At 51.0% G+C, this 115,343-nt stretch carries 97 protein-coding genes and 1 pseudogene (2 of these 98 running past the window's edge); 44 read left to right on the top strand and 54 right to left on the bottom strand.

Annotation, left to right across the window (positions count from 1 at the left end; genetic code table 11):
- Positions 1-816 carry the 3' portion of a GNAT family N-acetyltransferase gene (locus HGH92_RS18675; protein WP_168872272.1) on the top strand. The gene continues 438 nt to the left of window position 1, outside the view, so the window shows 816 of its 1,254 coding nt (coding positions 439-1,254); its start codon lies off the left edge, out of view; it ends in the stop codon at positions 814-816.
- Positions 817-824: 8 nt separating this feature from the next.
- On the opposite strand, the gene HGH92_RS18670 is transcribed toward HGH92_RS18675, so the two are convergent.
- Positions 825-1,310: a hypothetical protein gene (locus tag HGH92_RS18670; RefSeq protein WP_168872271.1), complete on the bottom strand. Its 486-nt coding sequence runs from the start codon at positions 1,308-1,310 to the stop codon at positions 825-827.
- A gap of 100 nt (positions 1,311-1,410) precedes the next feature.
- On the bottom strand, positions 1,411-1,998 hold the full coding sequence (locus HGH92_RS18665) for a TIGR04282 family arsenosugar biosynthesis glycosyltransferase (RefSeq protein ID WP_168872270.1): 588 nt from the start codon (positions 1,996-1,998) through the stop codon (positions 1,411-1,413).
- 207 nt (positions 1,999-2,205) lie between these two features.
- Here HGH92_RS18665 and HGH92_RS18660 point away from each other — a divergent pair, with 207 nt between their 5' ends.
- Positions 2,206-4,281 carry a type IA DNA topoisomerase gene (locus HGH92_RS18660; RefSeq protein ID WP_168872269.1) on the top strand — a complete coding sequence of 692 codons (2,076 nt, stop codon included), beginning with the start codon at positions 2,206-2,208 and terminating at the stop codon, positions 4,279-4,281.
- A gap of 48 nt (positions 4,282-4,329) precedes the next feature.
- Here the strand turns inward: HGH92_RS18660 and HGH92_RS18655 are convergent, their stop codons facing one another.
- The 6 genes from HGH92_RS18655 to HGH92_RS18630 form a co-directional block, all read right to left on the bottom strand.
- A complete protein-coding gene (locus HGH92_RS18655) occupies positions 4,330-5,163 on the bottom strand; it encodes an oxidoreductase (RefSeq protein ID WP_168872268.1) in 834 nt (277 codons plus the stop codon).
- A gap of 84 nt (positions 5,164-5,247) precedes the next feature.
- On the bottom strand, positions 5,248-6,150 hold the full coding sequence (locus tag HGH92_RS18650) for a helix-turn-helix domain-containing protein (RefSeq protein WP_168872267.1): 903 nt from the start codon (positions 6,148-6,150) through the stop codon (positions 5,248-5,250).
- Between the two features lie 18 nt (positions 6,151-6,168).
- Positions 6,169-7,044 carry a carbohydrate kinase family protein gene (locus HGH92_RS18645; protein WP_168872266.1) on the bottom strand — a complete coding sequence of 292 codons (876 nt, stop codon included), beginning with the start codon at positions 7,042-7,044 and terminating at the stop codon, positions 6,169-6,171.
- A gap of 44 nt (positions 7,045-7,088) precedes the next feature.
- Complete coding sequence (gene ligD / locus HGH92_RS18640; RefSeq protein ID WP_247654976.1) at positions 7,089-9,122, bottom strand: DNA ligase D; 2,034 nt, start codon at positions 9,120-9,122, stop codon at positions 7,089-7,091.
- 12 nt (positions 9,123-9,134) lie between these two features.
- Positions 9,135-10,082: an MBL fold metallo-hydrolase gene (locus HGH92_RS18635; RefSeq protein ID WP_168872265.1), complete on the bottom strand. Its 948-nt coding sequence runs from the start codon at positions 10,080-10,082 to the stop codon at positions 9,135-9,137.
- A gap of 67 nt (positions 10,083-10,149) precedes the next feature.
- The gene (locus HGH92_RS18630) at positions 10,150-10,593 is read right to left on the bottom strand and encodes a DUF1348 family protein (RefSeq protein WP_168872264.1); all 444 of its coding nucleotides are present in this window, start codon (positions 10,591-10,593) and stop codon (positions 10,150-10,152) included.
- 551 nt (positions 10,594-11,144) lie between these two features.
- On the opposite strand from HGH92_RS18630, the gene HGH92_RS18625 reads away from it, so the two are divergent.
- On the top strand, positions 11,145-13,031 hold the full coding sequence (locus HGH92_RS18625; RefSeq protein WP_168872263.1) for a beta-ketoacyl-ACP synthase III: 1,887 nt from the start codon (positions 11,145-11,147) through the stop codon (positions 13,029-13,031).
- Between the two features lie 20 nt (positions 13,032-13,051).
- Positions 13,052-13,939: a DUF6999 family protein gene (locus tag HGH92_RS18620; RefSeq protein WP_168872262.1), complete on the top strand. Its 888-nt coding sequence runs from the start codon at positions 13,052-13,054 to the stop codon at positions 13,937-13,939.
- Here the strand turns inward: HGH92_RS18620 and HGH92_RS18615 are convergent.
- A complete protein-coding gene (locus HGH92_RS18615) occupies positions 13,936-14,478 on the bottom strand; it encodes a TetR/AcrR family transcriptional regulator (RefSeq protein WP_168872261.1) in 543 nt (180 codons plus the stop codon). The genes HGH92_RS18620 and HGH92_RS18615 overlap by 4 nt on opposite strands.
- A gap of 24 nt (positions 14,479-14,502) precedes the next feature.
- A complete protein-coding gene (gene rpiA, locus HGH92_RS18610; protein WP_168872260.1) occupies positions 14,503-15,198 on the bottom strand; it encodes a ribose 5-phosphate isomerase A in 696 nt (231 codons plus the stop codon).
- Between the two features lie 198 nt (positions 15,199-15,396).
- On the opposite strand from rpiA, the gene HGH92_RS18605 reads away from it, so the two are divergent.
- Positions 15,397-17,490, top strand: coding sequence for a chondroitinase-B domain-containing protein (locus HGH92_RS18605; RefSeq protein WP_168872259.1), 2,094 nt, complete (start codon positions 15,397-15,399; stop codon positions 17,488-17,490).
- Between the two features lie 138 nt (positions 17,491-17,628).
- On the opposite strand, the gene HGH92_RS18600 is transcribed toward HGH92_RS18605, so the two are convergent.
- The 3 genes from HGH92_RS18600 to HGH92_RS18590 form a co-directional block, all read right to left on the bottom strand.
- A complete protein-coding gene (locus tag HGH92_RS18600) occupies positions 17,629-18,807 on the bottom strand; it encodes an AGE family epimerase/isomerase (RefSeq protein WP_168872258.1) in 1,179 nt (392 codons plus the stop codon).
- Complete coding sequence (locus HGH92_RS18595; RefSeq protein WP_168872257.1) at positions 18,807-20,186, bottom strand: MFS transporter; 1,380 nt, start codon at positions 20,184-20,186, stop codon at positions 18,807-18,809. Before HGH92_RS18595 ends, HGH92_RS18600 begins: the two co-directional genes overlap by 1 nt.
- 105 nt (positions 20,187-20,291) lie before the next feature.
- A complete protein-coding gene (locus HGH92_RS18590; RefSeq protein WP_168872256.1) occupies positions 20,292-21,230 on the bottom strand; it encodes a YihY/virulence factor BrkB family protein in 939 nt (312 codons plus the stop codon).
- Between the two features lie 75 nt (positions 21,231-21,305).
- Here HGH92_RS18590 and HGH92_RS18585 point away from each other — a divergent pair, with 75 nt between their 5' ends.
- Positions 21,306-22,352, top strand: a complete 1,047-nt coding sequence (locus tag HGH92_RS18585) for an SGNH/GDSL hydrolase family protein (protein ID WP_211092669.1) — start codon at positions 21,306-21,308, stop codon at positions 22,350-22,352.
- Between the two features lie 189 nt (positions 22,353-22,541).
- Here HGH92_RS18585 and HGH92_RS18580 read toward each other — a convergent pair whose 3' ends face one another.
- Positions 22,542-23,450, bottom strand: a complete 909-nt coding sequence (locus tag HGH92_RS18580) for a helix-turn-helix transcriptional regulator (RefSeq protein ID WP_317166428.1) — start codon at positions 23,448-23,450, stop codon at positions 22,542-22,544.
- A gap of 67 nt (positions 23,451-23,517) precedes the next feature.
- Entirely contained in the window at positions 23,518-24,465 is a 948-nt protein-coding gene (locus HGH92_RS18575; RefSeq protein ID WP_168872253.1) for an alpha/beta hydrolase, read from the bottom strand.
- Positions 24,466-24,676: 211 nt separating this feature from the next.
- Here HGH92_RS18575 and HGH92_RS18570 point away from each other — a divergent pair, with 211 nt between their 5' ends.
- The 11 genes from HGH92_RS18570 to HGH92_RS18520 all read left to right on the top strand — a co-directional run bounded on the left by HGH92_RS18570 (position 24,677) and on the right by HGH92_RS18520 (position 36,179).
- The gene (locus HGH92_RS18570) at positions 24,677-25,390 is read left to right on the top strand and encodes an alpha/beta hydrolase (RefSeq protein ID WP_168872252.1); all 714 of its coding nucleotides are present in this window, start codon (positions 24,677-24,679) and stop codon (positions 25,388-25,390) included.
- Positions 25,391-25,584: 194 nt separating this feature from the next.
- Entirely contained in the window at positions 25,585-26,217 is a 633-nt protein-coding gene (locus tag HGH92_RS18565; protein ID WP_168872251.1) for a hydrolase, read from the top strand.
- Between the two features lie 123 nt (positions 26,218-26,340).
- A complete protein-coding gene (locus tag HGH92_RS18560) occupies positions 26,341-27,633 on the top strand; it encodes an alginate export family protein (protein ID WP_168872250.1) in 1,293 nt (430 codons plus the stop codon).
- Positions 27,634-27,653: 20 nt separating this feature from the next.
- On the top strand, positions 27,654-28,394 hold the full coding sequence (locus HGH92_RS18555) for a M17 family peptidase N-terminal domain-containing protein (protein ID WP_247654975.1): 741 nt from the start codon (positions 27,654-27,656) through the stop codon (positions 28,392-28,394).
- Between the two features lie 10 nt (positions 28,395-28,404).
- Positions 28,405-30,282, top strand: a complete 1,878-nt coding sequence (locus HGH92_RS18550; RefSeq protein ID WP_168872249.1) for an amidohydrolase — start codon at positions 28,405-28,407, stop codon at positions 30,280-30,282.
- Between the two features lie 9 nt (positions 30,283-30,291).
- Complete coding sequence (locus tag HGH92_RS18545; RefSeq protein ID WP_168872248.1) at positions 30,292-30,723, top strand: DoxX family protein; 432 nt, start codon at positions 30,292-30,294, stop codon at positions 30,721-30,723.
- Between the two features lie 11 nt (positions 30,724-30,734).
- The gene (locus HGH92_RS18540) at positions 30,735-31,208 is read left to right on the top strand and encodes a Dps family protein (protein ID WP_168872247.1); all 474 of its coding nucleotides are present in this window, start codon (positions 30,735-30,737) and stop codon (positions 31,206-31,208) included.
- A 12-nt stretch (positions 31,209-31,220) separates the two neighbouring features.
- Entirely contained in the window at positions 31,221-31,913 is a 693-nt protein-coding gene (locus HGH92_RS18535; protein WP_168872246.1) for a YoaK family protein, read from the top strand.
- A 3-nt stretch (positions 31,914-31,916) separates the two neighbouring features.
- On the top strand, positions 31,917-34,175 hold the full coding sequence (locus HGH92_RS18530) for a histidine kinase dimerization/phosphoacceptor domain -containing protein (RefSeq protein WP_168872245.1): 2,259 nt from the start codon (positions 31,917-31,919) through the stop codon (positions 34,173-34,175).
- A 4-nt stretch (positions 34,176-34,179) separates the two neighbouring features.
- A complete protein-coding gene (locus tag HGH92_RS18525) occupies positions 34,180-35,547 on the top strand; it encodes a sigma-54-dependent transcriptional regulator (protein WP_168872244.1) in 1,368 nt (455 codons plus the stop codon).
- An 8-nt stretch (positions 35,548-35,555) separates the two neighbouring features.
- Entirely contained in the window at positions 35,556-36,179 is a 624-nt protein-coding gene (locus HGH92_RS18520) for a TMEM175 family protein (protein WP_168872243.1), read from the top strand.
- Here HGH92_RS18520 and HGH92_RS18515 read toward each other — a convergent pair.
- On the bottom strand, positions 36,176-37,792 hold the full coding sequence (locus tag HGH92_RS18515) for a sigma 54-interacting transcriptional regulator (protein WP_168872242.1): 1,617 nt from the start codon (positions 37,790-37,792) through the stop codon (positions 36,176-36,178). The two genes, HGH92_RS18520 and HGH92_RS18515, sit on opposite strands and share 4 nt — an antisense overlap.
- A gap of 180 nt (positions 37,793-37,972) precedes the next feature.
- Between HGH92_RS18515 and HGH92_RS18510 the strand changes: the two genes are divergently transcribed.
- Positions 37,973-38,554, top strand: a complete 582-nt coding sequence (locus HGH92_RS18510; RefSeq protein WP_168872241.1) for a Crp/Fnr family transcriptional regulator — start codon at positions 37,973-37,975, stop codon at positions 38,552-38,554.
- Between the two features lie 3 nt (positions 38,555-38,557).
- On the opposite strand, the gene HGH92_RS18505 is transcribed toward HGH92_RS18510, so the two are convergent.
- The 5 genes from HGH92_RS18505 to HGH92_RS18485 all read right to left on the bottom strand — a co-directional run bounded on the left by HGH92_RS18505 (position 38,558) and on the right by HGH92_RS18485 (position 42,160).
- Positions 38,558-39,175: an alpha/beta hydrolase gene (locus HGH92_RS18505; protein ID WP_168872240.1), complete on the bottom strand. Its 618-nt coding sequence runs from the start codon at positions 39,173-39,175 to the stop codon at positions 38,558-38,560.
- Between the two features lie 7 nt (positions 39,176-39,182).
- The gene (locus HGH92_RS18500; RefSeq protein ID WP_168872239.1) at positions 39,183-40,118 is read right to left on the bottom strand and encodes a ring-cleaving dioxygenase; all 936 of its coding nucleotides are present in this window, start codon (positions 40,116-40,118) and stop codon (positions 39,183-39,185) included.
- A 4-nt stretch (positions 40,119-40,122) separates the two neighbouring features.
- Entirely contained in the window at positions 40,123-40,443 is a 321-nt protein-coding gene (locus tag HGH92_RS18495; protein ID WP_168872238.1) for a hypothetical protein, read from the bottom strand.
- 11 nt (positions 40,444-40,454) lie between these two features.
- Positions 40,455-41,177, bottom strand: coding sequence for a pirin family protein (locus HGH92_RS18490; RefSeq protein ID WP_168872237.1), 723 nt, complete (start codon positions 41,175-41,177; stop codon positions 40,455-40,457).
- A gap of 161 nt (positions 41,178-41,338) precedes the next feature.
- On the bottom strand, positions 41,339-42,160 hold the full coding sequence (locus HGH92_RS18485) for an alpha/beta fold hydrolase (protein ID WP_168872236.1): 822 nt from the start codon (positions 42,158-42,160) through the stop codon (positions 41,339-41,341).
- A 204-nt stretch (positions 42,161-42,364) separates the two neighbouring features.
- Between HGH92_RS18485 and HGH92_RS18480 the strand changes: the two genes are divergently transcribed.
- Together HGH92_RS18480 and HGH92_RS18475 are read left to right on the top strand one after the other, a co-directional pair.
- On the top strand, positions 42,365-43,222 hold the full coding sequence (locus tag HGH92_RS18480) for a helix-turn-helix domain-containing protein (protein ID WP_168872235.1): 858 nt from the start codon (positions 42,365-42,367) through the stop codon (positions 43,220-43,222).
- 94 nt (positions 43,223-43,316) lie between these two features.
- Entirely contained in the window at positions 43,317-44,096 is a 780-nt protein-coding gene (locus HGH92_RS18475) for an alpha/beta hydrolase (RefSeq protein ID WP_168872234.1), read from the top strand.
- Positions 44,097-44,179: 83 nt separating this feature from the next.
- Here HGH92_RS18475 and HGH92_RS18470 read toward each other — a convergent pair whose 3' ends face one another.
- The 6 genes from HGH92_RS18470 to HGH92_RS18445 all read right to left on the bottom strand — a co-directional run bounded on the left by HGH92_RS18470 (position 44,180) and on the right by HGH92_RS18445 (position 54,953).
- The gene (locus tag HGH92_RS18470) at positions 44,180-44,872 is read right to left on the bottom strand and encodes a DUF3823 domain-containing protein (protein ID WP_168872233.1); all 693 of its coding nucleotides are present in this window, start codon (positions 44,870-44,872) and stop codon (positions 44,180-44,182) included.
- A gap of 11 nt (positions 44,873-44,883) precedes the next feature.
- A complete protein-coding gene (locus HGH92_RS18465; RefSeq protein ID WP_168872232.1) occupies positions 44,884-46,755 on the bottom strand; it encodes a RagB/SusD family nutrient uptake outer membrane protein in 1,872 nt (623 codons plus the stop codon).
- A gap of 10 nt (positions 46,756-46,765) precedes the next feature.
- Entirely contained in the window at positions 46,766-49,906 is a 3,141-nt protein-coding gene (locus HGH92_RS18460; RefSeq protein WP_168872231.1) for a SusC/RagA family TonB-linked outer membrane protein, read from the bottom strand.
- A gap of 112 nt (positions 49,907-50,018) precedes the next feature.
- The gene (locus tag HGH92_RS18455; protein ID WP_168872230.1) at positions 50,019-52,055 is read right to left on the bottom strand and encodes a beta-L-arabinofuranosidase domain-containing protein; all 2,037 of its coding nucleotides are present in this window, start codon (positions 52,053-52,055) and stop codon (positions 50,019-50,021) included.
- A 3-nt stretch (positions 52,056-52,058) separates the two neighbouring features.
- Complete coding sequence (locus tag HGH92_RS18450; protein WP_168872229.1) at positions 52,059-53,906, bottom strand: glycoside hydrolase family 2 protein; 1,848 nt, start codon at positions 53,904-53,906, stop codon at positions 52,059-52,061.
- Between the two features lie 24 nt (positions 53,907-53,930).
- Positions 53,931-54,953: a family 43 glycosylhydrolase gene (locus tag HGH92_RS18445; protein WP_168872228.1), complete on the bottom strand. Its 1,023-nt coding sequence runs from the start codon at positions 54,951-54,953 to the stop codon at positions 53,931-53,933.
- A gap of 194 nt (positions 54,954-55,147) precedes the next feature.
- Here HGH92_RS18445 and HGH92_RS18440 point away from each other — a divergent pair, with 194 nt between their 5' ends.
- From HGH92_RS18440 to HGH92_RS18420, 5 genes are all read left to right on the top strand, one after another.
- On the top strand, positions 55,148-58,306 hold the full coding sequence (locus HGH92_RS18440; RefSeq protein ID WP_168872227.1) for a two-component regulator propeller domain-containing protein: 3,159 nt from the start codon (positions 55,148-55,150) through the stop codon (positions 58,304-58,306).
- Entirely contained in the window at positions 58,288-59,061 is a 774-nt protein-coding gene (locus HGH92_RS18435) for a response regulator (protein WP_168872226.1), read from the top strand. Before HGH92_RS18440 ends, HGH92_RS18435 begins: the two co-directional genes overlap by 19 nt.
- A gap of 135 nt (positions 59,062-59,196) precedes the next feature.
- Positions 59,197-59,835 (top strand): hypothetical protein, encoded by a 639-nt coding sequence (locus HGH92_RS18430; protein ID WP_168872225.1) that lies wholly within the window; start codon positions 59,197-59,199, stop codon positions 59,833-59,835.
- Positions 59,832-60,686 carry a nucleotidyl transferase AbiEii/AbiGii toxin family protein gene (locus HGH92_RS18425; RefSeq protein WP_168872224.1) on the top strand — a complete coding sequence of 285 codons (855 nt, stop codon included), beginning with the start codon at positions 59,832-59,834 and terminating at the stop codon, positions 60,684-60,686. Before HGH92_RS18430 ends, HGH92_RS18425 begins: the two co-directional genes overlap by 4 nt.
- Before the next feature lie 172 nt (positions 60,687-60,858).
- Entirely contained in the window at positions 60,859-63,096 is a 2,238-nt protein-coding gene (locus HGH92_RS18420; RefSeq protein WP_168872223.1) for a cation:proton antiporter, read from the top strand.
- A gap of 59 nt (positions 63,097-63,155) precedes the next feature.
- Here the strand turns inward: HGH92_RS18420 and acnA are convergent, their stop codons facing one another.
- The gene (gene acnA / locus HGH92_RS18415) at positions 63,156-65,882 is read right to left on the bottom strand and encodes an aconitate hydratase AcnA (protein WP_168872222.1); all 2,727 of its coding nucleotides are present in this window, start codon (positions 65,880-65,882) and stop codon (positions 63,156-63,158) included.
- A gap of 108 nt (positions 65,883-65,990) precedes the next feature.
- On the opposite strand from acnA, the gene HGH92_RS18410 reads away from it, so the two are divergent.
- On the top strand, positions 65,991-66,824 hold the full coding sequence (locus HGH92_RS18410) for a class I SAM-dependent methyltransferase (RefSeq protein ID WP_168872221.1): 834 nt from the start codon (positions 65,991-65,993) through the stop codon (positions 66,822-66,824).
- Between the two features lie 96 nt (positions 66,825-66,920).
- Here HGH92_RS18410 and HGH92_RS18405 read toward each other — a convergent pair whose 3' ends face one another.
- Positions 66,921-68,654: a chloride channel protein gene (locus tag HGH92_RS18405; RefSeq protein WP_168872220.1), complete on the bottom strand. Its 1,734-nt coding sequence runs from the start codon at positions 68,652-68,654 to the stop codon at positions 66,921-66,923.
- 174 nt (positions 68,655-68,828) lie between these two features.
- On the opposite strand from HGH92_RS18405, the gene HGH92_RS18400 reads away from it, so the two are divergent.
- Positions 68,829-69,506: a Crp/Fnr family transcriptional regulator gene (locus HGH92_RS18400; RefSeq protein ID WP_168872219.1), complete on the top strand. Its 678-nt coding sequence runs from the start codon at positions 68,829-68,831 to the stop codon at positions 69,504-69,506.
- On the opposite strand, the gene HGH92_RS18395 is transcribed toward HGH92_RS18400, so the two are convergent.
- On the bottom strand, positions 69,503-69,847 hold the full coding sequence (locus tag HGH92_RS18395; protein WP_168872218.1) for a winged helix-turn-helix transcriptional regulator: 345 nt from the start codon (positions 69,845-69,847) through the stop codon (positions 69,503-69,505). The two genes, HGH92_RS18400 and HGH92_RS18395, sit on opposite strands and share 4 nt — an antisense overlap.
- Before the next feature lie 91 nt (positions 69,848-69,938).
- Here HGH92_RS18395 and HGH92_RS18390 point away from each other — a divergent pair, with 91 nt between their 5' ends.
- The gene (locus HGH92_RS18390; protein ID WP_168872217.1) at positions 69,939-70,940 is read left to right on the top strand and encodes a zinc-binding alcohol dehydrogenase family protein; all 1,002 of its coding nucleotides are present in this window, start codon (positions 69,939-69,941) and stop codon (positions 70,938-70,940) included.
- On the opposite strand, the gene HGH92_RS18385 is transcribed toward HGH92_RS18390, so the two are convergent.
- Positions 70,924-72,237 carry a polymer-forming cytoskeletal protein gene (locus HGH92_RS18385; RefSeq protein WP_168872216.1) on the bottom strand — a complete coding sequence of 438 codons (1,314 nt, stop codon included), beginning with the start codon at positions 72,235-72,237 and terminating at the stop codon, positions 70,924-70,926. The two genes, HGH92_RS18390 and HGH92_RS18385, sit on opposite strands and share 17 nt — an antisense overlap.
- A gap of 53 nt (positions 72,238-72,290) precedes the next feature.
- On the opposite strand from HGH92_RS18385, the gene HGH92_RS18380 reads away from it, so the two are divergent.
- Both HGH92_RS18380 and HGH92_RS18375 read left to right on the top strand, forming a co-directional pair.
- Positions 72,291-73,202, top strand: coding sequence for a cyclase family protein (locus HGH92_RS18380; protein ID WP_168872215.1), 912 nt, complete (start codon positions 72,291-72,293; stop codon positions 73,200-73,202).
- A 117-nt stretch (positions 73,203-73,319) separates the two neighbouring features.
- Positions 73,320-74,522: an MFS transporter gene (locus tag HGH92_RS18375; protein ID WP_168872214.1), complete on the top strand. Its 1,203-nt coding sequence runs from the start codon at positions 73,320-73,322 to the stop codon at positions 74,520-74,522.
- Positions 74,523-74,574: 52 nt separating this feature from the next.
- Here the strand turns inward: HGH92_RS18375 and HGH92_RS18370 are convergent, their stop codons facing one another.
- Both HGH92_RS18370 and HGH92_RS18365 read right to left on the bottom strand, forming a co-directional pair.
- Positions 74,575-75,666 (bottom strand): acyltransferase family protein, encoded by a 1,092-nt coding sequence (locus HGH92_RS18370; protein WP_168872213.1) that lies wholly within the window; start codon positions 75,664-75,666, stop codon positions 74,575-74,577.
- A gap of 123 nt (positions 75,667-75,789) precedes the next feature.
- The gene (locus HGH92_RS18365; RefSeq protein ID WP_247654974.1) at positions 75,790-77,190 is read right to left on the bottom strand and encodes an RtcB family protein; all 1,401 of its coding nucleotides are present in this window, start codon (positions 77,188-77,190) and stop codon (positions 75,790-75,792) included.
- A 504-nt stretch (positions 77,191-77,694) separates the two neighbouring features.
- Between HGH92_RS18365 and HGH92_RS18360 the strand changes: the two genes are divergently transcribed.
- From HGH92_RS18360 to HGH92_RS18335, 6 genes are all read left to right on the top strand, one after another.
- Complete coding sequence (locus tag HGH92_RS18360; RefSeq protein ID WP_168872212.1) at positions 77,695-78,321, top strand: TetR family transcriptional regulator C-terminal domain-containing protein; 627 nt, start codon at positions 77,695-77,697, stop codon at positions 78,319-78,321.
- 5 nt (positions 78,322-78,326) lie between these two features.
- The gene (locus tag HGH92_RS18355; RefSeq protein WP_168872211.1) at positions 78,327-79,640 is read left to right on the top strand and encodes an ABC1 kinase family protein; all 1,314 of its coding nucleotides are present in this window, start codon (positions 78,327-78,329) and stop codon (positions 79,638-79,640) included.
- Positions 79,641-79,722: 82 nt separating this feature from the next.
- Positions 79,723-80,766: a sensor histidine kinase gene (locus tag HGH92_RS18350; RefSeq protein ID WP_168872210.1), complete on the top strand. Its 1,044-nt coding sequence runs from the start codon at positions 79,723-79,725 to the stop codon at positions 80,764-80,766.
- A gap of 22 nt (positions 80,767-80,788) precedes the next feature.
- Positions 80,789-81,496, top strand: coding sequence for a LytR/AlgR family response regulator transcription factor (locus HGH92_RS18345; protein ID WP_168872209.1), 708 nt, complete (start codon positions 80,789-80,791; stop codon positions 81,494-81,496).
- A 188-nt stretch (positions 81,497-81,684) separates the two neighbouring features.
- Positions 81,685-84,174 carry an outer membrane beta-barrel family protein gene (locus HGH92_RS18340; RefSeq protein ID WP_247654973.1) on the top strand — a complete coding sequence of 830 codons (2,490 nt, stop codon included), beginning with the start codon at positions 81,685-81,687 and terminating at the stop codon, positions 84,172-84,174.
- Positions 84,175-84,334: 160 nt separating this feature from the next.
- On the top strand, positions 84,335-84,715 hold the full coding sequence (locus HGH92_RS18335) for a hypothetical protein (protein WP_168872208.1): 381 nt from the start codon (positions 84,335-84,337) through the stop codon (positions 84,713-84,715).
- A 35-nt stretch (positions 84,716-84,750) separates the two neighbouring features.
- On the opposite strand, the gene HGH92_RS18330 is transcribed toward HGH92_RS18335, so the two are convergent.
- The 15 genes and pseudogenes from HGH92_RS18330 to HGH92_RS18260 all read right to left on the bottom strand — a co-directional run bounded on the left by HGH92_RS18330 (position 84,751) and on the right by HGH92_RS18260 (position 96,910).
- Positions 84,751-85,479, bottom strand: coding sequence for a metallophosphoesterase family protein (locus tag HGH92_RS18330; RefSeq protein WP_168872207.1), 729 nt, complete (start codon positions 85,477-85,479; stop codon positions 84,751-84,753).
- An 8-nt stretch (positions 85,480-85,487) separates the two neighbouring features.
- Positions 85,488-86,033 (bottom strand): 2OG-Fe(II) oxygenase, encoded by a 546-nt coding sequence (locus HGH92_RS18325; RefSeq protein ID WP_168872206.1) that lies wholly within the window; start codon positions 86,031-86,033, stop codon positions 85,488-85,490.
- Between the two features lie 11 nt (positions 86,034-86,044).
- Entirely contained in the window at positions 86,045-86,680 is a 636-nt protein-coding gene (locus HGH92_RS18320; protein ID WP_168872205.1) for a DUF4291 domain-containing protein, read from the bottom strand.
- Complete coding sequence (locus HGH92_RS18315) at positions 86,677-87,366, bottom strand: NUDIX hydrolase (RefSeq protein WP_168872204.1); 690 nt, start codon at positions 87,364-87,366, stop codon at positions 86,677-86,679. Before HGH92_RS18315 ends, HGH92_RS18320 begins: the two co-directional genes overlap by 4 nt.
- A 162-nt stretch (positions 87,367-87,528) precedes the next feature.
- A complete protein-coding gene (locus HGH92_RS18310; RefSeq protein ID WP_168872203.1) occupies positions 87,529-89,547 on the bottom strand; it encodes a TonB-dependent receptor in 2,019 nt (672 codons plus the stop codon).
- A gap of 3 nt (positions 89,548-89,550) precedes the next feature.
- Entirely contained in the window at positions 89,551-90,420 is an 870-nt protein-coding gene (locus HGH92_RS18305; RefSeq protein WP_317166427.1) for an urea transporter, read from the bottom strand.
- Positions 90,421-90,467: 47 nt separating this feature from the next.
- Complete coding sequence (locus HGH92_RS18300) at positions 90,468-91,169, bottom strand: hypothetical protein (protein ID WP_168872202.1); 702 nt, start codon at positions 91,167-91,169, stop codon at positions 90,468-90,470.
- A complete protein-coding gene (locus HGH92_RS18295; RefSeq protein WP_168872201.1) occupies positions 91,166-91,987 on the bottom strand; it encodes an urease accessory protein UreD in 822 nt (273 codons plus the stop codon). Before HGH92_RS18295 ends, HGH92_RS18300 begins: the two co-directional genes overlap by 4 nt.
- Before the next feature lie 17 nt (positions 91,988-92,004).
- On the bottom strand, positions 92,005-92,643 hold the full coding sequence (ureG, locus tag HGH92_RS18290) for an urease accessory protein UreG (RefSeq protein ID WP_168872200.1): 639 nt from the start codon (positions 92,641-92,643) through the stop codon (positions 92,005-92,007).
- Positions 92,644-92,666: 23 nt separating this feature from the next.
- Positions 92,667-93,380: an urease accessory protein UreF gene (locus HGH92_RS18285; protein WP_247654972.1), complete on the bottom strand. Its 714-nt coding sequence runs from the start codon at positions 93,378-93,380 to the stop codon at positions 92,667-92,669.
- Positions 93,361-93,873: an urease accessory protein UreE gene (gene ureE / locus HGH92_RS18280; protein WP_168872199.1), complete on the bottom strand. Its 513-nt coding sequence runs from the start codon at positions 93,871-93,873 to the stop codon at positions 93,361-93,363. Before ureE ends, HGH92_RS18285 begins: the two co-directional genes overlap by 20 nt.
- A 12-nt stretch (positions 93,874-93,885) precedes the next feature.
- Entirely contained in the window at positions 93,886-95,607 is a 1,722-nt protein-coding gene (ureC, locus tag HGH92_RS18275) for an urease subunit alpha (RefSeq protein WP_168872198.1), read from the bottom strand.
- Between the two features lie 71 nt (positions 95,608-95,678).
- Positions 95,679-95,978: pseudogene (ureB, locus tag HGH92_RS18270) on the bottom strand (urease subunit beta); the annotation flags it as partial.
- A gap of 18 nt (positions 95,979-95,996) precedes the next feature.
- Complete coding sequence (gene ureA, locus HGH92_RS18265; protein ID WP_168872196.1) at positions 95,997-96,299, bottom strand: urease subunit gamma; 303 nt, start codon at positions 96,297-96,299, stop codon at positions 95,997-95,999.
- Positions 96,300-96,490: 191 nt separating this feature from the next.
- Complete coding sequence (locus HGH92_RS18260; protein WP_168872195.1) at positions 96,491-96,910, bottom strand: hypothetical protein; 420 nt, start codon at positions 96,908-96,910, stop codon at positions 96,491-96,493.
- Between the two features lie 78 nt (positions 96,911-96,988).
- On the opposite strand from HGH92_RS18260, the gene HGH92_RS18255 reads away from it, so the two are divergent.
- A complete protein-coding gene (locus HGH92_RS18255) occupies positions 96,989-97,873 on the top strand; it encodes a helix-turn-helix domain-containing protein (protein WP_168872194.1) in 885 nt (294 codons plus the stop codon).
- A gap of 109 nt (positions 97,874-97,982) precedes the next feature.
- Positions 97,983-98,414 (top strand): hypothetical protein, encoded by a 432-nt coding sequence (locus tag HGH92_RS18250; protein WP_168872193.1) that lies wholly within the window; start codon positions 97,983-97,985, stop codon positions 98,412-98,414.
- A 172-nt stretch (positions 98,415-98,586) separates the two neighbouring features.
- Here HGH92_RS18250 and HGH92_RS18245 read toward each other — a convergent pair whose 3' ends face one another.
- On the bottom strand, positions 98,587-100,131 hold the full coding sequence (locus HGH92_RS18245) for a sulfatase (RefSeq protein ID WP_168872192.1): 1,545 nt from the start codon (positions 100,129-100,131) through the stop codon (positions 98,587-98,589).
- Between the two features lie 127 nt (positions 100,132-100,258).
- Entirely contained in the window at positions 100,259-102,385 is a 2,127-nt protein-coding gene (gene katE / locus HGH92_RS18240; protein ID WP_168872191.1) for a catalase HPII, read from the bottom strand.
- Between the two features lie 173 nt (positions 102,386-102,558).
- Between katE and HGH92_RS18235 the strand changes: the two genes are divergently transcribed.
- Positions 102,559-103,515 carry a DUF3829 domain-containing protein gene (locus HGH92_RS18235; protein ID WP_168872190.1) on the top strand — a complete coding sequence of 319 codons (957 nt, stop codon included), beginning with the start codon at positions 102,559-102,561 and terminating at the stop codon, positions 103,513-103,515.
- Between the two features lie 64 nt (positions 103,516-103,579).
- Positions 103,580-104,293, top strand: a complete 714-nt coding sequence (locus HGH92_RS18230; protein WP_168872189.1) for a pirin family protein — start codon at positions 103,580-103,582, stop codon at positions 104,291-104,293.
- A gap of 8 nt (positions 104,294-104,301) precedes the next feature.
- Here HGH92_RS18230 and HGH92_RS18225 read toward each other — a convergent pair whose 3' ends face one another.
- Complete coding sequence (locus tag HGH92_RS18225) at positions 104,302-106,695, bottom strand: ABC transporter permease (protein ID WP_168872188.1); 2,394 nt, start codon at positions 106,693-106,695, stop codon at positions 104,302-104,304.
- A 173-nt stretch (positions 106,696-106,868) separates the two neighbouring features.
- Between HGH92_RS18225 and HGH92_RS18220 the strand changes: the two genes are divergently transcribed.
- Both HGH92_RS18220 and HGH92_RS18215 read left to right on the top strand, forming a co-directional pair.
- A complete protein-coding gene (locus tag HGH92_RS18220) occupies positions 106,869-108,395 on the top strand; it encodes a PAS domain-containing sensor histidine kinase (protein WP_168872187.1) in 1,527 nt (508 codons plus the stop codon).
- A 6-nt stretch (positions 108,396-108,401) separates the two neighbouring features.
- Positions 108,402-109,460 (top strand): response regulator, encoded by a 1,059-nt coding sequence (locus tag HGH92_RS18215; protein WP_168872186.1) that lies wholly within the window; start codon positions 108,402-108,404, stop codon positions 109,458-109,460.
- A gap of 274 nt (positions 109,461-109,734) precedes the next feature.
- On the opposite strand, the gene HGH92_RS18210 is transcribed toward HGH92_RS18215, so the two are convergent.
- Positions 109,735-110,121 carry a hypothetical protein gene (locus HGH92_RS18210; protein WP_168872185.1) on the bottom strand — a complete coding sequence of 129 codons (387 nt, stop codon included), beginning with the start codon at positions 110,119-110,121 and terminating at the stop codon, positions 109,735-109,737.
- A gap of 11 nt (positions 110,122-110,132) precedes the next feature.
- Positions 110,133-110,816: a hypothetical protein gene (locus tag HGH92_RS18205; protein ID WP_168872184.1), complete on the bottom strand. Its 684-nt coding sequence runs from the start codon at positions 110,814-110,816 to the stop codon at positions 110,133-110,135.
- Positions 110,817-111,030: 214 nt separating this feature from the next.
- On the opposite strand from HGH92_RS18205, the gene HGH92_RS18200 reads away from it, so the two are divergent.
- Positions 111,031-111,396 carry an Hpt domain-containing protein gene (locus tag HGH92_RS18200; RefSeq protein ID WP_168872183.1) on the top strand — a complete coding sequence of 122 codons (366 nt, stop codon included), beginning with the start codon at positions 111,031-111,033 and terminating at the stop codon, positions 111,394-111,396.
- A 7-nt stretch (positions 111,397-111,403) separates the two neighbouring features.
- On the opposite strand, the gene HGH92_RS18195 is transcribed toward HGH92_RS18200, so the two are convergent.
- Positions 111,404-112,909: an ArnT family glycosyltransferase gene (locus HGH92_RS18195; RefSeq protein WP_168872182.1), complete on the bottom strand. Its 1,506-nt coding sequence runs from the start codon at positions 112,907-112,909 to the stop codon at positions 111,404-111,406.
- A gap of 184 nt (positions 112,910-113,093) precedes the next feature.
- Between HGH92_RS18195 and HGH92_RS18190 the strand changes: the two genes are divergently transcribed.
- A protein-coding gene (locus tag HGH92_RS18190; RefSeq protein ID WP_168872181.1) for a cation-translocating P-type ATPase crosses the window boundary here: on the top strand, positions 113,094-115,343 show its 5' portion. Its footprint extends 267 nt past the window's final position; only the first 2,250 of its 2,517 coding nucleotides appear in the window; the start codon lies at positions 113,094-113,096; its stop codon lies beyond the right edge, outside the window.

Genomic DNA, 115,343 nt, shown 5'->3' with positions numbered 1-115,343 from the left:
CCCTATGCAGCAAACAACAATAAAGGAACGACCGGCCTGCAACAGGAAAGCCCGGAGCTGGTGCAACGTTTTGTCGCCACGTTAAATGGCCGCATTGTAGCACAGACACTGTTGCTATTTGGAGGTGGCGTAGCAGGCATTTACAACGTAGGTGTGGTACCGGAGGCGAGGGGCCGCGGCATTGGCAAGGCTATCGTGAACGCCGCCTGTATACATGCCCGCGAAAAAGGATATCATTACGCTACGCTGAATGCCAACCCTATGGGCAGGCCCATATACGAGCAATTAGGCTTTCAATGGATCAACGACGGACTTACCTGGTGGATCACAGACGACCGCCTGCAAACCCGTCCGCCTGGCGCTGAAGAGATAGCGCTGGCAGAGGCAATTGGCAAAGGCGATATTACGGCCTTAGAGGTCTTCGCAGGCGCCGACCTGAAGGCGCCCCTCTGCAATGGCATGCACCTCATGGAACTGGCCGTGCATTGCCAACAGCCGGCTGCAGCTGAATGGCTGATAGCGCACGGTGTTGCCTGTGGCGCACTGGACGCCTGGAAACTGGGCTGGAAAGACCGTACCGCGGCGCTGTTGGCGCAAAGCCCGGATGAAGTGAACCGCCTGTACGGGGATTTTCAGTATACACTATTACACGCGGCAGCTGAGAAAAACGATATCGCACTGGCGCAACTGGCCATCGCTGCACAACCCGACCTGGAAATCAAAGACGCCATACATAAAGCCAATGCGCTGGACTGGGCCGAATATTTCGGCAGAAAAGAAATCGGGGATATGATCAAAGCATATAAGTCAGCATAAATCGCCTGTTATTCCGCGCTGATGCTGTCTTCCAGGTTATTCACATTAACGGGAACGGTACCACGATAAGTGATGCCGATACCATATGGATCACAGATCCGGAACCGGCCCTGGGCAAACCGCATAAACCATTCCTCAGCTTCATAAAATGTAATTTCCGGAAATTCCAGCGGAAACTCGCTGATGTCTACATCCAGCCAGGCACGCTCTTCCGGGGTGATCCCGTACGCTTCAGGGTCATTGGCCAGCGTCTGTTGGATAAATGTCAATGACTTTTCAATGTACGCTCCCACGTTGGCAACGATCTGTTCTGTAAAGCCGAGCATGTCGGGCGACAGTTGTGCTTCTTTTGTGATGAGATAAACAGGCACTGTTCCGGTGAACAGCGGATGCTGCAGCGTAATATCGCCTTTCCAAAAGAACTGATCGTCCGGGGCGGCTTCTGCCTGAAGTAGCCCGAAGGCGGATTGATACGTTGGAAGGGGGTTAGTCATGGCTCAAATATAAAACATCAGGCCCAAAACAACGACAGGGAAAAGGTACGTTGTCATCTTCCCAAATCAGGCGGACCAGTAAAAATCATGGCCGTCACAATCATAGCCAGTCTTCCGGCACATCTGCCAGTTCCTGTACCACGTTGAGCGTAGGCAGAAAAGTAAACCGCAATTGTAGTTTATTGATGGCTGTCAGCAGGCGGCGAAGCCAATGGGCAGAGCCGGCATCCACAAAATCGAAAAGTTCGGGATAAAAACGTTGCATGCCCAGCAGATAAAAGCCGCCATGTTGCGCGGGGCCGATGACCACCTGGTTATGTTTCAATGCGGCAAAAGCCTCTTCCAGCAATTCAGGAGACAGGTGCGGGCAGTCCATGCCCACCATCACCACTTCCTGGTAACCAGTGGCAAATACCAGGTTAAAAGCCAGTGACATCGATTCACCGGCATCGTTGCCCAGTTTAGGGAAAATAATGTATTCCTCCCACAAGCCGTAATCAGCCATTTCTTCCAGCACCACATACTTGTCCATATTGATGTAAGAGGCTGTTTCCTGCGTATGGTTCAGCAGCTGGTGGAGTATTTCACGGGTTTTAAAGTCTCCGACAGAGTCTTTGAGACGGGTGTGAGCAATGGTAACTTCCTTATCTCTCGCAAGGACGATCAGTGCCTGATTAAACGCTATCATAAAATCCAGGGTTTAAGGATTTAGCACTAACAATTTACGGCATTTCAGGGGGAAAGGTTGTCCCAAGATTGTTAATAAGAACATTTACCCCTTGTAATAATTGTTAATCTTCTCATAATAACCCGCGATTAATGTATCCCGCCAGCCTATTAAAATCCGGCAAAAACAGTAAATTGTCCGATATTTGTTACCCTATTTCAACTTTTTATGAAAGTTTGCATTGCAGAAAAACCAAGTGTGGCCAGGGACATAGCAGAAGTAATCGGTGCGAAGCAACGTAAAGACGGCTACTACGAAGGCAATGGCTACCAGGTGACCTGGACTTTCGGCCATTTTTGTACACTGAAAGAACCACATGATTATTACGAACAATGGAAATTCTGGCGGCTGGAAGACCTCCCCATGATACCTCCCAGTTTTGGTATCAAACTGATAGAAAATAACGGCGTACAAAAGCAGTTTAAAGTTATCGAGCAGTTGGTACAACAATGTGATGAAGTGATCAACTGCGGTGATGCCGGCCAGGAAGGTGAACTGATACAACGATGGGTGCTGCTCAAAGCGAAATGCACTGCTCCCGTCAAAAGACTCTGGATTTCCTCTCTCACGGAAGAGGCTATACGTAATGGCTTCCAGCAGCTCAGGGATGCCGGTCAGTACGACAATCTCTATGCCGCCGGCAGCGCCCGCGCTATCGGCGACTGGCTGTTGGGCATGAACGCCACCCGTCTCTTTACCAAAAAATTTGCCGTGGGTAAAACGGTACTGTCCATAGGGCGGGTGCAAACCCCTACCCTGGCCATGATCGTTGCCCGGCAGAAAGAGATCAATGCCTTCGTGTCGGAAGATTACTGGGAACTGAAAACGGTGTACCGCGACACGGAATTTACCGCCGCCATTGACCGCCTCGGCAGTGTGGAAAAAGCGCAGAAAGGGCTGGCCTACTTACAGGAACATCCGTTTGAAGTGACATCCTTCGAGAAAAAAGACGGCAAAGAAGGTAATCCCCGCCTGTTTGACCTCACCTCACTGCAGGTGGCCGCCAACAAAAAATATGCATACTCCGCAGACGACACCCTCAAATACGTGCAGAACCTCTACGAGAAAAAACTGGTCACCTACCCGCGCGTAGATACCACCTACCTCTCGGAAGACCTGCATCCCAAAGTAGCCGGCATACTGCAGGACATGACACCCTACGCGGCGCTCACCGCCCCGGTGCTGGCCAATCCCATCCCTAAACTGAAAACCGTTTTTGACGATAAGAAAGTAACGGACCACCATGCCATCATCCCCACAGGCGTGCATCCCGGCGGCGGACTGCCACCGGAAGAAAAAAGGATTTACGACCTGATCGCACGCCGCTTCATTGCTGCGTTCTATCCGGAGTGTAAAATATCCAACACCACCGTACTGGGAAAAGTAGGCCAGGTACCGTTTAAAGTCACTGGTAAACAAATCATTGAGCCGGGCTGGAAAGAAGTATACGCCAACGATACCAGCATCAAAAAAGAAGGCGAGGAAGAAGAGAAATTTATTCCGGACTTTGTGGTAGGAGAAAGCGGTCCGCATACGCCCCGTATCCATCAGGGCAAAACATCCCCGCCCAAAGCCTTTACGGAAGCCAGCCTGCTCCGCGCAATGGAAACAGCAGGCAAACAGGTGGATGATGAAGAAATGCGCGAACTGCTGAAAGACAACGGCATCGGCCGTCCTTCCACCCGCGCCAATATCATCGAAACGCTGTTCCGCCGCAAATACATCGACAAAAGAAAAAAGAACATTTTCGCTACACAAACCGGTATCGACCTGATTGACACCATCCAGACGGAGCTGCTGAAAAGCGCCGAACTGACCGGCCAGTGGGAACGCAAACTGCGCCTGATCGAAAAAGGGGAATATGCCATGGACACGTTCAAAGATGAACTGATCACCATGGTGGCCGATCTTACCAAAGAAGTGAAAACGGCGAGCTATAAAACCATTACCATCGCACCGGATGCGCCGCCGCCATCAGCAGATAAAGAAGAGAAACCGAAAAAAGAGCGTAAGCCCAGAGAGAAAAAACCGGTAGACCTGGCGGTGCTCAACTGTCCCAAATGCAAGGAACACCAGCTGATAAAAGGCAACAGCGCCTACGGCTGCGCCAACTTCAAAGTATGTGGCTTTAAAATTCCGTTTGAGGTAAAAGGGAAAAAACTGACCGATAAACAGATACAGGACCTTGTGACGAAGGGAAAAGCCGGCAAACTCTCCCTGACAGCCACTTTCGAGATACAGTAATATGATAGCCCCGGGACTTCGGCCCGTGGCCCGGGGCTATCATATGAATTAAAAACCGGTATTTACGGTTGTTGCTTTCCACGCTTCCACTTCTTCTTTAATTGCATCGATTTTAGTATACACCATGTTATACGCATCTTCACCCAGGAAGAGATGTACCGGCGGATTTTCCGCTTCGCTCACCTCGATAAAGGCCGCTGCGGCTTTTTCCGGATCACCAGGCTGATTGTGGTTGATTTCATTCTGGTGACGGGCAAGTTGTTCCCTTACCTGCGTGTAGTCTGCAATAGGCGTTGCAGGTACGCCGAGCGAACTACCGGCGAGGAAGTCAGTCCGGAAATACCCGGGAGAAACGATGGTCACGTGTATGCCGAATGGTTTTACTTCTGTGGCAAGAGACTCGGAAAGACCATCCACTGCGAATTTGGTAGCGCAGTAAATACCAAAGCCGGGGAAACTTCCGATAAAGCCGGCAATGGAAGACACGTTGAAGATATGCCCGGATTTTTGCGCGCGGAAATAAGGCAACACTTTACGGATGACATTGAGTGTACCGAAAACGTTGATATCAAAATTACCGCGTGCTTCGCTGTCAGACAGTTCTTCGATGCTGCCTGCCAGTCCGTAGCCGGCGTTATTCACCACCACGTCTACGCGTCCAAAGCGCACGACGGTATCTGCCAGGGCTTTCGCTACGCTGGCTTCGTCAGTCACCTGCATGGAGAGGGGCAGGAAATTATCGTCTGTAGCTATTTTGCTCAGCTCATCGAGATTGCGGGAAGTGGCTGCCACACGGTAACCGCCGGCCAACAGTTTTTTCACGAGGTCGCGACCCAATCCTTTGGAGGCGCCGGTCACAAACCATACTTTTTTGTTGCTCATAAGATGTTTAACTTTTTATGACAACAAAATTAGTGGCGGCGGAGATGCCGGTTGTTACGCCAAACAAACGAATGATTGCAAAAATCAAACAATTCGAAATCCGGTCGGCGTCATCCGGGTATGTTTACGGAAGAAGTTATTGAAGTGGGACGGCTCTTCAAACCCAAGACTGTAGCTGATTTCGGACACGTTCAGGTCAGTATGGCGGAGCAATGCTTTTGCCTCCGTCACGATTCTTTCCGCTATATGGGTGGTGGTGGTTTTACCCGTAGTTTCCTTTACGGCCCGGTTGAGGTGGTTGACATGCACTGACAGTTCTGCGGCGAAGTCGCTGGCAGAGCGCAGCCGGAACAGCTGTCCCGGCGTCTCAATAGGAAACTGCCGTTCCAGCAGTTCTATGAACACGGCAGTAATTCGTTCGTTGGCATTACGGTGCTGGTAAAGCTTCTCCGAAGGCTCCATTTTCATGACCAGGTGTAACATCTCCATGAGATAATTACGGATCAGGTCATATTTCCCCCGGTAATCACTGTTGATTTCATTCAGCATTTTAATGAACAGCCGCTCCACTTCTTTTTCCAGTTCCGTAGTAAGCCGGTAAGAAGGCTTTCCCTGCGGGTGGAACATGGGCAGGTCCCTCAGCGTATGCCGGCCCATCTCTGTCAGAAAAGATTCGCGGAAGATACAGAAGTAACCGCTTGCCTTTTCCTTGGACAACTGTTCCCACGCATAGGGCACCTGCGGATTAAAGAACAGCAGGTTTCCGTCTTCTGTCAGTATGCTTCTGTCGGCATAATGGTAAATGAACTTTCCCCGCAACAGGCTTATCTTATAAAAATCCCGGCGGTTGTATGACATGCTGGGACTTGCAGGCTGACAATCTTCCATCCGGAAAACATTAAAATGCCCGATGTCCTGCTGAAGATTGTCAGGAATACAGTGAATTTTCTCGTGATAGAATTCTGTGATGGTTTGTGCTTTTGCCATAACGCTAAGTTACGAAAATCAAACATCAAATCTGCTACCGTCGTATTCCGGGTTGGCACCTTCGCAGGTGGTAACGAACCCGCTCACTTCCACGGCCAGGTCCAGCGCCGCCGGTACCGGGCGTCCTTTCAATATTTGGGACAGGAATGCCGCCAGGAAGGAATCGCCGCTGCCTACGGTGTCTTTTACCGTCACCTGCTTGGCCGGACGCCCGAATTGCCCATGCCCGTCCACATACACGGCCCCTTTGCTGCCGCGGGTGATGATCAGCTGCGGTACGCCGTAACGTTGCATCACGATACGGGCGCCCTCTTCCGGCGTGTCAAAAGTATCTCCTGTTGCATGCAGCACCAGTTGTAGTTCTTCTTCGTTCATCTTCACCAGGTCGACGCGGCGCAGCAGTTCACGGATAGTGTTCATATCGCTGTGAGGCGGACGGATATTGATGTCCAGCACCTTGTAGGGAGCTACGTCCAGCAGTTTCCATAAAGTCTGGCGGGACACTTCGCTGCGGATGGCGAGGCTGCCAAACACAAAAGCGCCGGAGCGGCGTACCAGTGCCTCCTGCTCCGGTTGCCAGGCAATAAAGTCCCACGCCACCGGTTTCAGGATATCGTAATGCATTTCATGATTGGCGCCCTGCGTGGCCTGTACGGTGCCGGTAGGCTGCTGCGTGTCCAGCTGTAACATGTCTTCCGGCACCTGCCACTGCCGCAGGATTTTCCGCAGCGCTTCTCCGGCTTCATCGGCGCCGGTGCGACTGATAATATGGCTGTCCATCCCGAGGCGGGAAAGGTGATAGGCTACATTGAAAGGGGCGCCGCCGGGCTTGCGGACGCCGTTGGGAAACACATCCCAGAGTATTTCTCCAAAGCATACGGTAACAGGCTTCATGCAAATTATTTTAGAAACAGTGACCGGGAAGATACTACTTTCTGTTATTCGCGGAACAGTTTTTCCAGTCCTGCCAGCGCCGCTTTCATGTTGATACCCTTACCCAGCACAGGTTTGAAGATATCGCCCTGTTCCCGTACACGTGCTACGGCGTTATAGATAGTAAAATCTTTCATGGTCAGCCCTTTTTTCACTTCTTCCCAATGCAGCGGCATAGACACTGTGGCGCCGGGTTTGGGCCTCAGCGAATATGGCGCCGCTACCGTGGCCTGTGGCCTGTTCTGTAAAAAATCGATGTACATTTTCCGCTTGCGCCGGTTGGTAGCGCGTTCTATGCTGGTCGTTTCCGGCAGGCGGCCATGCACCAGCCGCGCGATGATACGGCCGAACTCCTTGGATTGTTCATAGGTATACTTCGCGCCCAGCGGGATATAGATATGCAGCCCTGTAGAACCTGAAGTTTTACAGTAACCGGGAATACCGGCGGCATCCAGGATTTCATGCGTTACCTGCGCCGCTTCTATCACCTGGTCAAAGGTGGTCTTGTCAGGGTCGAGGTCAATGATGCACCAGTCAGGGTTTTCCGGCTTGCGCAGGCGGCTGCTCCAGGGGTTGATTTCAATACATCCCAACGATGCCATGTACAACAATGTGGCCTCATTTTCGCCTACGAGATATTCTTTTTCGCGGGGCTCGTCACTGCTGTGATAAGGAAAAGTAGGCACCCAGTCGGGCGCCTTGCCGGAAACATCTTTCTGGTAGAAACTCTCTCCGTTGATGCCGTTGGGGAAGCGGTTGAGCGACTGTGGCCGGTCTTTGATATAGGGCACTATAAAAGGCGCCATCTGATAGTAGTAGTTGATCATATCCCGTTTGGTGATCTTTTCACCCGGCCAGTAAATTTTACTGAGATTGGTGAATTTAAGCGCATGGCCGTTGATGGTGCGCACCTGTGTTTCTTCACCGGGATTGAGCAATGTCTGCCGGACCTTGGCTGCTGCCGGTTTCAGCGCTTTTTTAAGGGTGGTGCTTTTTGCAGCTGCCTTTTTCGTTGGTGCTTTGGCGTTAGTCGTTTTTATTTTGACCGGTTTTTCGGTTGTTACCTGTGTGGGGGTTTTATCTTCCCGCATGCCTTCGAAAGAAGGGTGGCGCATCACGCCATCGCTGGTCATTTCGCGGAAACTTACCTCACAGATGAGCTTTGGTTTTAGCCATACGGCGGCAGCCTGTGGCGGATTGGGCCTGAAGCGGGAGGGTTTGTTCACATCGGGGATAACGGCGAACGGGGATTTTTTTGTTTCCAGCGATGTAAACTGCTTCATCATCTCCTGCTGTTGGGCAAGGGAAAAGCCGGTGCCGATCTTTCCGGTATATTGCAGTTTGCCGTTTTCGTATACCCCTACCAGTAAGGAGCTGAATGGTTTGGAGGAGCCTTCATTTTTCGTATAGCCACCGATGACCACCTCCTGGCGGTTGCTGGTTTTTATTTTGAGCCATTCACGGGTACGGACGCCGGGATGATAATGACTGTCCGTCTTTTTAGCCATGATGCCTTCCAGTTTGAGTTTTTTGGCCTGTTCGAAGAAATCGGTACCATCTGTCACGAACCCTTCGCTGAAGCGAAGGATGTTGTTGTTGACCGGCATCAGTTGCTGCAATAGCTTTTTCCGTTGCATTAGCGGCAGGGAGGTAAGGTCTTTCCCATTGAGCCAGAGGATATCGAAGAGATAGTACACCAGCTGGCCGTCAGCCTCGCTGCGCCAGTCCTGTAGCTGGCTGAATATCGTGTAGCCTTCCTCGTTGATCACCACTATTTCGCCATCTACTACCGCATTAACTTTCCATTGTTGCAACGCCTGATGAACCGGATAATATTTCTCATTGAAGGACTTGTTATTACGCGATCTTAGTTCCACCTGGCCTTTCTCCAGGAAAGCCAGGGCGCGGTAACCATCCCATTTTATTTCGTATAGCCATCCGGGTTCGTCCGTAGCGGTGGCTGCGAGGGTGGCCAGCATGGGCGTGGTATTGCCGGGTTTGGGCATTGTTTGTTTACCGGAGGTTTTCTGAGCGCACATATGCAGCTGGGTTTATGATTTTCGCCGGTTGTACAACAGGGCGCCGGTAGCCACCAGTGTGATCACGCCGGCCAGTATGAGCCATTTGGGAGCGCGGGCCGCCGGCACATATTCCACGCCGTTGACCCCTGCTACGGCAGATTCTTTCACGTACCTTCCGCAGCGGGGCTTCGCCTCCGATTTGAAGTGATCGGCGATCCATTGCAGGCGTTGCTGCATAGCGGCGCCATACAGCGGGCGGCCATGGCCGGTGGCGGCTATTTCCGGCTGCAGTTCTGCCAGTTTCTTCACGCTGGTTTCAGCGGATACCCAGTCGGAGGTGAAATATTTCGGCGGACCGGAAACATGTTTTGTCTGCATCATGGTGCTGCTGAGGGCTTCTGCGCGGGTGGTAACGAAAGCGTCGCCGGCGAGCAGCAGTTTATCCTCTTCCCGGAAAAGACTGATATGACCGGGCGTATGACCCGGTGTTTCGATATAGCGCCAGCCATCCAGACCGGGAATGGTTTTATCTTCCGGCAATAACAGCAGGTGACCGTTGAGGTCAATGGGGTCTGTAGGAAAAGTCCAGGACATCATGGTCATTATGCCGCCGCCGGCGCAGGGGTCTGGCGGCGGATAGGCCGACCGGCCGGTGAGGTAAGGCGCTTCCAGGTAATGTGCATATACCGGCACTTCCCATTCCCGCAACAGTGAGGGCAATGCGCCTACGTGGTCAAAGTGCCCATGCGTAAGCACAATCGCAGAAGGTGCAAAGTGCGGCGCAAACAATTGCCGGGCGGCCCTTTTGATTTTGTAGGCCGATGTACGAAGTCCCGCGTCTACCAATACCCAGGAGCGGGTACGTGCATTCTGCACCAGGTACATGTTCACAAAAAGATCGCGGATACCCCATACGCCCGGCGCTACCTGGAACCATGCTCTGTCTGCCAGCTCTTCGATGTTGGTAATGTTTTCCATAATATGCGCTTTTGGAGGTAATTACCACAATTCCCGTTCCTGCAATAAAGCATGAGCTTGCCAGGTATTAACAAGCCAGTACAAACGGACCTGCATCATCCCGGAACTTTCTTTCGCTGCTATGTACGGGCACATCATTGATAGCCGCAAACCGGCGCTGCATGAGGCCGTAGGCATCGAATTCCCATAATTCGTTGCCATAGGAACGGAACCAGTTGCCTGCTTTATCATGCCATTCGTATTCAAATTTCACCGCGATTTTATTGTCGGTAAAACTCCACAGTTCTTTCTTCAGGCGGTAGTCCAGCTCTTTTTCCCACTTTTTGGTCAAAAAAGCGACCACTTCTTCCCGGCCGTTGATAAACTGGTCACGGTTGCGCCATTCCGTGTCAATAGTGTATGCTTTGGACACTTTCTCCGGATTACGGCTGTTCCAGGCATCTTCAGCCATCTGTACTTTCTGCAGGGCTGTTTCGTGTGTAAAGGGAGGAAAAGGAGGTCTCTGTTCCATGGTTTTTGTTTTTTGATTTAAAATTACAGACAGACCAATCTGTCTATTTTTAGTAAAGGTAGAATTTATTGTGAATTGACAAAGGAATTTTTTTGGGAAGGATAGAAAGGGCAATAGATAATCAGGGAGAAATTATTGAATCGTCGGAAACGGATTTTAGGGCGTTAAAGAAAAACTAATGAATCAACGGCAATAGACTTTAGGGTATTATTAAATCATTGGAAAGATGATTTTTAATCCCTAAAAAAGCAACCATGGAAAATTGGAGAAATCATCTTTAAAAATATTAAAGAAAAATCATCATACAAAAATCAAAAGAAACCAAGTAGAAACAACTACATGTATACCTGGGGAAACGACCGTCGAATGTACTGAATATAGCCACGGTCAACCATTATAGCGATTGCTCCTGTTACAACCCGCAGACAGTTTTAACAACTCTTTATCTCCTCTTCAGCTTGCTATATCTAAAAATTCGACTAATTTAAATTTTGATTTGACAGACCTGAGCCACACATTTTTTCATCCACCGTTTTGATAATACGCCAAATATGCAATTAGAAAACGTCTATATCACCGCCGCCGGTAAATATCTCCCCGGTGAGCCTGTCCACAATGATAAAATAGAAGAATACCTGGGAATGATTGACGGCAAGCCCTCCCGCAGCAAAACAAAAATGCTGTCACAGAATGGCATCCAGTCCAGGTACTACGCACTGGACCAGCAACAGCGTACAACCCACACCGTTAGCGGCATGACCGCAAAAGCCATCGAAGACTGCCTGGGCCGTAACGGTACCGGTAAAGAAGACATTCACTTTATATCGGCCGCCACTACGCAATCAGACCTGCCAGTACCGGGATTTGCCAGTATGGTACATGCCGATCTGGGCAATCCGGCCTGCGAGATTGCCAGCCACCAGAGCGTTTGCGCTGCCGGCCTGATGGCTATCAAAAACGCCTATACGAATATTCAGACCGGCGCGGCACAAACAGCCGTGGCCTGTGCAGGAGAACTGGCCAGCAGGCTGTTCAAAGGCAAACGGTTTGAACACCAGCAGCGTATCCTGGACGGGCACGGACTGGAGCTTGAAACAGATTTCCTCCGCTGGATGCTGTCTGACGGAGCAGGCGCACTACTGCTACAAAACAAACCCGCCGCGCAACACATCAGTTTACAAATAGACTGGATAGACCTCCGCTCCTATGCACACCTGTACGAAGTGTGCATGTATGCAGGCAGGAACAAAGGCACCAACGGCCACCAGCCACAGTCGTGGATGGACTATGACAGTTTCACCGAGGCTGACCGCGACGGTGCGCTCAACCTGAAACAGGACCTTCGCCTCGTGGACAACATGGTGAAACTGGGCGTACAACGTTTCTTTGAACTGATCGACGACGGGAAGTTCGACGCCGCGGGCTTCGACTGGTTCGTATGCCACTACTCTTCCCATCACTTCAAAGAAAAAATTATACAACTGCTGGCAAAGGGCGGCGTGAGCATTCCCGAAGAGAAATGGTTCAGCAACCTGTATAGTGTTGGCAACGTGGGCACGGCCTCTATCTTTGTATTGCTGGAAGAGCTGTTGCGCACCAAACCACTGAAGGCCGGCGATAAAATACTGTGCATGGTGCCGGAAAGCGGCCGCTTTATCACTGGCTTCATGATGCTGACAGTTGTTCCGCCTACGGCCACAAAAACATTTGATCCCGCTTCACTCCTCACCGAAATCAAAGCTCCCGAGATCAGGATACAGCAGGACAATCCCACCCTCGAATGGCTGATACGCCAACTCACCACCGTGTGGATTGACTTTGAAAGTTCCCTTCGACAGGTGCCTGTCGTGAAGAAAATATTCTCCGGCACGCTCACACTGGAAGAGTACAAAGCATTGCTGTTTAATCTTCGCCAGCAAGTGATAGACGGTTCCCAGTGGATTGCCCGTGCAGCCTCCAACGTGAGCATCGAACACTTTGATATCCGCTCCTCTTTTATCTCCCACTCCCGCGACGAACACCGGGACTACCAGATACTGGAAAAGAACTATATTCAGTGCGGCGGCACCCTGGAGGAGTTGCAAAAAGGCGAGAAAAACATCGGTAGTGAAGCATTGAGCGCCTACATGTTCCAGCGGGCAAGTCAACCGGACCCGTTTGACCTGTTGGGCGGCATGTTCATCATTGAAGGCCTTGGCAACCGGGTGTCCGGCAATTGGGGCCGCGCCATTCAGCAACAGTTACAGCTGTGTGACGACCAGGTTTCCTTTTTCACCTATCATGAAACCAGCGACTCCAATGAAAATCATTTCGAGCGGTTTGAAAACGCCATTCAGTCGGGCCTCCTGACCACCGCGCTTGCAGAAAGAATTGTAAAAACAGCGAAGGTGGTCGGTCGTTTGTACCGCCTGCAACTGGAACAAATTGGAAATTACTGAACCGAACCCGTCATCTCTGTATGAAAGACAGTACTTATTTTGAGAAACTGGAGAACAACCCGAGAGATCCGAGCCATTGGCATGCGTTGTTTCTCGACAACAGTATCCCGTTCAACCCTGACGCCAAGGCAGCATTTCTGTATGATGCCAGTCGCAGGACCAAACAGTTCCTGTATCCTTTTGTAAAAGTGTTTGCCCGTTTGGGTATTATTCTGTTGCAGATCTTTAAGGCCATTGCGCCCAATGTGATCAACGCTCCGCAGCGGCTGCACCGCTGGCTGTACAGGGGCATGAAATACTGCATCACGCCGGAGGCCAATTTCCTTATCCTGCGCCATTTTTACCTGGGGTCGGAGGTATTGCGTTTTATCAAAGACAATGTGAAAGATATTGACGACATCCCAATGAACCCGTTGAAACCGGTGTCTGTCAATGCGGTGAAGGATGATCTTTTTTTAAATCATGATCTCAATCTCTACAACTTTATCATCAACCTGAACAATGCGCTTAAAGCAAAAGGCAAAGCCATCACGAAAGTGGAACAGCCGGATTTCAGCGCTATCAGCACCGGACCGCTGCCTTTTGAGCCTTTCCGTGACAAGTGGAGCAATTGCATTGATTTATCTACCGCTATTGAGATATTCACGCCGGTGTACCAGTTTTTTCTGACCGACAGTGATTTTTGGAGGGCTTCCAATTCGTTGCAGCTGGATGAAGTGATCGGGTTGTATGCCGCTACTATCATGGACTGCCCGGAGCGGCTGGTAGCGTTGAACAACAAACATCCCATGATTCCGTTGCCCACATATGGCGCAGCTTTCCGGCTTACGCTGCATGGCCTTTCCACAGAAGTGTTGCATGCATTGCTGGTAGAACAAAAACTGAAACAGGCCGCGGCCGGCAATTAAAGCAGTTCGGCCACCATCCTTCTGGCCTCCTGTACCGGCCATTGATTGGCATACAGCTGACTTTCCACCATGGCCGATTCAAACAGCAGGTACACATGGTCCTGCACCAGCTGTTTTTCTTTGTTGAGGATACCCGCAAAATAGGCGCGCAGGTCTTTTTTATGATCGCGGATGATGCGGAGGGCTTCCCCGTCCTGTTCTGTTATTTCGGAGAGAATGTTCAGGAAGGCACATCCCCGGTAATTTTCTTTTTCGTTGATGTCCAGCAGGAAGTCGAATGCCGCGAGGATTTTCTCACGGGGTTTGGAAGGCTTTTCCGTAAAGGCTTTCAGTGCCTCGAACCAGTAATTGTGGCGGTATTCCAGGAACGCTTCCAGGAGCGCTTCTTTAGAAGCAAAATGCAGGTACAGGCTGGCGCGGGCCACGCCTGCTTCCTGCAGCACCTGGTTGATGCCGGTAGCGTGGTAACCTTGCCGGTAAAAAAGATCGGTAGCGGTATCAAGCAACCGCTGGCGGGGATCACTGCTTTTCTGCTTCATTACACAAAGATAAGACAGACTGATCTATCTTTCCGGAAATACAATCGTCACCCCGTTTTTGCCGGCGATGATGGCTTCATGGGCCATGTGATAAAAGAGGGATGTTTCCAGTATTCCGGGTACGGCTTTTAACTGTGGATTAATTTCTGCAACCGGGGGAAATGCCGTGAACCAGATGTCTATCAGCAGATTGCCGCGTTCTGTAATGACTGCGCCGTCTTTTTTGTTGCTAAGCCGCAATTGCGGGCGTGCATCGGGGTAAAGGCGCAGCAATGCCTGTTGCACAAAAGATAGTGCGTCCGGGATGAGTTCTATTACGACCGGCACGGTAGGCAGCAGCTTTTCCACGTATTTGGCGCCGTCGCCTATCAGTATAAACCGTTGCGCCATGGCAGCCAGCAGCTTTTCGGGGGTATGTACGCCGCCGCCGCTTTTCAGGGCGTTGAGGCTACGGTCGAACTGATCGCAGCCATCGAAGTGGATGTCCAGTCGTGCCAAAGATGCCACGTCCCTGACAGTAAAGCCGTGTTCCTGCAACAACAGCCGGGTGTTGAAAGAGGCCGTTGCCACGGAGATGCTTTTCAATAGTGCAGGTACCGCCGCCAGTTCCTTTACCAGGTGGGCGATGGTGCTACCGGCACCCAATCCTATGGTATACCCCTCACGCACATACGTCATCGCCTTTTTGGCCGCTTCCAGTTTGTAGTCAATCGTTTCCATGCTGTATAACTTCACCTAAATGTACCTAAATACTTCAGCAGTAATCACTTAAAAAACAGTTTTTTTTATTCAGAGTTTTTTTCTTTTCTTGCAATGCAAACGATTGCATAAATGAAGACCGTTAGTTATCCTGAAAGACCTTTAGACCGGCTTTACACAACCCATTCACTCCCTGCAACCATACTTTAAACATTCCACATGAGAAAAAAGCTACTCCCTCTGCTTGTACTGTGCTGGCTGACAGTCGTACAAGCCACCGCCCAAACAACGGTAACGTCCCTGTCTGCATTGCAGACCGCCATCAACAACGCCAATCCCGGAGATGTGATCATCGTGGCCAACGGCACCTACACCGCTTCGGCTGATATCTCCATCACCAAACAGGGAACGGCGGCCCAGCCCATCACCATCAAAGCGCAATCAGTGGCAGGTGTGACCATCGCCGGTACCGGTGGCTTCAACATCGCCAGTCCCGCCCAGTACATCATCGTCCAGGGGTTTAAATTCACCCACAGCGCCAGCAAAGCCAAAACAGGCAGCGGCACGTCCTTCTGCCGCTTCACCCGCAACATCTTCGAAACACCGGGAGACGGGGAAAACCTGACCATCGCCGGTAACAATCACGAAGTGGACTACAACACCTTCCAGCATAAAAACGCGATGGGCCGCTTCCTGGCCATCCGCGGCTCCGGCAGCCAGATCGCCGAAAGCCTGTGGATACACCACAACTACTTCCTCGACCAGCAGCCACAGACAGGCAACGGCGCAGAAACATTCCAGTTTGGGCTGAGCGGCTACAGCATGTCTTCCAGCAACAGCATCGTGGAATACAACCTCTTTGAACAATGCGCCGGCGAAAATGAAATGATCTCCGTGAAATCATCAGCCGTAACAATACGGTACAATACCATCCGCAACTGCGCCGCCCAGTTCACCTTAAGGCATGGCAACAAATGCAAGGTGTATGGCAACTACTTCGTCAATACCCCAGGCATCCGCATCTTCGGTGACGACCACGTCATCTACAGCAATCATTTTGAGACCTGCAATCCAGCGATCAACATCGGCAATGGCGATGGTGAAGTGGCCGACGGCTCGCCGCTCACCTGCCACGACCGCCCCGACCGCGTACTGATAGCCTTCAATACACTGGTCAATAATACCAGCAACATCACCCAGTCAGGCCGCACCGGCGGTCTGGGTGCCACCTACACCAACGTGGCCTACAATATCATCCAGGGAGGCAGCACGGCCGCCACTATCGCCGGGCCATATACCAATCCCACCTGGAAAGGCAACATCATCTACAACACCAGTGCCGGCGCCATCCCCAGCGGTGGTTACGTAACCGCCAACCCGCTCGTGGCACGCGACACTACCGGCACCTTCCACCTGCAGCCCGGCAGCCCTGCTATCGGCGCAGCCACCACCGCTTACCCGGACGTGAAATTTGATATGGACGGCCAACCCCGCACCTCCCCTCTGGATGCCGGCGCCGACCAGGTGTCTACCGCCCCCGTGACAGCCGTTATCCTTCAGCCTTCCATGGTAGGCTACAACGCCAATTCCACCCCGCCGGTTACACAGCTGGTAGACATCACCGACAACGGCGGTGTCATCACCGGCCAATATCCCAACACCACCAAACCGTCGGAAGACATCCCCAGCCTGATAGATAACGACATCGCCACCAAATATTTCCGCAGCGGCAGAACAGCCTTGTGGATTCAATACAAATCCACCGCACCGGCCAAAGTCACCAAATACACGCTGACTTCCGCCAACGACGTACCAGCCCGCGATCCTAAAAACTGGACGCTGCAAGGCTCCAATGACACCATCACCTGGACCACCATCGACAGCCGTTCCAACGAAACCTTCGCCACACGCGGACTGACAAAAGCCTACACCTCTACCAACACCACCGCCTACCGCTATTACCGCCTGAACATCACCTCCAATAACGGTGACACAGGTACGCAGCTGGCAGAATGGGAGCTGTTTGAACAACAAACCAGCCTGATGGCCGCCACCGCGAAGGAAGTGCCGGTCAACGTATATCCCAATCCCACTACCGGGACTTTCAAAGTGAAACTGACAGACAAAAAGAATAAATCATACCGCCTGATCGTGCTCGACGCCAGAGGTCACCAGGTAGCAGCCACCGTGCTGCCCGCCGACGCCACTACGCTCGAAGCGAACTTTAATCTTACCGCTTTGCCGGGAGGCATGTATTTCGTCCAGGTGAGCGACGGGGTGTTTCAAACTACCCGGAGCGTGCTTAAATATTGATATCCCGGATGATGGAATTCGGAATTGATGACCCGCATTCCATCATCCCGAAATCCAGGGCGTGAGCCCTGGATTTCGGTTTTCGGAGGCAAGGGGTTACGTAATAAACGTCAATGATTCCCTATATAACAGACCTTATTATAAACGCTTCATTATCTCCATACACGCCCGTGCATTATGGTACGGGCATTTCCACAATCCAGCCTTATCTTCTTCCATAACAGCACCATCTTCCCTGATGCCCCAATACCATTCGCCGTTCGTTTTGTCCAGCAGGTGTTTTTCGGTGAACTTCCAGCAGTCATAGGCCCTTTGCAGGAAGCGGCCGGAAGGCTGCAGCTGCCAGGCATTTACAAATCCTACGATAGCTTCCGCCTGTGGCCACCAGTGTTTCTCTGTGACCGTGTGTTGCGTGGACGGTTCATATTCATACCATAACCCGCCATCACGGGCAAGTCCTTCTTCCGTTGCCAGGGTCATTTTCAGCGCCAGGGCTTTAAAGGCCGTCACCAGTTCCGGATCATCAATGGTATGCGCAGCTTCCAGTAGTAACCAGCTGGCTTCTATGTCGTGACCATAAGACACCAGTTGCCCTTTTACCTTCCATTGTTCGTTAAAAAATAAATGCAGATGCCCGCTTTTACGATCGATGATGCGGTCCAGGAACAGCCGCAGTATGTCCTGGATGTTCTTTCGCAGTGTGCTTTCCGGCCATACCGTATATAGGTTGGCGTAAGCCTCCAACACGTGCAGGTGAGTGTTTGTCGTCTTTTTTTCGTTGGCGTCTTTTTCGCTGAGGCGCTGGTCTGACAAAGGTTTCCAGTCACGCGTGAAAGCTTCGAGGTAACCGCCGTATTGGGGATCGTAGCTAAACCGCTGCAGATGATTATACAGGCGGATGGCGACTGTCAGCACCGCCTGTTGTTTCGTGGCCCGGAAGTATTCGCTGTAGGCATAGATTGCAAAGGCGATGGCATATGTTTGTTTTTTTGTTTCCAGCGGACGGCCTTCGTGATCAACGGTCCAGAATACGCCGCCATGCTCAGTATCCAGCAGGTGCGCACTGAACCATTTTTCCGCGCGGTGCGCCATCTCCAACAGGGATGGATCACGGGTAAGGTTATACGCTGCGGAGAAAGCCCACAGGATACGGGCGTTCAGCACGGCCCCTTTAGGAGCCTGTACCTCAACGTTGTTTTGGTTGTCTACCTTTCCATAAAATCCGCCATGCTGTTCGTCGGGCAGAAACCTCATCCAATAGTGCAGAATACGGCGTAGTTCGGTTTGTAATTCCTGTTTTAATGTTTGCTGTATCATCAGTTGAGTTGTTGTTTACGGATAGCCAGATCTTTGCTGATAAGGGCGGTACGGTCTTCCGACAAAGGATATAAAATGATAAAAAGAATAGAGAGTAATGAACCGGCAGCCGGCAGCCAGCTTAACATCAGTACGATACCCTGTTGGGTGGCATGTTGCTGCACACTGTTGGCCTGAAAGCCGAAGCTGCCCAGCAGCCAGCCGGTGAGCGCTCCACCGAGCGTCCAGCCAAACTTCTGCGACATCGAAGAAGAGGAAAAGATAAGGCCCGTGGCCCTGCGGCCATTGCGCCATTCGGAGTAGTCAGCGATATCGGCGCACATCGACCATAACAATGGGAAAATGATGCCTGCGCATACACTGATGATCAACTGCAATACATAGATAAGCACCAGCTGCTCTTTTTGCAGCCAGTAAAACCCGATACTGCCTGCAGAAGCGATCACCATCGCCAGGAGATAGGTGTTCTTTTTCCCGATACGGTTACCTACCGGTGACGCCAGTACGACACCTAGTATATTGGCACCCTGGCCTATCAACAGGTATAGCGTGGACCAGGTCACTTTGGTATTGCCCACCTGGAAAGCAGCGTCCTGCTGAATGAAATACTTAAAGTAATACAAGGTGGCGCCATCGCGGATAGAGTTGAAAATGAGCGCCGCTACACCGGCGCCGAGCAATATCCACCAGGGCCGGTTTTGCCAGAGATCGCGGAGATCATCTTTGAGCGAAGCAGATTGCACAAAGGCAGGCCGCACCCGTTCTTTTACCCATGCAAAACATAACAGGAACAACTGTACGCAGATCAGCGCAATCACTGCTACGCCCAGCTGCCAGCCACGCTGCGGGCTATCGTTTTCGCTGAAGATGCCCACCAGCGGTTCTATCAGCGCTACCGCCAGCAGGCTGCCGCCGAACGCAAACGCCATGCGGAAAGAAGCCAGCCTATTCCGTTCCCGCCCATCCGGTGTCATCACGCCCAGCAATGACGCATAAGGCACATTGATCAGAGAATAGATCATCATCATGGCGGAATAGGTGATATAAGTGTAGATAAGTTTCCCGGAAGGGCCATATGCCGGTGTGGTGAAGGTGAGCACTCCTATAATGCCAAACGGTATTGCCATGTACAGAAGGTAAGGACGGAACTTGCCCCAGCGGGAACTGGTACGGTCGGCCAGGATACCGACCACGGGATCAAAAAGCGTGTCCCAGATACGGCTGATCAGGAACATGGTACCCGCAGCGGCGGCCGTGATCCCCATCACATCGGTATAAAAAAATAACAGGTACATGCCAAACAGCTTCCAGAACATAGAAGAAGCCATATCGCCAAAACCATATCCGATTTTTTCCCGGAGGGTAATTTGGTTGTCCATAACGTGGGTATAAAAGCTGGCTGTTATTACCAGTCAAAACTATTCCCACAAAATACATTTTTCTGTAATACTTATTTATCTGTTTATGGTAATTTCTTATCCGGGTTAAAGAGATGGTCTGTCTTCCGCTGTTTTCAGTTCATAGTGCGCTGCATGTTGCGCAGTACGGATAGGCATGCCGATATGGGTGGACCAGGCGTCTGTAAAAGCAGCCCCGAAGTAGAAGATAATGGAAGAATAAAACATAAACAGCAGCAGCAGCACGGTAGACGCGGATGCGCCATACAAGGTATTAATACTGCTGTAGGTGAGCAGTACTTTTAATACGATTTTCCCGATACTGAAGAGGATACCGGTCACCAGTGCGCCTACCAGCCCGGGTTTCAGACGTGGCCGCCCGTCGGGGATAAAATAAAAAACGAGATAAAACCAGATGGTGACGATCAGTACCGACAATACATAGTTGAGGGTGCTGTTATAATAAGAGGCCAGTGCGGGCAGATAAATGCTGATGTATTTTCCCAGGAACGCCTGGGCCGCTTCCGCGATCACATCTATGAGGAACAGCAGTCCCGCAAAAAAAATCACCAGCACCCCTCTCAGGCGTGACAGCATAATCTGCCCGAAATTCGCGCGGTGAACAGCTTTTATCTTCCACAGTTCGTTAATAGAACCTTTGATGATCTTAAACAGGGTGGTGGCCACAAACAGCAGGAAAAGAAATCCCGCGATGCCGATCAGCCAGTTTTGTGCGATGCTCCTGAAAGCCCGCAATGTTTGCACGATGGCTTCGGCCGTTTCAATGCCGAACAGCGCCTCCAGCTGCTGTGACAACCGGCGGCCCGGATGCTCCATCCGGAAAATAAGCCGCAGCAACTGAATCAATATCACCAGGATGGCCGGCAGCGCAAACGTGGTGAAAAAAGCAGTGGCCCCCGCCAGCCGCAACGGATCATTGGCCTGCAAAGACTGATAGGCATCTTTAAAGGACAGTAGCAGCAGGCGCCAGTAGGGCGGCTTTTTTGTTGTTGTAATATCACCCATGTTTGAAAATTCGGCCGGTAATGCTAAATTTACCGTATAACCGCAAATATAAAGTATCCCCTAAACTTAATGGCCGTGTATAAAATCCTTGTCCTGTTCCTGAGCTGCCTGCTGTGGCAAACGAGCCACGCTGATACCTTCTACCCTGCTGACAACGGCTATTTCCAATATGTGGGACGCATCGATTTCTCTACGCCTGCCACGCCCCGCTTCTGGGCTTCCGGCGTATATGTAACGGCCCGCTTCAAAGGCCCGCGCTGTGAGATTGTGCTGAATGATGAAATGTTATACGGCACCAACCATAACTACGTGTCGATTATCATCGACAATAAAGCGCCTGTCCGCCAGCAGTTGCTGGGCAAAAGCGATACCATCCGCCTGCACCAGGGACTGGGCGAAGGTCCGCATACCATCGTTATCTGCAAAAATACGGAGGCTGGTATCGGTTACATGGAATTTGCAGGCCTGCGCTGCCAGGAACTGCTGCCACTACCGGTATCGCCTGTACGAAAAATTGAATTCATCGGCAACTCCATCACCTGCGGGTCTGGCAGCGATCAGGCTTCCGTGCCCTGTGGCCAGGGACAATGGTACGATCAGCATAACGCCTGGAAAAGTTATGGCCCGCTGACGGCCCGTCAGCTGAATGCTCAATGGCAGCTCAGCTCCGTTTCCGGTATCGGGCTGGTACAAAGCTGCTGTGGTATGCCGCATACCATGCCGAAGGTATTTGATAAAGTCAATATGTACCGTGACTCCATTCCATGGGACTTCGCCAACTACCAACCCGATGTGGTGGCTGTCACCCTGGGTGAGAATGACGGTCCACAGGACTCTGCCCGCTTCTGCCAGGCTTATGTGACTTTCCTGAAAAGGCTGAGGACGTACTACCCCGCGGCCACTATCGTATGTATCGACAGCCCTATGGCAGATCCGGCTTTTTCACCGATATTGCAGCGGTACATCACCGCTGTAGTAGCTGCCATGCAGGACAAAAAGGTGAGCAAATATTTTTACAGCAGAAAATATCAAAGCGGTTGCGGCGGTCATCCCGATCTGGCCCAACATCAGCTGATGGCCAATGAGCTGACCGCCTACATCAAAAAAATAAAACACTGGTGACAAATGCAACGGTACAGAAGCCCTGTGCAGAACTGAAAGAGGCGATTGATTACTACTATCATGCTCGTAGCATTAGGCAAAGGCAGACCGCTGTTTTCAGGATAGCATTTGAAAAGCAGTTCACAGTAGGGCGGACGAAAGTGTATGCCAGCGGTGTTATTGAAGCAGTAATAAGCATGATGACTGCTGTCAATTAAACGTTTGCCTGTATTCCAGCGGAGATAGTCTGGTTTTGCTTTTAAAGAATTTATTAAAAGATTGTGGGTGCCCAAACCCAATATTGTAGGCTATCTCCGCAACCGACAACTTACTGGTGGATAACATCTCTTTAGCTTTGTCCACTACTTTACGGTGAATATGCTGTTGCGCGCTTTGTCCTGTGAGTGACCGGAGCATGTCACTTAAATAATGGGAAGAGACATGCAGTTGCCCTGCCAGGTATTGTACGGTGGGCAGTCCCTGCATCAGTGCTGTTTCGTTGTTGAAATAATCGTCCAGTAATTTTTCGAGTGCTGTCAACAGATCATGGTGGATGATTTTACGCGTAACGAACTGCCGCTTGTAAAACCGGTTGCTGTATTGAAGCAACAGGTCTGTCTGCGCCAAAATCACGTCCTGCGTCGTATCGTCAATCCGTTCATTTAGTTCGTCTTCAATGATACCAAAAACCGACAGCACGGTCTTCTTCTCTTTATCTGACAAGTGCAGCGCTTCGTTGGTGGCATAAGTAAAAAAATGGTACTTTTTTATAGTACCAGCCAGGGGGTGTCCCTGGAGGAAATCAGGATGTATGAACAGGTTGAACCCTTCATATTCATCAGCATCCGTTGGCGCAGTGAGCAGTTGCCCCGGAGCCACAAATACCATTCCTCCCTCATCAAAATCATAATAGCTTTGTCCGTACTTTACTTTTCCATGGAGGTTTTCCATATAGGAGATCTTATAAAAGTTCAGGAAAAGCGATTGCGGAAATTCTTCCCGGAGGATATGCACATCGCAGTTACGGACCAGGCTCACCATAGGGTGTAATGGTTTGGGCAGGCCCAGCAGCCGGTGCAATTCCGAAATGGTGTTTATCTGGTGAGGAGCGGATTCCATATGCGTCATGTTTAAAGTTACAATATTTGCAGGTCTCCTGCCTGATCAGGAGACCTGCAGGGCAGCATTACAGTTTTGTGTTAAAAAAGTGTTCCAGTTCATCAACAGCCGGGATGACAGCTTCCTCCTGATGGTAAAGGTCTGTATGGGAAGCGCCTTCCACGATAAAAAGCGCTTTAGGCTCTTTCGCAAGAGAGAATGCCTCCTGCGCCATCCATAAGGTGTCTGCCTCAGATCCCGCAATGATCAATAGCGGCCGTGGCGCGATCATATCCACAAAACGAAAGGCATCAAAACCCGCGATGTGTTCCACGCTGCTCCAGGTAAAGGTTTTGGCTGAACGTGGATGTTGGCCCTGGCTGGTGCAATAGTATTTCCATCCCTCATACGCGTACCGTCCCTGTGCTTTCGCCTGTTCTTCCGTTTCAGGGAAAAGCGGGAAAGAGCCTTCCTCTTTGCCGGCAGCTACAGCACGCCTGTCCTGCGCCGCAAGGTCCAGCATTTGTTGTATCACATCGGGGCTTTGTTTGCCATCAGCGCCGTTTCTGAACATCCGTCCTACATCCACGCCACTCACGGTGGCCACCGCTTTGATCCGGTGATCGGTGGCTGCCGCCATGATACCATAACCTCCCGATGCACAGATACCCAACACGCCCGTTTTGCCGGCATCTACTTCAGGCAGGGTGCTGAGAAAAGAAACAGCTGATTTAATATCCTCCACTCTTTGAGAAGGATTTTCAAGGCCACGGGGAAACCCTTCACTTTCGCCCTGGTAAGCTGCATCAAAGGCCAGGGTGATAAATCCCCGCTCTGCCAGCAGCCTGGCGTACAGGCCAGCCGTCTGCTCTTTGACGCCTGTGCCGGGGTGGCTTACCACGAGGGCAGGGCGGGGAGCTGCGTCCATCATGGCCGGGAGGTACAGGTTGCCCGCTATCTTAATACCATCTGATGTAAAGGAAACTTTCCTTGTCGCTATACTGTTAGAAGAGAAAGTGTGATTGATTGTGTTCATATGATCTCATTTTGTTTGATGAGTCAAAATTCGGCTGCTGCGCTCTTCAGGATGTAGCCCTAATACCGGATATTGTAGCCAAAATGAAGCAGCTGTCCCAAAAAAGGGAAATTATTACAACACACCGGGCAATACGCTCATAAACGCGGCCCGTTTTCCATCGCACCTTTGTATTGTTAACAAGAAACAAAAAAGCAAAAACTCCGATAACATGAAAAATCAAGCAAACCTCCCCGCAGTAAAAAACATCGTTTTGGTACATGGCGCATTCGCTGACGGCTCCGGCTACAAAGGCGTGTACGAAGCACTTACCCGACAAGGTTACCAGGTGACCGTTGTGCAGAACCCTCTGACTTCTTTAAAAGACGATGTCACTGCTACCCACCTGGCGCTGGACGCACAGGATGGTCCGGCCATCCTCGCCGGCCACTCATGGGGAGGCGCCGTTATCACCGAGGCAGGTAATCATCCCAAGGTAGCCGGACTGGTTTACATTGCAGCCTTCCAGCCAGACAACAATGAAACAGCGCTGCAGTGGTTCCAGACAGCGCCACCCGCACCGGAAAACGGCGTACTGCCGCCGGATGAAAAAGGCATCGTGTATTATGACAAAGCTAAATACCACGCCGGCTTCTGTGCAGACCTCAGCCAGGAAGAAGCAGCTTTCATGTATGCCTCACAGGGCGCATTTTACGGCCAATGTTTCCTTTCTCCCATCACTGCTGCCGCCTGGAGAAACAAACCCGCTTTTGGCATCGTGGCCACTGATGACAAAAGCATCCACCCCGATATCCAACGTAATATGTACCGCCGCTCCAATACCAAAGTCACGGAAATAAAAGGCAGTCACGCTCTTTATGTGTCCCAGCCGGAGAAAGTGGCCGCTGTTATTGCAGCAGCGGCACAGGAAGTATCCGGCAACTGATATATGCCTGCATGCTATCATCAGCCCCGTTTGCCATGGCAAACGGGGCTTTTCTGTAAATGCTTTTTTCGCTTTTTCATAATTCTACGAAATACCGTAAAGCCCCGATTCCCACGAAAACACATAACTAATTACATATCAATAATTTACAAACAGGCATCTGAATTGTCTTGCTGGCGCAAACTATTTTAAAAATGAAACCATCATCCAACTTATTGTCTCCCGACAATCATGCGCTGGTACTGATCGACTTTGAAGGTCAAATGGGCTTTGCCACCAAAAGCATTGCACTGAGCGAGCTGAGGACCAACACCGCTATCGTTGCAGGTGCATCCAAAATCTTCAACGTGCCAACTGTAGTAACGACTGTAGCAGAACAATCCTTTTCCGGCCCTGTGTTTCCCGAGATCGAAGAGTTTTATCCGCAGGCCACCTCCGGTTATATCGACCGTACTTCCATGAATACATGGGAAGATGAAGCGGCCTATAAAGCCATTGTAGGCAAAGGAAAAAAGAAACTGGTGCTGGCCGGACTGTGGACAGGCGTATGCATCGTAGGACCGGCGCTGTCCGCACTGGAAGAAGGCTATGACGTGTTCGTGATCACCGACGCCTGCGGCGATGTAAGCGCAGAAGCGCATGAACGCTCCGTACAAAGAATGATACATGCCGGTGTAAAACCCATGACATCCATTCAGTACCTGCTGGAGCTGCAACGCGACTGGGCCCGTCAGGACACGTATAAGGCTGTCACCGATCTGATGAAGAAATACGGCGGTGCCTATGGCATAGGCATCCACTATGCCCACCACATGCTGCAACACTAATTCATTCGCTAAAACCTGTTCCAATTGCCTTTAAAACGCCTTCCCCGTCTTTTTCGTTTAACCATATCCGTTATTATATTTCTTTCATCCGTTTCCCGGACAACAGGGCAAAGCTTTAAGCTGATGCGCTTTGACGAAGACTATTCGGGCCTGAAAGATTCTGCCCGTACCTTCTACCGGAAAATAAAATACACCGGCTTGTCCAATAACGGGAACGCCTATATTTCATTCGGCGGTGCGGCCAGAATGGAATATGTCGATTTTAACAACGAAGACTGGGGAAGGCTGGGCATTGGGCACAACGCGTTTCTGTTGCAGCGTTATGACGTGCATGCAGACCTGCACCTGCACGAACGGTTCAGGATTTTCGCACAAATCAGAAGCGCCTGGGAAACCGGCAGAAGCAATGGTCCGCGCCCCATCGATGAAGACCACCTGAATATACAGAACCTCTTCATCGATGCAGCCATCATCAACAGAAAAGACCAGCAGCTGATACTTCGCGCCGGCAGGCAGGAACTGGATTATGGCAGCGGCAGGCTTATCTCTGTCAGGGAAGGCCCTAACCTCAGGTTATATTTCGACGGCGCCAAACTGATGTATTCCACCTCACGATGGAGCATCGACGGATTTGCCATGATGGCCGACACCACCTACACCGGCGCTTTTGACAACAAACGCGGCAAACAGTTGAACCTGTGGGGATTGTACAGCAAAATCATCATTCCCGCTTTTCCCAATATCGATTTGTACTACATCGGTATTAAACGCGACCGCTCATCTTTCGAAGAAGGTATCAACAAGGAACTACGGCATACCGCAGGCACGCGGATATGGCGGTACGGCGGCGGTTTCATTTACAACCTGGAAGCCGCCTGGCAGTTCGGCACCTTTGGCAGCGGCCGTATCAATGCATGGACCGCCTCCGTGGAAGCGGGCTACCTGTTTGAAGACCTTCCCGGTAAACCGGCCATCAGCCTGCGAAACGACTATATCTCCGGCGACAGGAAAAAAGGAGATGGCGACCTTCAGTCTTTTAATCCCCTTTATCCTAAAGGCGGATACTTTGGATTCAGTCCGCAGATAGGCCCTGTAAACCTGATAGACTTACACCCCTATGCCACTATCAATATCGGTAAGAAGATACTGGCACAGGCGGATGTTGTGCTCAACTGGCGATACTCGCTACAGGACGGCATTTACAGGCCCAGCGGCGGATTCAACCTGGCCGGTTCTTCTTCCCCGGAAAGACATATCGGCACCGCTTATCTCGCCAGCTTCGTGTACAGCATGAACAAATTCCTATCGCTGAACTGCGGTTTTCAATATTTCAAAACAGGCGCCTTTATACGCGACATGACACCTACGCCCAAAGACGGCCTGTTTTTCAACACCAGGGTCAGCTTCAAATTCTAACATGTAAAAAACGATAAACCATGAATAAAACATTTATTACCCGTTGCAGAGCACTCATTATTTCCATGAGTGTTTCTTTTCTTTTGCTGCATACCATTACCCTTGTGGCACAACATGCCGACGTTAAAACCACGCCCATCGGCACGGCTAAGGTATGGGGCAAAGTAGATGGCATCTCCATCGTAGGACTGGTGCAAGGCCCTTCTGCTGCTGTAGCGCCTTTGCAGGTTGCCTGCGTATTTGAATACACCGAAGGCGACATCTTCAATCCCCCTGCATTGCCTGCTGCACTCAACGGCATGGTACATCTCGACGACGCGCTCAAAGGACAGATCACCGAATTAAGAAAAAGTGGAAAATTCGAAGGGCATTATCTCGAAACGCTGCTGATCACCCCGCCCAAAGGCGCCATGAAAGCACCTAAGCTGCTGCTGATCGGCCTGGGGGACCGGAACCATTTTAATGCGGACATGATGGTTAGCGTAGGCGTCATCGCCCTCCGGGAAGCCACGCGTATCGGTGTGCCCGGCTTTGCCTTCGCCAGCGATATCAAAGATGCCGGCATCGATTCACCAACAGCATTGGTGGCTGCCAACGTCACCAAAGGGATTATTCAGGCCTGGCGCACCCAACGCTACCTGCAGCAGCAGCACCTCTCTCCCGTGAAACCGATGACCAAAGCCATATTGCTGGCCGGTCCCGCGTTTTTTGAAACCGCCGGAGAAGGTATCAAAGAAGCCATTGCATCCTTTAACAACTAAATGCTTCCTTATGAATAAAAAAGCTGATCTCATTTTATACAACGGGAAGATACATACGGTAGATCCCTCCAATTCAAAAGCCACGGCCGTCGCCATCAGCGATGGCCGGTTCCTGGCAGCAGGCGATGACAATACCATCCTTCAGCAATACGCCGCAGCAGCAACGGTGCAGATAGACCTCAAAGGAAAACGTGTCATCCCGGGGCTCAACGATTCCCATATCCACCTTATTCGCGGAGGCCTTAACTATAACCTTGAATTGAGATGGGACGGCGTGCCATCTCTCTCCGATGCTTTGGCCATGCTGAAAAAGCAGGTAGCTGTCACGCCATCTCCCCAGTGGGTAAGAGTGGTGGGCGGATGGACGGAACATCAGTTTGCCGAAAAAAGAATGCCTACGCTGGATGAAATCAATGCCATCGCACCGGACACGCCTGTCTTCATTATGCACCTGTACGACCGGGCTTTGCTGAACCGCGCCGCGCTTCGTGCCGTGGGCTTCACCAAAGACACGCCCGCTCCTCCCGGCGGCGTCATCGAAAAGAACAGCAAAGGGGAACCCACAGGACTGATCCTTGCCAGTCCCAACGCCATGATCCTGTATTCCACCCTGGCCAAAGGACCGAAGTTGTCCTACGAGCATCAGGTCAACTCCACCCGCCATTTTATGAAGGAGTTGAACAGGTTTGGCATTACCAGCGTCATCGACGCCGGTGGCGGGTTTCAGAACTTTCCTGACGACTACCGGGTGATCAGCGAACTTCACCAAAAACAACAACTGACGGTCAGGATCGCCTACAATCTCTTTACACAAAGGCCCAAACAGGAGCTGGAAGATTTTAAAAACTGGACCAGCACGGTGAAACTTCACCAGGGAGATGAGATGTACCGGCACAACGGCGCCGGTGAAATGCTGGTGTTCTCCGCAGCAGACTTTGAAGATTTCCTGCAGCCACGGCCCGATCTGCCGGAAACGATGGAAGCCGAACTGGAAAAAGTGGTGCGCCACCTCGTGGAAAACCGCTGGCCTTTCCGGTTGCACGCCACCTATAACGAAAGCATCACCCGCTTTCTCGACGTCTTCGAGAAAGTGAACAGGGACATTCCTTTCAACGGGCTGCACTGGATATTTGATCATGCGGAAACTATCGATGAACGGAACATCGACCGGGTAAAGGCCCTGGGCGGCGGTATCGCCGTACAGAGCAGGATGGCCTTCCAGGGAGAATACTTCACTGACCGCTATGGTAAAACAGCAGCAGCACACACACCGCCGGTAAAACGGATGTTGCAGGCAGGCGTACCGGTAGGCGCCGGCACAGACGCCACCCGCGTCAGCAGCTACAACCCATGGGTAGCACTTTACTGGCTTTCTGCCGGCAAAACTGTGGGCGGTCACCAGCTGTATGATGATGCCACCAAAATAAGCCGGGAAACAGCGCTCGAATTATATACCAAAGGAAGTGCGTGGTTCTCCGGCGAACAGGATAACAAAGGCAGCATCAAAACCGGTCAGCTGGCCGATCTGGCCGTACTGGGCGCCGACTATTTTGAAGTACGGGAGGAAGCCATCAAACATATTGAATCCGTCCTGACGGTCGTAGGCGGCAAAATTGTATATGCCCGCGATGAGTTCTCTCATTTTTCACCTGCTCCCATCGCTGTGCTGCCGGACTGGTCGCCTGTCAACCAGTTTGGCGGTTATTATTCCGCGGCCGGGAATAAGGTGGCAGCACCTGCCGCCGCCGTGGCCAGCCAGGTGCATTGCTGTGCCGGCAGCTGCGATGTGCATGGCCATGATCATAATGCTGCCCGGTTAAGTAATATCCCGGTCAATAACTACACCGCTTTCTGGGGTGTCTTCGGATGCTCCTGTTTTGCTTTCTAAATATTTTTTATGAAAGATATCATCCAACATATCCTGTATTCGGATGCCGGCAGTATGCTCAACAACTATGCGTTGCTGGCTTTCCGCCTGCTGCTTGCGCTGGAGCTGTTCCGCGTACACGGCATGAAAAAATTCCGGCTGGAAAACGGTCAGAAGGAACACGTTCCCAATCCGTTACATCTGCCGGAAAAGCTGAACGGATGGGTGGCCACCTTCTCCGATACAGTCGTGCCGTTCCTGATGGCACTGGGGCTGTGTACACGGTTGGCTGTCCTGCCTACTATCGGCGTGACCGCCATCGGCTATTTTGTGGTACACCGTAAGGACAGCGCCGAGGTGCGGGACGTTCCCTATATGTACACCTTATGCCTGTTATTATTGCTGGTACTGGGGCCGGGACGTTATTCCATCGACGTACAATACCTATCTCACTTATTTTAAATCTTTAACACATGCAAACCAATATCGGTATCAAACAAGAACACCTGGCCGCCGTGGCCCATTCACTGGGTAAAATGCTGGCAGATGAATTCATCCTGTACACTAAAACACGGAAAGCCCACTGGTGCGTAACAGGGCCCGATTTTCACAGTAAGCACCTGTTCTTTGAAAGCCAATACCAGCAACTGGATGAGATCATCGACGGCATGGCAGAACGTATCCGTACGCTGGGACATTTTCCTCCCGCCACGCTGAAAGAATTCCTCGCCCTTACCCATCTCACAGAAATGACAAGAGAGAAAAATGACAGCACAGGGTTCATCAAAGACCTGCTGCATGATCATGAAAGCATTCTTATCCATCTCCGGGAAAACATCAATGGCTATGCCACCGCCCTGCATGATGCGGGCAGCAGCGACTATATCACGGGGCTGATGGAAACACATGAAAAAATGGCCTGGATGCTCAGAGCACACCTGGAATAAATTATAACCGGTATGACAGAACAACAACATAGTATTAACTGGGTGACCTTCCTGCTGGCATGGGTGGCAGGATATTGCGATACCGCCACTTTTGTGTCCGGCGATTCCATTTTCTCCGCGCATGTTACCGGTAACTTCATCGTGTTTGCCGCACAGGTATCTTCCGGAAGCACCAGCGCCGCCGCGTGGATCAAGCTGCTCACTTTTCCTGTATTTGTGATAGCTGTCATGGCCGGCGGATGGCTGGCAGAAAAATCAGCAAAAAAATACCGCATTTTACTGGCAGAAGGCCTAATTTTGACGGCTTGCGGAATAGCTGCTTTTTTCCTGCCGATATTAACATCTCTGGAAGAAAAACCGGTAACCTATCTTATCGTCATGGTCACTGTATTGGGTATGGGCTTGCAGAACGCCTTCGGGAAGCTCTTTGCCAAAGAGACCCATGGCCCTACTACCATGATGACGGGAAATGTCACACAAGCCGCGCTGGACCTGGGTAATCTTATCAGGAAAGGTACGCCGGGCAATGAAATTTCGGTGTCCAGCCTTAAAAAGCAAACTGTCACCATCGGCGGGTTCCTGGCTGGCTGTCTCATCGGCGCCCTGATGGCCCGGTGGGTGGGGCTGGGCGCTATCGTCGTTCCCGGCGTGGCCATCGTGATTTGTTACCTGCAGGGAGAAATGTCCGCGCCAAAAGAAGGGTAACCTATGCTTTCATTCATCATCAATTCCCGGCGGAAGGTACTGCTGCTCCTGTACCTGCTGATACCGGCATCTATACTGGCACAGTCAGATACCGACACAGGCAAAGCCCGTGAGCTGCTCCGGCATGGCAAGGCCGATACGGCCACTATTGCCCGCATGCTGCGCGTGGGCGAAGCCTTCCTCGACAAACCTGAGTCATGGGAAGAAGATATGAACATGGCCTTCCGGATGGCAGACCAGATGGAAGCCCTGAGCCGGCAAATCAATTACCCCAGAGGCCTTGGTCTGAGCAAACTGCTGCGGACCAAGGCCTTCCGTGAATCCGGGCATGCTGGCCAGGGAAGGGGCAGCAGCGAAGAAGCCCTGCAGCTGCTTACCCAATATGGCACTATCAACGAGAAAGCACAGGCCATCATTGAATTGGGGGGCACCTACTCCAACGAACCGCAAGACCTTCCCCGCAAAATCGCGTTATATCAACAAGGGACAGACATCTACCTGAAAAACGGGCAAAAACAATCCGCAGCACAGCTGAAAGAGTTCATCGGTGACCTCATGCAGGTAAACAAAGACTATGACGGCGCCCTGCGCGTACTGTTGGAAGCACTGGCCATCTACAAGGAAACCGGCTACCAGCGGCTACAGGGCCTGTACTCTGTGATCGGCGGCGCTTACCACGGTGCCAATAACTTTGTACAGTCGCTCCGTTACAACCTGCTGGCAGTGGAAACAGCTGAACAGCTCAGAGAACAGGGACCGCTGATGACCACCATCTACAACCGCGTTGGCCTTAACTATTTCAGCGTACAATACTATGACCAGGCGCTTGACTATTTTGATAAAGCGCTGGCACATGCAAGAACACTCCGCGATACCAGCACCATCAAAGCATTATTGCTTAACATCTCTGACGCCCTGCGGAACCAGGGAGCATATACCAGCAGCCTGGACACCCTGCATGTAGTGGAAAAACTGCCTACGGCCCTGGAGAAACACGAAATAATACAGATTGAAATCGGTTACCTGAGAGATTATATCGCACTACATGCCTTGTCTAAGGCCGCTCCGCACTACGAGAAACTGAAAAAAATACTGGAGAACGAAGAGGAAATACCAGTCTTCACACAGGTGGTCAGACTGGCACTGATCTTCTATCTGCAGCAAACAGGCCGCTTCAACGATGCTGCACCGTATCTCAACGCTTACCAGCAACACGCCAGGGAATTCCCCGGCGGACTGGTGCGACAGGCAGAAGCCGCACTGCTGGCTTTCCGCTCCGACTCCGCACTGGGCAATCTTCCCGGCGCCATCACGCACTTTCAGCATTATAAACAGCTGTCGGATTCAGTGACCAGCACTACGCAAAGCAAACAACTCGATGTGCTCCGGCTACAATTCGAAACAGAAAGAAAAGATAAAGACATTGAGCTGCTGACGCAGAAAAGCAAGCTACAGGAAATCTCCCTCCAGAAAGGAAGAGTGTTCCGCAATGTGATCACCGGCAGCATCTGTGCACTGCTGCTCATACTGGCATTATTGTACAACAGGTACCGGCTGAAGAAAAAGAACGCTGTACGACTGGAAAAACAACAGGAAGCCATCCATGCACAGAATGAACTGCTGAAAAAACTCGTGGATGAAAAAGAATGGCTGCTGAAAGAAATACATCACCGGGTGAAAAACAATCTCCAGATCATCATCAGCCTGCTGAACACACAATCGCGCTACCTCGATAATGCCGACGCCATTGCGGCCATCAAAAACAGCCAGCACCGCATGTATGCCATGTCGCTGATCCATCAGCGGCTATACCATACAGACAATCTCGGCGCCATCGATATGCACTGGTATATCAGGGAACTGACAGGATTTATGGAGGAAAGCTTTGATACCGGCGCTAAAATCACTTTCTGCATCGATAGTGAAGTCATCCTGCTGGACGTAGTACAGGCCGTTCCACTGGGACTGGTCCTCAATGAAGCCGTAAGCAACGCCATCAAGTACGCTTTTCCGGGCGACCGTCATGGCACCGTGGCGATCACCCTGAAAAAAGATGGCGCGCAATATTGCCGGCTGGCCATTACTGACGATGGCGCAGGGCTGCGCCACGACTTCGTTCCGGAAGAGTCCCCGTCACTGGGCATGAGCCTCATGAAAGGGCTGGCCGAACAGCTGGAAGGCTCCTTTCAGATAAAAAGCAGTGAGGAAGGTGTTTCCATACAGGTGCTTTTTTTAATAAGATCGATCAACCAGGCAAACTGATATTATGGCTGACAAAGAAAAAATACTGATCGTAGAAGACGAGTTCATTGTGGGCAACGACCTGAAAATGATGCTCGTCAAAGGCGGTTACGATGTGTGCGGCATTGCCGCCTCTGTGGAGCAGGCCAGAACGCTGATTGCACAAAAACAGCCGGATTGGGTACTGCTGGACATCATCCTGAAAACGCCCACCAGCGGTATTGAACTGGCCAAAGAGCTATTGCAGCTCCGGATACCGTTCCTGTATATTTCCGCCAACACCAACCAACAAACCCTCGAAGCTGCCAAGGCCACCCAGCCATATGGCTTCCTCGTAAAACCGTTCCGGGAGCGTGACCTGTTTGTCATGCTCGATATCGCCCGTTACCGCCACGGCGTGGAAACCGGTATGATAAGAGAGGAGACGGCCGCCATGCCTGTGGAAACAACGCTCGATCCGGATATCATCGGCAGCAGTACCGCCATGAAAAAAGCACAGGAGCAGGCCGGCATAGTGGCGCCCACCAATACTTCCGTATTGTTGCTGGGCGAAAGCGGCACCGGCAAAGAACGTTTTGCCCGTGCCATTCACAAAAATTCATTACGGAAAAATAAACCCTTCATCACCGTCAACTGCGCGGCCCTGCCCGTTTCCCTGCTGGAATCAGAGTTGTTCGGCCACGAACGCGGCGCCTTCACCGGCGCGGTACAAAAGCGTATTGGCAAATTTGAACAGGCGCATGGCGGCACCCTCTTTCTCGACGAGATCGGGGAACTGCCGCTGGAAGCGCAGGTGAAGCTGCTACGTACCCTGCAGGAAAAAGAAATCGAAAAACTCGGCGGCGGCCAGCTCACCAAAGTGGACGTGCGCGTGATTGCCGCTACCAACAGAAACCTGGAGAAAGAAGTGGCCGAAGGCCGGTTCCGGCTCGACCTCTACTACCGGCTCAACGTATTTCCCATTGCACTGCCGCCGCTGCGCGAACACAAAGAAGATATCCGTCCGCTGGCCCTTTATTTCCTGCAAAAACTTTCCGGCAACACCGGCAAAAAAGTATCCGGCATAAGTGAAACAGTCCTGCAAACGCTTGAACAGCACAACTGGCCGGGCAATATCCGGGAACTGGAACACCTGATAGAAAGACAGTTCATCCTGACCGACGGGGAACAAATCAGTGCTATAGAAGTACCGGCGTCCCGCATGCCGCAGATCGCTGCAGCGGAAAAACTGGAAACGATGGAAGAGATGGAAAGGGCGCACATCCTGAAAGTGCTGAAAGCCTGCAACGGCCGCGTATCCGGCGAAATGGGCGCAGCGGAAGTACTTAAAGTGTCTGCGCAAACGCTGTATTCAAAGATGAAAAAACTCGGTATAAAAACCACCTATAAATAAACTGCCTGATGGAAAAAGAAACGGCAAGAATAGAAGGCTTCAGCGATGGCGTGTTTGCGATTGCGATCACATTGCTGGTACTGGAACTACGTATACCCGATGCCGATAGTAACGACAACGCCCGCACGCTTGCCAGCAGCCTGTTGGCACAATGGCCGTCCTTCCTGGCTTTCAGCCTGTCTTTTTTCAGCATCTTCATTATGTGGGTCAACCATCACAAGATGTTCAAGCAGATCTACCGGCGTAACAGCACGCTGATGTTTGCGAACGGACTGGTACTGTTTTTAGCTACCTGTATCTCCTATCCGACCGCCCTGCTGGCACGCTACTATGGCACACCTTCCCTGACCGTGGCCGTGGCGGTGTATACCGGGCTGTTTGTATTGATCAACCTTGCTTTTAATTTATTATGGAGCATTGCCAGCCGGAACAGGGAACTGCTGCGGCCGGAAATCAGCAATGCCGCCATCAGGAAAATAAAACGAAACTATCAGTATGGCATTCCGGTGCATGTGTCGGCATTCCTGCTTTCCTTTTGCTGGCCCGGCGGCGCTTTGATACTGTGCGCCATACTCTGGACCTATTGGGCCTTTACTTCAGGCAGGCTGGATTTATCAACCGGCAAGGCTTAATCAGATTCTTTCCCGGTATCAATAAAATGTTCCTTGCGGATACCCAGCTTCTGCATTTTCGAGATCAGCGTGGTGGAAGGCAGTTGTAACTTGGCCGCTGCGCCATGAGGCCCGGATATCCTGCCTTTTGACAGTTTCACCATTTTGAGGATGTGTTCCCGTTCCACGTCTGCGAGTGAACGCACTGGTGTTTCAGCCCCCGGCTGAGCGAACAACATCTTACTCCTGGCCGGCAGGCTCACTTCTGTAATAACGTTAGTGGAGGTAAGCAGCACCGTTCTTTCTATCAGGTGTTCCAGTTCCCGGATATTGCCCGGCCAGGCATATGTCTTTAATTTCTCCAGTGCTTTAGGCGCGATGCCGTCTATCTTTCTGCCACTGCTGGCGGCATATTTCTCCATAAAAAAAGAAACCAGCTCCGGTATGTCCTCTCTGCGTTCGCGTAACGGTGGCAGCATAATGGGAAACACGCAGAGGCGGTAGTACAGGTCGCTGCGGAAACGGCCCGCAATAATTTCCGCTTCCAGGTTTTTGTTGGTGGCGGCGATGATGCGCACATTTACTTTTATTACCGATTTTCCGCCGATCCGTTCAATTTCCTTTTCCTGCAAAGCCCGCAGTAATTTGGCCTGCATTTCCGGCGGCAGCTCTCCTATTTCGTCCAGGAAAAGCGTGCTGTTATCGGCCAGTTCAAACTTGCCAATTCTCCTTTCCAGGGCTCCGGTGAAACTGCCTTTTTCGTGGCCGAACAATTCACTTTCCAGCAGGCTGGCCGGGATGGCGGCGCAGTTCACCTTGATCATCAGTTTGTCGCGCCGCGGCGAAGCGTCATGTACCTGGTGCGCAATCAGTTCTTTGCCCGTACCGGTTTCTCCGAGGATTAATACCGTAGCATCGGATGACGCTACTTTTGACACAAGGTCATATACTTTCCGGATAGCCGGGGAATCGCCGACCGCTTTTCCGGTAAGATGTTTTTCTTTTTTCCGTTCTTCCTTCAGATAACTGTTCTCCTGCTCCAGCTGTATTTTATATTTCCGGATTTCTTCCAGCTGCAATTCTATTTTTTCATTCGCGAGGATATTGGAGACGCCCGTTCCCAGTTGGTCTGCGATGCTTTTGAAAAAACTGAACCGGCGCTTTGAAAAAACGCCCTGTTTCATGGCATAGAGATACAAGACCCCTTTGGGCTCTTTACCGTTGCAAACCCTTACCAGCATCATTTCCTTCACACCGGAATTATACCAGTGAATGACATAGGCTGGAATGTTCCGCTGGCGTATCAGGCTTCGCAGCTCAAACACCACCGGTTCTTCCGTCTCAACAGCCTTGTTGAAGACGCCATCATCAACAGGATGCTGCAGATGGATGACCGGGCTTTCTCCGGTGACGGTTTTTATTTTCTTTTCCTGGCTGTACAGAAAGGGCGAGTGGGTACGAGTATCTTCATGGATGAGGCAAAGCGTGTAATAACTCGCGCCGATGTTTTCCAGCAGTTGTTCATTGACGATCTCCCACAGATCAGCGCGGTGCCGGGCTGCCGCTATGGCTTTCGAAAAACAAAGCAGCGTTTCAAATTCATCGTTTTTACCGGAAATCTGTGTGTTCATCATACAATATTACAAAAGCGCTTATAAATTTACGATATATCGTAAGACCATATTTTATTGTAAAAATATTACAAATTGATAATCAGCAACATACGATCCGGTATATGGTTTGGCTGTACGGGTAACTTCCATTATAAAAAGCTGGAAGCGGCACAACATCTAATAACCTATCTTTAGTAGACTATGTTTGAACAGATTGATCAATTCGTGGACCGTATCATCTCCCTGACGCCGGAAGAGCGCCAGTTATTTCATTCCCTGCTTAAATTCAGGCGGGTAAGGAAACGTACTTACCTGTTGCAGGAAGGTGAAATTTGTGACTTTGAAGCATATATCGTTAAAGGTTGTATCCGCACCTATTACCTGAGCGATGACGGCACAGAAACCATTTTGTCCTTTGCCATAGAAGACTGGTGGGTGAGCGACACTTACAGTTTTACGGAGCAGAAACCCTCCAATATGTTTATCGAATCACTGGAGGACTGTGAGCTGCTGATCATAGACCGTAAAAGCAAAGCTGCCCTGTATGAAAAAATACCGAAGTTCGAGACTTTGTTCCGGTTACTGATCCAACGCTCGCTCTTTGCGCTGCAACGGCGTTTTCACAGTCTTGTATCACAAACTGCCGAGCAGCGGTATCTTGCTTTTCTCGAAAAATACCCCCAGGTAGTGCAACGCGTGCCACAGAACCAGATAGCCCGTTACCTGGGAGTATCGCCCGAATTTTTAAGCAAAGTGAGAAGCACCATACAGAAAAAGAAATAGCGGTCAACTAAATACCAGTTCGCTGGCCAGCCTGATCTCATCTTCGATGATGGTATGTCCCATATTGTCGTATATCTTTTCCGTTACGCCCGCTCCCATCTTTTGTAAGATGGCAGCAGATTCATGTACCCGTTGCACGGGTACATGGAAATCGGGATTGGAGCTGCCGATGAAGACAGGCATTCCATCAAAAGTACCGTTATAATTTTCCTGATATATTTTATCGCCGATCAATCCACCGGTGAAAGCCACGGCGCCACCATACTTCGCAGCATTCCTGGCAACGAATTCCAGTGTCAGGCAGGCGCCCTGGGAAAAGCCCAGAAAATAAATATGCTCCCGCGCAATGCCCTGCTGCTGCAAATCGTCCGTCATTTTTTTCAGTAAGTCCAACGCGGAAGAAAGCCACGGTTCGTTCTGCGCCGGCGGCGCCAGGAAAGACTGCGGATACCAGGTATGATTGGTGGCCTGCGGCGCCAGCAATGCATAATCGCTCACCGGCAACCACCTGGCCAGCGACAGGATATCTTCTGCCGAAGCGCCCCTGCCATGCACCATGATCAACGCCTTCGACGCCGTGGCTATTGGTTTCCCTGCTGTAACAATATTCTCTTTATGCATTTGAAAACTATTTTAATACCGGCAATACTTTTTCAATCTCACCTCTGACCGGTTCATACTGTTTCGGAAGTTTAAGACCGGTGCCCAGTTGTTCCAGCGGTTCGTCCACGGTGAAACCGGGATTATCAGTTGCAATTTCGAACAGTACGCCACCCGGCTCCCTGAAATAAAGAGAGAAGAAATAATCCCTGTCAATTTTAGGAGTGATCTCCAATCCTTTACTGAGTATCTTTTCCCGGTATTCCATCTGAATCGCATCGTTCGCCACCCGGAAGGCCACGTGGTGATTGGTGCCTGCGCCGGTATGTCCTCTCTGGCCATCAGGCAGCGCCAGCAGATCGATGACGCCTGCATTGGCCACAGCGTCCGTGATGAAGCGGTAGCGGTTCCCTTCCTGTGCCAGCAGGCGGTAACCGAAGATGTCTGTCAGTACGCCGGCGGTAGCGTCTATTTCTTTCAGTGACAAAGTAGCGCTGTGAAAACCCCTGGTAGCGATATCCGCTTTTACCTCAGCTGTCTGCCATGGCGTGCGGGTATCGGGAGTTTTCGGCACCATCAGGTTGATTTGAAGCCCGTCAGGATCAGTGAAAGAAAGATAAGGTTCGCCGAAGTGTTCTGTTATTTCGGAGAAAGAAACATTAAAACGGGACAAACGTTCTTTCCATGCCTCCAGACTGCCTTCGGGCACCGCGTAGGTAATTTCCGTGGCCATGCCCGTGCCGGTGCGGCCGGGCATAATATTTTCCCAGGGGAAGAAAGTCAGGATAGTACCTGGTGTACCATGCTCATCACCGTAGTAGAAATGGTACGTGCCGGGATCGTCAAAATTAACGGTCTTTTTGACCATTCTCTGTCCGAGTACTTTTGTATAAAAATCGTAGTTGCGTTGGGCATCGGCCGCAATGGCGGTAATATGATGAAGTCCCAGTATTTTATTTTCCATAGTGTTAGTTTTTATTGTGATCAAGTGCGGCGCGCAGCTCATTTTCGAGCAGCCCGCTGCCGCCTCCGTAATGTCTGATAACGATAGTGGATGGATGATGCATGCGGACAGCCTCGCGGAATGTTTCTTCATCCGCCGCGCTTACGCCTACACACAGCAGTATTGCATGGTAGTTGCCGGCCCTTATTTTCTCCAGGCCATCTTCTTTGGTGAGGGCAACAATACCTTCCCACCCTGCATGACTGTTCAGCAGCCGCTCTACCACCTGCATAATGGCAGGATCATATCCGATGGCGAGCAGTTTTAACGACATATTGTTGTTCATGTTGATAGTTATTACTGATGAATCACCATAGGCACTTCCATAAGCAATAGACGCGCGTCATCGCTCAGTGCTTTTATTTCAATTGCTGAAGTCCCTGATATGCCCAGCCCGTCTCTTGCGGACAGCTCTTTTCCATCAACGGAAAAGCGGCCGTCTATCACAAACGCATACACGCCGTTGTCCGACAGGTGAAGCGGATAGGTAAAGGCAGTGCCATGATCAAAATGGCCGGTGCTGAACCATACGTCTTTACGGACATAGCTCCCCTCCGGGCTGTCAGGCGTGATGAATGCATGCAAACGGTTCCTGGTGGCGTCCTGTTGCAGCTGTCCCAGCGTGTACCGTGGCGCTGTGTTCAGCTCTTCAGGATACACCCAGATCTGCAGGAACTCGGCCACTTCGTCCTGGCTGTTGTTGTATTCGCTGTGAAACAGGCCGCTGCCGGCATGCATCACCTGAATGGTCCCCGCGGCGGCGACGGCCTTGTTACCGGCTGAATCTTCATGTTTCAGGCTGCCTTTCAGCGGGATACTGATGATCTCCATATTATCATGCGGATGAAGGCCAAATCCTTTACCAGCCGGCAGGGTATCGTCATTCAATACCCGCAGGGCGCCAAAACCCATTCTCCGGGGATTGTAATAGTCGCCAAAACTGAATGTCTTGCGGCTGTCCAGCCAGTCATGGTGGTCATGTCCCCGGCTGTCTGCTTTATGAAAAATGTACTGTACCATTGCCTTTATGTTTATACTACAAAGTTCCGTTATACCGGCAGGCCGGCCTATGAACCAGGTTAAGAAAACGGATTAATCTAGATTAAGAATTTCAGGGGCAGGGCAACAGGAAAGCAGCCCGGGCGGTCCCGGGCTGCACTCATAAGCAACTTCCAGTTATTTTACGCTTTGATGAAAGCCAGCAGGTCCGCATTGATGGTAGCAGCCTCCGTAGTAGGCATGCCGTGCGGGAAACCAGGATAGGAAATCAGTTTACCGTTCTTCAGCAGCTGGGCAGCTTTTACGCCGGTAGTAGCAATCGGAACGATCTGGTCATCTTCGCCGTGCATCACCAGCACAGGCACATCCACGCTCTTCAGGTCTTCGGTGAAATCCGTTTCTGAAAACGCTTTGATACAATCATAATGAGCTTTGATAGCGCCCATCATTCCCTGGCGCCACCAGTTGTCCATGATGCCCTGGGACTTTTTAGCGCCTTCCCGGTTGTAACCATAGAAAGGAATGGTGAAGTCCTGGAAAAACTGTTGCCTGTTAGTGGCAGTATTGACGCGTATTTCGTCGAATACAGACATCGGAACGCCGTCAGGGTTGTTGTCATTCTTCACCATAATAGGCGTTACAGCACTTACCAGCACCGCTTTGGCCACGCGTCCCTGTCCGTATTTAGCGACATAGCGGATCACTTCCCCACCACCGGTAGAGTGACCGATATGCACCGCATTTTTTAGGTCCAGCGCTTTCGCCAGTTCCGCTACGTCAGATGCGTAGGTGTCCATATCATGTCCAATGGCTGTCTGGCTGGAGCGTCCATGGCCTCTGCGGTCAAAAGCGATCACCCGGAACCCCTGGTTCAGGAAAAAAATCATCTGGGCATCCCAGTCGTCACTTGACAGCGGCCAGCCGTGATGGAATACCAGCGGTTGACCAGTTCCCCAATCTTTGTAGTAAATCTCAGTGCCGTCTTTTACTGTAATCTTGTTCATGTCTGCAGGTTTTGAAGGTTTGTGAATTGATATGTTTGAAAAGCAGGAAATAAATCATTATTGCACCACAAAAATCGTTCATCAAATACCCAACACCCAATAACCTATCTTAAGAATCAGCCTTAATCTAGATTAATATTCGACAGACAATAAAAATCATACCTATATTATAGATAGATGTAATTTTATCTCCAAATATCCTAAATGAAACTCAAACTAAAAGAGGACAATACCGGCGGTGAATTACTGCTGTTTAAAGATGAGCCTGGCCTGGACAGACAGGTATTCACCAAAGACCGGTTCAATAAGTATTTCACTATCGCCTGGAATCCCGGCAAAAGCCAGACTGTCACCATCGATGGAATGGAATATGAATTCCCTTCCAATAGCTTATTAACATTATTATTCAACCAGTCATTCAGCTTTGAGCAGGCTGAAACTATTGTAGCGTGGCAGTTCAACCGGGAATTCTACTGCATCATCGACCATGATAGCGAAGTTAGCTGTGTAGGCTTTCTGTTCAGCAGTACAGACCACCTTATTGTAAAGCTGAGCGGGCACGCACAGCAAAAGCTGCAGTTACTCTCTGATGTATTTATAGAAGAGTTCAAGACATCAGACCATATCCAGCATGAAATGTTGCTGATGTTATTAAAGCGTCTCATTATCTACGTGACCAGCCTGGCTAAATCCGGATATTTGCCTTCCAAAAAACTCCCGGACGAGCGGTTCCATATTATCCGGAAATTCAATCTGCTGGTCGAAGCCAACTTCAAAACAGAACACTCCGTCAGTTTTTATGCCGGACTATTGTGCAAGTCGCCCAAAACACTATCGAACCTATTTGCGTTATATAATCAGAAAACCCCATCACAGATCATTCAGGACAGAATTGTGGTAGAAGCCCGAAGGTTACTGGTATACACAGACAAATCCATTAAACACATCACCTTTGAATTGGGATTTGAAGACATAGCGTATTTCTCCAATTTCTTCAAAAAGAACACCGGCACATCACCTTCCGACTTCAGAAACAAAGGGGGATTCGAAAAAGGGAAATAATCACAACAAACCGGGTATTATGCTCATCAGACAGGCCTGCTTTTCGTCGCATCTTTGTATCGTTGATTCGAACAAACACTTCAACACTATAGATATGAAAAAGCAAACACTCTTCAACTCCCTGAAAAGCACCATCCTGGCCCTCACGCTCGTTCTTTTCACTTTCACTGCCACCAATGCGCAGACTATTAAAAACATCGTATTGGTACACGGCGCCTTCGCTGACGGTTCCGGCTACAAAGGCGTCTATGAAGCACTTACCAGGCAGGGTTACCATGTCACCGTGGTGCAAAACCCGCTGACCTCCCTCGAAGACGATGTCAGGGCCACCAAACTGGCACTGGATGCGCAAGACGGACCGACCATTCTTGCCGGCCACTCATGGGGAGGTGTCGTTATCACGGAAGCAGGCAATCATCCTAAGGTAGCCGGACTGGTATACATCGCCGCCTTCCAGCCCGACAACAATGAAACAGCTCTCAAATGGGTCCAGACTGCGCCTCCAGCTCCTGAAAACGGCATATTGCCCGCAGACGCCAACGGTATTGTTTACTACGACAAAGCGAAATTCCACGCGGGTTTCTGCGCGGATGTAAGCAAGGAAGATGCTGCCTTCATGTACGCTTCGCAGGGCGCATTCTACGCCAAATGTTTTATTGCGCCAGTCACCGACGCCGCCTGGAGACATAAACCTGCTTTTGGTATCGTGGCTACAGAAGATAAAAGCATCAACCCTGATATCGAACGGAATATGTACAAACGCTCCAACACTAAAATAACTGAGATAAAAGGCAGCCACGCTGTATATATCTCACAACCGCAAAAAGTGGCCAACGTCATTATCGAAGCCGCAAAAACAGTATCCGGCAAATAACCCCTGACGACATTTCATATAAAAAGAAGACCGGAAAAATTCTTCCGGTCTTCTTTTGTTGATCGTCCTCGTTCGCTGTTCCTTTATAACTTTTGTTCGATGACCGGCGAGAAGATCATATCCTCCACCCCTTCTATTTTGACGCCCACCCGGACAAACACCGATGATTGCACCGGATTGACAGCAGGCACATTCACCAGCAACGTAACATTGCCAGGGTCCTGGATATCGCCGCCATTCATGCTTTGTGTGACGATATTATTGATACCGTCCACAAACTGTGTCCTGTTAACATATAGCGTAACACGCTCTACGTTTTTGGCGCGGGTATCCGTGATGATCTTCTCCAGTTTACAATTAGCCGTTACCTGACGGCCGGTGGCACTGACTTTAGCGTTCCTGACCATATAATACGGCAATACCTCTATGTCCATGGTACGGTCCCCTTTCAGCTGCAACAGGGTGGTATCCGTATGGCTGGCCGCATCCGGCAGCGTAAGGTAAGGCCCCTGTCCTTTGGGCAGTACCAGCTGGTAATTACCGTCAAACAGCAGCGAGGAAAAAGAGCCGTCCTGTGCCACTGCCACGTTGATGGGCGTACGTTTTCCCCAGCCGGATTCCCACAGTTCAAAAAACACTTCGCCATGGCTGACATTCACCGCTTCTCCCTGGTAGGTGATACGGCCTTTAAAAGTGGTGCCGGGCGCCGGGTAGTTGTCTTTTTTACAGGAGGCTGCCAGTAATACTATGATGATGATAAATAGATTGTTTCTCATGTGAATGGATTTTACTGGTTAGGATTTTTGATCACCAACGGGTTGTTGTTCCGGATATCATCTCCAATAAAAGAGTAATAGTTGCCCAACCTGAACTGGTGCGCACTCGTAACATTGCTGGGAATTACTTTTTTGAACACCCATTTGCCGTCCTGCGGTGTACCAGGATTGTAGATGCGGTAAGGCAAGAGGCCAAATACGCGGGTACTGGTGGAACGGGCACTTTCCGGGTGGATGGTCAAATCAGTGGAAAGGCCGTCCCACACTATGTGCGCAAGGCGCCAACGTTTCATGTCCCAGAGTTGATGGCCTTCAAAGGCCAGCTCTACTTTTCTTTCATGCACAATCCGGTCGAAGGTAATATCGCCGGGTGCAAGCGGGATAGTCAGCCCTGCACGCGCCCGCACCTGGTTGAGATAACCTGCCGCCGTGTTTTTATCGCCCAGTTCAAAGGCCGCTTCCGCAGCGTTGAGCAGCACTTCCGCATAACGGTAACGCACCCACCATACTTCGCTTTTGGTGCCGATACGACCGGAGCCAACGGCCGGGTCCTGGTATTTACGCACATAAAAACCTGTCTGCGCGCTGAATTCCAGGTTATCGATCGGCCCGTCAAAACCCACTACCTGTATACGATTGCCGCCTACAACGGCTTGTCCGCCAAAGTTGTTGGCCGTTACAATGCTGCCGTCTTTCAGGATATAGCCCGCCCAGATATCTACTTTTTTGCTTTTGAATTCTGTTCCGGGAAGTATAACGGTGCCGGCTAAACGGGCATCCCGGCCGGCAAACATATCTTCCGGTTTATCATAGTAGATGTAATCACCGCCGGGCGTATTGGTGGCATAGGGCGCAAAGGTATTGTCCAGTTTTTCGAAAGACTGCACCAGGTTGAGCGATGGATTCAGCCGGCCGCCCTGCTGCTCTTCCGCGAGGGAACGGGGTTGGTTGGCCAGCGTCCATTCCTGAACTTTGCCGCTTTGCAGTTTAAAATCCTTCACGAAAATAACTTCAGGATTGCCGCCTTTGTCATAAAACAGCGCAGCGAAATTCTCGGACCGATTGTCCGGCTTTTTGTTGTACAGCGCATATTTGCCGCTGTTGATCAACTGCTGCGCTGCTGCCAGCGCCGTTTTATAATAGCCGTCTGCCATAGAAGCAGGAATGCCCACCTCACCACCGGGCAGTGACACCTGCGGCGTAGTAGCCCCGTATTTTGCGATGGACGCGGCATACAGGGCAGCGCGCGCTTTGGTGGCAAGCACCAGCCCTTTAGTGGCGCGGCTCTTAATATTGGCATCATCAGGCAATGCCGGCATAATGGCATCCATCTCCCTGATCACAAAATCATAGATCTCTGATTCTTTCTGACGGGGCCTTTGCAAGGCACCGGGATCTCCTTTATAGTCATAGGTCAGCGGCTCCAGTACCAATGGCACGCCACCCATACGTTTTACCAGTTCGAAATACACATTGGCCCGCAGGAAACGCGCCTCCGCCAGGAAACGGTCCCTGACCTCAGGCTTCAGCAGGTTCGCTTTGCCGCACTTTTCGATGAACAGGTTCAGCTCACGGATGTAACCATAATCCCAGTAGCCCCAGGAGCCATAACTATATTGCTGGTTCTTATGCCGCCCGTACTGCCCTGACTCGGAAGCAAAGGCTTCATCAAAAGCAGCAAATTCCGACCAGTTTTCGATGGTCTGATAATCGGGATAACGGTCGTACAGGTTCGCTATCACGGATAATACCAGCACTTCGTCTTTCCACACCTGCTCATCCAGCAGAATATTGCTGGGCGCACGGTCCAGAAAATTATCATTGCTTTTCACACACCCGAAAAGGGTCAATATCAACAGTATATAAAAACCATACGTTCTCATAAAATAGCTTTTAGAAAGTGAGATTGAAACCAACGTTGATAAACTTGTTCTGCGGATACTGTAGTCCGTTCTCGTCGGCTATTTCCGGTTCAATGCCCAGCTGCTTCACATTATCAATGGAAAACAGATTGTAGGTATTCACGTACAGACGGACTTTCTTCAGCTTGATCCTGTCCAGCCAGGGCTGTGGCAGCGTATATCCCATTTCCATGGTCCGCAGGCGGATATAATGTACGTTGGTCAGCCAGAAGGTAGATGGTTTATTGTAGTTACTGTGACCGCCATCATTGAAACGCAACGCCGGATACTTACCGGGTATCCACTGGCTGTTCACATCAAACGGGTCCTGCCTGTGCCAGCGGTCTTCATAGAATTGTTTCAGCAGGTTGCCGTTGTTCTGATAAGGCCAGCGCATCTCCCAGTTTTGAGAGAAAGAATACAGGGAGCCACCGGAGAAATCGGCAGAAAAATCGATGCCTTTCCAGCGTACACCGATATTAAAGCCAATACCAATGGTAGGGTTGCCGGTGGTCTGATAGCCAATGGGGCGCATGTCCAGATCGTTGATGATCCCGTCGCCATTGGCATCCTTGTAAATCAAATCACCGGGCAACATGGTCTTATTCCCTTTTCCATCAATGTTGACAGGATAATGGTTGATTTCCTCCTGTGATTTAAACTGGCCTACCACTTCATATCCCCAGTAAATACCGCTCCAGCGGTTTTCCTGTGAATTGCGGTAGTGGTCCAGGGAGTTGCCCCACAGCGGCTTATACGACTGCAGAAAACGGCCACGGGAGTACGAAAAATTACCGCCCACCATAAACTGTACCTGTCCTATTTTTCCGTTGTACGCGGCGGATATCTCTCCACCGACCTGCGCGTCGCTGTTCACATTTTCATCGGGCAACGCATAGCCTATTTCGCTGGGCACCAGGATATCATATTTAGGCCCCCGCAATCCGGTACGCTTACGGTAGAAGTAATCCACCGCGCCGGTCACTTTACCGTTCCACAGCGAGTAGTCGATACCGATATCTGTGATGCGGGACACGAACCAGGAAAGTCGGTTATTCGGAACGCCTTTGTCTGCGGAGCCTACCACCACCTGGCCGTCGAGGATCACTTTGGAAGTATTGTAATTATAACCTGACATATAATCATAAGCGCCGATACCGATATCATCATCGCCCAGCTCACCGTAGGAAGCGCGCACCTTCAGGTCTGTGAGGATACTGTTGCGCCCGAGGAGATTGCGGAAAAACCCTTCCTCAGTAATACGCCACCCGGCTGATACGGAAGGAAAGAAACCCCAGCGTCTGTCCGGCGCGAATTTCCAGGAAGCATCACTTCTTCCGGCTACTTCCAGGAAATATTTATCCGCATAGCTGTAGTTGAGGCGGCCGATATAACCGATCCTCGCCTGCGTATCATCGTTATCGTTATAGGTGTCCATATCGGCAAACTGGATCAGTGGCAACACGTTGTTTTTAGGAACGGCATGCAGCCACACGTCCAGTTCCCGGCGAACGATACGTTCTGCCACAAAAGTGGCGCCGATGCTATGTTTACCGAAAGTATTCGCGTAGTTGGCCTGTCCTTGTGTTACCTGTTCCAGTATTTTACGGGTGCCTCTTTCGCGCCAGGGATTGGAGCTGCCGCCGGTGCGGCGGTAAGTGCTGTCCTGCGGATAAAAAGTATAGGTGTCGTAGGTGTACTCGTGGCCATCCATCTGCCGGTCGGCAAAATAGTAGGAGTACATGCCTTTGAGCGTAAGCCCTTTTAAGGGTGTATTGTACTCTGCGTTCAGGTTGGTCTGCAGTACGCGCCAGGTCTCCGTCCAGTAGCCGGAAATGGCTTTGGTCTGCACTGCCCAGTTTTCTGTGTTATGGCCAATATCGTTGGGATAGGCGGGGTTGTCATTGGCGTAAGGCCGCTCTGTGGGACGATTGCGGAACAAAGCGAAACGCGGCGCCCAGTAGTCGTCTCCACCTGGTACGCCGGGATTGTCGCGTTCTTCAATACGGCCATTGATCTGCACGCCCACTTTGAGGCGTTTGGTAATCCGGGCGTCCACGTTGCTCTGGATATTGGTGCGATTAAAATCGAACTCACGGCCCAGCACGGACTTCTGGTCAAGCCGGGTAACCGACAGGTAGTAATTGATGTTCTCAGAGCCACCGGTAGCGTTCACGTTAATAGAGCGTTGTGGTGCGTTTTTTTTGATGATGAAGTCGTACCAATCGAAGCTTTGATAGCCTTTCTCCGTGCCGGCTTTCCATTTTTCCAGCTCGGCCGGCGTGATTTGTGTGCCGGGATTTTCGCGGTTCATTTCTGCCTCGGCTTTGCCCAGCATCCATTCGTAGGCACCAACTGTTTTGGGAAAACGTGACCAGTTCTGCCATCCCGTATAACCGTCTACGTTAATCAGGTTACCGCTGCCCATGCGACCGCGCTTGGTGGTCACCACCACTACCCCGTTAGCGGCACGTACACCGTAAATGGCCGCTGACGCGTCTTTTAGCACGGTAATGCTTTCAATGTCGTTGGGAGAGATGTTATTAAACTGTCCTGCGTCTTTTTGTATTCCGTCGATCACATACAGGGGGTTGCCCATGTTACGGATCTGGATATTGGCAGAAGCACCGGGCCTGCCGTCGGGCATACGGAAGCTCACGCCGGGTATTTTACCTGCCAGCGTAGCGCTGACAGTAGAGCCATGTACCCGCTCTATGTCTTTGGCGGTGATGGCGGATACCGCGCCGGTCACCGACTCTTTGCGCTGCGTGCCGTATCCCACCACGATCACTTCACCCAGCCCCTTGTTGTCTGGTTCCAGCTGTACCAGCATTGGTTTACCGGGGGTAACGGGTAATTCTTTTCGTTGATAACCTACATAACTAAAAACGAGAATGGCTTGTTCGTTGGGCACACTGAGGGAAAAGGCGCCGAGGTCATTGGTGGAGGCGCCTTTGGCGGTGCCTTTCACACTCACACTGACGCCGGGCAGCGGACTGCCTTTATCGTCCGTGACTTTTCCGGCAACAGGAATGTCCGCTGCAATTGCCGGAATGCCTGTCAACAACAGTAACCAAAAGACAATAAGGGGCAGGTTCCGGGCGAAGCCCGGAAATGGTAACGCTGTTTTCATAACGAGTATGTTTTGGGTGATTTTGGTTTCCCACCCCGGGCCTTCCCGACGGGTGGCTGTTAGTTAAGTTTCGGTTTTGTCATCACATGGAAAAAATACTGGTGTCTATATCCTATCTGACTACGGGAAATGCTACGACTCTCACTTTGGTACATCCGTAAGGGACCAGGGTGATCGTTTCTTCTTCAGCTGCGGTTTGCCCTTTATAAGTGCCCTCGCGGGTGGTGACAGGCTGCGGCGCCACATCGTCCACTAATTGCCAGGCTGGTATTCTCTTAGCGGAGGTGGTAATACTGACGGGGGCATGTTCCAGGTTCCAGACGAAATCATTGGTCACAGGCTTGCCCTGGTGAACGGTAAAACTTTGCACAGGCGCTTTCACGGCTTTCTCCAGCAGGCCGTAATTCCACGGGCCTTCCGGGAATATGCTGAAATATTCGCCTTCATGTTCATCCTGCCCTTTTTCCCATCGCTCATTTAACTTCAACGCATATACGAGCGGACCTCTTTCCACGGCGCGGGAGTTACGTCCCCAGGCGGACACTGTTACTTCCATCGGCATTTGCAGCACCAGCTGGTCTTTATCTTTCCACGCTCTTTGCAGTGTAACGACCTGGCCCCCTTTCTCACGGCGCAACGGCTGCCCGTTGAGCGTGATCACCGCCTCATGGCACCATGACGGGATACGCAGCTGCAGCGGGAATTCTACTGTACCGGCAGTCTGGAAAATGAAACTGACCTGCCCATCGAAAGGATAGGCCGTCTCTTCCGTGATAGTGACGGCCTGCTGTTGTTTGCCCACTTTGGCGGTGACTTCATTGGGGCTGTAAGTCAGTGCCGCCAGGCCATGATCAGGCGTGCCATACCAGAGGTGCGAGGCAAACTTCGTCCAGCCCTGGTGCATGTTGGACGTGCAACAGGTATACCCGCTGCGCAGGCCATACACGTTATTCATCCCTCTTTCGAAAGGCAGGGAGAAGTTAAACACGCCTTTTTTCACCTGTACCTGGTTGGCAATCTGGAAATATTGTTTGTTGTTGTAGTCGTCAGTTGTCTGTGTAGGCAGTGCGTTGAACGTCATACGTTCGAGGGCGTCCATATAGCGGATATCACCCGTGATCCCTATCGTTTCTTCCAGGGAAAACATGGACTCCACGATGGCGCATAGTTCGGTGCCCTGCGTAGGGGCGTTGCCGTGAAGGTCTTCATCGGCAGAGAAGATGCCCATGGGTAGGCCATGCAGGGTCATGAGGTCATGGAAGCCGGTCTGGAGTGAATCGAGATATCGCCGGTCGCCGGTACGCTGATAGTTGACTGCCGGGTCTTTCAGGCCCATGGCCACATTAACGCCATGGCGGTGCATCCATTGATGGTCGTCCTGCTGAGTGGCTGCGTCTATCACCCAGTTGCGGTTGCCCAGCCAGGTAGTCCAGGGATAACTCTGCCGCTGTATTAGTGCCGCCAGCTCCAGCAGCGACGGGTCTTTCGTTTGCTGATACAGCCATTGCACCACCAGCGCATTGTCAGCGCCACGGGAAGTGGCCCATTCTGTCCACTGCCCGATGGGGCATTTCTTCAATACCTGCAACTGGTACTGAAAATATTTTTTCATGAAGGGGAGCACGCGGCTGTCGCCGGTGGCGGAATAGTACTGTTGCAGTACTTTCAGCATCACCATTTTGGGCCACCAGTCTTCCCCGGCCTGGGGGTTATTAACGGTGATGGCTATATTTTTTTCGCGCTCGGCCTGAGTGATGGGGCCAAAATAACCAGATGGACGCTGGTGATCCAGCGTCCAGTTAATATAGCGTAGCACTTTTTGTTTGAGCGCGGCATCATCCAGCAGATAGGCCAATGGTACCGCGCCGTCCAGCCAGTAGGGCGTCTCTTCCCAACCATCACCTTTCCCGCCCAGCCAGCCGTTATCGTTTTTTATTTTATTATGGACTTCATCAAGATGGCCGCTGCTGCCATCGCGCATGATCTGCAACTGATGCAGCAGCCAGCCGCGGGGTTTCACAGTACCTAACGGTAACTCCCGGTATGCCGGTACTTTAAAAACAGGAGTAACCGGCGAATGATGAGCATTCGCCGGTGTAAAGCCAACTATAATGGATGTGAGTGCGAACAACGTGGAACGGAAGCGCATATATCAGGGTTTGAGTGTTACCAGGGCTGGATTATAAAGTTTTTGGCTTACCGCTTTCAGTTTCTCTGCGGGTACTTTCTGGACTCTGCGGTCGTAGGTCATCAGACCGTTAATTTCCACTTCCACGTCGGTGGTTTGGGTATACACCGCTGCGGACAGTCCCAGTTTGATCAGCTCCTCCAGCCGGTCAGTGAAAGCGGAGTAACGTTTAAACATATCATCGGCGTTTTTAAAGCTCTGGTATCCCCAGTTATCTTTCTGCTGCCATACATGTCCATCTACCGGCAGTCCCAGTCCGCCGTACTCACCCAGCACGATAGCGCGTTTGTCGCCATATACCGCAGGATCAGGCATGGCCGGCTCAGGATAATTGTGCAGGTCGATGATGGGCCCTATCGGGTAGAAGTTGCCACCGCTGGCGGTATTCACCAGGCGGGACGGGTCTTTCTTCATCGTCCATGCCGCGATGTCCATGGTCTTAAACTGTCCCCATGCTTCGTTGAACGGCGTCCATACGATGATGGAAGGGAAATTATAAAGGGTATTGATGATCGCGTTCCACTCTTTGCGATAGTATGCTTCGGATTCGGGAGAACGTTTTTTATCAGTGGCCCTGTCGATGATGCCCGGGCGCATTTCCCAGCCGTTGCCGAGGTCGCCGCTGGGCATGTCCTGCCATACCAGCATACCGAGTTTATCGCAGTAATAGTACCATCTGGCTGGTTCTACTTTGATATGTTTGCGGATCATGTTGAAGCCCATCGCTTTGGTTTGCGCGATATCGTATTGCAGCGCTTCGTCAGTGGGCGCGGTGTACAATCCGTCAGGCCACCAGCCCTGGTCCAGCGGACCGAACTGGAACACGAAGCGGTTGTTGAGCAGCATGCGCTGAACGCCGTTGTTGTCTTTTCCGATGGAAGATTTACGCATGGCGAAGTAACTCTTTACCTCGTCTATCACCTTGCCTTTACGGGTGATGGTAAAGCGGAGATCATACAGGAACGGTGATTCCGGTGACCATAACTTAGGGGACGCGATCTTCAGTTGCAGCGGTTGTGCTTCCAGGTTGCCGGAAGCGACTTCCGTACCGCCGTCCAACGCTGTCACTTTCACCACGTCGCCAGGCTGGCGGCCGGGGATATCTGCCGTCACGGTCAGTTCCGCGCGATCGATGTCGGGTGTTTGTGTAGTGCCGGCGACGTAGGTGTCGGCCACGCCTTCCACCCATACGGTTTGCCAGATCCCGGTGACCGGCGTATACCAGATACCGTTAGGTTGTTTCACCTGTTTGCCTCTGGGCTGCGGGCCATCATCGGTAGGGTCCCATACGCTGATCGTAATTTCCTGCGCGCCCTTTTTCAGGAAAGGGGTGATATCAAAGGAGAAGGGATCAAAACCGCCTTCATGGCTACCGGCTTCTTTACCGTTAACGTATACGGTCGTACGCCAGTCTACCGCACCAAAATGCAGCAGTACCTTTTTGCCTTTCATGGTAGCAGGCAGCGTGATGCTGGTACGGTACCACAACAGGCTGTCTTTGCCCACCGTGCGGCCTACACCGGACAGTCCTGATTCAATGGCGAACGGCACCAGTATCTTTCCATCCCAGGAAGCGGGCGTGGCGGCGTTTTTCTCCCGTACAGCATACTGCCATAATCCGTTGAGGTTTTTCCAGTTACCGCGCACCAGCTGTGGGCGCGGATATTCAGGCAGTACCGCTGTTGGATTTACTTTTTCACTCCAGGGAGAAGTGATTTTTCCGCCTGCTATTTTCCACTCTTGTTGTTGCGCATAAGCCGTGGATGTTAATCCGAGGGATAAAGCCAGTACTAAAAGGTTGTTTTTTATCATACGTTGTCAATTGTCAAATGATGATTATTCTCCCGCGGGCTTGCGTTGCGGTTCGCCGATCTTCACCGGTTCACCGATCACCGGGAGGCCGCCGGCGTCCCATGTGAGGCGCTGCATGCGGGGATTACGTTGGCCGCCGCAGCCTTGTTTAGCGCGGGAATTGGCGTGGTAGATGATCCAGTCTTCTTTACCGTTGACAGATTTAAAAAAGCCGTTATGTCCCGGGGAGAAAGCCCCGTTTTCCGGTTTGCCTTTGAGAATGGGTTCAGGCATTTTGGTCCAGTTGGCCGCTACCATCGGGTCTGCATTCTTTTTGAGACGCATCAGTCCGAGGGCGTAGTCATCCGTCCAGCAGCCGCAGACAGAGAATACGAGAAATACGTCTTGTTGTTTGTTGACCAGTATTTCCGGGCCTTCGTTGATACCATTTTTCTCCCATGGATACCGGGGCGCGGCTATCTCCACGCGGCCGGAGGCCAGCGTCCACGGGTTTTTCATGCGTGCGATATAAAGCCTTTGCACATTGTCTTTACCATTATGCCCGCTCCAGATAAAATAACGTTGTCCCTTATACGAAAAAACGGTACCGTCGATGGCGAAATCGTTGGCGGCCGTATCGCGGATTTGTCCTTTGTCGGTCCAGGTACCGGTAGTAGGATCTGCTGCTGTATTTTCCAGTACGAAAGTATGTTGCGGATGTATGCTGTCTGATGAGCCGGCAGTGTAATAAAGATACCATTTACCATCGAGGCGGTGTAGCTCCGGCGCCCAGATGTCGCGCGCATTCGGACCTTTGGCCGGTGGCGTCCATACCACTATGGCAGGTGCAGCAGCTAAGGCCGACATGGCTTTTGTTTTGCGAAGTGTGATGTTATGGCCGGTAGTAGCCATGTAATAGTATATGCCCCCTTCCTGTATGACCCAGGGATCGGGACCGCTTTGCAGCAACGGATTAGTGAATGTTGCGGCTGTGTCCGGCTTTAGCTGCTGGCAAAGCCCGGTCATCGACAGTAAAAGATATAAGGGCAACAGGTAAACGCCTTTCATAACATAGATTTTGATTGATTTAAGCGTATAAAAAACGCTTAAACTATTTTCCAAAGAAAAAGAATACCGGATTTGATAGTACGCTTTTTCGTCTCAATCTTTTTACAAATCGTCTCATTTTTTGGTGGCAGACCTTGATTCCTCAATCGGAATGGATATTATTATCTTTATAAAAACCTTTTATTCTTTTGCAGTTGCGTGGTATTGTCATTTTCCTGTTGCTCTTCGCCGGCTTTCCGGCCTTCGGCCAGTCTGTCAACTTTATACATTACCAGGTAGAGAACGGGCTGTCAAATAATGCGGTGATCTGTTCTTTGCAGGACAGGCAAGGGTTCATGTGGTTTGGCACCAAGGACGGCCTCAACCGCTTTGACGGCTATACGTTCCGCGTTTTCCGTCACGACCCGCAGCAGCCAGGCAGTATCGGCGGCAACTATATATCGGTGATATGGGAAGATAATGATGGCCTGTTGTATATCGGCACCGATAAAGGGCTGTACGCCTACAATCCAGCCACAGAACAGTTCACCTTCATCAAAGCCCAGCCGGGTATTATCCTCGCCATCGACAAAGACCTCGATGGCAACATCTGGTTCAGCGACGACCTGAAATTGTACCGTTACAATCCGCATACCGGCGAACTGAAGGCGCCGGCACATTATCCGCAGGCCAGCAACCTGTGCAGGGCCACGGATGGCAACATCTGGCTGACATCGCCCGAAGGGCGGATAGCCATCTACAACAGGCAAACAGACCGGTTTACGGCCTATTCCCTGTTTGACCACTCTCCCCCAACAACCTCCACGTGGACCACCAAAATGACAGGCACCGGTCCGGACACCATTCTCGTTGGCACTACCACGCAGGGGCTTAAACTGTTCAACACCCGGCTACATACGTACGAAGACCTGCTCACCCGCACCGAAGAAGGCACGGGCACGTATGTACGTGATTTCCTGCGCCGCGGACCCGATGAATACTGGATAGCTACGGAAAGCGGCATCTACATCTACCATCCGTCTGATAAAAGTTATATCAACCTCCGAAAAAAATACAACGATCCCTATTCTATCTCCGACAACGCAGTATACACGTTGTACCGCGACCGGGAAAACGGAATATGGGCAGGCACTTATTTCGGTGGTGTTAATTATTTCACAGAATCTTATACCGCTTTTGAAAAATTTTTTCCGCGCACCGGTGAAAACGCCCTCGGCGGCAACGCTGTGCGGGAAATATGCGCCGACCGCTACGGCCGCCTCTGGATAGGCACCGAAGACGGCGGACTAAACAGCATGGACATACGCAGTGGCAACATCACGCGTTTCAGGCCTCTGCCTGGCGGAGGCGGACTGTCACACACCAATCTGCATGGCCTGCTCGTTATCGGAGACACGCTGTGGATAGGCACTTTCGAGCATGGCCTCGATCTGATGGACGTACGCAGCGGGAAATTTATCCGTCACTACGCCGCCGGCAACGGCCCCTACGACATGCGCAGCAACTTTATCTACAGCATTACGCAGGACCATAACGGCGATATTCTGTTCTGCACTTCGAGGGGGCTTTACCGTTATCTCCGTGATCGTGACGGCTTCGCCCTTATTAAAGAACTACCGGATTATCTCTTTTATACCTGCGTATACCAGGACAGCGAAGGCACTTACTGGGCGGGCACCACACGCGACGGCCTCCATCATTTCAATCCGCGTACCGGCAAAAAAGGCGTGTATATCTTCAGCAGTACCGACAGTACCAGTCTGCCTAACAACCGCGTAGACCATATCTTTGAAGACAGCCGTCGCCAGCTCTGGTTCACCACCGAGGGAGGCCTCTGCCGGCTGGACAAATCCACCAATCGTTTCACGAGATATACCACCCGCAACGGGCTACTAAGCAACATGACCTATAACCTTTTGGAAGATGACCAGCACGATTTATGGATCACCACTTCCAAAGGGCTGGCACATCTCCATCCCCGCACCGGTAACATCAAAGTATATACGAAAGCGAATGGTCTGCTAAATGACCAGTTCAATTACAACTCAGCCTACAAAGACAGCTGCGGCACCATGTATTTCGGCAGCGTAAAAGGCATGATACGCTTCAATCCCGCCAGCCTGCCCGCTGACAGCTATGTGCCGCCCGTGTACCTCACCGGTTTCCAGGTGTATAACAAACCACTGTCGCCTGGTAATGCAGCCTTGCCGAAAGCCATCAATTACACCGATACCATTACCCTCGCCTATGACCAGTCGTCTTTCAGCATCGATTTTGCGGCGCTGCGTTTCAGTGCGCCGGAAACAACGCCGTACGCCTACAAAATGGAAGGACTGGATAAAGACTGGACATACCTGGAAACCAATCGCAAGGCCGTCTTCACCAAACTGGCACCCGGCACCTATCGCTTCCTGGTGAAAGCCGCCAACAACAGCGGCCAGTGGACCACCGCGCCGCGGCAACTGACCATTCGCATACTGCCGCCATTCTGGGCCAGCTATCCCGCTTATGCATGTTATCTCATCTGCCTGTGCAGTATTACCTGGTTTATCATCCGGCATTACCGCCAGCGCAGCCGGCAGCAGCAACAGCGCCGTATGGAGTTGCTTGAACATGAAAAAGAAAAAGAACTGTACCAGGCCAAGATTGAATTCTTCACACACATCGCCCATGAAATACGTACACCGCTGACGCTCATCAAAGGCCCTATGGAGAAAGTGATACAACGCTCAGGAGAAGTTCCGCAGGTACAGAAGAACCTTCAGATCATGGAGCGCAATACCAACCGGCTGTTGGACCTTACCAATCAACTGCTCGATTTCCGGCGGACGGAAATCAACGGTTATAAACTGAATTTTGTCAAAGCCACCATTCCGGCGCTGTTGCAGGAGATACACCTACAGTTCCTTTCCGCAGCCGAACAGAAAGAGCTGCAGTTTCGTATATCCCTTCCCGTGCAGGAATTTTTTGCTTATATCGATATAGAAGCGTTCAACAAAATCATCAGCAACCTGGTGAGCAATGCTATTAAATATGCCAGCGGAGAGGTGTTGATAACGCTGTTGCCTGTGTGCCCCGATGCGGCACATTTTACCATACATATTCAAAACGACGGCATCCTTATTCCGGCGGAGATGAAGGAGAAGATATTTGAGCCGTTCTTCCGTGGCAAAGGGGCCGACAACCAGCCTGGCACCGGTCTGGGCCTGTCCATCGCGCGGTCGCTCACGCAGCTGCACCAGGGCACGCTGGAGCTGCAACACACCACCAACCGTCATAATCTGTTCGTACTGACCTTACCTATACATCAGGAAATAGAATTTAATCTCAGCAAATGGAAAAGCATATCATAACCCGGCCACAGCTGCTGCTGGTAGACGATAATCAGGAAATCCTTGATTTCATCGCCGACGACCTGCAGGACAAGTACCACATCGTTACCGCAAAAGACGGTGTTGCCGCCCTGCAGGTGCTACGTGACAGCGCCATTCAGCTGGTCGTCAGTGATGTGATGATGCCTGAAATGGACGGCTTTGAGCTTTGCCGCCAGATCAAATCGGACGTGGAATACAGCCATATCCCCGTGATACTGCTCACCGCCCGCAATACCCTGCAGTCCAAGATCGAAGGCCTTGAACTGGGCGCAGACGCCTATATCGAAAAGCCTTTCTCCCCGGCTCACCTGGAAGCACAAATTGCCAGCCTGCTGAGCAACCGGCAAAAGGTGCGGGACCATTTCGCCGCAGAACCCGCCGTTCCTATCCGCAGCATGGCCATCTCCCACGCCGATGAAGCATTCCTCGACAAGCTGCACGAAATCATCCTCCAGCACCTCACCGATGTAAACCTCGATGTGGAAGTCCTTGCCGACAAAATGAACATGAGCCGCCCTACCCTGTACCGCAAAATAAAAGTCATCTCTGATCTTACCCCGCATGAACTGATCAACCTCACCCGCCTTAAAAAGGCCGCCACACTGCTGGACAGCGGATATTACAAAGTCAATGAAGCCGCAGAAATGACCGGCTTTGCGTCGTTGAATAATTTCAGCCGCAATTTTCAGAAACAGTTTGGCATGCTGCCTTCAGAATATTTGGGAAGGAGGTAAGTTGTCAGATTTTAATGAGATAATCGAATAAATTTCGATTATCTCATTAAAATCTGACATATTTTTGATTTTTTTGCTAATTTTGAGGGAGGTAATCGAATAAAAATCGATTATCTCCTTAAAAATTGACATCAGATGAATGTAACACAAGCCATCATCTCTTTTCAGGGACAACCGCTTACGCATCAGCTGCTTATGTCCCTGCTTAAAGATTACAAACGGCCCAATGACAAAATACACGCCCTATTGAAGGAACAGATGCTGATTCCTGTCAAGAAAGGTCTCTACGTGCCCGGGCCGGCCCTTCAACTAAGGCGACCGGAGTCTTTTTTATTGGCCAATCATGTTTATGGCCCCAGCTATGTATCACTGGATATTGCGTTATCCTATCACGGGCTTATTCCCGAACGGGTATATGAAATATCTTCCATGACAACCAAGGCAGGCCATGAGTTTAATACACCGGTCGGAAGGTTTGTCTATTATCATCTTCCTTTTCCCTATTATGCCTATGGCATACGACAAGCAAAACTGGACGAAAAACAATATGCGCTGATAGCCACTCCGGAAAAAGCTTTATCAGATAAAATAGTTACTACCGCAGGCATCATACTCCGAAGCCAGCGTATGGTGATGGAATACCTCGTGGAAAACCTCCGCATTGACGAGGATATCCTGGCTGCATTGGACACGAATGCTATGCAGGAATGGTTAGGATGCGCGCCTAAGAAAAAAAGTCTTGAAATGGTCATCAAAACAATCAGAAGTCTATGATCAGAGAATGGATCGATTCCTACCAACCCGCTAACAGAGAAGAGGCTTTACTGGCCTTGCGGGAGATCATGCAGGAAACAGCACTTGCCGGACTGCAGCGGGCGGGCTTTTTTGAGAAAGCCGCTTTCTATGGCGGAACAGCTTTACGGATATTTTATGGGCTGGACCGCTTTTCTGAAGATCTCGACTTTTCGCTGTTGGAGAAAAATCCTGATTTTTCATTTGACAAATACCTGGACGCTCTCGTTACAGAATTTGCCTCGCTTGGCATGCAAGTGTCCGTGAGAGAAAAAAGCAAAACACGTCAAACTCATGTTGAATCTGCTTTTCTCAAATCTGAAACCGTCTGGAAAGAACTGATACTGGAAGAGATTATTCCGCAAAAAGGGCTCGATCAGGTAGCTCATTTAAAAATCAAACTGGAAGTAGATACGTTGCCACCATTGGGTTTTGATACCGAAGACAAACTGCTGCTAAGGCCATTTTCCTTTTATGTGAAGTGTTTTACCATCCATGATTTGTTTGCGGGCAAAATGCATGCATTGCTTTTCCGTAAGTGGAAAGAAAATGTAAAAGGGCGGGATTGGTACGATCTTGAGTGGTATATTAAAAAAGGAATAGCCTTAAACCTGCGGCATTTCCTGCTGCGGGCACAGGACAGCGGAGACTGGGAAAAGAACACCATCTCGCCTGCTGCACTCCGGAAACTGTTACAGGAAAAAATCGATATGGTCGATTTCACTAAAGTAAAAGCAGATATTGTTCGGTTTATTAAAAATCCGGCCGTGCTGGAAGTATGGTCGCCAAAATATTTCCATGACCTTGTCACTCATTTAAAGACGATCTCCTAACCATCCTCCATCCTGTATTTTCCCTTTAACATTTACTTGTCAACCCCCTGAAAAAATAATATATTAGCGAAGTTCAGCGATTCGACAATTGGCTTTAAACACATTATGCCGGCACGTTTATACGCGCTGACATAACCGTACATTACGCAATCTATAAATCGATTTTTACTGTATGCATCTACCGAAATTGATTATTGACCTGGCATTGATTCTTGGAGCGGCAGGTATTATTACTTTATTGTTCAGGCGACTGAAACAGCCCATGGTATTGGGTTATATCATCGCAGGCTTCATCGTGGGCCCTAACTTTCAACTTTTCCCTTCCATCAGCGACGGGGAAAGCGTGAAGATATGGTCCGAGATAGGCGTTATCTTTTTATTATTTTCCCTTGGCCTGGAATTCAGCTTTAAAAAGCTGATGCGTGTAGGAGGCACCGCGGCGATTACCGCCTTCACGGAAATAGCTTTTATTACAGTGGCCGGGTATTTCACCGGTCAACTGATGGGCTGGAGCACTATGGACAGCTTGTTCCTCGGCGGTTTGCTCGCCAGTTCGTCCACCACCATTATCATCCGTGCTTTTGAGGAACTGGGCATCAAGAAAAAGCCTTTTACCAAAATTGTTTTTGGCGTACTGGTGATAGAGGATATTGTGGTGATCCTGTTGATGGTATTGCTTTCCACCATGGCGGTGAGCAAGCAGTTTGAAGGTTCACAGATGTTGTTCACCATCGCCAAACTCCTGTTTTTCCTGGCGGTATGGTTCCTCGCAGGCATTTTCCTGCTGCCTACCTTCCTGAAAAAAATGGAGAAATATATGAACAGCGAAACGCTGCTCATCCTCAGTATCGCCCTTTGCCTGGGCATGGTGATACTGGCCACGCAGGTTGGTTTCTCCGCGGAGCTGGGCGCCTTTATCATGGGCTCTATTATCGCGGAAACCACTTCTTCCGAAAAAGTGGAACATCTCATACAACCGGTGAAAGACCTGTTTGGCGCTATTTTCTTTGTATCCGTAGGAATGCTGATCAACCCGGAAATGATCGTGGAATACCGCTGGCCCGTACTGTGGATTACTTTGCTGACTATTTTCGGTAAGTTCATCAGTACAGGCGTAGGCGCGCTCTTGTCCGGCCGCCCGTTGAAAGAGGCCGTGCAGGTAGGTATGAGCATGGCGCAGGTGGGCGAGTTTGCCTTCATCATTGCTACGCTGGGCGTCACCCTCGGGGTCACCAGCGAGTTCCTGTTCCCGGTAGCCGTAGGCGTTTCGGCAGTGACTACGTTCACCACGCCGTATATGATCCGTTTCTCGACGCCCATGTACAACTGGCTGTCGAAGATCATCCCGGAGAAATGGCTGCTGGCGCTTAACCGCTATTCTGCCAGCTCACAAACCCTTCAGGCGGAAAGCGACTGGCGCATTGTGCTCAACGCCTACCTGAAAGTGATCATTCTCAACAGCGTGGTGCTGATCGCCATCATCCTGCTCAACACCTATTACGTAGGACCTTTCATCGCGAAATATATAGAAAACCAGCTGCTCGCCAAACTGATAGCGGTGGTACTGGCCATTGCCATGATGGCGCCGTTTATCTCTGCGCTCACCATCAAAAAAGTACAGGGTATCGCCTATAAAGCACTGTGGCTCGACTCCAAATACAACCGCGGCCCGCTGGTAGTAGTGGAAGTGATCCGCAACGTGATAGCCGTGCTGCTGGTAGGTTTCCTGCTCAATCAGTTCTTTCCCTTCTGGCAGGCATTGCTGGGCACCTCGCTGGTGATGGCTGTGGTACTGCTGGCACTGCGGCAACAGCTACAGAAATATTACAGCCGTATTGAACACCGTTTTCTGTCCAACCTCAATGCGCGTGAAGAAGCAGATGCCGCCGCCAGGAAAACACCGGCCGCCGACCTGCTTCCCTGGGACGCGCAGGTATCGGAAATAGAGATCAACCCATGGTCTTCACTGATCGATATACCGCTGGTGGACCTGCAACTGCGGGAAAAATATGGCATCAACGTAGGCGCCATCAAAAGAGGCAATGTCACCATCTATGCCCCCACCCGCCAGGAGAAACTGTTTCCCAACGACGTGATCGTGGCCATTGGCACCGAAGCCCAGCTGGAAGAATTCAATCGCGTAGTGAATACGCTCGTAGTGGAAAGAAGCGACGATATGGCGGATGATAACGTAGGCCTTACCAGCATCGTGGTAGACGAACACAATGGACTGAAAGGGCAGACCATCCGCAGTTCCGGCATCAGGGAAAAAACCAATGCGCTGGTGGTGGGTATTGCCCGTGGTGCTGAACGTATTCTCAACCCGCCTTCTGATATGGCTTTTGAATGGGAAGATGTAGTGTGGCTGGTAGGAGATCGAAAAAAGATATCAGAACTTACCAAAAAATAAAACCAAAGAGCGAAGACCGGATGGATCTTCGCTCTTTGGTTTTTATTGATGATGATCAGTTAAGCTTTCTTCAAAAACGCTCTCAGCACATATTGCAGGATACCACCGTTTTTGTAGTACTCTATTTCTATAGCGGAATTCAACCGGCATTTAGCCTGGAAAACAACTGCCGGCCCACCTGCAGATGTAGCCGTTACCGTTACTATTTTACCTGGGGTGAGATCTTCCGCTATACCGCTGATGGTATAGGTCTCTGTGCCGAAAAGGCCCAGCGAAGCAGCAGTTTCGCCATTCACATATTCCAGCGGCAGCACGCCCATACCCACCAGGTTGCTGCGGTGGATACGTTCGTAACTCTCGGCGATGACGGCTTTCACACCCAGGAGATTGGCCCCCTTGGCGGCCCAGTCACGGGAAGAACCACTGCCGTACTCTTTACCTGCCAGGATGATCAACGGCACTTTTGCCACAGCATATTGCATGGCAGCATCGTACACCGGCAGCACCATACCTTGCGGCATCAGTGTAGTAAAGCCGCCTTCTTTCGGTGACAGTGCATTTTTAATGCGTACGTTGGCAAACGTCCCCCTGATCATCACTTCATGATTGCCCCTACGGGAACCGTAAGAGTTAAACATCTTGGGATCGATGCCTCTGTCGATCAGGTATTTGCCTGCCGGCGTATCGGCTTTGAAGGAACCCGCGGGCGAAATATGGTCTGTAGTCACGGAATCGCCCAGCATCAGCAGCACCCGCGCGTCATTGATATCTTCTGCGGCAGACGGCGTATCAGGCAGGTTGTAGAAAAACGGCGCTTCTTTGATATAGGTGGAATCATTGCTCCAGTGATAATCCTGCCCGGTAGGCGCCAGTAATCCTTTCCACTGGTCATCACCTTCAAAGATCACGGAATAGGTGTTTCTGAAGTCCTCCTGTTTCACGGCGGCAGCAACGGCCTCGTTGATTTCATCCTGTGTGGGCCATATATCACGCAGGAACACTGGTTCACCGTTAGGGTCATAACCCAGCGGGTCGTTGAGCAGGTCCACGTCTACGCGGCCGGTGATGGCGTAAGCTACTACCAGCAGCGGCGAGGCCAGGAAATTCATCTTCACCTGCGGATGTACGCGGGCTTCAAAGTTGCGGTTGCCGGACAATACAGAGGCTACGATCAGGCTGCCTTTGTCCACAGCTTCGGCGATATGCGGAGGCAAAGGCCCACTGTTACCAATACACGAAGTACAGCCATATCCTACCACATGGAAACGCAAGGCTTCCAGCTCGTACAGTAAACCGGAACGTTTCAGGTATTCAGTCACCACGCGGGAACCGGGCGCCAGGCTGGTTTTCACCCATGGCTTCACATACAGGCCGCGGCTGATCGCTTTCTTGGCTACCAGCCCCGCGCCAATCATCACGCTGGGATTGGAGGTATTGGTGCAACTGGTAATGGCCGCAATGGCAATAGCGCCGTCACTCAGTACATATTCTTCATTTTTTAGTTTGATGCGTACCGACTTCAGATAATCCACTTCTACCGCCACCTCTTCGGTATGTTTCTGGATCTCGTAGTTGAAGGCGGTACCAGACCCACCTTCGTACAGCCATGCGGTATCACGGCGTTTGCCTTCGGGCGTGTACATTCTTTTAAATTCCTTGTTTAGCAGCGTTTCAAACTCTGCATGCAGGTCTTTCACCAGGATGCGGTCCTGCGGCCGTTTAGGGCCGGCTACGGCTGACTGCACCTTCGTCAGGTCCAGCTCTATCACATCGGAATACGTGATATTTTCATTGCCGTGGCGCCACAACATATTTTCCTTGCAATATTCTTCCACACGGGCCACCACCTCTTCCGAACGGTTGGTGCGGCGCATGTACTGCAATGTTTGTTCGTCTATGGGGAAATAAGTAACCGTACAACCAAATTCCGGCGACATGTTGGAAATGGTGGCCCTGTCCGGCACAGAGAGATGATCAAGCCCGTCGCCAAAGACCTCCACAAATTTATCAACCACGCCATATTTGCGCAGTAGCTGTGTGATAGACAGTACCATGTCCGTTGCGGTAACGCCCTCGCTTAATTGTCCGGTCAGTTTCAGGCCGATCACCTGTGGACAGGAGAAATAAATCGGTTGCCCCAGGATGGCCGCTTCCGCTTCAATACCGCCCACGCCCCAGCCGAGTACGCCTATACCATTCACCATCGGGGTATGGGAGTCGGTGCCCACCAGTGAATCCGGGAATACCCAGCCATCGCGGGAAATAACGCCATGCGCCAGGTATTCAAGGTTTACCTGGTGACAGATGCCCATGCCCGGCGGCACTACCGTAAAATTATCAAAAGCCTGTTGCGCCCATTTAAGCAGCTGGTACCGCTCTTTGTTGCGTTCATACTCGTAGGCCACATTTTTGGTGTAAGCGTAGTCCGTTGCAAAAAAATCCACCTGTACGGAGTGGTCCACCACCAGGTCTACCGGGATGGCCGGGTTGATTTTAGTGCCGTCTTTTCCCCTGCGGATGACTTCTGCCCGGATCGAGGCAATGTCCACCACGGCCGCCACGCCCGTAAAATCCTGCATCAGCACACGCGCCGGCTTAAAAGGAATTTCCTTGTCGGGCGGAGTGGGCTGCCAGTTGACCAGCGTTTCCACATGTTCATCGGTGATGGCGAAATTGTCGTGGTTGCGCAATACGTTTTCGAGTAAGATCCTGATGGAGAAAGGTAAACGGGATATCTGCCTGCCTTCCTTTTCCAGTTTGCTGAGAGATGCTATACGTTCCTTCATATGCTATATTGTTGACATTCCTAATGAAACAATGATAATCTGTAATTGTTCTGACTGCATCTGCTATGCGCACGTAAGCCTTATATTCATTAAAAATAACCAATTCTGATGACCAACAGGTTAAAAGTTCCCTCAACAGCAAGGCTCGTGCTGGAGCAGGCTATCAGATTGTATACCAGCCCGCTCGAAAAAGCCTATGTCAACGCGATTGATTTCAGTGAGATCAGCCGGCTCTCGCGCGACCTGACCCGCGCTTATCCGCCGATAGCCGATACCGTTTACTACCGCAAACTGGCCGTCCGCGAAGTGATACGACAAAGCATGGACCAACATCCCGTGCTGCAGGTGCTGATCCTTGGCGCGGGACTGGACCCGCTGTCGCTCTACCTGCTGGAACATTATCCCGGCCGGACCAGCCGTATCGTGGAGGTAGACAACGGGTATATCGAAGAGAAGAAAAAAATCTATGAGGAAATATTACATATAACAGGACCGCTGCATTTCCTTCGGTGCGACCTTACCGATACTGTTTTGCTGGAGGCTATGTTGAAACAGGCAGGGTATGTGCCCGACGAACCCGCCATTATCGTTTTTGAAGGTGTCATTCATTACATCAGCAACGAATCTTTTGTGCAGATGATGCAACTGCTGGTCACGCCCCAACAGCACCATCTGGGCGTACTGGATTTTTCACTGGCACTGGAGGAAGTACCAGACAATTTTCTGGTCTATCACCGCAATACGGTGAAGGTGATAGAAACACATCTCAACAGCATCCCCAATCTCAATACCCGTCAACAGATACGGGACCTGGTGGCCCGTTTTGGCCGGCTGGAGTATTTCGAGCCATTATGCGACACAGAGCGGAAATTCACCGGTACCAACCGGGCTTTTCATCAGCCCGGACACGGCATTGTGGAAATGGCTGTTTTCAGTTTATAGATGCCACCACGGCAGATGTGGATAAGGGAAAAATGACGTGCAGGCGTTGCCGTTAAAAAAAGTACCGTATTTCAGCACATAAAAAACGGGCGCAGGTCATCTCACCAGCAGCCGTTTTCCACGCGCCATCAGGCGCAACAACCGGGTGTTGCCGAAAAAGGCGGAGTGATACCTCGCTGATGCCAGCTGTCTTTCACTGTAGGTATGCATGATAGCAGCCGCAGTCACCATGCCCTTCAGCTGATGGTCTTCTATAACGGCCAACACGCTGAGCTGATATTTCTCCAGCATCTGCGCCACCATGTTTATATCATCATTAGGCAACAGGAACGGCGCCGTACGGGACACCAGATGCGCAATAGCCATATTTTCATCTGCCGCCGCCAACTGCTGACGGTCAAGATAACCTGCAAAACGGCCGTCAGCGTCCGTTACCAGCAGGTGCTGCTGATAGTAGGCGTGGTTGTCCAGCAGGATGTTCACCTGTGCTACGGTAAAGGTGTCTTTCACGGACAGCTCCGGCTGCACCGCTACCATAGCGGCGTTTATCTGCTGCATCACATCGGGAATGTATTCTTCCGGCGCATGGATGCCCCGTCGGCGGATCTTCTCTGTCATAATAGACCCTTTCATCAAAAAGAAAGAAACAAAGTAAGCGGTGGTACATGCACCGATCAAAGGCAGCAGTCCATGCGGTTGCCCGGTTGTTTCCAGCGCAAATACAATAGCCGTCAGCAACGCGCGCGATGCGCCCGCAAACATGGCCGCCATACCAATCAACGCGGCCGTAGCCAGGTTGATGCCACTGCCCGGAAAAAGCTGTAGCACCGCTACGCCCATCATTGCGCCCAGCGCGCCACCAATGGTGAACAACGGCGCCAGCGTACCACCAGAAGTGCCGCTGCCCAAAGAGATCACCCATGACAGATATTTCAACACACAAAGCGATAACATGAGGGCTAAGGTCACCTCACCGGTCAACAGCGTCTTGATATTATCATATCCAACACCCATGGTATGCGGCGCGAAATAACCAATCACACCCACCGCTACGGCGCCAATAGCCGGCCACCACATCCAATGAACAGGCAGGAGCTCAAACATGTCCTCCACCCAATACACAGAACGGGACACCAGCGCTGCCACTACACCGATAGCAGCGCCCATCAGCACATAAGTCACCAGCGCCATGTCAGATACCGCCGGAATAGGCGGCATCGCAAATACCGGGTCATTACCGAACATCAACAGGTGCATGCCTGCACCTGCAATACAGGACAATGCCACCGGAATCACCGAGCGGGGGGAAAATTCAAACAACAACAGTTCTATCGCCAGCAGGATGGCTGCGAGCGGACTGCCGAAGATAGCAGACATGCCCGCACAGGCGCCCGCTGCTAGCAATACTTTCCGCTCTGCGGAAGAAATATGGATCACCTGGCCGGTAAACGACCCTAGTGCGCCACCTGTGGCAATGATAGGGCCTTCCGCACCAAAAGGGCCGCCCGTGCCTATGGAAATGGCGGCAGACAACGGCTTCAGCAGGGTGATCACCGGCGGTATCCGGCTTTCATTCAAAATAATGTTCTCCATCGCTTCGGGGATACCGTGCCCGCGGATCGCTTTGCTGCCAAAACGCGCCATGACACCCACAATAAGGCTACCGATGACAGGCACCAATACCACTACCCAGCCCAGGTGATGACCGGCAGGGCCCCGCTCTTCAAAGGAAAACTGTCCGTAAAAAGACAGGTTGGTGATCAAACTGATCAATAATACCAACCCTTTGGCTATAATGCCTACCAGTATGGCGTTGAGCAAGGCTTGCATACTCAGGTAAAATACTCTTTTCGATACTTTTCCTGCCTTTTCAGGCCTGTTTATATGATCCATGAAATGAAAAAATGATATCTGAAATAAAAGATCAGCACAAAAATATGATTCAAATCATATTAAAAAGCATTTTTTACATAAAAACATCGAAAAAGTATTACTATTGCAACCATGAAGAAAAACAGGGCCTGCGATCTGAAGACATGTTTTTTATGCCAGCATGCCATCCCGGAATGGTTGGCAGCAGTTGCCTCCCACCGGCAGCATCAGCCGTTTAAAAAAGGCGAAATACTGTTCCGTGAAGGCGGTCCGGCCACTGGCATCTATTTTTTATATGACGGGAAAGTGAAAGTGCATAAACAATGGGGACCGGAAAAAGAACTTATCATCCGGCTGGCAAAAAAAGGCGACATCCTCGGCCACCGCGGATTTGGCAGCGAACAGCGCCTCTACCCGGTATCTGCCACGGCCCTGGAAGACGGCACCTTCTGTTATGTGGACAACACATTTTTTGAAGCCTCCCTCAAGGTAAATCCTGCCCTCACCTACCGGCTCATGCAGTTTTATGCCGCGGAATTACAGGAAGCGGAAAAAAAAATGCGCAACCTCGTGCACATGGACGTGAAAAGCAGGCTGGCAGACGCACTGCTGGAAATAAGCCGGGTATATGGGCACAAACAATTTACGATCAACCGGCAAGACCTCGCCTCGCTGGCCGGCACTACCTACGAAACCATCTACCGGATGCTACAGGAATTTATCCAGCAACGGTTAATTGAAGCCGAGGGAAAATCCATCACTATTTTACAGGAGAAAAAATTACAACAGCTGCTGACAGCAACATCCTAGTCACCCCGTTTATCATACCACTCGGCCAGCTCGTCCAGAATAGGCAATACCGCCGCACCTTTGTCGGTGAGGCTGTAATCCACGCGTACCGGCACTTCTGCGATAATAGCCTTAGTTATCAGCCCTTCCGCTTCCAGTTCCCGCAACTGCCGCCCCAGTACCTGGTCCGACACCGGCGGCAATACCTGTTTCAATAAACTGAAACGGTTCTTCCCCTCCGAAATATGAATCAGCACCAGCGCCTTCCAGCGTCCGGAGAGGATCTCCAGCGCCCCCGTGATACGGCATACGCTACGCAGGAATTTCCGGTTAGACGCATTAGAGGATGTTTCCTTGATCATAATACCACTCATTTTTTTGTGAGTAACTCTCAATTATCACGGTTATTGGTCACCGTGACACAGCCCGTTAGCTTTACCCAAAATTACGCACATGCAGGCAATTGTATTAAATGGATTTGGAGAAGCCGGTCAGTTCCGCGAAGCGGAACTACCCATGCCCGTTTACCGGGAAAATGAATTATTGATTGAAATCAAAGCCGCCGCTTTTAATCCTATTGACTATCAGATGCGGCAGGGCCGCCGCGAAAGCCAGCATATGCATTCTCCGGTGCTGGGCCGGGAACTGGCCGGCATAGTGGTGGCCGCAGGCGCGCAGACAAAAGGATTCCGGCCTGGCGATAAAGTGATCGCTGCGGCCGGCAGCAAAGGCTCCAACGGCACCTATGCCACCCACATCGCGCTCAATTACCAGATGGTAGCGCCACTGCCGGCAGCCTTGCCGTTTACTACGGCAACGGCTATACCGTCTGCCGGACTTACTGCCTGGCAAACCTTTCAACGGATACACGCCCATCCGGAAGAACGCATCTTTCTCACCGGCGGCGCCGGCGCAGTAGGCAGCTTCCTGATCAAATTACTGAAAGCGCATGGCAGCCATCAGCTATTTACCGCCGCAGGCAACGAACAAAGCAAAGCAGCGCTGGAAATACTGGGACTACCCGCCACGCACATACTGGACTATCGGCAGCCCAACCTCGCACAGAGACTGCTGGACGCCGGCGGACAAGGATATTTTGATTGGGGCATCGATATCGTGGGAGGAAGCATCTCCGAAACAGCGGCGGAAGTAATAGGGCTTAACAAAGGGTATGCAGACATCACTTTCCTGGGAACATCCCGCACCCGGGAACTGCTGTTCGACAAAGGCGCACATGTTATCAACATCTCCAACTATGCCTATGCAGCGGCCAATCAATTGTCCTGGTATGGCCAAAACCTTCGCGAACTGGCCACCTTGCTCAACAACAACGTCATCACGCCACCAGCCGTGCAGATAGTGGGCCGCCTCAGTGCAGATACTGTCCGGCAGGCACATATCATGATGGAAAACAACCAGACTTACGGCCGCAAGCTGGTCATGACGATGGAGTAGACGGGCTCCCGTTCACCCGCGCTATTTTCCGGGCAAAACGTTCATTGATGGCAGCCCAGGCTTCCGCGTATTCCGGTTTGTCATAACGTTGCCGCGCATACGCATAAGTGGTGGCCGACAGGTGCCAGTTGAAAATATTCTCAAGGTATTTGATATCATCCGCCATCACCCGTTCCAGTACTTTCTGTTTGGACACGCCGGACTGCTGACAGTACCTGTCCAGCCACGCACCGCGGCCGGCCTTCACGTACAGCACCAGCATATCTTCCGTCATAAAAGCGACGGGCACATGTTCCATTTGCCAGTCAGACACTTTGATAACATTACACAACAACGCATGTTCATAGAACCGCTCGGGGATATCATACTTCAGAATGGCGCCGTGTTTGGCGGCGAGATAGCACAGCTCCCGGGTGATCATCTCCGGCGGCAGGTAACGCAGCGCTTTGCCATCGCGCTGCGCCGCAGCAGTGGCCAGTTCCGGCGTAATGGCGCCCGGCGGGAAATATTTCAGCGCTGCCACGCTGTAAGCCATCGCTTCATCGCACAGGTTCGAAGTGCGCAACTCCATAGGTACCCGCTTCAGGTCACTGTAGTTGCGGCGTACCTTGTTGCGCCAGTATTCAAGCGTCCTCTCCACCGGCGCTATCACACTTTCCCCGGCAGCGAGGTCACGGCGTATTTCTTCAAAATCAGTCGTCAGCGGATTGTTGAGCAGCACGCGCAGGTTTTCCGAAATTACCGGGTTACCGTCTTCAGACTCGGTGCATTCATTGGCTGCCGGGCTATCGGCATCACGATCATTATAATAGAACCGGCTGATCTCTTTACGGAAAGGCATCAGGTAATAATCGTCCACGATCATAATGGGGGCAAAGAATGTACCGTCACATTTCATCCATCCGTGGTTGTAATGCAGCATGATCACCTCTTCCACGCGAACATCGCCTTCCACGCGGGTGGGAGCGCCGCCCACCATGAGGTTGCGGCAGGTGAGGTTGCCCGCCACGTAAAACACCGGGCCATAATCGCCTGTCTCATTGAGGACACCGCCATCCACCGTCAGGTTGCCGATAACGGCAAATCCCAGCGGCGGCCGGCCATCCGGCATATTGTCCGCCCGGTCCATATCAATGATCAGGTCGCCCTGCAGATGCAGATCTCCTTTATGCACATAGAAATAACCGTCCGTCCCTATCATATCCATAAAAGCCTCTTCACTTTCAAGGACTTTTATCTGTATCTGATGCTGGTTCAATGCCTCTTCAGCAGTGAGTACCTGAAATTCTCTAAGCATAACGCTAATATCGTACATTTATACACGTCTCAAAACGGGAAAATAATCAACCGATGAACAAAAGAGTAAAATTTGATTTTGACATCCGCTTCACCAACGGTGGCGGTATCACAGGAGAAGATTTCCGGCTCGACATTGCCGGCGACGACATCTCCGACAAAGAACTGGCTGACTATATCGTAGCCGACATGCGCCTGCTCATGGTAGGCGAAACCCGCATCCTCAATAAGGAAATTCTCACTGAGCCGCATAAACGAAAACCTGTCAATACCGGTAACCAAACTTACCTGGTGGACCTGAGCCATACCATCGAAAACGGGCTGGTGACCTACAAAGGCCTGCCGGCCCCGGTAATCTGCGATTTCCTCAGCCGTGAAGACTCCGCCGCCCTGTACGACGGCGACACCACCTTCCAGATCGGCAAAATAGAAATGGTCACCAATACCGGCACCTACATCGACTGCCCCTTCCATCGTTATGCCGACGGAAAAGACATGTCCGAAATGCCGCTGGAACGTTTCGTAGACCTGGACGCCATCGTCATCCGCGCCCCGTATGAGCAGGGCCTCGCCGTTACCGCCGACAGGCTGCGCAACCAAGAAATACGCAACCGCGCCGTACTGGTACATACCGGCTGGGCCCACCATTGGAACACGCCCGCCTATTACGAAAACCATCCGTACCTCACCGCCGATGCAGCAGAATACCTGCGCGACTGTGACGTAAAACTGGTCGGTATCGACTCCCATAACATCGACAACACACAAGGACGCAGCAGACCGGTACATACCACTCTGCTGGACGCCGAAATACTCATCGTGGAACATCTCTGCCATCTGGAACTGCTGCCGGACGACGGCTTCACCTTCAGCGCCGTACCGCCTAAATTTAAAGGCGTGGGGACATTCCCCGTGCGCGCGCTGGCGAAATTGAAAAATCCGATCGAATCAGCGGGAATGCATTGAATCCGGAAATCCCAGGGCTTCGGCCCTGGGGAAAAATCCCCGGTGGTTCATTAAATCTCCGGATTTATCTAATTTTGCGTTCCTCATGGCTCTTCAAAGAGGTATGTACCATCACAGATGTTCATAGAGATACCGCAAGCTACCGAAGCCAACGCACGACAATACCGGACGGCCGTTTCCGTTTTCTTTTTTATCTCCGGACTGGGTTACTCCACCTGGGCCTCCAGGATACCTTCTATACAACAGCAACTGCACCTCAATGAAGCCCAGCTGGGACTGGTGTTATTGGCATTGCCCATCGGGCTGATGCTGACGATGCCGGTTACCGGCAAGCTGCTGGGCAGTTTCAGCAGCCGTAAAATCATGGTTATCGGCGCCATGGTTTTTAATTTGGTGCTAAGTCTTCCGGGCTTTACCACCAGTTTGTGGCAACTGGCACTGACCCTGTTCTGCTTTGGTTCTTCCCGTAACCTGCTTAACCTCTCTGCGAACTCGCAGGCGGTGCAGGTACAACATATGTATCCCAAATCCATTATGACCACCTTCCACGGTATCTGGAGCATTGCCGGTTCCGCCGGCGCCGGTATCGGTTACCTGATGGTGTCTATGCAGGTGGCGCCATCGTGGCATATGCTGAGTGTCAGCCTGCTGCTGCTGGTATTTACACTGTACTACGGGGTACGTGCGTATCCTGACCAGCCCGTGCCCAGCCCGGTCAAAAAAACGGCGTTTTCGTTGCCTGGCAAGTCACTGCTTCGTTTTTCCTTTATCTGTTTCGCCTGTATGGCCACTGAAAACACCATGTATGACTGGAGCAGTATCTATTTCCATAAGGTGGCCGGGGGCACCACCACCGCAGCTACCGCGTGTTTCATGGTGTACATGGGCGCCATGACCCTTGGTCGTTTTGCCGGCGACCGGCTCGTTGCCCGGATGGGCATCAAAAACATGCTGTACTACAGCGGATGGCTGATCTTAAGCGGCCTTGTGCTGACAATTGCGCTGCCTCATCCGGTGATTACGGCCATAGGCTTTATTTGCACGGGCTTCGGCGTTTCGTGTATCGTGCCGCTGGTATTTAGTCTGGCCGGCAAATCCCGTGATGCCAATAGCGGACAGACACTGGCCTCCATTTCCACCATCGGTTATCTTGGTTTTCTCATAGTACCGCCACTGGTAGGCTTTGTAGCACAGGCCACGCACCTGCGGGTTTCTTTTGGCATCATGGCGTTATGCGGACTGCTGATCGTATTAATGGTAAGGGGCCTCCCCGAAGCCAAAAAAGAAGCCCCGGTAGCTGATACCAGGGCTGATTCATAGGGGTTTCTCAGATAGCTATTCGTTTACGATCTTCTTATATTGCGGATGATCTTTATAATTTGAAAAATATCTTCCGTCTGTACAACCAGTAACACAGTCCCCATTCCAGCACCAGTACGGTCAGGGCAGACAGGACCTCCCTGACTTCCTCCCGTACGCCCAACAGATAAGTAAACCCTTTGACAAAAATACCTGTGGTGGGGTTCACCCATTGTGCGCCTACCGTTTCAAAAAACAGGTAGAGGAAGATGGCGTTCATACCTGCTACAGTGGCTATCCAGGCGTAACGTACGTATCCCCGCACATCGACCAGCCAGTAGAACAATGCCATGATCAGCATCACCCATCCGCCGGATGCCAGCACAAAAGAAGCAGTGCTGATCCGTTTAATGATCGGCGTTATACCTGCCGCGTCCAGCCCAAAACCGGCTGCCAGTCCTATCATACCGGCTATCACCAATACACCTGTCTTCTGCAACGGTAGCTTAGTGCCGGTCAACAGTCTCCCTGCCAGTACGCCCCAAATAGTGTGTGCAGCCGTAGGGATACAATTAATTGCGACCCATCCGTCCGGGTTAATTTTTCCCATCAGGACCGTATCCAGGTAGGCACCGAAATTGTGCCCTTGTGTAAAAGCATCTTCGAATCCAGGTAAAATGACAAAACGATACATGAGATCAGTGGCAAGGAGCAGCAACAGGCTGACCACCAGCTGATATACTACAGAACGGCGAATAATCAGATATGCAATGATCGTGGTTACGGACAACTGGGTGAGCACATTCCACAATTCCCAGACTAACCTGCCCGCATATACGCAATGTAATGCAGTACCGAATATAAATAATTTCCCGCAACGCCAGGCAATATGTTTAAAATTTTGTTGCCAGCTGATACCCTTTTGTGCTTTGGCATTCCACGACAGATACATGGCTGTGCCGGCTATAGTCATAAAGGCCGGCTGCACCAGGTCCCATGCCCGCAGGCCATTCCACGGATGGTGGAAAAACTGTTGCATGAACGTATGCCATAAACCGTCGGATTGCAGGCTGTCAAGTGACCAGTACAGATGTGTGCTTTCCGCTGCCAGTAAAAGCATGATGACTCCCCTCATCATATCGAGGGACTGTAGTCGTTGGGTCATAGGTAGACAATAAGTTCATTAAAGTAAATATTCTTTTTCACATTTACCAGTACCCCGGGAAAAAGAACGGGTCAGAGCATCGTGCCCTGACCCGACCCTTTACACTGGATATAACGTGAGCGGCTACTCTTTATTCATCCGTACGATGACGGGCATAAAACGCCCTTCCACGCTCACCAGTTCGTGCTGTGCGTTCATCACCTGGTCGATGTCTTTATAGGCCTGCGGGTTTTCCTCTACACTGCCACCCATCAGGGTTACGCCTGCGTTGGCCAACATTTTGTTTAATGCCGACACCGTCATTTTCTCCCTGGCCTTGGAGCGGCTCATCGCCCTGCCGGCACCGTGCGCAGCGGAGTAAAGCGCCTGTTCCACGCCTTTGCCACGGACCAGGTAGGCAGGCGCCGTCATGCTGCCGGGGATAATGCCCAGCTCGCCCGCGTGCGCCGGGGTGGCACCTTTGCGGTGAATGATCACCTTCCGTGTATCCGTCAGCGTTTCTTCCCACGCAAAATTGTGGTGATTTTCGATGGTTGCCAGGCTTTTCAGTCCTGTGGCCTTTGCCAGGTGCTGATGTATCTGCTGGTGACAGGCACGGGCGTAGTCACCGGCCAGGTTCATGCTCAACCAGTACTCCTGCCCTGCTTCGCTGTTCATGTCCAGCCATGCCAGCTGTTGTGCCGAACGCGGCAGCTTGCAGGTGTCCATCGCTATTTTCGTATAGTGCTGGGCGATAGCGGCGCCCAGACCACGGCTGCCGGAATGCGACAACAATGCGAGGTACTGCTTCGGTGGTAACGACAGGGAGTTGTCTTCTTCCAGCGTCAGCAGCCCGAACTCCACGAAGTGGTTACCGCTGCCGGATGATCCCAGCTGCCGCACCGCTTTGCCATGCAGGCTTTTGAGCAATGCGGTATCACGGAATTCCGGCCTGTCAAGCACCGCATGCTCCTGGCGGAATTCCAGTCCGCCTTCCATACCGAAATGGGTATATTCTTTCATGGCCGTTTTCAGCTGGTAACTGTAACGTTTCAGGAAACTTTCCCCTTCATCGAAGAGGGTAAGCGCCATACGGCAGCCAATGTCCACACCTACCGCGTAGGGGACCACCGCATTTTCCGTGGCCAATACGCCACCCACCGGAAGACCGTAGCCCATATGCGCGTCAGGCATCAGCGCACCCTGTACCGTTACCGGCAGTGACATGGCCAATTCCATCTGCTGACGGGCAGCCTGTTCTATCTCTTTGCCACCGTACACTTTCAGCTGCCCGGTGGTTTCCAGCAGGTCAAATGACTGAAAATGGCGCTCCTCCGGCACATCGGCGAATATTGCCGCTATCTTTCCCAGCACCTCATCCTGTAAAAATTCAGCCGGACGCTCTTTAATATCCGTCAACAGCTGTATAATCGCGGCTTTATCATGATGTTTGAAATGCCGCGCCATAATATTGATCACCAGGCTCCTGGCCCGGTCGTCCGTATAACCGATTTTACTCAGTTCTTTTGTTTTTAAACCTGACAAAACGTATGTAATTAAGGGGTAATAAATATTTGATTGTCCGATTATTTCACTGCAATAACATCGCAGCAGGCTACAAACCTGTGCAAGACAACAAAGGAATCCTTCAGGTATGGCCAATATAGCATACCATCACCATTCAAAACAGTGTTAAAAAATGCAGGAAATAACCCGGTAGGGCCGCCTTTTAGGCGACAATTGCAAGGGGCGATATGTGGAGATGTTCTGTCATGGGTAGTTCGTTTTAACAGATAAGAAAAACGAATAACGCCGCAAAGATATATCATTTTGGCATTTAGTTATTTTTTATTTGACTATTTAATGACCTGACACATTCTTTTCAATGATCAAATAAAAAAATAACTAATGCTAAAATGCAAAGGTGGTGTTAAAATTAAAGTTGATAATCGCTTAAAGCGTAAATTTGTATACAGTGGTTTTCCCCGTACTTGATTAACCTCCGGGCCGCCCCGGGCGGGGTATTACAACAATAGTAAATCCTTGCACATGGACAAACAACTCATCCGTAACGCTTACAAAATCTACTGGCTGGAAAACGGTAAAGCACCTGTTTCTGTATATAGCCTATGCAAACAGCTCGACATCAGTGAGAGCGCTTTTTACGAGCACTATGCTTCGCTGGAAGCCATCGAAAAAGATATCTGGCTGGCTGTATTTGAAGATACCCTCACGCAACTGCGTGACGATGAAACCTACCAGCAATATTCCGCGCAGGAAAAACTGCTGGCCTTTTATTTCCTCTGGGTACAGAAACTGAAGGACGACCGCAGCTACTTCCTCCAACAAAAGGAACAATTCAGGCTGCCGGACCTTTACCGCAATAAACTGGAAACCTTCAAACGCGCATTCTACGCGTATGTAAGGGAACTGATCAGGGAAGGCTATACTTCCAACGAAATCAAAGAAAGAAAATACATCTCCGACCAATATGTACATGGCTTCTGGGTACAGGCCCTTTTCGTGCTGAAATACTGGCTCAACGACACCAGCGCCAATTTTGAAATGACAGATGCTGCCATCGAAAAAGCGGTAAACCTCAGCTTCCAGCTGATAAAATCCAATACACTGGACTCACTGCTCGACTTTGGCAAATTCATCTTTACGCGGAAATAGGCATCATGAAAGAACAATCCAATATTCCCACCTCCAAAGTGGAAAGGGCGGGAAAATTCGTCACCACCGGACTGAAAGTAGGCACCAATTATATTAAACATTATACCCGTAAACTGGTGGACCCGTCTCTTACCAAAGAGACGCTCCACCAGGATAATGCTGCCGATATCTACGAAACACTCAGCAGCCTGAAAGGCAGCGCCCTCAAAGTGGCGCAAATGCTCAGTATGGACAAAGGCATGCTGCCCAAAGCCTATACCGAGAAATTCGCCATGTCGCAATACAGTGCCCCTCCGCTTTCCGGACCGTTGGTTGTCAACACGTTCGTAAAAACCCTCGGGAAGTCGCCGGCACAGTTATACGATAAATTTGAAATGCATGCCTCCAACGCCGCCTCCATCGGCCAGGTACATAAAGCCTGGAAAGATGGAAAAGCATTGGCCGTCAAAATACAATACCCCGGCGTGGCCAACAGCGTAAAATCAGACCTGCGCATCGTAAAACCCTTTGCCCTCCGCATTGTAGGTATGAACGAGGTGGACATGGACAAGTATTTCCAAGAAATTGAAAGCAAACTGCTGGAAGAAACGGACTATAAACTGGAACTGACCCGCTCTATGGCACTTTCCCGCGAATGTGCCCATATTCCTCACCTCCTGTTTCCCCGGTACTATCCGGAACTGTCCTCCGACAGGATCATCACCATGGACTGGCTCGATGGACAGCACCTGAAAGAATTTCTGCAGGGAAATCCGTCCCAGGACGCCCGTAATAAAATAGGACAGGCACTGTGGGATTTCTATCAGTTCCAGGTGCACCACCTCAAACAGGTACACGCCGATCCCCACCCGGGCAACTTCCTGATGCGTCCCGATGGCACCGTAGGTATTTTCGACTTCGGCTGCGTGAAAGAAATTCCGGAAGATTTCTATTACAATTATTTCCTGCTGACAGACAAGGAAGTACTGAAAGACGAAAAACGCCGCCACGAAATATATACCAACCTGGAAATGATCCATCCCAGCGATACGCCCAAAGAAGTGGAGTTCTTCTCAGGCCTTTTCCAGCACATGATCGACCTGCTTACCCTTCCCTTTACCGTAGATCATTTTGATTTCGGCGACGAAGCCTACTTCAATGAGATCTATGCGTATATGGACGAACTTTATAACATGAAGGAAGTCAGGGAATCCAAAGTGGCCCGTGGCTCCCGGCACAGTCTTTATATTAACCGCACTTATTTCGGGCTGTATTCTATCTTAAGTGAGCTGAAAGCCAACATAGTGAGCGGCGCCAGCGGGTTTTCGCCCAAACGGTGACAGAAGCCTGTCTTCATCGTGGAAATCACGAGGTTGGTCGCAAGTTGTCCTGTGGCGTCGCCATTAATCCCTAAATTGCGGCATGGCAAAAGAATGGTATAACCGCAAATGGGCGATTGTTGCAACACATGCACTGGTGTGGACGTTGCTGTACTCGCTCCCGTTTCTGCTACGCCCTACCTACGAGAAGCCTGTATCTCCCGCGGAAATGGCAGAACGGGCTTCCTGGTTTTATTTCCTGCTGGTATTTTATATTACGCAGATCATCTTCTTTTATACCAATGCCTTTTACCTGATTCCCAAGCTGGTACAGCAAAAGCGGACCATGGAATATACCAGTGTGCTGCTCCTGGTTTTTATGTTTTTTTGTGCCATGCGGTTTTTCTTCGAACGGTTCTTCCTGGGAAAAGCCGTGGTAGACCTCAAGCCCCTGACCCTTTTCACCGTTTTTGCCTTCCTGTTTATCTTGTCCGCCAGCACAGCGTTTCAGATGGTGCGCGAACGGATACTGATGGAGCGAAAAGTCAGCGCCCGTGAAAACGAGAACCTCAAAACGGAGCTGTCGTTGTTGCGCTCGCAGGTAAGTCCCCACTTCATGTTCAATGTGCTGAATAATATGGTGTCGCTGGCACGTAAAAAATCCGACCTGCTGGAGCCTTCCCTCATCAAATTATCCTCCCTGATGCGCTATATGCTCTACGAAGCCGATGAAGAGAAAATGCCTCTCCAGCGCGAAGTAGAGTATCTGCAAAGTTACATCGACCTGCAACGGCAGCGTTTTGGCAAAAATGTGGAGATCAATGTGGAAATGAACGTGCCCAACAGTCACTATGAAATAGAACCGATGTTGCTGATACCTTTTGTGGAAAATGCCTTCAAACATGGTACCGGCTTCATTATGCATGCACAGATAGATATCAACCTGTTTACCACGGCCGACAAGCTGTTTTTTGCGGTCCGGAATAAATACAACAACGCTTCCGAAGAGGTAAAAGATAAAACCAGCGGGATAGGGCTGGCCAACGTAAAGCGCAGGCTCAACCTGCTCTATGGAAACAATTACGTATTGCAGATCAATTCCAAAGATGACTGGTTTTACGTAACATTGCAGCTGGACCTGCATTAAATGCCAAAATCAACAATACACCATGAGATGTATAGCCATTGACGACGAACCGCTGGCGCTCGATTTGCTGGAAGACAACATCAGTATGGTGCCGTATCTGCAACTGGTAGCTAAATGTAACAACGCTTTTGAAGCCATGGAAGTGCTGCGGACGCAACAGGTCGACCTGATCTTCCTCGATATCCAGATGCCGGGCCTTACCGGCCTGCAATTCCTGCAGTCCATGGCCAGCAAACCGCTCGTAATACTGATCACTGCTTATGAGAAATATGCCCTGGAAGGGTTCAACCTCGACGTGACCGACTACCTGGTAAAACCGGTGTCGCTGGAACGTTTTGTCAAAGCCTGCAACAAGGCCAACGAACTGCATCAGCTCAGAAGCGCCGGCAAAGCCGCCCGCGACCAAAGCGATTTTTTCTTTGTCAATGTGGATTACAGCCTGTTTAAAATTGTCTTCTCTGACATTGTCTGGATCGAAGGATTGAAGGATTATGTAAAAATCCACCTGAAAAGCACCAACAAACCAGTGATCACGCGTATGAGCATCAAGAGCCTGGAAGAGCAGCTGCCGCCGGCCCGGTTCATCCGTATCCACAAATCGTACATTATTTCTGTGGCCGCTATCACGGCCATTCGGAAAAACAGCGTGTTTTTACAGGACATCGAGCTGCCCGTTGGCGATACCTACCGGGATGCCCTTTATGCCATCGCCGGAAAAAATCAACCCTGATAAACCGGGTTTTGTATCAAAATTTCGACCACTCATCTCATTTGCCGGAAAAATCGATTTGGCAAGCCTACTTTTGTACACTCAGAATTCTATATAAAATGCGAAAAATCTACTTGTTTTTCATGTTCGTGCTTTTCCTGACTCAAGCACACGCCCAGGCCCCGGGTGGAAAAATGCCTCCAGGTGGCATGGCAGGTAAAGGTGGTCCGGGCAATATCGGACATATATATGGTAAACTAATTGACGCCGAAGGAAAGCCCGTTGGCTATGCCTCCGTTATCATTCTGCAGGGCCGTATGGACTCTGCTACCAAAAAGATGAAAGACGTGCTCGTAAAAGGCGTGCTCTCCCAGGCCAATGGTGAGTTCGCCCTCGACGAACTGCCGCTCAGAGGACCTCTCAAAATGCAGGTTTCCGGTACCGGTTACAAAACCTATACCCAGCCTGTCGTATTCCCTCCGATCGATAAAGACCTCGGTAACATCAAACTGGCCTCCAGCACCACACAGCTGCAAGGTGTGACCGTAACCGGTACTAAACCGATCATGCAGCTGGACGGCGACAAAAAGGTGTTCAACGTGGAGAAAAATATCACGAGCACAGGCGGTACCGCCCTCGACGTGATGAAAAACGTACCTTCTGTCAACGTAGACATAGACGGTAATGTTACCCTGCGTAACAGCTCTCCGCAGCTATTCATCGATGGACGCCCCACCACCCTCACGCTGGAACAGATCCCTGCAGACGCGATCGAAAGCGTGGAAGTGATCACCAACCCTTCTGCCAAATACGATGCATCCGGCGGTAACGCAGGCATCCTCAATATTGTGCTGAAGAAAAACCGTAAAACCGGCTACAACGGTAACCTCCGCGCCGGTGTGGACAAACGCGGCGCACTGAATGCAGGCGCCGACTTCAACGCTCGCCAGGGTAAAATCAACTTCTCTGCCAGCGCTATGGGCAACCAGATGAAAAGCCGCACCACCGGCAACACGGACCGCCTCAACTTTGGCGACGATCCCAACACCCACATTCTCCAAAACAACTCCAACCGCCAAAACGGTGGCTTTGCATTCGGAAAAGTAGGCGTGGACTGGTTCGCCACCAATCGCACAACCTTCTCCATCTCTGGTATCAAAGTACATGGTGAGTTCAAACCGGAAGAAAGCATCGCCATCAACACCGATACTATCAGAGGAAAAGATATTACGAATATGTTCAGCGAACGTAACTCCCACTCTAAAATGGCGTTCGACGCTAACGGGCTGGTACTGGGCATGAAACACCTGTTCCCCCGCGAAGGTGAAGAGCTGACCGTAGACGCAAACTACTTCGGCGGTAAAAGCAAAAACAACGCTGACTACGTCACTGACTACTACGCCAACGGCGAAGGCAGCGCTATCAACCGCACCGATATGCAACGTATACTCGGTAACGGTAAAATCTCTTTCATCACGGTACAGACTGACTACGTAAGACCTTTCACCAAAACGCTGAAACTGGAAACAGGCCTGCGTATGTCCAGCCGCCGCACTGAGACGAACTTCAACAACTACATGTTCGATCATCCGTCCAACGACTATAAACTGATCCCGGGCGCGTCCAACAATTTCAAAAACACCGACAACGTATATGCAGCTTATGTCAGCGTTTCCCACACCATCAAAAACTTCAGCTATAAAGCGGGACTGCGGGCAGAAAGCTCTGACTACAACGGTGAACTGATCAACGTAAAACAAACGTTCAAAAACAATTATCCGGTAAGCCTGTTCCCCTCCATCTTCCTCAGCCAGAAGCTGAAACATGACCAGGAACTGCAGGTAAGCTATACCCGCCGGATCAACAGACCGAATTTCTTCCAGCTGATTCCGTTTACCGATTCTACCGATAAACTGAACATCACCAAAGGTAATCCCGGTCTGATACCTGAGTTCACCAACTCCGTGGAAATGTCTTACCTCAAAACATTCAAAGGTAATAACACCTTCATGGGTACCGTGTACTACAAACATACCAACGGCCTGATCACCCGCTTCCTCACCAAGGAAACCGACCCGGCCAACGGCGCCGAACTGCTGGTGAACACCTACATCAACGCCAATTCCAGCTACGCCATGGGTGCTGAACTGACCTCGATGAACACTATCAACAAATGGTGGTCATTGTCAGCCAACGTGAACATCTATAATTCAAAAATCAATACCGACAATACCGGACAACCTTCACAAGACGCGCGGTGGGCCTGGTTCGGCAAACTGAACAACACCTTCAAGCTGCCGCTCAATTTTGAAGTACAGCTGACCGGCTTGTACCAGTCCAAATCCAACCTGCCTGTTAACGACAACAAAGGCAGACAGGACGGTCCTTCCATGCAACAGTCTCAGAACGCTTCACAGGGTTACATTGCCTCTTTCTATGCCGTGGATGCCGCCATCAAGAAGAGCTTCCTGAAAAACAATGCCGCTTCCGTGACACTGAGCTTCAGCGATATCTTCAGAAGCCGTAAAATGGACCAGTATTCTGAAAGCATCTACTTTACACAATACTACAACCGTCTTCGTGACCCGCAGATGATCCGCCTCAACTTCGCTTACCGCTTCGGTAAAGTGGACATGACGCTGTTCAAACGCAAGAACATGGCCGGTGGCATGCAAGGCATGCAGGAAGTTGTACAGTAATTAAAAACTATCTTGTTTGGGGATTTTTTGATTCAGTGAACTGAATCAGAAAATCCCCAAATCATTTCTACGTGTTTTCCCTGATTTTTTTCTTCCGATAGTACTACCGATACCCTGCCGCCTTCCTTTTCTACCTTTGCTGTCATAACACCACCCCAATATGCAAAGGACAATTTTTTATCTGTTAATGCTATGCCTGCTGTTCTCCTGTAAAAAAAGGGAAACACCTAATCCAACTATCCCGGAAGGCAATGATAAAACCAGCAAACTGGACGCCTATGGCAAAGCACTGGTGAAAGTGGAAGCGGCCGTCAATGAGCTGGATTATATTGGATTAAAGGTGTTAAGTAACCTCAACGGATATCCGATATCTGCAGATGTGAATGCCACCAACCCACTGGTGCTGAAATGGTCTTGCTACGGCGAAACCCAATACCTGCCGGTATCCCGCATCACGCTCAACAAAACACCGCAGGGCGCATTCAGCCGCACTAACTATGGCGACGGGCATTGTAACAGCTATCCTATTTCGGAATACTAGTGGTTCAGTTTAGGGTTTAAGTGGGGCCGGGACCATCATGGGTTCCGGCCTTTTTCGGTAGGATATAACAAGTAAGCAGGATCGCTTTGCCATACTTCCTTCGTATCGATGTTCATCGCTGAAAGTCTGCCGGTAAAGGCTGCCCCGGTATCCACGTTGTATACGTTCACCCGGTGCATGGGCATTTCCTCATCATAATTCAGCGTAGGGGTGTGACCGATATATATTTCATCGTATAGCAGTAACCGTTTGGGATAATTAACGGCATCTTTTTTCAGCTTTTTATCCATGGACAAAGCCAGTTCCCACAGTGTGCGGTCCCAGTAGCACATGCCTTCGAAACGTTCATACGCCGGGCCATGCATGGAAGCATAGCCTGCATGAATAAACAGCCGGTCATTCTCCTCATAAAAATTCAGCATCCGGTTAAAGAAAGCCAGGTGATGCAGCTTATCCTTTTCCGACAGCTTATTATAACTGGCCACGGTGGCCCTGCCGCCATGTTGCAGCCAACTGGCCACCGGCTGTTCGCCTGCCAGCCACATCTCGCACCAGGCATCGTGGTTGCCTTTAATGAATATGCAGGTATACTGCGCAGACAGCTCCATCAGGAACTGTATCAGTTCAGCAGACTCAGACCAGCCATCTACATAATCCCCCAGAAAAACAAACCGGTCGTCCTTTTCCGGCCCTATCCTTTCCAGCAGCTGTTTCAGTGCTTTCAGGGCGCCGTGAATATCGCCAATAACGTATGTGGCAGGCATGATTCCTTCTATTTATACATAATGTCCGACCGAAGCACATACTTGGTACCTGCTGTCAGCAGCGTGCCTTCATGTAGCAACGGATGATAAAAAACAAGCGCCATCCCTGTTTCCGGCAGCACCTCCTCTCCTGTTTTGAAAATAGTGCTGCCACCGGTATAACCTTCATTGAGGTAAATCAGGAAGGTATACTGGCTGGCTTCGAAACGGTTACGCACGAAACTGCCGTCCTTGTGCATCTTGAAACGCTGTCCCGGACTGTATTTATAGAAACGGAACAGCTCATTCAGGCCGCACGCGGTACGGTTGTCGGTGCCTTCCGGCGCATAGGAACGTAATCTTTCCCATATAAAGGTAGCATAAGCTGCATCTTTATACAACACCCTTTCGTTATTCCGGACACCTTTGATCATCCGTTGCTGCCCGCCGCCCACGTCCACGGTCGCTTCTTCGTAGCCCATGGCCTCACTTCGGTCTATCAGTCCACGGCATTCTGCTGCGGAAAGAAAATTCTTCAACGTAAAAATCTCCGGGGTGTAGCTGTGTTTTTCCATAGCATACTGGTCTAATGTAAATCAATGATACTGCGGATAACAGCATCTTCCAGCGTGTACAGGCTTTCTTCCGGCACCTCGAGGGCATCAGGATTACGCTGCAATACAAGGTGCTGTTCCTTTACAAAGTCTGTGATATCTTCAATGGCGACAATCTGCCGCTGGCCAAATTCCTTCAGGGTGCCGCCGCGCAGCCCCAGCTGGATGGCCCTTCGCTCCAGTTTGTTGCCATTTGGGTCATGGTCGGGGTCCCATTGCAGGCGTACATCACTGGTTTTTAACGCGGACTGCCAGGCGTCCATTTCGGGGAAAAGCCAGGGTTTGTATGAAGAAGGGACTGCCTTTGATAATATTTCTTCAAAAAATATTTTAGGGAGATGAACAGCCAATACCCGCTCCTGCCCTTCTTTGGCGGCCCAGCCGCAACGGTACATCATCCAGAGGAAATTGGGTTTGATCCACGACATACGGTCGTAACTGTAGGCATTGCCGCCGAATGCCTGATGGGCAACGGCATAGTTGGCGATAGCGGGTTGGAAGGCCTGGTACACGACCAGTGTATCGGCAGTCTGTTGGGCGATAAGCTGTTTACCGGAGGACGGTAAGGTTTCCTGCAACTTTTTCCAGGAAACGGTCTTTAGTTTCATGAGACATTAACATTGATCTGAAAACTGTTCTTTTTCAGTTTTTTATTGAATTTATATAACTCGGGGTGACGGTTCTGTAGCCCTTCTCTTTTGGTGCCGGTGTTGATCACGTATTCGGCGTCCAGGATTTTGCGGCGGAAATTGCGGCGGTCGATGGTGGTTTCGAGAATACATTCGTACAGCTCGTGCAGCTCAGTGATGGTGAACAATTCATCCAACAACTCAAAGCCCACAGGATCATACAGGATCTTCGATTTTAGCCGTTGCAGCGCCAGCTGGAAAATATCGTGGTGGTCAAATCCAAGCTTCGGCATTTTATGCACATCAAACCATTTGACGTCGTTGGCCATACTGCCGGCGATAATATTGAACCGGGCCGGATTGATCAGCGCATAATATCCCACTGCGATGACGCGGCCACGCGGGTCCCTGCCGGGATTATCGAACGAATACAATTGCTCCAGGAACACATCGTCCATGCCTGTCTTCGTCTTCAGAATACGATAACAGGTATCCAGAAATGTTTCTTCCATCTGCAAAAAACCACCAGGCAGGGTCCAGCAGTCTTTAAACGGCTCCTCTTTCCTGTTGAGCAGCAGCACGGAAAGTGTATTGTCATGATAACCGAATATCACAAGGTCTACCGCCAATGATGGATTTTTGTATTCGTGAAATAATTTCGCCATACCTGTTTGCGTCATTTTAACGTGAAGTAAGTGATTTTTTATGAAATAGCCTAAAAAACGGGGATTATTCTTTTTTTGGACAAACGAAAACCCCGGGCTGAAGCCCGGGGCCAGAATATTGTTCAGGCTTTATTAAAGCATGTCCGTTATTAAGAGAAGTATTTAAAATCTTACAGCAAAACCTGCTTTCAGGTAAAACGGCGTACCCGGCGTAAAACACATGTCCGTCACAGGGTCGGATTCATGTTGCAGGCGGGTTTCGGTTTCAAACTGCGCTTCATTCCAGTTCACATTGAACAAGTTCTGCGCCTGTACGGTAAACTGGAACTGGCGATGTGTATACGCCAGCATCAGATCGTTGACGAAGTATCCCCGGGCGACGAGGCTGTTGGCTTCATTTGCCGGCCGGTCTTTCATATAACGGTAACGCAGGTTGGCGGAGAAGCCCATCGGCAGATTCACGCCAATACCACCTGTGCTGGTCAGCACCGGCGCCAGTGGTATGTAGTTCTCTCCTTTAGGCTGCCCTATCTCCCTGGCATTGGCATAGTTCACGTCAGCATCTAGATAGAGCCACTTTACTGGCTGGTAACGGACGCTCACATCCACGCCTAAACGCCGCGTTTTACCGGAGGGCTCCACCACCGCTTCATCGCCTACATATACAAATTCCTGTTGCAGGTACAGATACCACAGCGCTGGCTGGATTAACAGGTTAGGCACTGGTTTCAACACCACGCCTAAGTCCGCGCCGGCTGAAAACGGCAATATGTCTTTCCCGTTCTGTTGCATCACCACCCGCATATCGTTGGAATGAAATCCCATACCGGTTTTCAGGTACCACTGCGCCATACTGCCGGTGGAATAGGAAAAATTCAGCTTAGGGCTTACGCGGGTAGCGGTAACGCCCGGACCACCATCGGCAGGTTTTAGTTTGTCCTGGTAGTTGAAAATAAAATGATCTAGCCGCACAGCAGGATTAATGCGCCAATGGCCGGTGTGCCAGGTCAGTCCCGTATAGGCGTGTAGGTTAGTTTCACGGCCGCTGCCCCAGGCCAGCCTGTTGAGCAAGGTATCACGACGATAGACATGGTTCAGCTCCAGGTCCCGGATATCATCCAGGCGCAACCCGGCGCCGGACTGCCATGTGAGCCGGCTGTTGCCGATAGTATAGTCATGCGTGTACTGCTGTTCAAACCCATAGATGCTGCGGTCGTCTTTCTGCTGTATCTCATCGCCATACACAGGGTCTTTCAGGAAAAAAGTAAAGTTGGAATACAGGTTGAACTGGTAATGGCTGTAAAAGAAAAAGCTCTGCCACGATTCATCGGCACTGGCCTGATGCTTGTAAGTCAACGCGACATTGGTACGGGAAGTATTGCCGCCTTCCGTTGGGTCAACAGAGCCCCAGCGGCTGATCAGCCCTTCTGCCACGGCCCTTTCCGGGATTTGGCCAGAGGCGTTCCAGCCGGAAGTAAAAGTGGATGCCTGGAAGGAAATATAGTCTTTATCATTCAGCCACTGGTTGTATTTGCCGAACAGGTTAAAACGGCTGAACTGCTGTTGTACGTCAAACGGGCCATTGGTATAGTTATACTCAGTAGCAATATAGGCGTTACGTTTAGCCGCGCTTTTATCTGCCAGCAGGTTAAACACGCCTGCCAGCCGCATGGTATTAAAGGAACCGCCTTCTGCTTTGATCAGGCTGTTTTCCAGGTGGTCATAGGTGGCAAAGTTCACATAACCGGCAGTGTTAAAATCACCTTTTTCCGGGTAATAGGCGCCCTTGCCAAAGTCAATGCTTTCAACGGTTTCCGGTATCAGGAAATGCAGATCTGAATAACCCTGTCCATGTGCATGGGATACAATATTGACCGGTATCCCGTCGGCAGAGATATTAACATCCGTGCCATGGTCACAGTCAAAACCACGCAGGAAGATCTGTTCTGCCTTCCCGCCGCCGGCGTGTTGTGAAATGAACAGTCCCGGTACTTTGCGAAGCAGGTCCTGCGCAGTGTTTACAGGAATCTTCTTCAGGTCAACGTGCATCATCGCTTTTTCTATCCGCGGTGCGCTGACAACAATCTGTTTCAGTTGCGTATGGGCGCTGTCCGCCGGTTGCTGTGCCAGCAGCTGCTGCCATGCGGCCAGCAGCCCAATTGCGAGAAATACTTTTTTCATCTGTCAGTCTTTGATTTTGATCCCCATCTTTTGAAGAAGATGCTGCATTCCCAGTGTAATCCAACAAGCGGCTACAAACGGGAAGGTCAACACAGCCATATGCTGCTGCAGCATCCCCACGTCCAATAATACAGAAAGCACAACGGAAAACAGCACCCATATGCCATCGCGGGGCTTATTGCCGGCAAAGGTAATGGCACACAACACAGCGTTAAAGCTAAACAATCCCATGTGAATATCCGTGGCCGGCTCCGCAAATTCCAGCGAAATAAAGGCACCTAACAGAGACGCACATACGCCATACAATCCTGCTGTCGGTGAACTGATAAACACGGCAACAAAGAAGATGATGCCCGCTATTACGCTGCCCTGGAAAATCACTTCGCCGAAACCATTGGTAGCCGTGGTGAAGTCATCGCTGACCGGCATAGCACCGGCCACAGAGGCGGCCGCTCCCGGCTGGTATACATGATGAAACAGGTACAGTAATATCCACGTCACCAGGATGAAGGGAAAGGTGAATCCCGGCCAGCCACGGCGAATGAACTGATGCTGTAACCACGTGGCTGCCACGGAGCCCAGCACTACAGCTGCCCATACCAGCGGTACCGGGTTGAAGTAGAAGGTCAGCGCCACTCCCACCAGTGTGGCACTAAAACCGTACAAGCCGGCTTCAATGTCCGCTTCATCATAACGAAGCAGTCTGGCTGTCAGGGTGCCGGTAACTACTGCTACAACGGCCGCAAAGCCCATCAACATTGAATCATAGAAAATTCCTGCAAGAAATAGCGTACCTGTCCACGCGTTGTTTTGAAGCATGATCTGCCCTATCCCCCTGAGGCAGGGAAGCGCAATTGGTTTCCGTTGTGTCACTTTTTTTGTTTAGAGAATAATAAAGATGATTGGTTAGAATTTATTTTTTACCACCCGAGGAACACCATACCGATGCCGCACATGGTGACTACGGCGCCGCCAATGGCGTGTACATATCTTTCGAGTTTATCTGTTTTCAGAAAGGAATAACCATAACAGCCAATCAGCACCATGGCCAGCATGGTAAGCACGGTAGTAACGGTAAAAACACTGATGAGCACCACTACTTCCAGCGAGGAACGGTGTGAACCGGAATAGAACAGCAGCGGCACCAGCGGCTCACTGGGCCCCATCACAAAAATGGCGAACAATATCCAGGGTGTTACCTTCACACGGTTTTGCGGGTAAACGATATCGCCATGCCGGTGTTCGTACACATAAATATCGCCGCCTTCATATACATCGAAATGTTTGTGGGGCTTGTTGAGATAAGCCTGCCGCAGCCCCCACAACAGATATACTACGCCGAAGCCCAGCAGGCACCAGCCGGACATATTGCCTCTTACGTCCTGGAACCACGTCAGCTTCGACAGTTGCCAGCCAAGCAATACGCCAATCAATCCAATCACCACCGAGCTGAGAATATGTCCGAAGCCGCAAAGCACCGTCCAGAATATCGTTTTGGACATAGTCCATTTTTTGGAACGGGACAGCACAATGAATGGCAGGTAGTGGTCCGGGCCGGTGGCAGTATGCAGGCAACTGATTGTCACGGCAGATACCACCAGCGTTGTTAATCCTATATTCATGCAATAGCTGTTTTAAGTGTTTCGTTGACAATTTTATCCCCGGCATGTTGCCAGAAATACTGTTGCATTTTCCGCAGGCAGTTGTACAATTGTTCGCCCCCGTTGCCGAGTATACGTACCACGAGGCAACGGGCGTCCGGCAGCGACACGCCGCCTGTTATGCCCTGCTCTTCCTCCAGCATCTGCCGCAACGCGGTCAGCGGTGTTTCCATATCAGCAGCGCCGGTATTGATATGTAGCAATGTGGCCTGATGAGTGTACCCTTCCATCTGCCCGATGGCCTGCATGGGCAACAGCTGCGGTTGCAGCAGCAGGTTATCTTTCAGGATGAGTTTCCCGCGGTGGTATATTTCGGTGATGTTGTGCAGTTTGGAAAAACGGAACACTTCACCGGAATGTTTGCGGCCACAGGTGATGATCTCACCGAAAGTAAACTGGCAGTCGTCTTCCATATGCGCTACAGTATGTGATTTGAACACAGCATTTTCATGCGGCACCACCGGATGCTGCACGTAGCTGAATATGCTCTGTGCTTCCATATGGATACGCTGTTGCTGCTGCGCCCCGGTTTTCATATTGAACAACCGCTGATAGGACTGCGACTGCAATTGCAGTTTACTGTGCGGCTCTGTGCGGATATCGATATCATAATGATCTCCGTCCAGTATGCCCGGCGAAGAGCTCATCACCATCAGGTACAAAGCCGGGTCCTGCCGGTAGATGCCTACATTGGCCAATTTGAATGGCCGGGTGCAGTAGCTGTCCTTCAGCCAGGAACGCCCGTTTTTGTACCCGCTTATTAAACTGAGTTTGTTCATTATAATTCAATTGCGCATTACCTTACCAATGCCGGTTCTTCGGCTTCTTCCAGCAGGGCGTATTTTTTAATCCAACCAATCACGGTGTCCAGTCCCTGTAAAGACATCAGGTTGGTAAACACAAATGGTTTGCCTGCACGCATTTTACGGGCGTCCCGTTCCATCACGCCGAGGTCTGCATGCACATAAGGCGCCAGGTCAATTTTATTGATCACCAGCAGGTCGGAGCGGGTGATGCCGGGACCGCCTTTGCGGGGGATCTTATCACCTTCCGCCACATCGATCACGAAGATGGTCACATCTGCCAGGTCGGGACTGAAAGTAGCAGAGAGGTTATCGCCACCGCTTTCGATCAGTATCAGTTCAATATCGGGGAAACGTGCCGCCATTTCATCCACTGCCTCGAGGTTCATGCTGGCATCTTCGCGGATGGCCGTATGCGGGCAACCGCCGGTTTCCACACCGATAATACGCTCTTTGGGAAGCAGGCTGTTTTTGGTGAGGAACTCGGCATCTTCCTTAGTATAAATATCGTTGGTGATCACGCCCATGTCGTAGGTGTTCATCAGTGCACGGGACAACCGTTCTATCAGGGCGGTTTTACCGGAACCTACCGGGCCGGCCACGCCTATTTTCACATATTTTCTGTCGCTCATAGTAATTATTTCGTTGTTGTTAATTAAGACATATAAAGCCTGGAATACAGCTGTTCATGCTGCATACAGCGGATATCGAAGCCAATGTTGCACACGCCTACGAGGTCCCTGTCCAGTTCCATCGTGGTATTCACCAGCGACCGGATCACCGGCTGCATGCGGAACAGAACGTCCTGCCCGTCCAGCTGCCCCAGCGGCACCAGTTTCACAGCATTGGTGACCATGCCTACGGCAGCGTTATAATAAAAAGCATACAATGCTTCCGGTAACGGAACGCCCATCAGGCAGGCATACAGGCCATAGGCGATGCTGTAATGCCCTTCCGCTTTTTTAGCAATGGTTGCGGCCTCGTATTGTTGCGCCAGTACATAGCTTTGCTGACGGCTGAATATTTTCATCAGCCTTACGCCCAGCTTCTGACTGGCCTGCCGTATCTCTCTGGGCATTTTCAGCGCGGCAGCTTCTTCGTCCAGCGACAGCAGCGCAGCGAGGTCGCCGGCCGCAGCAGCACGGTAGGCCAGGCAAACAAATGCTGCATCGTTGTATTGCAGGTTGTTGCCAAGCATATGCTGCACAAACATTTCCGCGGAAGACACATTGTTCACCAGTCCCAGCTGCACGTATGTCTCCAGTCCGTTGGAATGGGTGTAGCCGCCGATGGGCAGCGTAGGATCGGCGAGATGCAACAGGCTGCCCAGGAAGCCCGCTGCCATGATGTTATCGTTCTTTTGCTGCAAGGCCCATAATTTTTGAGAAGAGAGAACTGCCGCCGCCGTTGCCATGCGAATGTGGTTGCACGTTTGCGTTCAACAGGTTGGTCAGTTTGGTATGTGCTTTTTCCGTTTGATACCCGGCGGCCAGCAACCAGCGGTAGATTGGCTCTTCAAAGGGCAACAGCACCTGGTCGTCCTGGATGAAGACAGGCAGGTGTTTGTTGCCGATCTCATAACATACGCTGCCCATTTCCAGCAGCGACCGTGGGGTGACCACGATCGCATCGCTGGGAATAATATCTATCACTACCGCCCTGCTGTCGTCCATATAAAGGACATCGCCGATGCGCAGGCGCTGTCCTTCTTTCAGGAAGCGGATGGCTATCTCCATACCCCCCTGCGTATGTTTGCGCTGAATGCGTTTGGTGGTTTCATACCACTCCAGCAGCAAAGGGTCTGTGGTACGTCCTTCCAGTGACATAGCGCCGGTATTGCCGATGATTTTATCAATGATCATGATGTACTTTTTTTAGAACAGGAAGTACCGTTGTGCCAAGGGCACGGTATCTACCGGTTCGCAGGTGATATGCACGCCATCTACCCGTACCTCGTAGTTTTCGGGGTTGACGGTGATCTCTGGTGTTTTATCGTTATGTATCAGGTCTTTTTTGGAGATGTTGCGGCAACCGGATACGGGCAGCACCATTTTCTGCAGGCCATATTCCGCTACGATACCTTTTTCAAGGGACGCTTTGGAGACGAAGGTGGCACAGGTCTGGTGCATAGCGCGGCCGTGGGCGCCGAACATGGTACGCAGGATGACCGGTTGCGGCGTAGGGATGGACGCATTGGGGTCGCCCATTTTAGCCGCGATGATCATACCGCCTTTGATGATCATTTCCGGTTTAGCGCCGAAGAGGGCAGGTTTCCACAGCACGATATCGGCGATTTTTCCCGGTTCCACAGAACCTACATATTCATCGATGCCATGTGCAATGGCCGGATTGATGGTGTATTTGGCCACGTACCTTTTAGCGCGGAAGTTGTCGCTTTGTGCCGTCGCATCTTCGTCGAGGAAGCCGCGTTGTTTTTTCATTTTGTCGGCGGTCTGCCAGGTGCGGATAACGACCTCGCCTACACGTCCCATTGCCTGTGAGTCGGAGCTCATGATGCTGAACACGCCCATATCGTGCAGGATATCTTCCGCAGCAATGGTTTCCGGACGGATGCGGGAATCGGCGAAGGCCACGTCTTCCGGGATGCTTTTGCTCAGGTGGTGGCATACCATCAGCATATCGAGGTGTTCATCGATGGTGTTGACAGTATAGGGCCGGGTAGGGTTGGTGGAAGCCGGGAGCACGTTGGGATACATCGCTGCCTTGATGATGTCCGGAGCGTGACCGCCGCCGGCGCCTTCTGTGTGGAAGGTGTGGATCACGCGGCCGTTGATGGCGTTGATGGTGTCTTCCAGGAAACCGGCTTCATTGAGCGTATCGGTATGGATAGCTACCTGCACATCGTATTTATCTGCTACGTTGAGGGATGCGTCTATCACAGCAGGCGTAGCGCCCCAGTCCTCATGTATTTTCACGCCCAGTGCGCCCGCCTCCACCTGTTCGGCGATAGGCGCTTCCGTGGAGCAGTTGCCTTTGCCGAAGAAGCCGAGGTTCATCGGGAAGTCGTCGGCCGCCTGTAACATTTTGGCGATGTACCATTTACCAGGGGTAACGGTGGTGGCGTTGGTGCCGTCAGCCGGACCGGTACCACCGCCGATCATGGTGGTGATGCCGCTGAAGAGCGCTGTTTCTATCTGTTGCGGGCTGATGAAGTGGATATGCGTATCGATGCCGCCGGCAGTGGCAATGAGGCCGTTGCCGCCATGTACTTCTGTGGAGGCGCCGATCACCATGTTACGTTCCACGCCGTCCATAGTGTCAGGGTTGCCGGCCTGGCCGAAGCCGACAATTTTGCCGTCTTTGATGCCGAGGTCGCCTTTCACGATGCCCCAGTGGTCGATCAGCACCACATTGGTGATCACCATGTCCAGTACGCCCTGGTCGCGGGTAGCGGTGCTGGACTGGGCCATGCCGTCGCGAACGGTTTTGCCGCCGCCGAATTTGCTTTCATCACCGTAGTGGTTAAAATCTTTTTCTATTTCGATGATGATATCGGTGTCGCCTAAACGAACTTTGTCGCCCGTGGTAGGACCGTACATATTTACATATTGCTCTCTGTTGATGATCAGGCTCATGATTGCTGGTTTTTGAAGTTGGAGGCTGCGAGTTTAGCCATTGCTTTGTCCTTGCTGGATTCGAGGGCGGTATCACCGTTAACGAGCTGGTTGAGGCCGAAGGCTCGGCGGGCGCCGCCCAGTTCCACCAGCTGTACTTCTTTTTCTTCTCCGGGCTCAAAACGCACGGCGGTGCCGGCGGGGATGTTGAGTCTTTTACCAAAGGCCAGCGCCCTGTCAAAGCTCATCTGGCGGTTTACTTCAAAGAAATGGTAATGTGAACCTACCTGCACCGGTCTGTCGGCAGTATTGATCACTTTGATGGTGACGGTCTGACGGCCTTCGTTGCAGTGGATATCGCCGTTGGCGAGAAAGTACTCTCCGGGTATCATGTTGAATGGTTTTAACGGTTAACGGATAGGCTGGTGAACGGTGACGAGTTTAGTGCCGTCCGGAAAGGTGGCTTCAATCTGTACGTCATGGATCATTTCAGGAATGCCTTCCATAACGTCTTCCCGGGTGAGGATAGTAGCGCCGTACTGCATCAGGTCTGCAACGGACCGGCCATCCCGTGCGGCTTCCAGCAGTTCGCTGCTGATAAGGGCGATCGCTTCCGGGTAATTGAGTTTCAGTCCACGTGCTTTGCGTTTGGCAGCCAGTTCCCCAGCCAGATGAAGCAACAGTTTTTCCGTTTCTCGCGGTGTTAAATGCATATAATTTATTTTAATATATATTTATTCAGGTTTTTCTAAAGAAATTTTGATCGATAGAAGAAAAAATAAGAATATTCTAACTCTTTTTCATATATAATTTTACGGCATTCGTAAGCCCGCTAAGGGCGTGCATTCCCGGCAGGCCCGGGAGCCCTATGCATCAATAAAAGAAAAAAAGAAAGGGAGGCAGATTATGCCAGATGGGAAGGAATAATAAGGGTATGGAACATGATAAAACGGGGCACCGGCATCACTGCGGCATCTGGATGCATAAACCGGTGCTGACCGGTCAGCACGGTGTTATCTGTCGTCAGGAACAAAGCCTGGTAATAAGCAGCAAAAAGCGTAGTAAAACGTTGAAAACGGGAGACATGAAATACATCGCTCTCATCGTCGGATGTCTCATCATTCACAAAAGAAAACAACTGCAAAAAATCGAGACAGTCTTTTGTTGATAACAAGGTATCCGAACAATTTTTTCCTGCGTCGTATGATTGGTTAGCGGCCCTGGCAGACAATAAAGGAGTTTTGTTGTGGCCCGTGAAAGTAAACCCGATCAGGAAAAACAGTAATAATATGTACCGAACGATGGCTTTCATTACAGGTTGCAAGGTAGATGTTTAAACGAACGACGAATAGCACAAATCCCGCATTTTATTTCACAAATCCCGCTACCTTTAGCAACGGATATGAAATCATCAGTTAAGTTATTCACCAATTTCGAATACAAAAAATCCTTCCTCCCGGGCGTATCCAGGCAGGTGCTGTTCAACGATGCGCAGTTGCAGGTATACCGCATTGAAAACTATCTGCGCAACATTGTCATTCCCGTGCCTCCCTACCGCACGTCGTTCAATTTCCTGCTCTTCGTTACCAAAGGCACTATTGTTCAACAGCTGGAGGTATCTTCCTATAAACTGGAAGCCAACTCTGTGCTGCTGATCAAACAGGGAAGCATCACCGCGACACTTGAAATATCACCGGATGCCACCGGCTTTTTTATTGTTTATGAAAATGAAATCATCAACCGGCTGTCGCTCAACAACAGCCTGCTTAATTTTTTCTTTGCCACTCCTTTTGTGACGCTGCCTGCCAAAGCGGTGAAATGGCTGGCACACCTCAGCGCGCTGCTGGAAGAGGAACTAAGCCTCATCAACGGCTCCATGGAAATATGTGTGCCGCTGTTCCGCGCCCTGCTCAATAAAATACTGCTGCACGAATCGCCACGGCCGGTGGCGCTCAATCGCAGCCTCGACATATCCCTGCGCTTCCGGGAAAAAGTACAACGCCATCATCTCCGGGAAAAAACAGTGGAGTATTATGCCCGGCAACTTAATATCTCGGAAAACTATCTTAATAAATGTGTGAAAGAGGCCACCGGCAAACCACCCAAACAATGGATCAACGAAATCAGCATCCTGCACAGCCAGATCCTCCTGCAAGACCCTGCCCGCGATATCGCCAGCATCGCCTTTGAGCTCAACTACCAGTCGGCCTCCTACTTCACCCGCCTGTTCAAACAGGTCACCGGTCTCTCTCCTTCTGCCTACCGTAAAAAGATCAAAGTCAGTTAAACCAATAACAGGCTTTTTATGTTTTAAGGAAATTTTAAGCCGTTGCCGGTCAACTTTTGGCCCAATGGCAAGGAAATTGAATTAACAGGCATACAAAACATTAAAACACATGAAAAAGTTAATCGCTGCTATCGCTATTATGTTGGCCGTATCTCCGGCTTTCGCCCAAACGGCCCCTACTGCACCTGCTGCCCCCGCTCCTGCCAAACAGGCGCCGGCCAAACCAGCCAAAGCGCCCAAAGTGGTAGCTGCCCCGGAACAACGTGCTGCCCAATACGCGGATGAACTGAAGACGAAACTGAACCTGACAGATGATCAATATAAAAAAGTACTGGCTGTCAATACAGAATGTATTCGCCGCAAAGACGCGCTGAAAGCCTCCGGCCAGAAAGACGGCAACGGTAAAAAAGAAATTGCCGCTTACCGCAAACAACAATACCAGACCATTCTTACTCCGGACCAACAGGCCAAACTCAAAGCCCTGAACGCACAAGGTCATGGCAAAGGCCAGAAGGACGCAGACGCCGGAGAAAATAAGTAACTAATCAAATAAAAAAATAAAAGAGGCTATCCATTATCAGGGATAGCCTCTCCTATCGAGACTCGGATAAGATTATTCCAGTCACCATATAACCTACAACTGTTACACTGTTAGTAACAAGTCACAAAGGTACAACTCCAAATTTTAAAAACACCTTTTACTTTCCTCGAGGTTACCGTCTATTTTCCGGCCACGGCAAAGGTTTTCCACTCGCTTTTAATATCGGCATCGGTGCTTTCCACTGTTGCAGCTGCTGTGACAACAACGTCAGCAATGACCGCGCCCGGTCGGGATAAACCGCCGACAGGTCTCGCTTTTCACCGATATCCGCTACCACGTCATATAGTTCTGCACTACCCTGTTGCTGGTCGTACACCACTTTCCAGCGGCCTTGCCGGAGTGCGCTTTTATAGTTGATGCCCGGGCCTCCATCCGGGATCCATTTATTCGGATAATGCCATACCAGCGTGCGTAGGGAGTCCGTTGTAGCCGGTTCCCGCAGCAGCGGCACAAAACTTTTACCATCAATCTGCTGCACGGCATCGTACAGTTCTACACCGGCCATCTCCAATATGGAAGGAAAGAAATCCTCTATTATCACATACTGTGAAGCCACACTGCCGGCCTTCGTTACGCCCGGCCATTTGACCAGCATCGGTTCCCGGACACCACCTTCATATACAGACCCCTTGCCAGCACGCAAAGGCAGGTTCTGTGTATGCGGCGCACCGCCCCGTGGCGGCGCAAGGCTCAGCCCACCGTTATCGCTCATGAAGAGAATGATGGTATTGTCAGCGATCTTCCGTCTGGTAAGATAATCCATCACCTGTCCCAGACTGGCGTCCATGCCCTCTATGAGCGAGGCATATTTGGCCTCTGCCTCGTCCAGCCCAATGTCCAGGTAATGCTGATAGTAACGTTTGTCTGCCTGCAAAGGCACATGCACCGCATAATGCGCGAGGTAGAGGTAAAAAGGCTGTTGCCTGTTGACCGGCTCGTCCAGCGCTTTGAGCGCTTCCCGTGTAAGCGCTTCCGTGAGGAAGGTACCAGTGCCATAATACTCCTCCAGGTCAGGCACCGCCTGTGCCGTGGCCTTGCCAGGCATATTGCCGTAGTTCTCCTCCGACAGGTAGCTCTGCGGATGCCCGGCCGCATGGCCGGCGATATTCACCAGAAAGCCCATGTTGTACGGGTTGGCGCCCGGCGTGCCCATAGCGCCCCAGTGCGCCTTTCCGGCGTGAATGGTATAATAACCGGCGCCTTTCAGCAGGGCGGGCAACGGGGTGGCATATACGGTATGCGGCACGCCCGGCACCGGGCTAAAGCCATTGTGGTTCCAGGGAGCGCTGTCCAGCGTATTGTCCGGCGCATCGGCGTTCACGTCCTTACGTGGCGACGTCCAGTTTGTCACGCCGTGATGTGCCGCATTCATGCCTGTGATCATGCTCACCCGCGACGGTGTGCATACCGGTGTGGCGTAGGCATTGGTGAACTTCACCCCTTCCCTGGCCAGCCGCTCCATATTGGGCGTGCGAAAACGTTTGTTCTTGTCCGTCAGCCGGTCCCAGAAAGGAACGGAAGTATCTTCCCAACCCATATCATCCACCAGGAATACAATGATATTAGGTTTCGGCTTTACCGGCCGCGGGTCTTTGAACTGGGCGGACGTACAGACAGCAGCGGCCATCAGCGAGCAGACAAGAAGGCGTGTTTTCATACGATTAAAGATAATCACGCAAAGGCGCAAAGCAGCAAAGCGCGCAAAGATTTTAATAAGACTAATAGTAAAGCAAAGAAGCGGAGATCAAATTTGACCTCCGCTTCTTTGCTTTATTATAGCTGTCTTAGCGACTTTGCGTAACCGCTTCACGTTCCCAGAACCTATGTTGCGCCATCGCTGCTATAAACGCTTTGGGCTGTCCGTTTACTACCACGCCCGGCGCTTCCTTCGGCGGCACATGCGTCGCTTTGAGCACCTGCAAGCCCTCTCCGGCCACGGCAATGGGTTTACAATGACGGTATGCCTCATTGATAAACCGGATAGCGTCCGGATGTTGTTCCAGTACCGTGGCACTATCAGCGCCACCTGGCACATACACGGCGTCAAAAAGCACGGATGCTGCCACCAGCAAGCTTTGATCAGCTTCCACGCTGCCACTGCCGGTGGTTTTAACGGACCCCAGCCTCGGCGCGATGAGCTGTACCTGCGCACCGGCTTTCAGCAACGCCTCCTTCATGGCGGTAATACTGTTAGCCTCCACACCGTCGGCTATGAGGAATGCCACCTGCCTGGTTTTTACCGTGTCTTTCACGGTATGTGCCATACTCAGGGCATCGGACTTTTCTACCGGTTGCTTTACTGTATGCGGCTGATACTGTGCCGGATCGCCATCGGCCGGAATGCTGCGGTTTATGGGTTGTTCCGGTTGTGCCGGCACCGCAAGGCCCAACCCTTCTGCTACAGCTGTGGCCAGGCTATTGTCCACCTGCGACAGCAGCCCCACCACCCTCACACGTATATCCACGTCCGTTACTTTCCCCAGCTCAAAACGCAGCGCGTTGATGAGATGCCGCTGCTCCGCCGGTGACTGGCTGTGATAGAACAAGGCAGCCTGACTGAAATGGTCGAAGAAACTTTTGCTCCGGCCACGGATTTTTTGTCCGTCGATGCGCTCGGTGTAAGAACTGAAGCCGCCATCGGCCATCTTTGCCTGGAACGGGCATCCGGCGCTGACGGTATTGGGCTCATAAGCGGTGCCGCCCCGGTTGATGGTTTGCCGCATATGTCCGTCACGCTGATTATTATGCACCGGTGCCACTGGCCGGTTGATCGGTATTTCATGGAAGTTGGGGCTGCCGAGGCGCGACAGCTGCGTATCGAGATAAGAGAACAAACGTCCCTGCAACAGCGGATCATTGGTGAAATCGATGCCCGGCACCAGATGCCCGGGATGAAAAGCCACCTGTTCGGTTTCGGCGAAAAAATTGTCCGGGTTACGGTCCAGCACCATCTTGCCGATGCGTTTCACCGGCACTACTTCTTCCGGAATAAGCTTGGTAGGGTCCAGCAGATCGAAAGGATATTTGTGTTCGTCTTCTTCCGGGATGAGCTGCACGCCTAGTTCATATTCCGGGAAGTTCCCGGTTTCAATAGCATTCCACAGGTCCCGCCGATGAAAATCAGGGTCTTTGCCGGAGATCTGCTGCGCTTCTTCCCAGGCTACAGAATGCACTCCCAGCAAGGGCTTCCAGTGAAACTTCACAAAGCAGCCCTTGCCCGCGGCATTGATCCACCGGAAGGTATGTACGCCAAAACCTTCCATCATGCGGAAACTGCGGGGAATAGCCCTGTCGCTCATCACCCACATGATCATATGCATGGTCTCCGGCATAATGGAAACAAAATCCCAGAAGGTATCGTGTGCGGAGGCTGCTTGCGGCATCTCATTATGTGGCTCCGGTTTCACGGCATGTACAAAATCGGGGAACTTCACCGCGTCCTGGATAAAAAATACCGGCATATTATTGCCAACCAGGTCGTAGTTGCCTTCGTCTGTATAAAACTTCACTGCAAAGCCCCTTACGTCCCGCGCCAGATCGGTAGACCCGCGGGAACCGGCCACTGTGGAGAATCTTACAAATACCGGGGTACGCCGGGCCGGATCACAGAGAAACCCGGCTTTGGTATAGTCCGCCATCGACTCATATACCTGGAAATACCCATGGGCGCCGGCTCCACGGGCATGCACGATACGTTCGGGTATACGTTCGTGGTCAAAATGGGTGATTTTCTCCCTCATGATAAAATCTTCCAGCAGGGAGGGGCCCCGCTCCCCTGCCTTCAGCGTGTTCTGGTTATCGTTGATACGAACGCCCTGGTTGGTGGTCAGGTACTGGTCCGCCCCATCTTCAGTGTGCGGCGCCAGCTGCTCCGCCTTCTTATCAGGCAGTACTGTCTTTTTCTTTGCCATGGTTATCCGGGTTTAAATGGTGAGAAACAATTGCTGATAAGGTCACAGATTTTATACCGGAGTTAACAGCCTGAACCCTGCTGATTGTATAAGACGTTTTAAATATTATATTTGCGGCATTAACAATCAAATTACCCCGGTCATTTGTTTAATCCAATAATCACCATTTCACTATGAACAAAAAGTTCCTTTATGCAGCCATTGGTGTGGCTATGCTCTCTGTATCTGTATCATGTGATAACAGCAAAGGCGGCAAAGGCCCCGCAGCCGCCTATGAAAATAATTCCGTAGAAAAGGCCAGCCATGTGATCGAGTATACCAACCTGTTGATTGATATAGCCAACAAACAAAACAGCTACATCACCCGGGTGTCCGAGAATGTGGACAAAATTGAAAAAGGGCTGAAAAACCCTTCTGACCATTTCGCTTTTATCGGTATTATTACTCCCACTTACTTTGATATGCCCAGGGGCATCAACAAAGTGAAGGCAGATGAGCCGGTAGATGAACTGAGCAGCGCCGATAAAACCTTCTTCAAGGAGAAAGTCCCTGCCTATTCCGCCAGTTTCAAAAAACTGCAGGAGCAGTACAAACAACTGAGCGATTACCTGAAAGCAGAAGACTTTAAAGATGACAAAAGCGCCAAAGGCTTTGCCCTGGTGGATTCTATCCGCGCCAGCACACAACAGCTGATGGCCGACAAGGCTGTCCTGATGAAAAAAGTCAATGAAATTGCTGACGCCAGCGAAGCCATTGTCCTGAAAGAGAGCCCGCTGAAAGACTACATCCTCGCCATGAAAGCCGACCTGAAAACCGTTCGTGATTTCGTGGAACTGGCAGAAAGCAGCGAAGGCAATTACAACGCCATCAAACAGAAAGCAGAAGCAGCATATGCCGCCCTGGAAAAAGCCAAAGAAGAGCACAGCCAGCTGAACCTGGACAATGCTAAAAAAGAAAACAAGGATGGCTATTACAAATCTTTCTATGACCGTGTGAACGACTTCCTGATAACCGCCAAAAAAATCATGCGTGACAGCGCTGAAAAAGGCAAAATAGATGAATACCAGGTAGACTCCCTGGGTAGAAGCTACGACAGCCTGATCAGCAGTTACAATTCTTTCAATAGCTAATTTTAAAGAAGAAGCAAAGCCGGGCGGCTTTGCTTCTTCTTTATAGCACTCAACCCCATTGACTATGAAAACACAGTACTTCCCTGCCGGTGAAAGAGGGGTAAAAGACATCGGATGGCTGAAAAGCAACTTCTTCTTCAGCTTCAGCGACTTTTACCATCCCATGCGCAGCGCCTTCGGTACGCTGCAGGCTTTCAACGATGATTTTGTGGCTGCCGGAAAAGGCTTCGGCATCCATCCTCATGTGAACATGGAGATCATTTCCGTGCTGCTGAAAGGTAAAATGAACCACAAAGACACATTGGGCTACAGCACTAAAATAGAAGCCGGCGGCGTACAGATCATGAGCGCCGGAGAAGGGCTAAGACATGAAGAATACAATGTAGGCGAAGGCGACGTGAACTTCCTTCAGATATGGATACAGCCCAAGTTACAGAATATCACGCCCCGCTACCAGCAAAGAAGTTTTCCCCGCAACAAAAGAAAGAACCGCCTCACCACCATCGTTTCCTCTGAGGAAGGCCTGGACCACTGCTGGATCAACCAGAACAGCCGGCTTACCCTGGGCTACTACGATCTGCCCGGCTCTGTGCCATACAGCCTTCACCCGCTCAATAAATGCCTGTTTATCTTCCTGATAGAAGGCACCCTGAAAGTGAACAACCAGGTATTGCATCCCCGCGATGCCATCGGTATCTGGGAAGTAAGCGAAATCAGCCTGCAACACGGTGAAGAGACCGAGTTCCTGATCATAGAAACCCCCATCAATCAGAAATAACCGGCCGGTTATTCTCCCCGTAAACTTTTTACCGGATTAGCCATTGCGGCACGTAATGCATGAAAGCTCACCGTGGCCATGGCAATGATCAGCGCGGCAATGCCGCCGGCAGCAAATATCCACCAGTGAAGACTTACACTGTAGGCATAGGTGCGCAGCCATTGATGCAGGAAATACCAGGCCAGCGGCACGGCCAGCACAAACGCAACGGCCACCATGACTACAAACTCTCGGGAAAACAATATCACAATGTTAGCTACCGTGGCGCCCAGCACCTTGCGGACACCAACTTCCTTTACCCGCTGCACCGCCATATAGGACGCCAGTCCGTAAAGGCCCAGGCAGCTCAGGAAAATAGCGATGCCGGCAAACAACCGGTAAAGGGACGACAACTGCATTTCATGGGTATAAAAACCGGCTATTTTATCGTCGAGGAACTGATATTCAAATGGCGTGTCCGGATAAACTTCGTCCCACGTTTTTTCAACACTGCGCATCGCCGCTGACAAGTCTGTGCCTGTGAGGCGTACTGTGGCATTAAAACACGGTTCCTTAAAATTGAACAACAACTGTGGCGCCACCGCCTCTTTCAGCGAGGTGGCATGAAAATCCTTTACCACGCCCACTACCATCCCTTTCATAAAACCCCACATCTCAATAGGTTTGTTCAACACTTCTTCCGGCTGATGATAACCCAATTTTTTAACCAGCGTTTCATTGAGTAAAAACTCCCGGACGGAATCAGTGGCGGTGACATTACGACCTGCTGCCAGCGGAATCCTGAACAGCGGCAGGTAAGCCGCGTCAATGGCTTTATGAATGGCATTAAGCGTTGCGCTCTTTGGATTGTTGTCAAACTTAAAATCAGTCCACCAGTTATCGTCTGACGCCGGTGGCGCGGTATTAAAACTCACGGCTGCCACTTCCGGCAGCCGTAACAGCCGTTCATGGAACAGGTCTCGTTTGGCGCCCAGCGGCCCGCCCGGCATTGGCAGGTCCACGATATAGTCTTTCTCGAAACCCATGGAGGCGGTACGGAAAAAGGTCATCTGCTTTACGATGATCAGCGTGCCAATGATCAGGGCCTGTGCTACCATGAACTGGAATATCACCAGCCACTTACGCAGGGAAAAGCCGTTGGACCGCTCTTGCAGCAACCGGTTTTTAAGGGTGCTTACCGGATTGGTGCGGGCCAGTACAATAGCGGGATAAATCCCTGACAGCAGGGTCACTGCCAACAGCACCACCAGCAAAAACACACCGGTCGTCAGCTGAAAGAGTTCTGTCCGCGGCAGCGGAATGCCCAGTATCATGCCCAGCGGTTGCACCATGACAGCCGACAGCGAAAAGCCCAGCACGCAGGAGAACAGTACCAGTATAAAAGTCTCTACAAAAAACTGCAACCGCAACTGCCCGGGGTTGCCGCCCAACACCTTGCGGATACCGGCTTCCCGGCTGCGTTGCACTACCTGCGCTGTAGAAAGATTGATAAAATTGATACAGGCGATCAGCAAAATAAATCCGGCAATACACCACATGGCCCGCACGCGGTCAGGCGTGATGCCATGGGCGGCAATATTTTCAGGCATCTGGCTAAGATGCACGTCCTGTAATGGTTGCAGGAAAAAGATATTTTTCATGTCTGCCGGCAGATATTTTTTTGCCAGTTGCGCCAGCTGGCGGTCTACCCCGGCCACATCAGCCTTCGGCGCCAGCAGCACATAACACTGGTAAACGGAAGAGAGGCCAGCCCAGTTGTCATTGGTGGCGTAAGGCGTAGCGGCAAACGGTATCAGCAGGTCGAACTGGAACTCTGTATTGACAGGCCTTTCCACGATACCGCTTACCTGCAGCCGCATATCGATGCCTAGCTGGATGGTTTGCCCCAGGGCTTTTTTCCAGTCACCGAAATAACGGGTGGCTGTTTCCCGGGTCAGTACCAGTGCCTGCCTGTCTGCCAGTACGGAAGGGTTTCCTGCCAGCCAGGTAAAGTCCACCATTTGAAAAAAGGCAGGCACCACGGCAAAGACACCTTTCTTCTCTTTGAAGGTTTTGTGCAGCAGGCTGTTTTCCTGTGGCAATTTCACTTCCATGTCAGGTACCTGGACAAACGGGCTTGCGGCCGCTATGGACGGGATCTCGTTGGTCAGTACTCCTGGCAGCGGCACCGCTACAGAACCGGCGATGGTCTCGTTGCCATTGTTTTTGCCCATTTTGGTCATCACGCGGTACACCCTGTCCTGTTTGGTATGAAAACGGTCGAACCCCGTTTCAAAACGGATGATCACAAAAATGACCAGGCAGATGGCGATGCCTGCCGATAAACCAAGTATGTTAACAGCAGTATAGACCCTGTTGCGGCGTAAACTGCGGAAGGCTGTTTTGAAGTAGTTGATCAACATAATCCTGTAAACAGCGATCAATATACCAATTCCACAGTCCTATCAAAATGATAATTATACCAATTAAAATTTAACTTTATCTGTCCAATTGTGAAAAGAGATTGTCCGAAATCGGACGACCTGTATTTTTATAACAATGGATTCCTTATTTTTATAGAGACCCTTTCAAACCCATGACCATCACAAGCACGGCACGTATGCCAGGTTTTGAGCTGCTCTTCAATCATGCTACCCAGGGCATACTCCTGGTAGACGGGGCCGGCCTGATTCAGGCGGCCAATCCCTGTTTTCTGGAATGGAGCGGCCATACCGCCGAAGAAGTACAAGGCAAACCGATGGACACCCTGCTGGCCGGCGATATCCGCTCATGGCTACGTTGCAAAAACGGACAGGCGCTGCCCGTAAAAGTAAGCAGCACCTCCTATCTGCAGGGCGACCAGCATCACCAGATTTATTTCGTCACCGATATTTCCACGCAGCAACAAACGGCTGACGCGCTGAAACGCGCGCAGGACGCTCAACAGCTGGAAGCGCATATCATGGCGGGAAAAGAGTCTGCCTACAGACGGGTCAGCAATTTTCTCAATAGTATCTGGACCAACCTCGATGCTATTCTGATTGTCACCGAACCGATGGGGCATATCCGTTTTTTTAATCCTGCCGCCGTAAAAATGCTGGGCTATCCCGCCCGTGAGGTGACCGATACCGGCTCCCTGACACAGTTTCACGACTTCCAGGAGCTGGAGTACCGTGCCACCAAACTATCGGAAGAGCTGGGACAACAGGTAGAACCAGGCTTTGACAGCCTTACCGTCAAAGCACGGCTCAACCTGCCTAATGAAAACGAGTGGACCTACATCCGTAAAGACGGGACCAGGTTCCCGGTGGCGTTAACGGTATCGGCTATACGGGATGAAAACCAGCAGATCACCGGCTACATTGCCATAGGCCTCGACATTTCAGCCCGGCGCAAATCGGAAGCAGAACTGCGGCAGGCGCTGGACAAGGAAAAAGAGCTGAATGTGCTCAAATCCCGGTTTGTGTCTATCGCGTCGCATGAGTTCAGGACACCGCTCAGCACCGTGCTGTCATCGACTTACCTGCTGGAAAAATATACCACTACAGAAGACCAGCCCAAACGACTGGCGCATATCCGGAAAATAGCTTCCGCCGTGCATTTGCTGACCGATATCCTGAATGATTTCCTGTCGCTCGGAAAAATTGAGGAAGGCAAAATACAGGTACGGCCGGCGCTCACCGACACACGGAAACATATTGAAAAAATTCTGGCAGAAGCCGAAGGGCTGAAACGGGGTAAACAGCAGGTGGTATACAGCCACGAAGGCCCCGCAGAAAGTACATTCGACGGTAACCTGCTTCGCCATGTGCTCACCAACCTGGTGTCTAACGCATTAAAATTCTCTCATGAAGAGGGTATCGTTTATGTACGTACGTTATCTACGCCCTACCGACTTACCTTGTCAGTAAAAGATTGCGGCATCGGCATTAAATCAGAAGACCAACAGCACCTGTTCGAAAGATTTTTCCGCGGCAGCAACGTGGAAAATATTCAGGGCACCGGCCTCGGCCTCCATATTGTGGCCAAGTACACGGAACTCATGAAAGGACAGGTTACTTGTCACAGTGAACCAGACAAAGGCACCGAATTCATCGTTCATATTCCCACCCCCAAAACCTGACATATCTTGGAAAAAATCCTGTTAATCGAAGACAACAAAGATATCCGTGATAACCTGGCGGAGATTCTTGAACTGGCCAATTACCATGTACTGACGGCCTCCAACGGCAAAGAGGGTGTGACCATAGCCCTGGAGCAACAGCCTGATCTCATTGTATGCGATATCATGATGCCCGTACTCGACGGCTACGGCGTACTGCATATGCTGCATAAGAATGAAAGCCTCCGCCCTATTCCCTTCATTTTTCTGACCGCCAAAACGGAACGCACCGATGTCAGAAAAGGGATGGAGATGGGCGCCGACGACTACATCACCAAACCGTTTGAAGGCGCAGAACTGCTCAGTGCCATCGAAAGCCGCCTCAGAAGATGTGCGGAAATACGGCAGCCCGAATCCTCCGGCATCAGCGGGCTACATACGCTGTTGTCCAGCACATCGGGGAAAGACCTGCTGGCCTCCCTGAAAGAAGGCCGCAACACCAATCATTATAAAAAGAAACAACAGATATACGCCGCCGGCAACAGGCCGGAAAGCCTGTACTATATCATGGAAGGCAAGGTGAAAATCTATCAGCGTAATGACGACGGGAAAGAGTTGATCACCGGGTTGTATAACGAAGGGGATTTTCTGGGTTATACCGCACTACTGGAAGCGGGCGCCTACCAGGAAAGCGCGGAGGCTATCGAAGACACCGTACTGGCCATCATTCCGCACCAGGATTTTGAAGACCTGGTCAACAACAACCCGGAGGTATTGAGCCGTTTTGTACAACTGCTGGCTAAAAATATCGCAGAAAAAGAACAACAGCTGATCGCGCTGGCTTACAGCTCCCTGCGCAAAAAAGTGGCTTCCGCCCTGATTACGCTGGACCATAAGTACAACACCACACAAAAAGCACATTTTGAAATAGACATCAGCCGGGAGAACCTCGCTGCTGTGGCCGGAGTGGCCAAGGAGTCACTGATAAGGACGCTGGGGGATTTCAGGGACGAACAACTGATTACCTTGCGGGACGGTACCATTGTGCTGATGGAAAAAGATAAAATTGCCGCGATGCGCAACTGATCCGGTTTAAAACACTTTTTGCCCCGGGCCAGTGAGCCCGGGGAACAAAAAATGATCTCCACACATCGTCACTTTCACATTCCCCACAATATCAAACCCACATCTTCGCATAGCACTTTCACATTCCCCATCCATTCACAAACCATCCCCACACTCACTTTCACAATCTTTTCCCCACGCTGTCATTCTCTCATTTTCGCTACACTTTCATCCGCACATTCACATCACATCTTTTACAATCGTCTTCCTTCTCATTTATCAATCATTCAGGTATCTACTCTAATTGCCAGTTGCGCAGCAGGTTATTGAACGCCGCTTTCATTTTTTCAAATTCTTCCTGCATTTTCCGCATATCCTGCGTCAGCACCGGCCAGTCGTGTGGCGCTTCTTCTCTGGGCTGTGGCACAATGTCCAGCCAGTCCAGCTGCTCCATCACTTCATGCCGCAATAGTTTCAGGGATTCATTTTTACTGATCATCTTTTCCTGAAACGCTTCGGCCTGGTCCAGAAATTCCCGGGAATTGGTATGGCGCAGAGAGGCAGTCAGCCTGTCCAACAGTGCTGTGTTCTCTTTTCTCAAGCCTTCCAAAATACTTAGCCACCCTCTGCATATCTGCTGGTCCTGCAGATTCTTCCCTCTTATTTCTTCCCGGTTGTTCATAGTAAGTACTGCTAATTATAATACACCTGCAGACCATTTAGCCTTTGCTGGTCTTCCCAGTGTTGCAGCAAGGTAACCATTCCACGCTGTATCAATGACATTTCCTTGATGCTGTTGACCAGGTCCTGCATTTTTTTATCTGCACAAATATCATAAATATTACTGTCACCGTCAATACATTTTTGTAAATATCTGGCGGTCCGGTTGCTTTCCCGGATAAAGGCCTTCATCACATCTCTTACGTTGCCGTGATAGTCGGGCCTGAAAGACTGGAAACTGGTGTCATCAGCCTTGATACGGACAGCCGGTTTCATCTCTTTTTCCAGGCTTTGCAACACAACTGCCTGATAAGTGCTCAACTCACGGTAATAACTGATGATCACTTCGTTGAACTCCATAAAGCCTGTGGCATTATGTTCCTGCCGGCTGGCCACATACAGCGCTTCCAGTTTGCGGGAGAGCTTCACTGCATGGGGCAATGCCGTATCCTTCAACTGCCGGGCCAGTTCCGCCGCATAAAATCCGTTGAAGTCAAATAACTGTCGATGGTTTTCCAGCAACGTCTTGATACCAGACCTGGATTTATATTGTTTGAAAATATATCCTCCGTACTGGCGCAGCCTCCTGATCGGATAAAAAAGAAAGCCTTCACAAAATCTCCGCTGCAGGGATGAGGAAAAGAAACCGGTAAACATATGCGTTCATATTAAAAAAAGAAAAACATTAAATATTCCCGACATCACAAAGGTACCTCCGCCCCCAACCCTGAACAATGATGAACGTGGCAACATGGAATGATTGTCATCAATGTAACCGGTGACCACCGTCACCGAAATCCGTATGATTATCGTAACTTAATGGTACAGATCTATTTGTAAACCCTCAAGAAACCCATATATGCTCACCCCTGTGGAAAAACTCAGACAGCTGGAAAACGTCACCACACCAGCTTACTCTTTTCAGTACCTCCTGCTGGTCAGCGCCGGTGACTATACTTTCCTGCAGGAAATTGCCGCCATGTACCTCGATGCAATGATGAACTATGTGGACAACTGCCGCCAGATCGCAGCAGATAAAGACCTTGCATCCCTCAAACAACAAACCCATAAGATAGCAACCTCCTTCAACAGCCTCGGCATGGAATATCTTCAGCCCTGTTTTGACCAGATCAAACATACCAGCGTGTGGGACCACGCCACGCATAACAGTCTTACCATGCTGGTTACCACGGCGGAAGATAATGTGCCCCTGCTGAAAAAAGACCTGGATCTGTAACCACCCGCTATTCCCTGGCCGGCTGCAACGGCGGTTGATAATCGAAACAACGGTACACCAGAAACTTACGTACCACCCTGCCATGCAGTTTTACAATGATAGGCGGCAATGGCGCAACATCCGAGAAATAGGGTTGCAGTTCCTTTACAAACGCCTGTTCATCTTTATCATCCGCCACGTCCGTCAGCGAATTGATAAAGATGGCATTCCTTCCTTCCAGCCTGCGCAGGTCAGTGCCTATATAATCAAATTGAAGTGCAGGCTCTCCGATGACATTCCGTGAATACACCAGCTCAGGAAGATAAAAATTGAGCATGGCGCTCGTTTTATAATCATCTGCCGAAAAAATAAAATCATTGGGGTATTGTCGGCGTATCTCCCTGGCCGCCTTTCCCAGCCCTTCCCAGCCGATCATCGTATCATCCGAATGAATAGGCACCGGGTAAAAAATGATCTCCACCGCCAGCGCCATATGCACGGCCACAGACACGGCCCACTGCCAGCGGATGTATTTCATGCCCATCCACGCGCTTACCCAGATAATACCCGTGATATAACCAGGCATCATCCAGTTGAGCTTCACCCAATAAATAGGAGAAATCACCATAAAACCCAAAAATGACGGCAGGAAAAAACACAACAGGAACAGCTGCTTCACCGGCACCCGCCAGCCTCTCCGCCGGTAACGGCCGAAGGCCTTGTACAAATAATAAAACAATGCGCCCAGCAACACCGGTATCAATACCGCCGCCTGGTGGCCAATGACGCCCAGGAAATCCAGGGGATGCAGCTCCATGCCGCCTACTCTTCCGGACGACTGAAAACGGAAAGAGGCAAACTGGTTGTCTACATTCCAGATCACCACCGGAGAAATAGTCAGGAGAAAAAACGCAATGGCCAGCAATAACCATGGCGACCAGAGGTAACGCCGGTAACGGGCAGACAACAATAAAAACAAGACAGCGCCCGCCGGTAAAAAAATACCGGTGTACTTACTGTCAAAGGCAAGACCCATGGCAATACCGGTCCATACCCACGCGGCACGGCTGCCTTCAAACAGCGCCTTGTACAAAGCAATCAGTGAAATACTCCACCACAGCATCAGTGGCACGTCCGGTGTAGACACGAGCGACAGCAACGTGACCATCAGCGTGGAATACAGCAGCAGCCCGGCATTCCAGGCGCGGTGCCGCGACAGGAAAAAGGTGGCCAGGCGGTAAAAAGCCAGCAATGTTCCTATGGTCACCAGCGTGTCGGCCAGTTTAATCACCCAGGCATGCCTGCCCAATACGTCCGTAAAGATCCGCAGCGTATAGGCTATAGCCGGCGGGTGATCAAAGTAGGACAACGCCAGATGCTGGCCGTAAAAAAAATAATACGCATCCTGAGGCATCAGCCCCATAGCGCCGACAAAAGAAAGTCTTAGTACAGTAACTATAGAGATGGCAGCTACCAGCCATTTGTTCGCAAAGAGGTATCTGAAAAACAGACTGCTCGGGCCAGGTTTCCGCATGAGTTGTGACGACAGTTAAATAAATAAGCCCACAAGAACCATTCCGGACGTGTTTCCGCACGGAAGGTAACACTTTTGCCTGTTGCCCCGCTATTATTTATTATATTAGACCTGCGATTATTTCCCCATCCTGATGCAAACTGTGGCGGTTTTCAACGGCAGTATCAACAAAAAAATCCGGTGTATGGCAGCAGCAAAAATAAATCTCCCTGAAAATATACGTGGTCTGGACGATGCAGCAGTAGCTGCTTCCAGAGAAGAAAACGGCCGTAATATTCCGCCGGAGCCTTCCATCAACCCGGTGCTGGCGCTATTGAAGGAGATATTGCAGGAACCCATGCTGATGCTGCTGATAGCTGTAACGGCCATCTATTTTGTGTTAGGCGAATGGGGCGAAGCCTATTTTATGCTGGCTGCCATCGCCCTGGTGTCCGGCATTTCTTTTTACCAGGATAGCCGTAGCCGTAAGGCACTGGAAGCGCTGGAGAAAATGAATGAACCCCTGAGTAAAGTGATCCGTAACGGCACGCTGCAATCCATCTCCACAGCTGATATTGTTATCGGTGACATGCTGGTCATCTCGGAAGGCAATACTGTCAATGCCGACGGCGTGATTGTGCACAGCAACGATTTCTCCGTAAATGAATCCGCGCTGACAGGGGAAGCCTTTGCCGTATTTAAGGAAGCAGACAGCGACGACCCCTATGTATACAGCGGCACCCTGGTCGTGTCCGGCCTGGCCATCTGCCGGGTGGAACAGATCGGGGAACAGACCAAGATAGGACAGCTGGGCAAGGCCATCCTGGACATCCGGGAAGAGCCCACGCCGCTGCAACAGCAGATAGAACAATTTGTAAAATGGATGGCCATTGTCGGAATCGGTGTGTTCCTGGCGGTATGGCTGTACAATTTCATACAAAGCCGCAGCCTGACCGGCAGCCTCCTGAAAGGCCTTACCCTGGCCATGTCTATCCTGCCGGAAGAGATACCCGTGGCTTTCACCACTTTTATGGCGCTCGGCTCCAGGCGGCTGATGCAGCTGGGCATTATCGTCAAAAAGATACGTACCGTGGAAGCCCTGGGCAGCGCCACCGTTATCTGTACTGATAAAACCGGCACCATTACGGAAAACAGAATGAGCCTGCAGTCGGTGTATAACGCTGCCGACCATACGCTGTATGAAAACGGCCAATGGCCTGCCGCCGTTATCCGCGCCGCCATGTGGGCCAGCGAGCCGGTACCGTTTGACCCCATGGAGAAAACGTTGCACCAGTTGTACGCACAGACAACGGAAACGGATGAACGCCCGCAGTACCGCATCGTGCATGAATACCCCCTGGAAGGCAAACCGCCTATGATGACCCACGTGTTCGAAACAAACGACGGCCAACGGATCGTCGCCGCCAAAGGTGCGCCGGAAGCTATTCTCCGCGTTTGTCATCTGCCGGAGGCAGAAAAAAGCCAGGTACAACAACAGCTCAGTCAACTGGCGGAAAAAGGCTACCGTATACTGGGAGTGGCCACCTCCGGCTTCACCGGCACAGATTATCCGGCCCAGCAACAGGACCTGCCCTTCTCCTTTATCGGGCTGGTGGCTTTTTACGATCCTCCAAAAGCCAATATCGGACAGGTCTTCCAGCAGTTCTATCAGGCAGGCATCGATATCAAGATCATTACCGGCGATAACAGCGCCACCACCAAAGCCATTGCCACACAGGCAGGCCTTCAGCACGCGGAAGAAGCCATAGATGGAGAAACGCTGATGCAACAATCCCTCCCTGACATGCAGGCTACCCTGCAACGGGTGAACATCTTCACCCGCATGTTCCCCGAAGCCAAACTGGCCGCAATCGACGCGCTCAAAGCGGACAACCAGGTGGTGGCCATGACCGGCGACGGCGTCAACGACGGCCCCGCCCTGAAAGCCGCCCACATCGGCATCGCCATGGGAAAGAAAGGCACTGAGATCGCCAAACAGGCGGCAGCGCTGATCCTCGCCAACGACGACCTCTCCGGCATGGTAGACGCCGTGGCCATGGGCAGAAGGATCTACACCAATATCAAAAAAGCAGTACAGTACATTATCTCCATTCATATTCCCATTATCCTCACCGTATCATTACCGTTGTTCCTTGGATGGGCCTACCCCAATATTTTCACACCGGTACACGTGATCTTCCTGGAACTGATCATGGGACCTACCTGCTCCATTGTCTATGAAAACGAACCTATGGAACCGAATGCCATGCAGCTTCCGCCACGTCCTATCAGCCAAACGTTCCTCTCTTTTAAGGAGATGGCCGTCAGCCTGCTGCAGGGACTGGTGATCACCGCCGGCGTGCTCGGCATCTACCAGTACAGCCTGTCACAGGGACATGATGAAGTATACACCCGCAGCATGGTCTTCACCACGCTTGTGCTGGCCAACGTATTT

Origin of the sequence: Chitinophaga varians (genome assembly GCF_012641275.1) — a bacterium.
Classification (GTDB): Bacteria; Bacteroidota; Bacteroidia; order Chitinophagales; family Chitinophagaceae; genus Chitinophaga; species Chitinophaga varians_A.
Note: the sequence above shows the minus strand (reverse complement) of the source record. Positions and strands in the feature narration are given on the sequence as shown.

Coding starts and splice junctions, on each gene's coding strand:
- HGH92_RS18455 (WP_168872230.1), bottom strand. CDS start 52,055: ATGCGCTTCCGTTCCACGTTGTTCGCACTCACATCCATTATAGTTGGC.
- HGH92_RS18535 (WP_168872246.1), top strand. CDS start 31,221: ATGACAGAACAACAACATAGTATTAACTGGGTGACCTTCCTGCTGGCA.
- HGH92_RS18670 (WP_168872271.1), bottom strand. CDS start 1,310: ATGACTAACCCCCTTCCAACGTATCAATCCGCCTTCGGGCTACTTCAG.
- HGH92_RS18430 (WP_168872225.1), top strand. CDS start 59,197: ATGAATGTAACACAAGCCATCATCTCTTTTCAGGGACAACCGCTTACG.
- HGH92_RS18325 (WP_168872206.1), bottom strand. CDS start 86,033: ATGGAAAAACACAGCTACACCCCGGAGATTTTTACGTTGAAGAATTTT.
- HGH92_RS18235 (WP_168872190.1), top strand. CDS start 102,559: ATGAACAAAAAGTTCCTTTATGCAGCCATTGGTGTGGCTATGCTCTCT.
- HGH92_RS18230 (WP_168872189.1), top strand. CDS start 103,580: ATGAAAACACAGTACTTCCCTGCCGGTGAAAGAGGGGTAAAAGACATC.
- HGH92_RS18660 (WP_168872269.1), top strand. CDS start 2,206: ATGAAAGTTTGCATTGCAGAAAAACCAAGTGTGGCCAGGGACATAGCA.
- HGH92_RS18355 (WP_168872211.1), top strand. CDS start 78,327: ATGAAAGAACAATCCAATATTCCCACCTCCAAAGTGGAAAGGGCGGGA.
- HGH92_RS18480 (WP_168872235.1), top strand. CDS start 42,365: ATGAAACTCAAACTAAAAGAGGACAATACCGGCGGTGAATTACTGCTG.
- HGH92_RS18510 (WP_168872241.1), top strand. CDS start 37,973: ATGTTTGAACAGATTGATCAATTCGTGGACCGTATCATCTCCCTGACG.
- HGH92_RS18205 (WP_168872184.1), bottom strand. CDS start 110,816: ATGTTTACCGGTTTCTTTTCCTCATCCCTGCAGCGGAGATTTTGTGAA.
- ureA (WP_168872196.1), bottom strand. CDS start 96,299: ATGCATTTAACACCGCGAGAAACGGAAAAACTGTTGCTTCATCTGGCT.
- HGH92_RS18425 (WP_168872224.1), top strand. CDS start 59,832: ATGATCAGAGAATGGATCGATTCCTACCAACCCGCTAACAGAGAAGAG.
- HGH92_RS18525 (WP_168872244.1), top strand. CDS start 34,180: ATGGCTGACAAAGAAAAAATACTGATCGTAGAAGACGAGTTCATTGTG.
- HGH92_RS18505 (WP_168872240.1), bottom strand. CDS start 39,175: ATGCATAAAGAGAATATTGTTACAGCAGGGAAACCAATAGCCACGGCG.
- HGH92_RS18605 (WP_168872259.1), top strand. CDS start 15,397: ATGAGAAAAAAGCTACTCCCTCTGCTTGTACTGTGCTGGCTGACAGTC.
- HGH92_RS18390 (WP_168872217.1), top strand. CDS start 69,939: ATGCAGGCAATTGTATTAAATGGATTTGGAGAAGCCGGTCAGTTCCGC.
- HGH92_RS18400 (WP_168872219.1), top strand. CDS start 68,829: ATGAAGAAAAACAGGGCCTGCGATCTGAAGACATGTTTTTTATGCCAG.
- HGH92_RS18530 (WP_168872245.1), top strand. CDS start 31,917: ATGCTTTCATTCATCATCAATTCCCGGCGGAAGGTACTGCTGCTCCTG.
- HGH92_RS18500 (WP_168872239.1), bottom strand. CDS start 40,118: ATGGAAAATAAAATACTGGGACTTCATCATATTACCGCCATTGCGGCC.
- rpiA (WP_168872260.1), bottom strand. CDS start 15,198: ATGGAAACGATTGACTACAAACTGGAAGCGGCCAAAAAGGCGATGACG.
- HGH92_RS18245 (WP_168872192.1), bottom strand. CDS start 100,131: ATGAAAACACGCCTTCTTGTCTGCTCGCTGATGGCCGCTGCTGTCTGT.
- HGH92_RS18315 (WP_168872204.1), bottom strand. CDS start 87,366: ATGGCGAAATTATTTCACGAATACAAAAATCCATCATTGGCGGTAGAC.
- HGH92_RS18195 (WP_168872182.1), bottom strand. CDS start 112,909: ATGCGGAAACCTGGCCCGAGCAGTCTGTTTTTCAGATACCTCTTTGCG.
- HGH92_RS18350 (WP_168872210.1), top strand. CDS start 79,723: ATGGCAAAAGAATGGTATAACCGCAAATGGGCGATTGTTGCAACACAT.
- HGH92_RS18655 (WP_168872268.1), bottom strand. CDS start 5,163: ATGAGCAACAAAAAAGTATGGTTTGTGACCGGCGCCTCCAAAGGATTG.
- HGH92_RS18595 (WP_168872257.1), bottom strand. CDS start 20,186: ATGGACAACCAAATTACCCTCCGGGAAAAAATCGGATATGGTTTTGGC.
- HGH92_RS18445 (WP_168872228.1), bottom strand. CDS start 54,953: ATGAAAGGCGTTTACCTGTTGCCCTTATATCTTTTACTGTCGATGACC.
- HGH92_RS18335 (WP_168872208.1), top strand. CDS start 84,335: ATGCAAAGGACAATTTTTTATCTGTTAATGCTATGCCTGCTGTTCTCC.
- HGH92_RS18420 (WP_168872223.1), top strand. CDS start 60,859: ATGCATCTACCGAAATTGATTATTGACCTGGCATTGATTCTTGGAGCG.
- HGH92_RS18385 (WP_168872216.1), bottom strand. CDS start 72,237: ATGCTTAGAGAATTTCAGGTACTCACTGCTGAAGAGGCATTGAACCAG.
- HGH92_RS18635 (WP_168872265.1), bottom strand. CDS start 10,082: ATGGAAAACATTACCAACATCGAAGAGCTGGCAGACAGAGCATGGTTC.
- HGH92_RS18310 (WP_168872203.1), bottom strand. CDS start 89,547: ATGAAAAAAGTATTTCTCGCAATTGGGCTGCTGGCCGCATGGCAGCAG.
- HGH92_RS18485 (WP_168872236.1), bottom strand. CDS start 42,160: ATGAACAAGATTACAGTAAAAGACGGCACTGAGATTTACTACAAAGAT.
- HGH92_RS18460 (WP_168872231.1), bottom strand. CDS start 49,906: ATGAAAACAGCGTTACCATTTCCGGGCTTCGCCCGGAACCTGCCCCTT.
- HGH92_RS18250 (WP_168872193.1), top strand. CDS start 97,983: ATGAAAAAGTTAATCGCTGCTATCGCTATTATGTTGGCCGTATCTCCG.
- ureG (WP_168872200.1), bottom strand. CDS start 92,643: ATGAGCGACAGAAAATATGTGAAAATAGGCGTGGCCGGCCCGGTAGGT.
- HGH92_RS18370 (WP_168872213.1), bottom strand. CDS start 75,666: ATGACCCAACGACTACAGTCCCTCGATATGATGAGGGGAGTCATCATG.
- HGH92_RS18225 (WP_168872188.1), bottom strand. CDS start 106,695: ATGTTGATCAACTACTTCAAAACAGCCTTCCGCAGTTTACGCCGCAAC.
- HGH92_RS18330 (WP_168872207.1), bottom strand. CDS start 85,479: ATGCCTGCCACATACGTTATTGGCGATATTCACGGCGCCCTGAAAGCA.
- HGH92_RS18620 (WP_168872262.1), top strand. CDS start 13,052: ATGAAAGACAGTACTTATTTTGAGAAACTGGAGAACAACCCGAGAGAT.
- ureE (WP_168872199.1), bottom strand. CDS start 93,873: ATGATCATTGATAAAATCATCGGCAATACCGGCGCTATGTCACTGGAA.
- HGH92_RS18340 (WP_247654973.1), top strand. CDS start 81,685: ATGGCAGGTAAAGGTGGTCCGGGCAATATCGGACATATATATGGTAAA.
- HGH92_RS18555 (WP_247654975.1), top strand. CDS start 27,654: ATGAATAAAACATTTATTACCCGTTGCAGAGCACTCATTATTTCCATG.
- ureC (WP_168872198.1), bottom strand. CDS start 95,607: ATGAGCCTGATCATCAACAGAGAGCAATATGTAAATATGTACGGTCCT.
- HGH92_RS18210 (WP_168872185.1), bottom strand. CDS start 110,121: ATGAACAACCGGGAAGAAATAAGAGGGAAGAATCTGCAGGACCAGCAG.
- HGH92_RS18645 (WP_168872266.1), bottom strand. CDS start 7,044: ATGAAGCCTGTTACCGTATGCTTTGGAGAAATACTCTGGGATGTGTTT.
- HGH92_RS18475 (WP_168872234.1), top strand. CDS start 43,317: ATGAAAAAGCAAACACTCTTCAACTCCCTGAAAAGCACCATCCTGGCC.
- HGH92_RS18615 (WP_168872261.1), bottom strand. CDS start 14,478: ATGAAGCAGAAAAGCAGTGATCCCCGCCAGCGGTTGCTTGATACCGCT.
- acnA (WP_168872222.1), bottom strand. CDS start 65,882: ATGAAGGAACGTATAGCATCTCTCAGCAAACTGGAAAAGGAAGGCAGG.
- katE (WP_168872191.1), bottom strand. CDS start 102,385: ATGGCAAAGAAAAAGACAGTACTGCCTGATAAGAAGGCGGAGCAGCTG.
- HGH92_RS18220 (WP_168872187.1), top strand. CDS start 106,869: ATGACCATCACAAGCACGGCACGTATGCCAGGTTTTGAGCTGCTCTTC.
- HGH92_RS18490 (WP_168872237.1), bottom strand. CDS start 41,177: ATGGTACAGTACATTTTTCATAAAGCAGACAGCCGGGGACATGACCAC.
- HGH92_RS18565 (WP_168872251.1), top strand. CDS start 25,585: ATGAAACCATCATCCAACTTATTGTCTCCCGACAATCATGCGCTGGTA.
- HGH92_RS18570 (WP_168872252.1), top strand. CDS start 24,677: ATGAAAAATCAAGCAAACCTCCCCGCAGTAAAAAACATCGTTTTGGTA.
- HGH92_RS18380 (WP_168872215.1), top strand. CDS start 72,291: ATGAACAAAAGAGTAAAATTTGATTTTGACATCCGCTTCACCAACGGT.
- HGH92_RS18410 (WP_168872221.1), top strand. CDS start 65,991: ATGACCAACAGGTTAAAAGTTCCCTCAACAGCAAGGCTCGTGCTGGAG.
- HGH92_RS18600 (WP_168872258.1), bottom strand. CDS start 18,807: ATGATACAGCAAACATTAAAACAGGAATTACAAACCGAACTACGCCGT.
- HGH92_RS18625 (WP_168872263.1), top strand. CDS start 11,145: ATGCAATTAGAAAACGTCTATATCACCGCCGCCGGTAAATATCTCCCC.
- HGH92_RS18295 (WP_168872201.1), bottom strand. CDS start 91,987: ATGAACAAACTCAGTTTAATAAGCGGGTACAAAAACGGGCGTTCCTGG.
- HGH92_RS18320 (WP_168872205.1), bottom strand. CDS start 86,680: ATGAAACTAAAGACCGTTTCCTGGAAAAAGTTGCAGGAAACCTTACCG.
- HGH92_RS18465 (WP_168872232.1), bottom strand. CDS start 46,755: ATGAGAACGTATGGTTTTTATATACTGTTGATATTGACCCTTTTCGGG.
- HGH92_RS18650 (WP_168872267.1), bottom strand. CDS start 6,150: ATGGCAAAAGCACAAACCATCACAGAATTCTATCACGAGAAAATTCAC.
- HGH92_RS18495 (WP_168872238.1), bottom strand. CDS start 40,443: ATGAACAACAATATGTCGTTAAAACTGCTCGCCATCGGATATGATCCT.
- HGH92_RS18560 (WP_168872250.1), top strand. CDS start 26,341: ATGCGCTTTGACGAAGACTATTCGGGCCTGAAAGATTCTGCCCGTACC.
- HGH92_RS18630 (WP_168872264.1), bottom strand. CDS start 10,593: ATGGAACAGAGACCTCCTTTTCCTCCCTTTACACACGAAACAGCCCTG.
- HGH92_RS18375 (WP_168872214.1), top strand. CDS start 73,320: ATGTTCATAGAGATACCGCAAGCTACCGAAGCCAACGCACGACAATAC.
- HGH92_RS18550 (WP_168872249.1), top strand. CDS start 28,405: ATGAATAAAAAAGCTGATCTCATTTTATACAACGGGAAGATACATACG.
- HGH92_RS18450 (WP_168872229.1), bottom strand. CDS start 53,906: ATGATAAAAAACAACCTTTTAGTACTGGCTTTATCCCTCGGATTAACA.
- HGH92_RS18435 (WP_168872226.1), top strand. CDS start 58,288: ATGGAAAAGCATATCATAACCCGGCCACAGCTGCTGCTGGTAGACGAT.
- HGH92_RS18575 (WP_168872253.1), bottom strand. CDS start 24,465: ATGAACACAATCAATCACACTTTCTCTTCTAACAGTATAGCGACAAGG.
- HGH92_RS18665 (WP_168872270.1), bottom strand. CDS start 1,998: ATGATAGCGTTTAATCAGGCACTGATCGTCCTTGCGAGAGATAAGGAA.
- HGH92_RS18545 (WP_168872248.1), top strand. CDS start 30,292: ATGAAAGATATCATCCAACATATCCTGTATTCGGATGCCGGCAGTATG.
- HGH92_RS18255 (WP_168872194.1), top strand. CDS start 96,989: ATGAAATCATCAGTTAAGTTATTCACCAATTTCGAATACAAAAAATCC.
- HGH92_RS18360 (WP_168872212.1), top strand. CDS start 77,695: ATGGACAAACAACTCATCCGTAACGCTTACAAAATCTACTGGCTGGAA.
- HGH92_RS18515 (WP_168872242.1), bottom strand. CDS start 37,792: ATGATGAACACACAGATTTCCGGTAAAAACGATGAATTTGAAACGCTG.
- HGH92_RS18520 (WP_168872243.1), top strand. CDS start 35,556: ATGGAAAAAGAAACGGCAAGAATAGAAGGCTTCAGCGATGGCGTGTTT.
- HGH92_RS18590 (WP_168872256.1), bottom strand. CDS start 21,230: ATGGGTGATATTACAACAACAAAAAAGCCGCCCTACTGGCGCCTGCTG.
- HGH92_RS18405 (WP_168872220.1), bottom strand. CDS start 68,654: ATGCAAGCCTTGCTCAACGCCATACTGGTAGGCATTATAGCCAAAGGG.
- HGH92_RS18580 (WP_317166428.1), bottom strand. CDS start 23,450: ATGGAATCCGCTCCTCACCAGATAAACACCATTTCGGAATTGCACCGG.
- HGH92_RS18300 (WP_168872202.1), bottom strand. CDS start 91,169: ATGAATATAGGATTAACAACGCTGGTGGTATCTGCCGTGACAATCAGT.
- HGH92_RS18345 (WP_168872209.1), top strand. CDS start 80,789: ATGAGATGTATAGCCATTGACGACGAACCGCTGGCGCTCGATTTGCTG.
- HGH92_RS18540 (WP_168872247.1), top strand. CDS start 30,735: ATGCAAACCAATATCGGTATCAAACAAGAACACCTGGCCGCCGTGGCC.
- HGH92_RS18470 (WP_168872233.1), bottom strand. CDS start 44,872: ATGAGAAACAATCTATTTATCATCATCATAGTATTACTGGCAGCCTCC.
- ligD (WP_247654976.1), bottom strand. CDS start 9,122: ATGTGCGCTCAGAAAACCTCCGGTAAACAAACAATGCCCAAACCCGGC.
- HGH92_RS18395 (WP_168872218.1), bottom strand. CDS start 69,847: ATGATCAAGGAAACATCCTCTAATGCGTCTAACCGGAAATTCCTGCGT.